Source organism: Tranquillimonas rosea (genome assembly GCF_900111315.1).
GTDB lineage: Bacteria > Pseudomonadota > Alphaproteobacteria > Rhodobacterales > Rhodobacteraceae > Tranquillimonas > Tranquillimonas rosea.
Genome location: NZ_FOGU01000001.1, coordinates 333907 through 446267 on the forward strand (window position 1 = coordinate 333907; position 112361 = coordinate 446267).

Genomic DNA, 112361 nt, shown 5'->3' on the forward strand with positions numbered 1-112361 from the left:
CGAGCGGCGCCCGACCGGCTATGGCGACCTGGAGACGGCGCTTTCGGGACTGTGATCAGGCGGCGGCGCGGCTGGCGGTGTCGCGGATGCGGCCCACCATGGCGCGCAGGCCGTTCGAGCGCTGCGAGGACAGGTGATCGTGCAGGCCGAGCCGGGCGAATTCCGACTGGGCGTCGATCTGTGGCACCTCGCCTACCGTGCGGCCGCCATAGAGCGCGCGCAGGATGGCGATGAGGCCCTTGACGATCATCGCGTCGCTGTCGCCGCGGAACGTAAAGGTGGCCTGCGGGCCGTCGCCCTCGATCTCGGGGATCAGCCAGACCTGGCTGGCGCAGCCTTCGACCTTGGTGGCCGGAACCTTGAACGCGTCCTCGAGCGGCTCCATCGCGCGGCCAAGCTCGATCACGTAGCGGTAGCGGTCTTCCCAATCGTCGAGAAACTCGAAGCTGTCGGCGATTTCCTCGAACTCGGCCTCTGCCATGAAACCCTCCTGTCACTGGGCGAGACCTAGGCATCCGGTGAAGCGGCGACAAGCCTTTTCAAGCCCCGGACGATCCGCTAGCCATCAGTGACATCACTGGCGGGCGGGAGAGACAGGCCATGACATCGCGACTCCTGACGGGCCTCTGCATCGCGGCGACAATCGCCGGCTGCGGGCGCATCGCGGACAGCCGCATCAACCCGGTCAACTGGTTCGGCGGCGGCCAGCCCGCGCCTGTCGCGACGGCGGCGCCCGACCCCGACGCCCCCGAGGGCGAAACCCGGCCGCTGATGGACCAGGTCACGCAGCTGCGCATCGAGCGGATGCCCGGCGGCGCCATCATTCACGCGACCGGTCTGCCGCCGACGCAGGGCTACTGGGAGGGCGAGCTCGTTCCCGTCTCCGACGGCGGCCCGACCGGCGGCGTTCTGGCCTACCAGTTCCGCGCAAACGAACCGCTGGAGGCGCGGCGCGTCTCGACGGCCGAGTCGCGGTATGTCGAGGTGGCCACCCGTGTCAGCACGCAGGACCTGGCCGCCGTGCAGGAGGTCCGCGTCACCGCCGCGCGCAACGCGCTCGCCGCGCGACGCTGATCCGCGCCTCGAACTGAACGGAAATATGGGCGGCACCGGGGACCGGCGCCGCCCTTTTCATGTGGTCACTCGCCGCCGTCGGAGTCGTCGGCGTTCTGCGCCTCGATCTCGCGCCAGCGGGCCACGTTCTCGTTATGCTCCGACAGGGTCTGTGCGAACGCGTGACCGCCCGAACCGTCGGCGACGAAATAGAGGTAATCGGTCTCGGCCGGGTTCACCGCGGCCTCGATCGCCGCCTGTCCGGGATTGGCGATGGGCGTGGGCGGCATGCCGTCGATGACGTAGGTGTTGTAAGGCGTCTCGGCGTCCAGTTCGCTGCGGCGCAGGCCTCGACCCAACGTGCCCTCGCCTTCGGTGATGCCGTAGATCACGGTGGGGTCCGTCTGCAGGCGGATCCCCTCGTTCAGGCGGTTGACGAACACGCTGGCCACCTGGGGACGTTCGTCCGCGACCGCGGTTTCCTTCTCGATGATCGACGCCATGATCAGCGCCTCTTCGGGCGTGTCATAGGGCAGGTCGTCTGCGCGATCCTCCCACGCGGCGGACAGGCGCTGTTCCTGCCGGGTTCGCATCCGGTCGATCAGCTCGCCGCGGGACGCGCCGGGCCGGACCTCGTAGGAATCCGGCGCGAGATAGCCCTCGGCGGGCACCTCGGCCAGATCGCCCTCGAGGAAATCGGCGTTCCGCAGCCCGTCGACGATCTGCCAGCTTGTCGCGCCCTCGGCGATGGCGATGCGATAGCGGGTGTCCTCGGCGTCACGGACCTGCTGGTAGATCTCCGGCGCGGCCTCGTCTGCGCCGGGATCGAACTCGGCCTGCTCGACGAAACGGTTGGTGGCGGGGTCAAGCTCGCGCACCTCGACATGGCTTTCCGTAACGCCGATGCGATAGACGATTTCGGTGCCACAGGTGGATTGCCCCGACGCCGTGACGATCGACACGATCTCGTCCATCGACGCGGTTTCGGGGACGAGGAAGCTGCCGGCCTTCAGGTCCTGCGACCGGTCGGTGTATTCCGCCCCGATCCGGAAGATGCGCTCGCTGCTGATCGCGCCCTGCTCGGCCAGATCCTGCGAGATGCCGCGCATGGTGGATCCGCTGGGCACCTCGACGCAGATCGCCTGCGCCAGCGGCCCCGGTGCGGTGAACTGCGTCTTGGCCCAGGCGATGAAGCCCGCCAGGGCCGCCACGACGACGATCAGAAGTGTCAGCGCGTTGGACGCGATGTTGCGCCACATCAGTCGGCTACCCTGGACAGGACGAGGCTCGCATTGGTGCCGCCGAAGCCGAAGCTGTTCGACAGGGCGATGTCGATGTCCCGTTCGACCTTGGCGTTGGCGGCAAGGTTCAGCGTGGGCGTGACGGCCGGATTGTCGAGGTTGATCGTCGGCGGCGCGACACGGTCGCGGATCGCCAGGATGCAGAAGATCGCCTCGATCGCGCCGGCGGCCCCCAGAAGGTGCCCGACGGAGGATTTCGTGGACGACATCACGGCGTTTGAGGCCGCATCGCCCATCAGACGCTCGACGGCCGCCAGTTCGACGGTGTCGGCCATGGTCGAGGTGCCGTGCGCGTTGATATAGTCGATCGACGCGGGATCGAGCTTGGCCCGCTTCAGCGCGGCCTGCATGGCGCGATAGCCGCCGTCGCCGTCCTCGCTGGGGGCGGTGATGTGATAGGCGTCACCCGACATGCCGTATCCAACCACCTCGGCGTAGATCTTGGCGCCGCGTGCCTTGGCGTGCTCGTATTCCTCCAGCACGACAACGCCCGAGCCCTCGCCCATGACAAAGCCGTCGCGGTCGGAATCGTAGGGCCGGCTGGCCGATTGCGGGTCGTCGCGTCGCTTGGTCGAGAGCGCCTTGCAGGCGTTGAAGCCGGCGATGCCGATCTCGCAGATCGAGCTTTCGGCGCCGCCCGCGATCATCACGTCGGCATCCTCGCACTGGATCATCCGCGCGGCGTCGCCGATGGCGTGGCTGCCCGTGGCGCAGGCCGTGACCGGTGCGTGGTTCGGCCCCTTGAAGCCGAAGCGGATCGAGACCTGACCCGACACCAGGTTGATCAGCGCCGAGGGAATGAAGAACGGCGAGACGCGGCGCGGACCGCGGTCGCGCAGCAGGATCGAGGTGTCGGCGATCGTCTCGAGCCCGCCGATCCCCGATCCGATCATCACGCCGGTGCGAAGCTGGCCTTCCTCGTCCTCGGGCATCCAGCCGGAATCCCGCACCGCCATCTCGGCGGCGGCGACACCGTAGAGGATGAAATCATCGACCTTGCGCTGTTCCTTCGGCTCCATCCAGGCGTTCGGATCGAACGTGCCCCCGGTGCCGTCGCCGCGCGGAATCTCGCAGGCGTAATTCGTTGCAAGATGGTCGGCGTCGAAACGGGTGATCGTGCCGGCCCCGGACTCACCAGCCAGAAGGCGCGTCCACGTCTCCTCGACCCCGGAGGCCAGCGGGCTGACCATGCCCAGTCCCGTCACCACAACTCGCCGCATATCGACCTCGCACCCGTGTTCTAAGTTGTTCGGACGTTCTGATACACGCCTGCAAGGACGCATGGAAGGGCAACCGGGCACGCCTTGGCGATCGGCTGCCGGTCATCCGCCGCGCACAAGCCCCGACGCCCGCAACGAAAAACGGCGGAGCCTTTCGGCCCCGCCGTTCGCAATTCGATCTGCTGTCCGCCGGGCGGACCGGCAAACGACTTATTGCGCGTCCTTGATGAACTTGACCGCGTCACCGAAAGTCTGGATCGTCTCCGCGGCGTCGTCCGGGATCTCGATGCCGAACTCTTCCTCGAACGCCATGACCAGCTCGACCGTATCGAGGCTGTCGGCGCCGAGATCGTCGATGAACGACGCGTTCTCGGTCACTTTTTCCTCTTCGACGCCCAGATGCTCGACCACGATCTTGCGGACGCGCGTCTCGATATCATCAGCCATTTGCCGTTTCCTTCTCGGTTCCTTGGGGACTGTCCCGTTTTGTCGTCTCAGGCCCCTTGGGCCGGTTCCTGCCATGCCACCCGCGGCACTGATACGGAGGGCCGTAGGAAACACCCTCCGTGCTGAATGGTGCGCCGCCTATAGCATATCGCCCGGACAAGGCAAACGCTTTCAAACATGGCGCTGCGCGGTTCACGGACCCCGCCGCATCGCAGCATCAGCCACCTGATTCTTCTGCCAAAAATCGCGGCGCTATGTTGTCTCTCGGCGGCTCAGAGCATCGCCATACCACCATTGACGTGCAGCGTACTGCCGGTGACGTAGCCCGCCTCGGGGCTGGCGAGATACAGCACCGCCGCCGCGATCTCTTCCGGCGCGCCCATGCGGCCCATCGGGACACTGCCGAGGATCGAGTCGCGCTGCTCTTCGTCAAGGGCACCGGTCATCGCCGTCTCGATGAAACCGGGCGCTATGCAGTTCACCGTGATCCCGCGCGTCGCCACCTCGTAGGCCAGCGATTTCGACATGCCCACGAGACCCGCCTTGGCGGCGGCGTAGTTCACCTGCCCCGCGTTGCCGGTGGCGCCGACGATCGAACTGATGTTGATGATGCGTCCCCAGCGGGCCTTCATCATGCCGCGCATGGCGGCCTTGGACAGCCGCATCACCGAGGACAGGTTGACGTCCATCACCTCGGACCATTGCGCGTCGGTCATCCGCATCAGCAGCGCGTCGCGCGTGATCCCGGCGTTGTTGACGAGGATATCGACCGCGCCCGCGGCCTCGGCCGCGCGGCCCGGCAGCTTGGCCACGGCCTCGGCATCGCTGAGATCGCAGGTGACCACATGGGCGCGCTCACCCAGTTTCGCCGCCAACTCGTTCAGCGGCCCCTCGCGCGTGCCGGACAGCACTACGGTCGCCCCCGCGCCGTGCAGCGCTTCGGCGATCGCGCCGCCCAGGCCGCCGGACGCGCCGGTGACAAGGGCGCTCTTTCCCGTCAGATCGAACATTTCTCTCGCTCCTCCTGTGCCGGCGCTCAGCCCGTGCCCATCGCCGCCGCGACCTCGGCCGGGGTGCCGACGGTCTGCGTCGTCGCGGCCCGGTCGATGCGCCGGATCATGCCAGACAGCGCCTTGCCGGCGCCGATTTCCCAATACGTGTCCACGCCTTCCGCCGCCATGAACGAGACGCTCTCGCGCCAGCGGACGGCGCCGGTCACCTGCTCGACCAGCCGGGTGCGCACCTCTTCGGCCTCGAGCACCGGACCGGCCGTCACGTTCGCCACGAGCGGCATCGCGGGATCGGCGATCTCGACCTCGGCCAGCGCCTCGTGCATCGCCCGCGCGGCGGGCTGCATCAGGGCGCAATGGAACGGGGCGGAGACGGGCAGCAGGACCGCGCGCTTGGCGCCCCGCTCCTTGGCAAGCTCGACCGCCCGCTCGACGGCGGCCTTGTGACCCGAGACGACCACCTGCGCGGGATCGTTGTCGTTGGCCGCCTGGCAGACCTCTTCGCCCGCCGCTTCCTCGGCCACGGCCCGCGCGGTGTCGAAATCGAGCCCCAGGAGCGCGGCCATCGCGCCCTCGCCCACGGGCACGGCCTGCTGCATCGCCCGGCCCCGCAGCCGGAGGAGCCGCGCCGCATCGGCAACGCTCAGCGATCCGGCGGCCGCCAGCGCGGAATACTCGCCAAGGGAGTGACCGGCCACGAAGGCCGCGCCGTCCGCGGCCAGCCCCTCGGACCTGAGCGCGGCGAGCGCCGCCATCGACGTCGCCATCAGCGCCGGCTGCGCGTTCTCGGTCAGGGTCAGCGTCTCGGACGGCCCCTCCCAGATCAGCGCCGACAGTTTCTCTCCGAGCGCCTCGTCGACCTCTTCGAAGACGGCGCGTGCGTCCCGGTACGTCTCGGCAAGGTCGCGGCCCATCCCGACGGCCTGCGCGCCCTGCCCCGGAAACACCCATGCTCGGCTCATCTTCGTCCCCCTCTCTGGTGCGTTGCCGCAGGGCCTTAGCCCACGGCGCGGCGCGAGGCAACGTCCGCGTCCTGGCGCACATCCGGCGTGCATCGATTGGCGATTGCCGGGCGCCCCCGCACAGGTATCGTCCGCTCGACCGCAACCCGACGCATCGGAAACCGCATGTCGCTGACGAATACTGCCACGCGCTACGGCGCGGTGACAAAGACGTTCCACTGGCTGACCGCCCTGCTGATCCTCACGGCGATCCCGCTGGGCTGGTATGCGAACCGCCTGCCGCTGGAACCGGGCGAGACGCTGGCGCTGAAGGCGCAGCTGTTCTCGGTCCACAAGACGATCGGCGTGGCGGCCTTTGCCGTGGCGCTGCTGCGCATCCTGTGGGCGCTGACGCAGCCGCGCCCCGCACCGATGCACCCAACGCGCCGGGCCGAGACCTGGCTGGCGCAAAGCGTGCACTGGGCGCTCTATGCCGCCCTTGTGGTGGTGCCGCTGTCGGGCTGGGTGCATCACGCGGCCACCGAGGGATTTGCGCCGATCCTCTGGCCGCTGGGCCAGACGTTGCCTCTGGTGCCCAAGACCGCCGCGGTCGCCGTGACCGCCGCCAGCATTCACTGGGTGTTTACCAAGGTGCTGATCGCCGCGCTGGTCCTGCACATCGCGGGGGCCGTGAAACATGCGGTCGCCGACCGCGACGCGACACTCGCCCGCATGCTGCCCGGTCGCACCGACGCCGCCGGGCACGGCCCTTCACCGGGCCATGCGCCTGCGGCGCTGGCGGCAACGCTCGTCTACGTGGCGGGCATCGGCACGGCGCTGGCGCTGGCGGAGGCCGAGGGTGACCGCGTCGCGTCCGTGGAGCCGCTCGCGGAGGCAGCGGGCAGTTGGCAGGTGCAGGAGGGCACGCTGGGCATCACCGTCCGGCAGTTCGGCGAAGACGTCGAGGGCCGCTTCGCGGAGTGGCAGGCCGACATCGAGTTCTCGGAAGAGCCAGTGGAGGGACGCCACGGCGAGGTCGAGGTGACGATCTCGGTCCCCTCCCTGACCCTGGGCTCGGTCACCGAGCAGGCTATGGGACCGAAATACTTCGCGGCGGAAGAGCATCCGCGGGCCGTCTTTTCCGCCGATATCGTGCCGGCCGAGCCGGGTTATGTGGCCGAGGGCACCGTCACGCTGAAGGGCGAGACAGCGCCGGTGTCGCTACCCTTCACGATGGAGATCGACGGCGACACCGCCCGGATGCAGGGCGGCACGACGCTGGACCGGCGGAGCTATGACATCGGCAGCGGCGAGACGAACGCGGACAACCTGGGCTTCGGTGTCGAGGTGTCGGTCGACCTGACGGCGACGCGGCGCGGGGACCGGGACGGGTAGCGCGGGCGTCAGGCGTGGAGGAAGGGGGCTGTCCGCCCCCTTCTTGCGCTGACGCGCAATTCATCCCCCGAGGATATTTTCGGGGCAGAAGAAGGGTTTCGACGTGAAAAAGGGGCCGCCTCGAAGAAGACGCCCCCTTTGGTGTCGGACGGTTGCCTCAGGAATCTTGGCCGTCGGCCTGCATCGCCTCGATCGAGATGCGTACCTCGACCTCGTCGCTGACATAGGGCGCGAACATGCCAACGTTGTAGTCCGATCGCAGCAGCGTGGTGGTGGCGTCGAAGCCGGCCCAGGGTTCGCCCTCCATCGGGTGCTCCGAGACTTGGTTCAGCGTGGCGTCGAGCACGACCTCCTTGGTGACGCCGTTGAGCGTCAGGTCACCGGTGATCTCGGCCGTGTCCTCGCCCGTCTGCGCGATCGACGTGGAGGCGAAGGTGACCATCTCGTCGGACTCGTCGCCCGCGCCGAAGAAATCGTCGGACATGAAGTGCTCGAACCGGGCTTCCCAGCCGGTCAGCATCGAGCGGACCGGAAACGAGACCTCGACCGAGGAATTTTCGGGGTTTTCCTGGTCGAACATGATGTCGCCCTCGAACCCGGAGAACATGCCCGTGCCGGTCGAGTAGCCGAGGTGGTTGTATGTGAACACGATCTGGCTATGGCTGGGATCGAGTTCCCAGGCGACTGGCTCGGCCCAGGCGGCGCCGGTGACGGTGGCGGACAGGAGCGCGGCGGTGAGAATGGTCTTCATCGGTAAACCTCCGTTGGGATGATGTCGGGGGCATATCGGGCGCCGGAGCGCCCCGGCAATCGCGGCAGCCAAACAGCTCCTGTGCGGGGCCGCGCAGCGCGCGGTCAGGCGACTTCGCGCGCCGGGGGCGCGACGAGATCACGCGGCTGTTCGGGGCGCAGGTCGCGGGACATGCGCCGGTGCAGCAGGGTCAGCCCCTCTTCGCAGGCGAAGGCAAGCTCCACCGGGCGGAGATCGTGGGCGAGGCGCGCGAAGAGCCGGGCCGGCGCATGCGGCCGCTTGACCCGCTGGAGATAGAGGCTCTCGATCCCGTCGAAGCCGATCCGGCGCAGCAGACGCGCCCGGCCGCCGGTTCCGCCACGCATCAGCCGCATCTCGCGCCGCGTGACGTCGAAATGGATCTCGGGGCCGCGACCCCGCGGCAGTATGGCGAGGAGCGGCATGGAGAGCGCCACGCAGAGGCCGGCCGACACCGCTGCCGAGACGAGCCCGGCGGAGAGGAGCAGGTTTACCACGGCGCCGGACAGGCCGACGATCAGGCCCACCGCCGCGACCTTTGCGCGCGAGCGCACCGGGCCGCACGGGCGCACGACATAGCCCCAGGGCATCTCGCGCACCGCAACCCGCGCGCGTCCCGCGCCGAAGATCTGCGTCTGCGCCCGTCCCGTCCGTCTGCCCATGCCCCGCGACTCCGCCAGCTCGCCGTTCGGATCCCGCTAGCGCCCCGCCGCGGCGAGATTGCGGCATGGTTGCATCAATTCGGCGACCGTGTATAAGCCCGTGGTCTTCCGCAGCTCACGAAACCGGCGCAGCCCCTCGTGGACGGGTCGCGGAAGGTCTTGCAAATTGCCCGTCCTTTGAAGCGCGCCCGATGAAAAATGGAGAGTACATGCCGCTTTACGAGCATGTCTTCATCTCTCGCCAGGACCTGTCGAACAGCCAGGCCGAGGGACTTGTGGAACACTTCAGCACGGTTCTGTCCGACAACGGCGGCAAGGTCGTCGATTCGGAGTACTGGGGCGTGAAGACCATGGCCTACAAGATCAACAAGAACCGCAAGGGGCACTACGCCTTCCTGCGCACCGACGCCCCGGCGCCGGCCGTGCACGAGATGGAGCGCCTGATGCGGCTGCATGACGACGTCATGCGGGTGATGACCATCCGCGTCGACGCGCACGACGACGGCCCGTCGGTGCAGATGCAGAAGCGGGACGAGCGCGACGGCCGTCGCGAGCGCCGCTGATCTTGAAGGATAGGAGCTAGACCATGGCAGCCAAACCGTTTTTCCGCCGCCGCAAGGTATGCCCGTTCTCCGGCGACAACGCGCCGAAGATCGACTACAAGGACACCAAACTGCTGCAGCGCTACATCTCCGAGCGGGGCAAGATCGTCCCCTCGCGGATCACCGCCGTCAGCTCGAAGAAGCAGCGTGAGCTGGCCCGCGCGATCAAGCGCGCCCGGTTCCTCGCCCTGCTTCCCTACGCCGTGAAGTAAGGGAGACAGACCAATGGCAATGAACGTCATCCTGCTCGAACGCGTGGCGAAGCTGGGCCAGATGGGCGACGTCGTGTCCGTCCGCGAAGGCTATGCGCGCAACTTCCTGCTGCCGCAGAAGAAGGCGCTGTGGGCGTCGGAAGCCAACGTGAAGGCTTTCGAGGACCAGAAGCAGCAACTGCAGGCCCGTAACGAGGAAACCAAGAAGGAGGCCGAGAAGACGGCCGCCGACCTCGACGGCAAGCAGTTCATCGTGATCCGGTCCGCCTCGGACGGCGGCTCGCTCTACGGCTCGGTCACCACGCGTGACATCGCCGAAAGCGCGAAGGAAGCCGGCTTCGACATCGACCGCAAGCAGGTGCGCCTGCACACCCCGATCAAGGATCTGGGCCTGCACAAGGCCGAGGTGCTGCTGCACCCCGAGGTCGAGATCGAGGTCGAGCTGAACGTCGCACGCTCGCCGGAAGAGGCCGAGCTGCAGGCGCAGGGCAAGTCGATCCAGCAGCTCGCCGCCGAGGAAGAAGCCGCGGCCGAGTTCGAGATCCAGGAACTCTTCGACGAGATCGGCGCGGCGCAGCTCGACGAGCTGGAGACCGAAACCGAGCAGGCCACCGAAGAGCCCTCGGTCCAGGAAAAGGAAGAGCTGGACGAGAAGCTCGACCGCGAGTGATCCTGTCGCTCTGAAAAATGAATGGCCGCGCCCTGCCGGGCGCGGCCATTTTCGTTTGCGACGGCTCTAGTTGAACTTCTTGATCTCACCCGACCGCAGGCGGGCGACGTACTGGTCCAGCTCCTGCCGGACGATGGGCATCAGGAAGTAGAGCGCGATCACGTTGACAACAGCCATCGAGAACAGCATCGCATCGGAGAAGTCGATCACCGGCCCCAAGCTGGCCGCCGATCCGACGATGATGAACAGGCAGAAGATCGTCTTGAAGACGAGCTCCTTCGTCTTGCCTTCGCCGAACAGGTAGGTCCAGGCCTTTAGCCCGTAATAGGACCAGCTGAGCATCGTCGAGAAGGCGAACAGCACCACCGCGATCGCCAGCAGCACCGGGAACCACGGGAACACCTGCGCATAGGCCGCCGATGTAAGCTCGACCCCGGATACGTTGCCATCGGTGCGGATCTGCCCGGCCTCGGCGTTCCATATATAGAGGCCGGTTTCGGGATCCTGGTTCAGCACGCCGGTGATCACAATGACCAGCGCGGTCATGGTGCAGATCACCACTGTGTCGATGAACGGCTCGAGCAGGGCCACGTAGCCCTCGGTCACCGGTTCTTTCGTGCGGACCGCAGAGTGCGCGATCGCCGCCGAGCCGATACCCGCCTCGTTCGAGAACGCCGCCCGGCGGAAGCCCTGGATCAGCGCGCCAGTAAAGCCGCCGACCACGCCCAGGCCGGTGAACGCGCCCTGGAAGATCTGACCGAAGGCCCAGAGGATCTGGTCGGCGTTCAGGATCAGGATCAGCACCGACACGATGACGTAGAAGATCGCCATGAACGGTACGACCTTTTCGGTCACGCGGGCGATCGACTTGAGACCGCCGGCGATGACCGCGAAGGTCACGATGGCGAGGATCACCCCGGTGATCCAGCCGGGATATTCCCCCAGAACGCCCGACAGCTGCGCATGGGCCTGGTTGGCCTGGAACATGTTGCCGCCGCCGAGGGCGCCAAGGATGGTGAAGATGCAGAACAGGATCGCCACAGCGGGGCCACCCTTGAGCCCCCGTTCACGAAACCCCTTGGTGATGTAGTACATCGGACCGCCCGAGACGGTGCCGTCCGCATATTCGTTGCGATACTTCACCCCCAGCGTGCACTCGGTGAACTTCGTCGCCATGCCGAACAGTCCGGCGATGATCATCCAGAAGGTCGCGCCGGGCCCGCCGATACTGACGGCCACCGCCACGCCGGCGATATTGCCGAGCCCGACCGTCCCCGACAGCGCCGTCGCGAGTGCCTGGAAATGGCTGACCTCACCGGCGTCGTTGGGATCGGAATAGTCTCCCTTCACCAGCTTGATGGAATGGGTGAACCCCTTCAGCTGGATGGCGCCGAAATACCAGGTGAAGATAAGCGCCGCGACCACCAGCCAGAGCGCGATCCACGAGAAGTTCGTGCCCGGCAGGTCCGCGAAGATCAGCGCGACGTACCAGCTTGTATACTGGTCGAAGAGCCCGTTGATCGTCTCGTCGATCCCCTGCGCCGCGGCCGGTCCGGCAAGGATCAGGCCCGCGGCGAGAGCGGTTGGCATCTTGAAGAACTGCATGTGATACGCCTTTCAGGGCACGATGACGGTCGGGACGCTGGCGATCTGCGCCAGCCCCAGGGGAACGGAGCCGAAGATGCGGGCGCCGATGGAATCGGACCCCGATCTGCCGACGAAGATCATCGAGGCGCCGCAGCTTTTCGCGGCCTTGGCGACAAGGGGCACGACGGACCCGTAGGACAGGTCGCCGGTCGCGGTCACGCCGGCGGTCCTCGCCTTTTCGATCGCCGGGTCGATGATATGTGCCTGCGCCCGGCGCACCTCGTCGTTTCGCCGGGCGTGACGTTCTTCCAGTTCTTCGGGGGTCAGGAACTGGTAGGGCGACCATTCGAGGACATGCACCAGCCTCAGCTCGGCGCCCTCCTTCTTCGCCCGCGCGATAGCGTAATCCAGCACGTTCGACCCACCCCCGCCGCCTTCGTAGGCGACGACGAATACTTCGTTGCTCATACCTTCAGGGCCCTCTTCCTTGTGTGTCCGGACGAGGCCGCGCGCGCGGCGTTGCCGCAGTCCTTACGTAAGGTCAGCGAGAATCCGTCATAAAACCATAAAAATCGAACATGACGGCGGATTTGGCGGGCATGCGACGCGATTTCGGGCCCCTTGCCCGCGGAAGCGCCGGCCGGGATCCCGACAGGGGACGCGACAGTTTACCGCGCGGCGGCGCGCGTTCGGATGCGAACCGGGCGCCCGCGCGCCGCGTTCCCCGATCGTACCCTAGAGGAGAGACCGACATGCCCCGAGCGACAGCGATCAGCACCATCGCCCTGGTCACCGCCCTGCCCGGGCTTGCCCTGGCGCAAGAGACACACCAGTGGGGCGCGAAGAACGTGCCCGACTTCGAGCCGGCGTTCGAGAACCAGACCCGCGCGCCCCTCACCCCCTCGGACTACGAGATTCAGAGCACCGAAGTGGCCGGCGGTCTCGTCCATCCCTGGGCGATCGAGATGCTTCCGGGCGACGGCGGCTACCTCGTGACCGAGCGCAGCGGGAACCTGCGTCAAATCGGCGAGGACGGCACGCTGTCAGACCCGATTTCCGGCGTGCCCGAGGTGTTCAACCAGGGACAGGGCGGTCTACTGGACGTGAAGGCCGGGCCGTCCTTCGAGGACGACCGCATGATCTACCTCACCTATTCCAAGCCCATGGGCGACGGCATGTCGGCCACCGCCGCCGCGCGCGGCGTGCTGAGCGAGGACATGACGCAGCTGAGCGAGGTAGAGGACATCTTCGTGCAGGATCCGCCCTCGCCCACGGCCAAGCACTATGGCAGCCGCGTGGTGTTCGACGGTGACGGGCACGTCTTCGTCACCATGGGCGAGCATTCGTCGATGGACGAACGCGTCTATTCCCAGGACCTCGACAAGACCTACGGCAAGGTCGCACGCCTGAACCTCGACGGGTCGGTGCCCGACGACAATCCGTTCCTCGACGACGACGCGGCCATCGACTCGATCTACAGCTATGGCCACCGCAACGTGCAGGGCGCCGCGATCCGGCCGTCGACCGGCAATCTCTGGACGATCGAACACGGGCCCGCGGGCGGCGACGAGCTGAACCTGATCGAGCCCGGCGCCAATTACGGCTGGCCCGTCGTCAGTTACGGCGAGCAGTATTCCGGCAACCCGATCGGCAGCGGCGAGGCCGCGCACGAGCCCGAGGGCTTCGTCGAGCCGCGCTACTACTGGGATCCGGTGATCGCCCCCGGCGACATGACCTTCTACGAGGGCGGGATGTTCTCGGACTGGGAGGGGGACATCCTGATTGGCGGGCTCGTCTCTGGCGGGCTCGTGCGCGTGGCGCTGGACGACAGCACCGCGACCGAGGAAGAGCGGATCATGCCGCAGCTCGGGCGGGTCCGCGATGTCGAGGTTGACGAGGACGGCTCGCTCCTCGTCGCAACGGACTTTCCCGACGGCGCGGTGATCCGCCTGACGACCGGCTCGGGCACGAACTGAGACCGCGCCGCGGTTGCCGGCCCGCCCTAGTGTGGCGGGCCGGCCCGAATGTCACTCGGGCACGCCGTCGGACCAAGCGTCCCAGTTCGAGACGATCTCTTCGACCAGTGCGTTGCCGACGCGATAGGCGTTCTCGGTCGCCGGTCCGTAGCCCCCCGACTCTGCCGCCAGCGACTCAGCAGCCGTCTGGTCGGGCGCCGACCGGTCGAAGTTCGAACCGGTGCGCAGGACGACAACGCGCGACATGTCGACAAGACCCGCCTTGGCCCCGCGTGACAGCGCGGTCAGCGTCGCGTTGTCCTCCATCTGCGTCGTGCAATAGGTGCCCTCGCCTCCGCTGAGCCGCTCCATCGTCGCCTCGACATCCTCGGCGATCATCTCGCCGTGCCAGTAGGTGTCGCCCGAGACCGTGTCGCAGACGCTGACGAAGGGCGCACGCTGCGCGGCCTCCTGATCGTAGGCGGACCGGTAGTCGCCGGCGGTCTGCGAGTCCATCAGCTCCACGTCCTTGCTGATCTCGGCCGCGCGGTTGGCGAGGGTCGCGTTCAGCACGAACAGCTCGGTCCCGGCGGTCCACCCCGCGTCGCTGCCCGGCTCGGACGCGCCGAGCGGAATCGAGCCCGTGTCCCAGTCCTCAGGCACCTCCCGCGGGTCGATCTGGTGACGCAGCCCGGCATCCGCCACGAAGCGCGCCCAATGGGCCGAGCCAAGCGTGCCGTGTTCCGGATCGACCCCGGCAATCCCGGCGATCAGCACGTAGCTGTCCGTCAGGTCCACCGCATCCCCGTAGACCACGGCCGAGAGCGAGCTCGCCGCATTGGCAAAGCCCATCGCCGTGGTCATCACGCACACGTCGTCGTTGCAATGCAGCGCGGGGAAGTCCTCGGGCAGTCCCGGCACGGTCACTTCCTGCGACAGGTCGAGGTTCTCGAGCCAAGGCGCGGCCTCGCCGCCGAACATGGTGACGACAAGGACCTTGGGATCGACCTGCTGTTGCGCGGTCGCAGCCCCGGCGCAGAGAAGCAGCGGGGCGATGGCGGCGGTCATGCGAAGCATGGCGTCTCTCCTGTTGGTGATGCACCTCTGCAATTACCGCCCTTCGGCCTCCGCGAACAGGGATCGTGCCGTCTTAACGCCGGCCGCGACCGGTTTATCCCCGGAACGAAAAGGGCCGCCGCGGACATGTTCCGCGGCGGCCCCACATTCCGTGCGCCAGATGGCGCGGCGTCGGATCACTCTTCGTCTTCGAGCTCTTCGACGGCCTTCTGCAGCTCTTCCTTCGAGACTTCCTTCTCAGACACCTCGGCCAGCTCGAAGATGTAGTCGACGACCTTGTCCTCGAAGATCGGCGCCTGCAGCTGCTGACGCATCTGCGGGTTCTGCTGAACGAACTCGAAGAACTGGCGCTCCTGACCCGGATACTGGCGCGCCTGATTCATCACCGCCTGCGTCATTTCCTGGTCGGTCACCTGGATATCGTTCTCGCGACCGATCTCGGCCAGCAGCAGACCAAGGCGCACGCGGCGTTCGGCCAGCTTCTGGTGCTCTTCGGTCGGCTCGATCTCGGGGTGATCGTGGCCCTGATGCTCGGGGTTTTCCTCGTGCCACAGCTGGTGGGCGATCTGCTTGGCCTCGGCTTCGACCAAGCTCGGCGGCAGGTCGAACTTGACCTGCTCGTCCAGCTTGTCCAGCAGCTCACGCTTCATAACCGCGCGCGAGGCGTTGCCGTACTCGGCCTCGAGCCGCTCGCGAATCTGGGTCTTCAGCGCCTCGAGATCCTCGGCGCCGTATTTCTTGGCCAGCTCATCGTCGACCTCGGCCGCCGCCGGCGCCTTCACTTCCTTGACGGTGACGGCGAACTGCGCGTCCTTGCCCGCCAGGGTCTCGGCGCCGTACTCCTCGGGGAACTTCACCTCGACGGTCTTCTCGTCGCCGACGCTGACGCCCTTAAGCTGCTCTTCGAAGCCCGGGATGAACGAGTTCGACCCCAGCGTCAGCGGATAGTCCTCGGCCGCGCCGCCCTCGAACTCCTCGCCGTCGATCGAGCCCTTGAAGTCGATCACGACCTGGTCGCCGTCCTCGGCCGCGCCGTCCTTGGCTTCGAAGTTCTGGGCGTTCTCGGCCAGGCTCTGCAGCGCCTCGTCGACTGCCGCCTCATCGGGCGTGACGACCATCTTTTCCAGCTGGATCGACTTGGCGTCGAAGTCCGGGATGTCCGGCAGCGCCTCGTAGGACATGTCGACCTCGACGTCCTCGCCGGGCTTCCAGTCCTCGTTCGCCATCTTCACTTCCGGCTGCTGCGCCGGACGGTCGCCCGAGTCCTCGAAATGCTGCGACATCGCGTTGTCGACGGCTTCCTGCATCGCCTCGCCCATCAGGCGCTGCCCGAACTGCTTCTTCAGCAGTGCCAGCGGAACCTTGCCCTTGCGGAAGCCCTTCATCTCCACATCGGGCTGCGCTTCGGCGAGCTTCTCGTCGACTTTCGCGTCCAGCTCGGTGGCCGGGACGGTGATGTGGTAGGAGCGCTTGAGCCCTTCGTTGAGCGTTTCCGTGACTTGCATATGCTGATCCGTTCCTTCTGGCCGCCCCTCGGGGGGCCCTGCGCGAAATTTGCGCCCTTCTAGAAGGCCGGTTTGCGGGACGCAAGCCGATTGCCCCTGTGTTTGCGGGACATGCACGGGCTCCGCCGACCTTCCGTCGAGACGCCGACGAAAGACAAGAAGTGGTGCGGGTGAGAGGACTCGAACCTCCACGCCTTGCGGCGCTTGGACCTAAACCAAGTGCGTCTACCAGTTCCGCCACACCCGCGGGCCGTGCCGGGGCACGAACGCTGCGCCGCCCTGTAGCAAAGCGGCACCGCGCTGGCGAGAGGAAAAGGCTCCCGCGGCCGGGCGAAATTGCCGGAAACCCGCGCGATCGGCCCCACAATCCACCCTCACCCAACCGAATCTTGACACAATCGGGCGACAGGAGGACCGGCAGGCCAATCGAGAGCATTCCATGTCCCACGGTTCCGCCACGGTCCCGTCCCGTCCTCACGGCGCCCCCGCCCTCGGCGGCATCGCGCCCGGCACCCTCGTGATGACAGCCCAGGGCGCCCGTCCCATCGAGGCACTCGCGCCAGGCGACCGGATCGTCACCCGAGACGCCGGGATGATGCGGCTGCTCGACCTGCGGGTGCGGCAACTGGCTGGTGTCCGTCCCTGTCGTATCCGCCCCAGCGCGCTCGCCCATGACCGCCCCGGGTCCGACGTCATCCTCGCACCGACCCAGCGTGTCTTCGTACGCGGCTGGCGCGCGCGGGCGCTCTACGGCACACGGTTCGCGCAGGTGCCGGTCTCGCGCCTGGTGGACGGCACCTACATCGCCCGTCTCGCCCCGCGGACGCTCCGGGTGATCGAACCGGTCTTCGAGCAGGCGCACATCATCTATGCCGGCGGGATCGAGCTTGCCGCGGCGACGCCGCTAACCGCCACCGCCTGAGCGGGCGCTGCGTCCCACCGCGCGGAGGACTGCCGACACGGGCGCAAGCGCCACGTCCTCCGCGCGCCCCTGGGCCTGCCAGTCCCTCAGCGCGGCGCGCGTCGACAGCGTGTTCCGCGCCATGACGACAACCGCCCCGCTCCGCTGCGCCCGGAAAGCCGCGTGATCCAAGAACCGCTGCACGGCCCGCATGTCGCGGCCCTCGGCGTCCACCCGTTCCCGCGCGTCCACGACCGGCACACCCGCCCGCGCCGCCGCCTGCCGCACGGCGTCGCCGGCTTGGTATGTCACCAGCCCGTGCCCGCTCCGCGCGATGGCCTCAAATAAAGTGTCGTTCTCCGCCTCCGCGACCAGAACGGCAACACTGCGGGGCGCCTCGTCCAGAAGGCGGAGCCAGTCGCGATCCCCGTCCGGCAGGCTCAGAACCAGTTCGGTCTCGTGGTCCGACGCGCCCGAGACACCGACCACCCGCGTTACCGGAAAGCCGACCTTCACCGCCGCACCATCTCCCTCCAGCAGCAGGACCGCCATCAGCGGCAGCGTCACCGGCGGATCGAACGCCACCGCGTTCTCGCTCAGCGCGCCGTCACCCGAGACCCAATCCGGCCCCTCGCCAAGCATGGCCTCATCCTCGAACGTCTCCAACCGGTCCGAGCTCGTCGGATCGCTTTCCAACGGTCCCAGCGCGCCGCCCGAGACAAGGCGCTCGCCCGCCGGCACCGCCTCCTCCTGTGCCGGGACCAGCGCACCCGGAACGGCACCATCGGAGGCTGGCGCTGACGCCCCCAGTCCGACCTCCGGTGCGGCGGGCCCCTGCAACAGAGGCGCACCAACCGGCGCCGCCACCCGAGGCGCCGCCGCGCGGGGCAGCACCGCCGGATCGCTCTCGGCCGACGCGGCGCGCGGCGGGGCGACCGGCGTCTCGGCCCGCGACACGCCCGGCCGCTCGACGCGCGGGACCGACAGCGCCAGCCGGTCGCTGACGCCTCCGGGCCCGTCAGGCCCGCCCGAACCGGGCAGCTCGGTCACCGGCATCACCGGCGACCTCTCTTCGGGGCCCGCTCGCCCCTCGGGCGCGGTGCCTGTCTCCGGCAGGACGTCCGCCGACGCACCCTCGCCCGCCACCCGCGGCGTCGTCCGGTCCAGCGCCAGCGAACCGCCATCCCCACCAGCGATGTCGGGCGTGGCGTCTCCCACGACCGGCCCGGCACCCGGCAGTGGCGACACAGCGACCTCGGGCCGGCCGCCGCCGGTAACCGACCCGACCGGAGCGCTCTCGCGCGACGGCGCGGACGCGCGTGATGCCGACGGGTCCGGCTGCGCCGCGTCCACACTCCGCGGCAGCCGCGGCGCCGGCTCCTCGCCGGCATCGGCCATGCCCTGCTCGGGCGACAGGGACAGGGTTTCGGGATCGGCGGCACGCGGCAGCCGCAGGCCGGTCTCGGCCTCGGGCGGCGCGTCGGCGGCGGGCTGGGCCGGCGCCACAGGCTGATCCGGTGCGACCGCCGGCTCGTCCCCTGGCACATCGGCCGGCGCAATCTCCTCAGCCGGCGTCATCGAAGGCCCGTCGGGCGTGGCCGCGACGGGCGGCGCTGCGGGCACCGACTCCGCGTCGGGCGGCTTGTCCGCACCGCCCGCGGGCGCATCCAGCCGGCTCGCATCCGCATCGGCCGCGGGCGCCTCGTCCGCCGCGGGGGCGACCGGCGCCGTGTCGGGCCGCGCCCGGTCGAAGGGTGTCCCGGCCGGCACCTCGACGGCGCCGGCGTCGGGCGGGTCGAACGACACCCGTCCCCCGACCTGCGCGGTCACCAGCAGCGCGGCGGCCGACACGGCGGCGCCCCAGAGCACGCCGGACACGAAACCTCGCCCCAATAGAGTTGCCTCCCTGCTGCCCGATGCCTTGACGCTCCGCGGCGCCTCGCGCCATGTATACCGCGACCGCATCGCGCGTTCACCCCCCATCGCGCAAGAGGACCCCATGCTGCTGCTCATCGATAACTACGACAGCTTCACCTACAACCTCGTGCAGTACCTCGGCGATCTCGGGGCCGAGGTGGCCGTGCGCCGCAACGATGCGCTCAGCGTGACCGAAGCGATGGATCTGCGGCCTACGGCGATCGTGCTGTCGCCCGGCCCCTGCGACCCCGACCGCGCGGGCATCTGCCTCGACCTCACCCTTGCGGCGGCCAAGGCCGGCACGCCGCTTCTCGGCGTCTGCCTCGGCCACCAGACGATCGGACAGGCCTTCGGGGGCCGTGTCGTGCGCGCGGGCGAGATCGTCCACGGCAAGACGGCCGACATGCATCACCGCGGCCAGGGCGTCTTCGCCGGCCTGCCCAGCCCACTACGCGCCACGCGCTACCATTCGCTGATCGTCGAGCGTGCCAGCCTTCCCGACACGCTCTCGATCACGGCCGAGCTCGCCGACGGCACGATCATGGGCCTCGCGCACCGCACACTGCCGATCGAGGGCGTGCAGTTCCACCCCGAGAGCATCGCCTCGGAACACGGCCACAAGATGCTCAAGACCTTCCTCGACCGTCTGGCGGTCCCGGCATGAGCGACGGCACGATCAAGGCCCTCATCGCCAGCGCGGTCGACCGCCCCCTGACCCGCGACGAGGCCGAGGCGGCCTTCACCATCCTGTTCGAGGGCGGCGCGACCCCCAGCCAGATCGGCGGCCTGCTGATGACCCTGCGCACCCGTGGGGAATCGGTGTCGGAATACGCCGCCGCCGCGGCCGTGATGCGGGCCAAGTGCCGAAAGGTGCGCGCGCCGTCGGGCGCGATCGACATCGTCGGCACCGGCGGCGACGGCAAGGGCACGCTCAACATATCGACTGCCGCCGCCTTCGTGGTCGCCGGCGCCGGCGTGCCCGTGGCCAAGCACGGCAACCGCAACCTCAGCTCGAAATCCGGCGCGGCCGATGCCCTGGGACAGATGGGGGTCGAGGTGATGGTCGGCCCCGAGATCGTCGAAGAGGCCCTGGCCGAGGTCGGCATCGGCTTCATGATGGCGCCGATGCATCATCCCGCCATGGCCCATGTGGGCCCGACCCGGATCGAGCTCGGAACCCGCACGATCTTCAACATCCTCGGCCCGCTCACCAACCCCGCCGGCGTGACGCGTCAGCTCACCGGGGCCTTCTCCGCCGACGTGATCCGCCCGATGGCCGAGACCCTGGCCGAGCTCGGCTCCGAGGCCGCCTGGATCGTCCATGGTGGCGACGGGACCGACGAGATCGCGATTTCCGAACCCACCGCCGTGGCGGCGCTCGACCACGGCACGGTCACCATGCACGAGATCGCGCCCGAGGATGCGGGCCTGCCCCGTCACCGGTTCGAGGACATCCTGGGCGGCACCGCCGAAGAGAACGGCCGCGCCTTCCGCGCCCTGCTCGACGGCGCCGCCGATCCGGGCCGCGCGGCGGCCTACCGCGATGCCGTCCTCCTCAACGCCGCCGCGGCCCTTGTGGTGGCGGGCCGCGCCGCCGACCTCCGGGACGGCGCCGAACAGGCCCGCGACAGCCTCGACAGCGGCCGCGCCCGTGCCAAGGTCGAAGGCCTCGCCCGCATCACCGCCCCGCACTGAGGCCCCCCACCTTCTTCTGTCCCAGAATATCCCGGGGGTGTGGGGGCAGCGCCCCCACGAACCGGTCAGCCAAGGCCTCAGGGTCAGCTCCCGAGCCCGCCAAGCACCGCCGGCAGCACCTCCGGCAGGTCCTCGGCGATCAGCCCCGGACCGACTCGCCGCGCCGCCTCGACATGCAGCCACGCCGCCGTCGCCGCCGCCCGCCCGGGCGCGAGACCGCGCGCCAGGAGCCCGGCGATCAGGCCGGTCAGCACATCGCCCGTCCCGGCGGTCGCCAGCCAGGGCGCCGCGCGACCGTAGCGGCCCGCGTGGACCCGGACCGTGCCGTCCGGCGCCGCGATGACCGTGTCCGGCCCTTTCAGCAGCACCACGCAGCCGGCGCGGGCCGCCGCTTCGGTGGCGGCGTCGATGCGCGACATGGCGGGCCCGCTTTCGGGCGTGGCCGCCAGGCGACCGGCGATGTCGGGGAAGAGGCGCGCGAACTCGCCGCCATGGGGCGTCAGGACACAGCCGGGATGCAGGTCGCCGAACAGGGTCTCGGGATCGTCGGCAAAGACCGACAGCGCGTCGGCATCCAGCACCGTGGGCCGCCGCGCCTTCAGCACCGCCCCCACGAGCGCCCGCGTGGCGTCGCCCGTTCCGAGCCCCGGGCCAAGCCCCACGGCGCTGAGGCGCGGGTCGTCCGACAGCATCTCCGACAGCGCCTCGGCGTCGGCCACGGGACGCAGCATGATCGCGTTGAGCTGCGCGGCGTTCTCGATCACCGCCGCCGGCGGGCAGCCCAGCGTGACCAGCCCCGCGCCGACCCGCAGCGCCGCGCGCGCGGCCATGCGCGCCGCGCCCCCGCGTCCCACGCCGCCCGACAGCATCAGGGCATGGCCGTGGGCATACTTGTGGCCGTCCGTCTTGCCCAGGCCCTCGGGCGGACCCACCAGGGAGGGGCCGCCCGGATCGTCGGCCATGCCCAGGCCGATGTCCACGGTCACGACCCGGCCGCACCACTCAGGCCCCTCGGCGAGGTATTGCCCCGCCTTCGGCGCGTGGAAGGTAAGCGTCAGGTCCGCGGCCAGCCCGTCGCCGATGATCCGTCCGCTGTCCGAGCACAGCCCCGACGGCATGTCGATCGCCACCCGCAGCGGCAGCGCCCCCGGCGGCGGCCGCAGCGCGTCGGGACAGGCGAAGGGGCGCGACAGGCCGGTGCCGAAGAGCGCGTCGACGACGAGGTCCGGCGGCGTGCTTCCCGCCTCCCGCGCGATGGGGCCGATGGCCCTCCAGCGGTCGCGGTTCGTGCCCGCATCTCCGCCGCTCTTGTCCGGGTCGGCCAGCGTCACGACCTCGACGCTCCAGCCGCGGGCATGCAGATGCCGCGCCACGACGAACCCGTCGCCGCCGTTGTTGCCCGGCCCGCACAGCACCAGCGCGTGTCCCGGCGCCGGCCGGGCCGCGACGATCTGTTCGACGGCGCCGCGCCCCGCGCGCTCCATCAGGTCCAGGCCGGTCACTTCGCCCCGTTCCATCGCGGCGGTCTCGATCCGGCGCATCCGCGCCGCGGTCATCAACTCAGCCATTGCGGCCACCTTCACAAACTGCGTACATTTTCAGCAACATGACTAAATGAGCGCCAGCCCATAAAATTCCCAGCCATGCCTGTTTCTCAGGCAGGCCCCGGTGCATTGAGAGCCCGGCGCGGACATGGTCTGTCGCAGGAACACGTCGTAGCCAAGGAGTCGGCCCGCATGAAGAAGATCGAGGCGATCATCAAGCCGTTCAAGCTCGACGAGGTCAAGGAAGCGCTGCAAGAGATCGGCGTCCAGGGCCTCAGCGTGCTCGAAGTGAAAGGGTTCGGCCGCCAGAAGGGCCACACGGAACTCTATCGCGGGGCCGAATACGTCGTCGACTTCCTGCCGAAGGTCAAAATCGAGGTCGTGCTCGGCGATGACCAGGTCGAGGGCGCGATCGAGGCGATCGTCGCGGCCGCCAAGACCGACAAGATCGGCGACGGGAAGATCTTCGTCTCGCCGGTCGAACAGGCGATCCGCATCCGCACCGGCGAGGCCGGCACCGAGGCGCTCTGACACCAGGGCGCGCGGCGCTGCCGGCCAGACGGACCAACACGCAACACCTTAACTCCAGGGGGAACAGGGACACATGAGCAAGTCCGATTTTCTCAAGACGATCAAGGACGAAGACGTCGAGTACGTCGACATCCGCTTCACCGACCCGCGCGGCAAGCTGCAGCACGTGACGGTGATGTCGCACGAAGTCGACGAGGATTTCCTCGACGAGGGCTTCATGTTCGACGGCTCCTCCATCCAGGGCTGGAAGTCGATCGACCAGTCCGACATGAAATTGCTGCCGGACACCGACTCGGCCTACATGGACCCGTTCTATGCCGAGAAGACGCTGGCCGTGCACTGCACCGTGGTCGAGCCCGACACCGGCGAGCGCTATGACCGCGACCCGCGTGGTACCGCGCGCAACGCCGAGGACTACCTGAAGTCCAGCGGCGTGGGCGACAACTCGTTCTTCGGCCCCGAGGCCGAGTTCTTCCTGTTCGACGACGTCCGCTACTCGGTCGAGATGAACAAGGTGTCCTACTACGTCGACGCGCAGGACGCGTCGTGGAACACCGACACCGAGTACGAGATGGGCAACATGGGCCACCGTCCGGGCGTCAAGGGCGGCTACTTCCCCGTGAACCCGATCGACGACGGGCAGGACATCCGCTCGGAGATGCTGTCGACGATGAAGCGGATCGGCATGAAGGTCGACAAGCACCACCACGAGGTCGCGAGCTGCCAGCACGAGCTGGGCATGATCTTCTCGTCGCTGGTCGACCAGGCCGACAACCTGCAGAAGTACAAGTACATCATCCACAACGTGGCGCACGCCTATGGCAAGTCGGCCACCTTCATGCCCAAGCCCGTCGCGGGCGACAACGGCACCGGCATGCACGTGAACATGTCGATCTGGAAGGACGGCAAGCCGCTCTTCGCCGGTGACAAGTACGCCGACCTGAGCGACGAGGCGCTGTTCTACATCGGCGGCATTCTCAAGCACGCCAAGGCGCTGAACGCCTTCACCAACCCGTCGACGAACTCGTACAAGCGCCTGATCCCGGGCTTCGAGGCGCCGGTGCTTCGCGCCTACTCGGCCCGCAACCGCTCGGGCTGCGTTCGTATTCCGTGGTCGGAAAGCCCGAAGGGCAAGCGCGTCGAGGCCCGCTTCCCCGACCCGTCGGCAAACCCCTACCTGTGCTTCGCGGCGCTTCTGATGGCCGGCATCGACGGCATCAAGAACAAGATCCATCCGGGCGAAGCGATGGACAAGGACCTCTACGACCTGCCGCCGGAAGAGCTGGCCGGCATCCCGACCGTCTGCTCCTCGCTGCGCGAGGCGATGGACGAGCTGGAGAAGGATCACGAGTTCCTGCTCGCCGGCGACGTGTTCACGAAGAGCCAGCTCGAGGGCTACATGGATCTCAAGTGGGAAGAGATCTACGCCTACGAGCACACCCCGCACCCGGTGGAATTCAAGCTCTACTACGGCTGCTGAGATCCGGGCGGCGGCCCCTCTGCCGCCCCCTCGGACACCAACGGCCCGCGGCATCGTCGCGGGCCGTTTTTTCTTGCTCAGAACCTTTTCGGCGAAAGTCCGCTGCCTGAAACCTGGGATCGAGTACGTTTACGCCCAATATCGCATGGGTTGTGACCTTTCGGCTAATACCACCCACGCAATTAACCTTTTCCTGCCCCATTGTTTACCAATTTGGGCGCGATCACGGTCCAAACGGCAAAAGGACCGGAACACCCATGTCTGGACGCTATGCAGAAACGACTGCCAGGATCGTCTACCCGGGCGAGGTCTCTCTGAACCTCGGCGCGCTGGCCGAACCACTCGTGGATCGGCTGCGTCAGAAAGGCTACGAGTTCGACGTCGTCGGCCAGGCCGCCGGGCACGAGCTTCTGTTCGTCAGCCGCAGCCTCATCGTCACGCTGTCGCGCCCCGAAGAGCACTCCGACACCGTCTGCGTCTCGTCGGAGACTCCGAGGGATGCCGAGGATCCGAGCGCGGCGACCAAGATGCGCTTCCGCGCCTGCGCGGCGGTGGTCCGTCATTTCGTCGCCAGCCAGGCCGCCAGCAAGATCGTCTGGTCCCATGCCGGCCGCGAATATGTGACCGAGACCGGCGGCGAGCGGATCGCGCCCTGCGGCGGCGCGCTGCAGGACAAGCAGGCCGACAACCGCGATAACGCGCCGGATCTGCCGGACGAGCAGAGCGTGCCGCTCAAGCTGGCCATCTACACGATGAACACCTCGCTCATGCTGGTCTCGCTGCCCGTGGGCGCGGGGATGCTGACCTACAACCTGCTCAAAGGCGGGTCGATCAACGCGACCGGCCGCGTGATGGCGCTGACGGGGCTGGCCATCGGGGCCAGCAACATCCCCTCGATGCCCGAGATGGCGTTCCTCGGCTCGCTGCTCTGAACGGCGCTCAGCCCGCCTCGGCGCGGGCGGCCTCGCGCGGCGGGGCGACCGAGACGATACGTCGGCCGGGAATGTCGCGCGGCGCGTCGGCGTCGCCGATGAAGTGGATCTCGGTATCGCGTCCGATCCAGGCCAGCATCAGCGCGTCGGGATTGTCCCGGCGCCAGCGCTTGAGCCCGTATTCCTCGGTCAGCCCGGTGATCCTCACCTCCCAGCCGTTCCAGACCTTTCGGTTCAGATTGTTGTAGGTGGCGCCCGCGCCGAAACGCCGGCCGCCCAGCGACGCGGGCAGCGCGTGGCGCGTGGTGTCCGATTTCTCACGCGCGACCTGGTAGACGTTTTCGCGGCCGAACTCCGGGGCGAGGTCGGTGGCGACGAGCGTGTTGTAGGCGTCGTTGTCGGTCGCCGCGACGACGATCTTGTAGGCCGCGGTCTCGACCCGGTACTCGGCCGCTTCCGACAGGATGTCGCCGTAAAAGGTCGGCACGCCGATCTTGCGCGCGGCGGTCAGGTGTCCCCGGTTCGGATCGGCGATCAGCACCGGGATCTCGGCCTCTTTCAGCGCCTCGGCCAGCTCGGTCGAGAATTGCGAGCCGCCGACGATCAGCACGCCCGGCGTCTCGGCCCCCGTGAGGCCCAGAAGCCGCGCGAAGGGAGCCAGCGTGAAGCCGTGCACCACCACGCTCGCCGCGACCAGCACGAAGGCGAGCGGACCGATCAGCGCGCCGTCACCGACGCCCAGCCCGAACAGGCGGTCCCCGAACAGGCCAGCGACCGCCACCAGCACGACGCCCCGCGGGCCGGTCAGCGCGACCAGCAGCTTTTCCTTGAAGGGCAGCGATGTGGACATGAGCGACAGGAACACCGTCACCGGCCGGACGATCAGCACGACCAGCGCCACGAACACCGCCGCCCGCCAGTCGAGCTGCGCCAGCGTCGAGAAATCCAGCGACGCCGCGAGGAGGATGAACACCCCCGACACGAGCAGGACCGTCGCCTGCTCCTTGAAGCGGCGGATTTCGTCGTAGGACGGCAGGTCGGCATTGGCCATCACGATGCCGATGATCGTCACCGCCAGCAGCCCGCTTTCGTGCAGAACCGTGTCCGAGATGGCAAAGACCGCCAGCAGGACCGCGAATAGCACCGGCACCTTCATGAACTCGGGCACCTTGTTGCGCCGGAACGCCCAGGCCAGGCCGAACCCCGCCGCCAGGCCGAACAGCACCGCCAGCCCGATCCCCATGGCAAGTTCCCAGATCACAGTGCCCGGCGTCTCGGCCGTGCGCACGACCAGCACCACCTCGAAGGCCAGCACCGCCGCGAGCGCGCCAATGGGATCGTTGACGATCGCCTCCCACTGGAGCAGCTGCGCCGGCCGCCGCGCCAGCCGCGACGTGCGAAGCATCGGCGCGATCACCGTCGGGCCGGTGACGATCATGATGCCGCCGAACACCGCCGAGCTTTCCCAGCTCAGCCCCGCGCCCCAGCGCAGCGCAAGCGCCGACAGCAGCCACCCCAACGGTGCCCCGATGAAGACCAGCCGCTTCACGCCTTCGGCGGCGTCCCGCAGCGAGCGGAAGTTCAGCGTAAGCCCGCCCTCGAACAGGATCACCGCCACCGCGACCGAGATGATCGGCCCCGTCAGTGGACCGATATCGCGCTCGGGGTCGAAGAGGCCCAGCACCGGGCCGGCGATCACGCCCGCGGCCAGCATCAGCACGATGGCCGGCAGCCGGAGCCGCCACGCCAGCCACTGCGACCCGACCCCGAGCGCGCCGACGATCGCGAAGGCCATGACCGGGCTCATGGCGGCGGCAACATCGGTCACGGCCATCTTTCTCGTCCTTATCTTTGCAGGTGCAGCATCGCCAATCCGCGACGGGGCCACAAGTTCCGGCATGCATCTTGCAGCATGGGCCGGGCTTCGCTAGCGCTCGAACGGTGCGATGGCGAGGGAACCGATGACTCAGACCCAGACACCCTGGTGGCAGGACGGCATCATCTACCAGATCTACCCGCGCTCCTTCCAGGACAGCGGCGGCAACGGCGTGGGCGACCTGCGCGGGATCGGGCAGCGGCTCGATCATCTCGCGGGGCTTGGCGTCGACGCGATCTGGATTTCTCCGATCTATCCGTCTCCGATGCTCGACGGTGGCTACGACATCTCGGACTACCGGGGGATCGACCCGACCTTCGGCACGCTGAAGGATTTCGACCGGCTCGTCGCCGACGCCCATGCCCGCGGTCTGCGCGTGCTTCTCGACTTCGTGCCCAGCCACACCTCGGACCAGCATCCGTGGTTCCGCGCCAGCCGGGCCTCGCGCAGCGATCCCAGGCGCGACTGGTACATCTGGCGCGATCCCGCCCCAGACGGCGGCCCGCCGAACAACTGGATCAGCGAGTTCGGCGGCCCCGCCTGGACCTGGGACGAGCCTACGGGCCAGTACTATCTCAACATCTATCTCTACGCGCAGCCCGCGCTGAACTGGCGCAATCCCGAGGTGCGGGCCGAGATGTACGACACGATGCGATTCTGGTTCGACCGCGGCGTCGACGGCTTCCGCGTGGACGCGGCCGAGCATCTGACCCCGGACGACCAGCTTCGCGACAACCTGCCAAACCCCGACTGGCGGGTCGAGGAAGGCCCCGCCCGGTCGCTCTTCCGCACCTATTCATCGCACCAGCCCGAGGGATTCGAGATCGTGCGCGAGATGCGGCAGGTGGCCGACGAATATCCCGGTCGCGTCCTCGTGGGAGAGGCCTATGGCACACTCGACGAGGTGATGCTGTATTACGGCGAGACCGGCGACGGCTTTCACCTGCCCTTCAACTTCGAGCTGATCACCGCGCCGTGGGATCCGCTACACATCGCGGACTTCGCCGATACCTACGAAGGTGCCCTGCCCGCCGGCGCATGGCCCAACTGGGTGCTCGGCAACCACGACCGCGACAGGGTGGCCAGCCGCACCGGCCCGGCGCAAGCGCGTGTGGCGGCGATGCTGCTGCTCACCCTGCGCGGCACGCCGACCATCTACCAGGGCGATGAGCTGGGCATGGTCAACGAGACCGTCCCGCCCGAGATGGTCCAGGACCCTTGGGAAAAGAACAATCCCGGCTACGGCCTTGGCCGCGATCCGGTGCGCATCCCGATCCCGTGGACTGACGGCCCGGGCCGCGGCTTCACCGAAGGCACGCCCTGGCTGCCGCTCTCGTCGGTGGACAGCGCCGCCGCGCAGGAGGACGATCCCGGGTCGATGCTCACGCTCTACCGCGCCCTCATCGACCTTCGGCAGACCGAACCGGCGCTGTCCCGCGGCCGCTATCGCAGGCTGCACGCGGACGAGAGCTTGTTCGCCTATACCCGCACCCATGGCGGTCGTACGCTTCACGTCGTGCTGAACTTCACCGCCAAGGCCCGGCCCCTGCCCGCGCGCGGCACGCCGCTGCTGTCCACGCGGCCCGAGCGGGCACTGTCCGACGCGCCGGCCGAGCTGCTGCCGAACGAGGGGCTGATCCTCGCCGCCTGACACCGCGCGGGGAAGCCGGGCGCTGTTGTGATCGCGCAAGGCGGGCTCTATGTCTGGCGGCGCGAAACGCGCGGCCCGCCCCGGAGCCCGCGCGCCCCAGACCACGAGCAAGCGCATGGCCAAGACCACATCCCCGAGACGCCAGGCCCTGGAGGACCGCGTCGTGCGCGCCGTCCTGTGGGTCGCCGCGCGGCTGCCCTATCGCTGGCGGGTGCCCGTCCTCGGCTGGCTGACCTCGCGTGTCGCGGCGCCGCTGCTGGGCTGGAACAAGCGGGTGCGCGAAAACCTCGCCTACGTCCTGCCCGACCTGCCCGAGGCCGAGATCGTGCGCATCGTCCGCGCCGTTCCCGACAACGCGGGGCGTTCCCTGGCCGAGCTCTATTCCGGGGCCGAGTTCCTCGAACGTGTCGGCCCCACGCCCCTGCGCGGTCCCGGCGTCGAAACGCTCGAGGCCGGGCTGCGCGCGCGGACGCCAATGGTGCTCGTCACCGGGCATTTCGGCAATTACGACGCCTTCCGCGCCGTGATGAAGCATCGCGGCGAACCGCTCGGCGCGCTGTACCGCCCGATGCGGAACGCGGCTCTGAACGACCGCTACGTGCAGGCCATGGCCCAGCTGTCCAGCGTGCACGCCGCCGACCGCAAGGGCATTGTCGCGATCATGCGTCACCTCAAGAACGGCGAGCCCGTGGCCGTCGTCAGCGACATTTACGCCGAGGGCGGCCTGCCGGTGACGTTCTTCGGCAAGACCGCCCCCACCGCGGGGTCGATCGCGGAATGGGCGGTGAAGTTCGACGCGCCGATGATCCCGATCTTCTCGATCCGGCAGGACGACGGGCTGAGCTTCGACATCGTAGTCGAAGAGCCGATCCCGCACGGCACCGTCGAAGAGATGATGCAGACCTACAACGACCGGGTCGAGGCGCAGGCCCGCGCCCATCCGGGCCAGTGGTTCTGGATCCACCGGCGCTGGAAACCGCACCGTCAGCGGGCGCGCGCCGCCGCCACGACCGGACCGTAATCGGGTTTCTGCAGGATGACCGCGGCGGGCTCGTCGCCCGACGCCTGGGCTGTCATCGCCAGCGTGCCCGCCCCGTCCCAGCGGCCGACCTCGCGCCAGCCGGTCACGACATTCGTGTAGGTGATCGTCTTGCCCGCGTTCTCGCCGCGCTTGATCGACACCTCGCGCTCTGGGACGAAGGTGACAAGCTGCACGATGACATCGCCGACCGAATCACCGCGCGGCGTCGCCTCGATCTGCAGCACACCGCCATCGTGGCTGACGGTCAGGACGACCGGCTGCTGGGCGTCGTGATGCGCCTCGATCAGCTCGGCCAGCTCCATCGGGCGGTAGCCGACGACGTGATCCTGCCCGCCCACGACCATCTGCGGCGTGTAGACGGTGCTGCCGCCCGCGGCGTGGGCATATCCCTTCTGACGCTTGGTATAGGCGGGATCGGCGAAGTCGTCCTTCCAGCCGATATAGTCCCAGTAATCGACGTGCAGCGCCAGCGGTAGCACGTCGCTCCGGCCCTTCAGCTCGGTCAGCAGCGCGTCCGCCGGCGGGCACGACGCGCAGCCCTGAGAGGTGTAGAGTTCCACCAGGACCGGCTGCCCATCGGTGTCGTGCGCCTGCACCTGCGGAGCCATCGCAAGGCAGAGGGTTATGCCGGCGGCGGGAATGGCGCGCATTGTCATGGTCCTCGTCTTGACGCTGGCCTTCGTTGCCTACTTGATCCGATAGGCCATAGACCAATCAAGGATTAGCGAGAACCCGTGTCCCCACGTCGGCGTTGTTACAAGGAATGGCCTCGCCAAGCCCGGTGCACAATGGTATACAACGCGCGACCCCAGCCCGGACGATCCGCCGAAAGGCATCCCGCCCGGCGGCGGCCAGTTAAGCAAGCCAGGTAAAGGAGCCACGCCCATGCCTATCACGGTCGGCCAAGACAGTGCCAAGACGCGCAAGACCTTACAGGTCGGCGACCAGAGTTTCGCCTACTACTCGATTCCCGCCGCCGAGCAGGCCGGGCTCGGCACGTTCTCCAAGCTGCCGATGTCGCTGAAGGTCGTGCTCGAGAACATGCTGCGCTTCGAGGACGGCGAAACCGTCACGACGGACGACATCAAGGCGTTCTCGGACTGGGCCGCCAACAACGGCAAGACCGATCGCGAGATTGCCTATCGTCCCGCCCGCGTGCTGATGCAGGACTTCACCGGCGTTCCCGCCGTGGTGGACCTCGCCGCGATGCGCGACGGCATCGTCGAGCTGGGCGGCGACCCGCAGAAGATCAACCCGCTGAACCCGGTCGACCTGGTCATCGACCACAGTGTGATGATCGACGAGTTCGGCAACCCCCGCGCCTTCCAGATGAACGTCGAGCGCGAGTACGAGCGCAACATCGAGCGTTACACCTTCCTCAAGTGGGGCCAGAAGGCGTTCGACAACTTCCGCGTCGTGCCGCCGGGCACCGGCATCTGCCACCAGGTGAACCTGGAGTATCTCGGCCGCTCGGTCTGGCAGGACACCGACCAGAACGGCGACAACGTGGCCTATCCCGACACGCTGGTCGGCACCGACAGCCACACCACCATGATCAACGGCCTGGGCGTGCTGGGCTGGGGCGTCGGCGGGATCGAGGCGGAGGCCGCGATGCTGGGCCAGCCGATCTCGATGCTGATCCCCGAGGTCGTGGGCTTCAAGCTGACCGGCGCGCTGCCCGAGGGCACGACGGCCACCGACCTCGTCCTGCGCGTCTGCGAGATGCTGCGCGAGAAGGGCGTCGTCGGCAAGTTCGTCGAGTTCTACGGCGACGGGCTCGATAACGTGAATCTCGCCGACCGCGCGACGATCGGCAACATGAGCCCCGAGTTCGGCGCCACCTGCGCCTTCTTCCCGATCGATTCCGAGACGCTGCGCTATCTAGACACGACCGGCCGCGACCGGGGCACGATCGAGCTGGTCGAGGAATACGCCAAGGCCAACGGCCTGTGGCGCGAGCCGGGCAACGAGCCGGTCTTCAGCGACACGCTCGAACTCGACATGTCCACCGTCGTTCCCGCGATCTCGGGCCCCAAGCGCCCGCAGGACCACATCGCCCTCGACAAGGCCGCGCCGACCTTCCACGAATACATCGAAGGACAGCGCGACGGCGCCTCGGGCGACGGCGACAACGGCGAGAAGATCCGCTGGGAGGCCGAGGGCGGCCAGCCCACCCCGCGCGAGATCCCCGGCGATTCGGGCAAGCACAAGCGCGGCTTCGTCAAGATGAAGGACATCGACGACGAAGACGTCGAGTTCCAGCTGCATGACGGCTCGATCGTTATCGCCTCGATCACCTCGTGCACCAACACCTCGAACCCCTACGTGATGATCGGCGCCGGCCTCGTCGCCCGCAAGGCGCGCGAGCTCGGCCTCGACCGTCAGCCCTGGGTGAAGACCTCGCTCGCACCCGGCAGCCAGGTCGTCTCGGCCTATCTCGAGGAAACCGGCCTGCAGGAGGATCTGGACGCGATCGGCTTCAACCTCGTGGGCTACGGCTGCACGACCTGCATCGGCAACTCCGGCCCGCTGGCGCCCGAGATCTCCGACTGCATCGCCGAGAACGACCTGATCGGCGTCTCGGTCCTGTCGGGCAACCGCAACTTCGAGGGCCGGATCTCTCCGGACGTGCGCGCCAACTACCTGGCCTCGCCGCCGCTCGTGGTGGCCTATGCCCTGGTCGGCGACATGAACGTCGACATCACCCGCGAACCGCTGGGCAAGGACAAGGACGGCAACGACGTCTTCCTCAAGGACCTCTGGCCCGCCCAGTCCGAGATCGCCGAACTGGTGGAAAAGACCGTCACCCGCGACAGCTTCCAGGAGAAGTACGCCGACGTCTTCAAGGGCGACGAGAAATGGCGCTCGGTCGAGACCACCGACAGCGAGACCTACGACTGGCCGGCCTCCTCGACCTACGTGCAGAACCCGCCCTACTTCCAGAACATGTCGAAGGAGCCGGGCACGATCACAAATGTCGAGGGCGCGCGCATCCTCGCGATCCTGGGCGACATGGTCACCACCGACCACATCTCGCCCGCGGGCTCGTTCAAGGAAACCTCGCCCGCCGGCCAGTACCTGGTCGAACGTCAGGTTTCCCCGCGTGAGTTCAACTCCTACGGCTCGCGCCGCGGCAACCACGAAGTGATGATGCGCGGCACCTTCGCCAACATCCGCATCAAGAACGAGATGCTGGACGGCGTCGAGGGTGGCTACACGCTCGATCCCGACGGCCACCAGGTGTCGATCTACGATGCCGCGATGGCGTGGCAGGACAAGGGCGTGCCGCTCGTGGTCATCGCGGGTGAGCAGTACGGCGCCGGCTCCAGCCGGGACTGGGCCGCGAAGGGCACCGCGCTGCTCGGCGTCCGCGCCGTGATCGCCGAAAGCTACGAGCGCATCCACCGTTCGAACCTCGTCGGCATGGGCGTCATCCCGTTCGAGTTCACCGGCGGCGACACGCGCAACTCGCTGGAACTCAAGGGCGACGAACAGGTCGAGATCCACGGTCTCGAAGGCGATCTGCGCCCCGGTGCGCTGGTGCCCTGCAGCATCACCTACGGCGACGGCTCGACCAAGGAGATCGAGATCAAGTGCCGGATCGATACGGGCGTCGAGAAAGCCTATGTCGAAAACGGCGGCGTGCTGCATTACGTGCTGCGCAATCTCGCCAAGTCGGCCTGACACAGGCAGCAACACCACCATCTCACGACACGGCCCGCCCCGGACACGCGGCGGGCCGTGCCACGTCTGGCGCCACGTTTCCGCCACATTTCCAGACACACCCAAAGATATCGTCCATCCGGCCGGACAGCCTTCTCGTGCCTCATCCAAAGCGCTGAGAGATTCGGATTTTTCCCAATAAACGCTGCTACTCCGGGCTGGCGCGGCGGCGCGCGAGCTACGGCATCCGGCTTAGATCAAGAGGCTATCGTGCGCGGTGTCGCAACAATCGGTATGGTGAGCCATCACCGTGCGACCGGGGTGCCGCAAACACTCTGTTTCCTCGCGGTGTGGCATGGGCCTGTTAAGACTGACCCTGTTCATTGGGGGACGATGACGATGCTGACCGAACTCTGCGCCTACCTGCGCAGACTGCCTTTCGCGGTCCCGTTTCTCGAAACCGGGATCCTGTTGTTCCTCGCCTACGCCGCGGCGGTGACCGGAACCTAGTCGCGCGCCTCGGCGATGGCGGGCCGGATGCGGCTGTCCATCACCCTGTCCGTGATCGGCCCGGCAAAGCGCAGCACCACCCGGCCTTCCCGGTCCAGAACATAGGTCTCCGGCACACCGTACAGTCCCCAGTCCAGCGCCGTCCGCCCGCTCGGATCTGCGCCCATGGCGACGAATGGATTGCCGAGTTCCTTCAGGAACGACACCGCGTTCTCCGGATCGTCCTTGTAGTTGATGCCATAGATCGGCACCCCCTCCCCGGCCAGCTGCTCGAGATTGGGGTGCTCGGCCCGGCACGGCGCGCACCAGCTGGCCCAGAAGTTCACCAGCTTGACGCCGCCCTCGCGCAGGTCCGCCGTCTCGAACGTCGACCCGTCCAAGGGCTCCAGCGCCACACCCGGCGCGATCTCTCCGGCGCGGGCCGACGGCAGCGCATCCGGATCCTCGCGCTGCATCCCCAGCCAGAAGGCCACGGCCAGGCCGGCGAACAGCATCGGCGGCAACAGCATCAGCGGCTTAACCATTGCGCCGCGCCTCCGCCTCGTCCAGCTGACGGCGCACGCGCCGTGCCCGCGCCACGCTCAGCCCGACAAGCCCCGCAAGCAGCACCAGGCTCCCGGCATAGGCCACCAGCACCTCTGCTGCATAACGTCCGAGTTCCACGCTCATGCCGCCCGCTCCCTGAGCCGCAGCGCGTGCAGACGCCTGAGCCGGATCTCGGTCCGCGTCCGCAACAGGACGAGGGCCACGAACAACAACACGAAACCGGCGATCGCCACCAGCAACGGGTAATAGAACACGTCCGCCACGTTCTCCTCCGCATCGAGCGACAGCGAGGCCCCCTGGTGCAGCCCCTGGTTCCAGAAATTCACCGCATACCGGCTCAGCACCGCGAAGACCGAACCGACGAGGCACAGCACCCCGGTCAGGTCGGCCGCGGTGTCCGGATCGTCGATTGCCGCCCACAGCGCCATGTAGCCCAGGTAGAAAAGGAACAGGATCAGGAACGAGGTCAGGCGCGGATCCCAGGCCCACCAGGTGCCCCACATGGGCTGCCCCCAGACCGCCCCGGTGAAAAGTGCGATCAGCGTCATCGTCACACCCACCGGCGCCGCCGCCTTCGCCGCCAGCGCGCTCACGTGGTGTCGCCGGATCAGCCAGACGAGCGAGGCCACCAGCATCATCAGCCAGGCGTTGATCGCCATCAGCGCCGCGGGAACGTGAAGATAGATGATCTTGACCGTCGATCCCTGCCGGTAATCCTCCGGCGTGAAGAAGAACCCCCAGACCAGCCCGACCAGAAGACACAGGGCCGCCGCCCCGCCGAGCACCGGCACGGCGCGGGCGGTGGTGGCCATGAAACGGGCCGGGTTTGCGTATTCCCAGAGCGACATCGCCCTCTCTCTATGCCGCCGCCGCGCCACGCTCAAGCGCTCCGACACGATCGCGCCTGCGGCGCGATGCCTCCGGCAGGGGTATTTTCCGGCAGAAGAAGTCGCGACGCGCGCCCAGCTTCTTCTGTCCCCAAATATCCCCGCCGGAGGCACGCGTCGGCCGGAGGCCGGCGCAGACATCGCGTGCCGCGCGCCAGCGCGGCTCCTTTGGGATGGCGCCTACCTGAGATTGACCCGCAGGGCGGCGGCGGCGGCGAAGGGGAGCAGCGCCAGCGTGCCGGCGGTGATGCCGCCCAGCATGGCGAGCGGGGTCGCCAGCGCCAGCCCCTCGGCGCCACGGCGCGAGACTTCGGCGCCGAAGATCAGCGTGGGCACATAGAGCGGCAGCACCAGGAGCGACAGCAGCAATCCCCCACGCCGCAGCCCCACCGTCAGCGCGGCGCCGAAGGCGCCGATCATGCTGAGCGCCGGCGTGCCCGCGGCAAGCGCGAGAAGCAGCCAGCCATACCCTTCCGCGGGCAAGTTCAGGAACACGCCCAGCACCGGTGCCGCCAGGGTCAGCGGCAATCCCGTGGTGAGCCAGTGCGCCGCCGCCTTGGCGGCCACGACGCCCTCCAGCGGCAGCGGCGCGGTCGCGAGCAAGTCGAGCGATCCGTCCTCCCAGTCGAGGGCGAAGATCCGGTCGAGCGACAACAGGCACGCCAACAGCGCGCCGAGCCAGAGGACGCCCGGCGCGATTCGTGCCAGCACCGCCGTCTCGGGGCCCACGGCGAAGGGCACGAGCACCACGACGATCAGGAAGAACGCAAGGCCCAGCCCGAAGCCACCCCCGGCCCGGACGGCCAGGGCCATGTCACGCAGGAGCAACCGGATCACAGGAAGGCCTCGTCGAAGCCGGACGGATCGGGCCGGTCCACCGCCCGGAAGGACGCGAGATCCAGGACACCCGCCTCGATCCCGAGGTCGATATGCGTGGCCATCAGCGCCGCGCCCCCCGCCGCGAGATGCGCCCGCACAACCGCGGCGAAGAGGGCCACGCTGGCCGCGTCCAGCGACACCGTGGGCTCGTCCAGCGCCCAGACGGGACGGCCCGTAACCAGCAGCCGCGCCAGGCCCAGCCGCCGCCGCTGGCCCGCGGACAGGGTCTGGGCGGGACGGTCGCGCAGCGCCGAGAGGTCGAACGCGGAAAGGGCATCGTCGATGCCCGAGGTGCCGAACACCCCCGCCCAGAATCGCAGGGTCTCGGCCACGGTCAGCGTCGGCTTCACGCCGTCCGCGTGACCGCCATAGGCCAGCGTCTCGGGCGCCATCCCGACTGTGCCGTCCAATGGTGCCTGAAGGCCCGCCAGCGTGCGCAACAGCGTCGTCTTGCCCGACCCGTTCGGCCCCCGCAGCACCAGCGCCTCGCCGGGCGAGAGGCTGAAGGACACGCCCTCGAGCACCGCGAGGCCGCCCCGCGCGCAGGCCAGGTCGCGCACCTCCAGAAGCGGCGCCATGCTCAGACCGGCAGCAGCGCCGCCGCGATCCGCCGGCCCTCGGACAGCAGCACGTTGTAGGTGCGGCAGGCCGGGCCGGTCGCCATCGCCTCGACCCCCAGGCCGGCCTCTTCCAGTTCGTCGCGGAGATCGCGGGGGATATGCGCGGTCTCGGCCCCGGTGCCGACGAACAGCACGTCGACGGTCGCGGCCACCGCGCGCAGGCCCTCGCGGTCGTCGTAGCCGCCCCAGCCCAGAGGGCCCTCGGGCCGGAGAAGCACCGCCCCCTCGATCACTTCGCCGCCGATCCGGAAGAAGCCCGGACCGTAGCCGTCGATCGGCCGCGAGTCGTCATAGGTCACTTCGTTGAGGCGCATCTCGCCCTCCTCTCGGCCATGGACGGGCGGCGCGGACCGTGCCGGCGCCGCCTCCTGTTGTCCGGAACGTAGGCGCGGCCGCGGCCGGAGCCAAGCCGGCCGTCAGCTCTCGACGTTTGCGAACTGGTTGCCGCCGGTCTTGTCGGGCTTGGACCAGTCGCGCTTGGTTCCCAGCAGCAGGACGATGTTCTTGGCGACATAGACCGAGGAATAGGTGCCGACGATGACGCCCCAGGTGATCGCGAAGACGAAGCCGCGGATCACGTCGCCGCCCAGCACCAGCAGCGCGATCAATGCGATCAGCGTCGTGCCGCTGGTCATCACGGTCCGCGCCAGCGTCTCATTCACCGACAGGTTCATCACGTCGCGCAGGGGCTTGGTCTTGTACTTGATCAGGTTCTCGCGGACGCGGTCGAAGATCACCACCGTGTCGTTGATCGAATAGCCCACGATCGTCAGCAGCGCCGCGATCGTCGCCAGGTCGAAGCGGATCTGCAGCAGGCTGAAGATGCCGATCGTCAGGATCACGTCATGGAACAGCGCGGCCACCGCGCCGACCGAGAACTGCCACTCGAAGCGCAGCCAGATATAGATCAGGATCGCCAGCAGCGACGCGCCCACGGCAAGGAAGGCGGTCTCGACCAGTTCGCCCGAGACCTTAGGCCCGACGCTTTCCACAGAGGTGAAGCTGACCGACGGGTCGACCTCCTGCAGGGCGGTCTCGATCTCGGACACGGTGTCGGCGGGGACGCTCTCCTGCCCCTCCTGCGCCTGGATGCGGATCATCGCGACGTTCTCGTCGGGACCGAACGAGGGATCGAAGACCTCGCTGATCGCCACGTCGCCCAGGCCCAGGGGCTGAAGCGCGTCGCGATATTCGCCGACATCCACCGCCTCGGTCGACTCGGTGCGGATCGTGGTGCCGCCCTGGAAGTCGATGCCGAAGTTCAGACCGACGGTCAGCCACAGCACCAGCGCGGCCAGCACGGCGACGATCGACCCGCCGAGCGTCGCCCGCGAATAGCGGAAGAAGTCGAAATTGGTGGTCTCGGGGACGAGTTTCAGGCGCTTCATGGCTCAGACCTCGATTGTCTTCGGGCGGGCGCGCTCGAACCAGGTGACGATCAGCAGCCGCGTGACGAAGATCGCCGTGAAGATCGAGGTGACGATGCCGAAGCCCAGCGTCACGGCAAAGCCGCGGACCGGGCCCGAGCCCATGGTGAACAGGATGACCGCGATGATCAGCGTGGTGATGTTGGCGTCGATGATCGCCGACAGCGCGCGCTCGTAGCCCAGCTCGATCGCCCGGCTCGGACCCCGCGCGGTCCGCATCTCTTCGCGGATTCGCTCGAACACCAGCACGTTGGCATCCACCGCCATGCCGATGGTCAGGACGATCCCGGCGATGCCCGGCAAGGTCAGCGTCGCGCCGATGGCGCTCAGCAGGCCGAACAGCAGACCGACGTTCAGCAGCAGCGCGATATTGGCGAAGATGCCGAACAGGCCATAGCTCGCCCCCATGAAGACCAGCACCGCGGCGAAGGCGACGATGCAGGCGATGCGGCCCGCCTCGATGCTGTCCTGGCCCAGCTCGGGGCCGACCGTCCGCTCTTCGAGAAAGCTCAGCTCGGCCGGCAGCGCGCCGGCGCGCAGCAGAACCGCCAGCTCGGTCGATTCCTCGACCGTGAAGTCGCCGGTGATGATGCCCGAACCGCCGGGAATGTGGTCCTGGATGACCGGGGCGCTGATGACCTCGTCGTCCAGCACGATGGCGAAGGGGCTGCCGATGTTCTCGGCGGTGTAGTCGCCGAAGGCGCGCGCCCCCTGCGGGTTGAAGCGAAAGTTCACCGCGGGCCGGCCGTTCTGGTCGAACGAGGGCTGCGCGTCGGTGAGGTTCTCGCCCGACACGACGGGCGAGCCGTCGACGATGTAGAACAGACCTTCCTGGTTCAGTGCCGGCAGGATGTCCTGTCCCGGCCCGACATTGGCCTCGGCATCCTGGGTGCGGCCCTCGACCGGGTGGAAGGTGAGCTGCGCGGTGGTGCCGATCAGGTCCTTCAGCTCGCCGGCAGACCCGATGCCCGGCACCTGGATCAGGATGCGGTCCTCGCCCTGGCGCTGGATGTTCGGCTCGCGCGTGCCGACCTCGTCGATCCGGCGGCGCACGATCTCGAGGCTCTGGCGCACGGTCCGGTCGTCGGTCGCGGCGCGTTCCGCCTCGCTCAGCTGCACGACGATCTCGTCATCCTGTCCGGCGACGGTGATGTCGTCCTGTACCGCGCCGGTGACCGAAGAGACCGGCTGCGCCAGGTCGCGGACGATCTGCAGCGCCTGCTGCATCCCCTCGGGGCGCGAGATGCGCACCCGCAGCACGCCCGGCTCGGTCTCGACGCGGCGGATCGTGCCGACCTCGTCACGGGCGTCGCGCAGCGCGTCGCGCACGCTGGGCCAGTAGGCATCCATGCGTTGTTCGTAGACGTCCTCGACCTGCACCTCGGCAAGCAGGTGCGCCCCGCCGCGCAGGTCGAGGCCGAGATTGACCAGCCCCGAGGGCAGCCAGTCGGGCCACTGCCCGGCCTCGGCGGCGCGTTCGGGGGTCGAGCCCTGCTGCACGATCGCCCGCTCGGCGTCGTTCGACGTCTCGACACGGCCGTAGAACAGGTTCGGCATCGCGTAGAGCAGACCCAGGACCACGAGGCCCCAGATCAGCACGCGCTTCCAGATGGGGATCTGCAGCATGTCCGGCGCTTACGTGTTCGCCGGTTCGGTCTTGTTGAGCACCTGGCTGATCGTGCTCCTGACCACGCGGACCTTCACGTTGTCGGCCAGCTCGACCTCGAGCTCGCCGTCTTCCTTGACCTTGCTGACCTTGCCGATCAGGCCGCCGGCGGTCACGACCTGGTCGCCCCGGCGCAGCGCCTCGACCATCTTCTGATGGTCCTTCATCTTCTTCTGCTGAGGTCTGATCAGCAGGAAGTACATGATGGCGAAGATCAGGATAAGCGGAACGAACGAGGTGATGGCGCCAGCGGCGCCCCCTCCTCCGGCCGCTTGCGCAAAGGCGGGCGTGGCAAACATCGGCTATCCTTCGTCTTGCGGGGGCGACTGCGCCCCCTCTGCGTAACGGTGTCGTCCTATCTGTGGCCCCGGCGGTTGGCAAGCAAGTGCCCGCCCCCTCACCGCAGCGTGCGCTCGGTGGCCTCGGTCAGCGCGCCGCGGTCGCCCGCGGCATAGCGCAGCACGTCGATCCAGTCGAACACCAGCGACATGCAGATCGTTACAAGGAACGCCGCCATCATCCCCTGAGCGACACGGGGCCGCACCCCGTCGCGCAGCCGCACGACCAGGTGGATCGCCAGCGGCGTCCAGATCACCACGTGCGGCAGGCCCAGCAGCCGGACGAATCCCACCGCGGCGAACAGCCAGTGCATCGTCACCGCCACCGCGACGTTCGCCACCAGAATCACCGCCCCGTCCCGCCGCGTGCCGCGGAACGCCAGCAGCACCAGCGGCGCCACGATCATCGCCACCGTCAGCCACAGGACCCACAGCCGCAGGCCCTCGGGCATCGTCGCCACCGCTTGCGAAAAGGTCATCGCGCCTCCGTCTCCGTCGTGCCGGTTCCCCCTCGGGTCCAAATCGGCCATAACCGCGCGCGACTCGGACCGTAAGGGGACCCTAAGACCGATGCACGACATCCGCACCATCCGCGACAACCCGGACGCCTTCGATGCCGCCATGGCCCGGCGGGGCCTTTCCGGCGTCTCGTCCGAGGTGCTGGAGATCGACGGCGCCCGGCGCGAGAAGATCCACGCCGCCGAAACCGCCAAGGCCGAGCAGAACGCCGCCTCGAAAGAGATCGGCGCCGCCAAGGCCCGCGGCGACGAGGCCGAGTTCGAGCGTCTCCGCGCCCTGGTGGCCGACAAGAAATCGGACGTCGCGCGGCTGGAGCAGGAGGCAAAGGAGCACGACGCCCGCCTCACCGAGCTGCTGATGACGCTGCCGAACCTGCCCTACGACGACGTGCCCGACGGCGCAGACGAGGACGACAACGTCGAGCTCAAGCGCTGGGGCAGCCCGCGCGACTTCGGCTTCGCGCCCAGGGAACACTTCGACCTGCCCGCCGCCCGCGATCTCGACTTCGAGACGGCGGCCAAGCTCTCGGGCTCGCGCTTCGCCGTCCTGTCCGGCGCCATGGCGCGGCTGCACCGGGCGCTGGCGCAGTTCATGCTCGACGTGCACTCCGCCGAGAACGGCCTGACCGAGACGATCACCCCCGTCCTCGTCCGCGACGAGGCGATGCGCGGCACCGGCCAGCTGCCCAAGTTCGCCGAGGACAGCTACCAGACGACGAACGGCTGGTGGCTGATCCCCACCGCCGAGGTGACGCTGACCAACATCGTCGCCGGCCACATCCTCGACGAGGGCTACCTGCCCCGCCGCTACGTCGCCCACACCCAGTGCTTCCGCTCCGAGGCCGGCTCGGCCGGCAAGGACACCGCCGGGATGCTGCGCCAGCACCAGTTCGAGAAGGTCGAGATGGTCTCGGTCACCCGCCCCGAGGATTCCGAGGCAGAGCATGCCCGCATGACCGGCTGCGCCGAGGGCATCCTCGAACGACTCGGGCTGCCCTACCGCACCATCGTGCTGTGCACCGGTGACCTGGGCTTCGGCGCCCGGCGCACCCACGACATCGAGGTCTGGCTGCCGGGGCAGAACACCTACCGCGAGATCTCCTCGGTCTCGACCTGCGGCGCCTTCCAGGCCCGCCGCATGAACGCCCGCTACCGCGCCGACGGCGGCAAGCCGGACTTCGTGCACACGCTCAACGGCTCGGGCCTCGCCGTGGGCCGCTGCCTGATCGCGGTGCTCGAAAACGGCCAGCAGGAGGACGGCAGCGTCGCTCTGCCCGAGGTGCTGGCCCCCTATACCGGCGGCCGGACCACGATCACCGCCGAGGGCGTGCTGGCCTGACGGACGGCCCTACGGGGCCTCCGCCCCGGACGGCAGGGGCATCGTGAAGATGAAGGTCGTGATCTCGTCGGTGGATTGCGCGGTCAGCGTGCCGCCATGAGCCCGCGCGATCTCGGACGCGATATACAGCCCCAGCCCCACTCCCGCGCGGTTTGTCGTGTCGGCGGCCCGGTGGAACGGCTCGAACAACGTCGGCAGCAGCGCCTCGGGGATCGGCTCGCCCATGTTCGACACCGCGATCCGCAACCGGTCCCGCTCGGTATCGGCCTCGACCGTGACCGGCTCCTGCGGCCGGCCATGCACGGCGGCATTGCTCAGAAGGTTCGAGACAAGCTGACCGATCCGCTGCGGGTCGCACGGCACCTGCCGCCTTAGGTCCAGCTTGCGGACCACGCTGAAACCGTCGACGGCCTCCATCTCGGCCGCAACCGTCTCGATCGCGGCGCCAAGATCCGCGTCCGGGTCGATTTCGGCCTCGATCCCGCCACCGAGACGCCCCCGCGCGAAATCCATCAGGTTGTGAACGATCCCGTTCATCCGCTGGACCGAATGTTGCATCTCCTGCCGCAGGGTCTCGGTCGTCTCGTCCAGATCCGAACGGCCCATCATCCGCAGCCCCGAGGACAGCGACGCGATCGGGTTGCGCAGGTCGTGGCCGACGATGGCGATGAACTGCTCGCGCAGCTCGGCCGTCTTGCGTTCGTCCAGCAGCGCAAGGCGGCTGCGTTCCAGCTCTTCGAGCGAGTCGAGCTCCCGCGCCACCAGATCGGCGAACAGGCGGAACGTGCCCACCGTCGCCTCGGAACTGACCTCGCGCGGATCCGCGTCGATGGCGCAGAGCGTCCCGAAGAACGCCCCGTCGGCGCGCACGATCGGCACCGAGATGTAGCTCTTGAAGCCATACTGCGCCGGGACCGCGTGATCGTGGAAATCGGCATCGCGCGACACGTCGTCGATCGTCACCAGCGTGCCGCCGGCGCGGATCTCGTTGCAGATCGTCGTCTGGACCTCCAGCTCGTCGCCCGGCCCCAGCCCGAAGGCAAGATCGTCCCGCGAGGCGCAGGTGATCCAGCGATCCTCCGTCACACGCGCGATGGCGACAAAGCGCATGCCGGTGGTGCGTGCGCAGACATCGAGGATCAGGGGAACCTGCTCGATAGACTGGATCCGCGCGATATCGCGATCGAAGTCATGTGTGGGGTCGCTCATCGCACCGTCCGGCCAGAGGGCATTTCACGACCGTTAACATCCCGGGGCGCCCCCGGAAACCCGTCCTCGCGGCACCGTGCAACGCCGCGCCACGGGCGACGTTGCAATAAGCCTCGCAGATGCCGAAAGCCGCGGCAAGCCTTGCCTTGCCCGCATGCGGCGCCACCTCCCGCCCCATGCCGATCCTAGTCCTCGCCGCCGCGCTTGCCTTCACCCTTTCACCGCTCGTCTCCGACGGTTTCAACGGCTTTACCGCCGATCAATTCCCGGTGCCGCAGGACGAGCCCCCGGTGCAGCCCGCAGGCTATGCGTTCTCGATCTGGGGGCTGATCTATCTCTGGCTGATCGTCCATGCCGGCTACGGCCTCGCCCGGCGCCGCGCCGATCCTAGTTGGCAAGCGGCGCGCCCGATGCTGCTGGCCAGCCTCGCGGTCGGCGCGGTGTGGATTCCGGTCGCCAACGCCTCGCCGCTCTGGGCGACCCTCCTGATATGGGTGATGCTGCTGACCGCCCTCGCCGCGCTGATCCGCGCCGGGCGCGACGACCGGTGGCTACTGGAGACGCCGCTCGGTCTCTATGCCGGCTGGCTGACGGCGGCGAGTTTCGTCTCGCTGGCCCTCGTCGCCGCCGGCTGGGGCTTCGTCTCCGAAACCGTCGCCGCGTGGGCCGCCCTGTTCGTCGCTCTGGCGGTTGCAACAGCGATCATGCGCGTGCGCCCCGCGCCGGGTTACGCCGCCGCCTTCGGCTGGGCGCTGATCGGCGTCGCGGTGCAGAACGGCGGTACGCACCCCGGCCTCACCATCCTGGCCCTTGCGGGCGCGGTGGCGATGGCGTGGCTCTGGGTCCGCGCCGTGCGCTGATCGTATGCCGCCTTGTGCACGTTCGGTGCACGCCCGGTGCACGGTCTGTGCACCCTCAATCGGGGCGACTTTTGCCCAGATGTTTGCGCAGCTTCGACGGCCCCGGCTTGGTCTTGCCCTTGAACGGGTTCTGGTCGGATTGCGACCGCATCCACAGCCGCACCGGCGTTCCGGGCATATCGAAATCGTCCCGCAAACCATTGATAAGATAGCGGGAATAGCTTTCCGGCACGTCCTTGGGGTTCGAGCACATGACGACGAAACCCGGCGGCCGCGTCTTGGCCTGCGTCATGTAGCGCAGCTTGATCCGCCGCCCGCCCGGTGCCGGCGGCGGGTGCGATTCTATCATAGAAACCAACCACTTGTTCAGCTTCGCCGTACTGACCCGCCGGTTCCAGACCTCGTGCGCCTTGATCACTGCCGCCTGCAACCGGTCCAGCCCGCGCCCGGTCCTGGCCGACACCGTCACCAGCGGCGCCCCCCGCAGCTGCGGCAGAAGACGTTCAAAAGATTCGCGCAACTCCTTGATCTTGTTGTTCTTGTCGTCCTCGATGTCCCACTTGTTGACGGCGACGACGACCGCGCGACCCTCGCGTTCGGCCAGGTCAGCGATCCGCAGATCCTGCTGCTCGAACGGGATCGCGGCGTCCAGAAGGACCACCACCACCTCGGCGAACTTGACCGCGCGAAGGCCATCGGAAACGCTCAATTTCTCAAGCTTTTCCTGCACTTTCGCGCGCTTTCTCATCCCGGCGGTGTCGAAGATTCGCACCGGAACCGGCCCGCCCTGGCCGTGCCAGTCCATCGTGACCGAGATCGCATCCCGCGTGATCCCGGCCTCGGGCCCGGTCAGCAACCGCTCTTCGCCGAGGAACTTGTTGATAAGCGTGGATTTTCCGGCGTTCGGACGGCCGATGACGGCGACCTGCAATGGCCGGGACTCGGTCGGCACGCGGGGACCTTCGTCCTCGTCCGGCTCCTCCCCGACATCCACCTCGGTGACCGGCGCCTCGGCCGCGGCGCGCTCTTCAAATTCGCCGGCCAACGGCATGAGAAAGCTCAACAAATCGTTGAGCCCTTCGCCATGCTCGGCGGACATCCGGATCGGCTCGCCGAGCCCCAGGGCATAGGCCTCCAGCATCCCGGCATCCGCCGCACGCCCCTCGCCCTTGTTGGCCGCAAGGATCACGTGCTTCGCCTTCCGCCTGAGGATGTCCGCGAACACCTCGTCCGTCCCCAGCACACCCGCCCGCGCGTCGATCATGAACAGGCAGACGTCGGCCATCTCCACCGCCCGCTCCGTCAGTTTCCGCATCCGTCCCGGCAGCGACTCGTCCGTCGCCTCTTCCAGCCCGGCCGTGTCCACAACGGTGAATCGCAGATCCCCCAGCCGCGCCTCGCCTTCGCGCAGGTCGCGAGTCACACCGGGCTGGTCATCGACAAGCGCAAGACGTTTGCCGACCAAGCGGTTGAAAAGCGTGGACTTTCCGACGTTCGGGCGTCCAACGATGGCGAGGGTGAAGGTCATGGCTCTGCCCTGCGTTACGGGAAGTCCCGCCCCTTACACCCTTTGCGCCTCAGCGGAAAGCGTGAAGGTCACCGTCCTGGGACACGACATACATCACACCGTTCGCGACCGCCGGCGCGCTTGCCGCGCCGCCCGGCAGCGCGACCTGCTGCACCACTGTCCCGTCGGTCGCATCGAAGGCGCGGAGCACCCCGTCCGAGGACGCGACCCACAGCCGGCTTCCGGCCAACAAGGGCCCGAAATGATTGTATATTTTCTCGCGCTTACTGGCCCGCTCTCGCAGGTAGAGCGGCAGTTCGACGCCCCACACCCGCTCGCCCGTCGCGGCATCGAGCCGCACCAGCTCACCCAGGTCGGACAGCAGGAAGACCGAACCACCCACGGCGGCAACAGGGCCGAGAGCGCCTTCGCGCACCGACCAGACCCGTTCACCGCTGCTGGCCTCGAACGCGACAGTCCGTCCGCCCGAGCTGCCCACGTAGATGCGGCCGCCCGACACGACGGGATCGCCGCTGAGATCGGAATACCGGGCATAGACCCGCCCCTGACGCTCACCCATGACGCGGCCGGTCCAGAGGTTGTAGCCCCCCTCGCGCAGCGCCGCGATCATCTCGCCGCTGGAGAACGGGAACAGCGCCGTCCGGTCCGTGACCGCCGGGGCCGAGCCTCCGACCACGCCGACATCGCCGGGCGTGCCCTGAACGGTCCATTCGACACGGCCGGTCTGGGTGTCGATGGCCCACCCGCGCGCATCGCGGCTGACGACGTAGACGAGATCGCCGTAGACCGCCGGCGCGCCCGAGGCCGGCGCGTCGAGGTCCTGGCTCCAGAGTTCGCGGCCCGTCGAGACATCGAGCGCGAAGAGATCGCCGAAGGCGGTGGTCACGAACAGGGTGCCGCCCGACACCGCCAGCCCGGCGCCCGAGGCGTCGTCGGGACTGTCGGTGGCCGGCGTCAGATCGGCAGACCAGAGTGCGTTGCCCCCGGTGTCGTGCGCCATGACGCGGGCACGGCTGTCGACGGTGAATATCCGTCCGCCCGAGACAACCGGAGCCGCGGTGATACGGTGACGCCGGTTTTCGCCCTGCCCGATCGAGGCGGTCCAGATCCGCTGCGGCGCGGCCGAGAAGGACACGTTGCCCGGGTCGTGCTGCGCGTCGCCGGCCACGTGCGTCCAGTCCGCGTTGGTGCGCGGTCCGGGGATCGAGATCGGCGCGGCACGGTCCGCCGCGGCGGCCGCGTCCTGCTGCGGCGGCCGCAGGTCAAGCCGTTCGCCGGTAAGGATCAGTTCGCGCGGCGCGCACCCGGCCGCGACGGCAAGCAGCAGACAGGCCCCAATCGTACGTCCCAGTATCATTTTGTCTCGCGTCGCCCCTTTCAGACTGCCTGCGCCGATCCGCATCGTCATGCTGCGTCCGGCGAGCCGCCGAGCGCCACGATCAGTTGCGACGCACGCTGTTGCAAGCCCTGGCTCACGCCATCTTCGCCGATGAGGTCCTGAAGAACCCCCAGCGCCGCGTCGTCATCGCCGGCCGCGACATGCGCCATCGCCGTCTGCTCCAGCGCCAGAAGCCGGTACGGCGCGCCCGGGATGGTCAGCGGCTCGAGCCGGTCGATCCGCTCCTGCGGGTCGAGATCGTCGCCGAGCAACAGGACGGACTTGATCTGCGCCAGATCGCGGTAGACGGCGTCGAGGTCCTGGTTGCCCGCCAGCGCGTCGAGCGCCTCGGCCGAGGCGGCCCGCATCTCGGCATCCTCGACCTCGCCGGCGGCGATCATGGTCAAGATCGCCTGGCGTGCGCCAGAGGCGTCGATCTCGGCCAGCGCGGCGCGGCGCGCCTCGGCGCTGTCCTGCTCGAGCGCGGAGAGGATCGACGAGCCGAACGCCTGCGCCTCGGACGTCTGTTGCGCCTTGCGGTATTCATTCCAGGCGGCCCCCGCGACAAGGACGACGACGGCGACGATGCCGACCCAGCCCCAGCGGCGGAGAAAGTGGAACATCCGGTCGCGGCGGACCTCTTCGGACACTTCGTCGATGAAGGAGTCTGGATTGCTCACGCGGATGCCCTTCCCGTTCTCTGGCGCTGCGTTCCTATCGTGCCGCGCGGCGTGTGCCAAGGGCCACGCAAAGGTTCGGACAACATGCCGGCAATATTGCACCCTTGGCGTGAAACGCTTATGTTTCACAAGTCCTGACGGGAGCGCCGCGCCGGGCGGCGCGGACCTCCCCCATAGAACCGTGAAGAAGGTCCGGGAACCATGCGCCCGATGTCGATCCTGATCGCCGCGCTGGTCGCATTTTCCTTGTATCTTCTGGTACTTGAACGTCCCGCATTGCTTGCGCTGGCCGGGGTCGAGCCCCCCGCTCCCGGTGCCGCCACCGACGTCGCCCCCGCCGCGTCCCCGAACGCGGTGTCGGTCGTCGCAGTTACCTCTCAGGCCCGCCCGATCGACAGCGCCGTGCTGGTGCGCGGCCAGACCGAGGCCGCCCGCATCGTCGAGGTCCGGGCAGAGACGGCGGGCAAGATCGACCGCCCGCCCTTGCGGAAGGGTGCCGATGTCTCGGAAGGCCAGGTTCTGTGCCGGCTCGATCCCGGCACGCGCGAGAACGCGCTGGCCGAGGCGCAGGCCCGTCTGCTTGAAGCCCGCGCGGCGACGCCGGCAGCCGAGGCGCGCCTGGTCGAGGCCCGCGCGGCGCTGGAAGAGGCACAGGTCAACGACACCGCGGCCCAACGGCTCAGTCAGGACGGTTTTGCCAGCCAGACGCGCGTCGCGGCGACGCGGGCCGGCGTCGAATCCGCGCGCGCCGCCATCCAGGCCGCGACCGGCGGGCTGGAGACGGCCCGCGCCCAGATCGAGACTGCGGCCGCCGCCGTGGCCGCCGCCGAGACCGAGCTGTCGCGCCTCGAGATCCGCGCGCCCTTCGACGGGCTGCTGGAATCCGACACCGCGGAACTGGGCGCGCTGATGCAGACCGGGGGGCTGTGCGCCACGGTCATCCAGCTCGACCCGATCAAGCTGGTCGGGTTCCTGCCCGAGACCGAGGTCGACCTCGTCTCGGTCGGCGCCGGCGCCCGCGCCCGCCTAGCGTCAGGGCGGAGCGTGGAGGGCGAGGTCACGTTCCTCAGCCGGTCGGCCGACCCGCAGACCCGCACCTTCCGCGTTGAGGTCGAGGTCGCCAACACGGACCTCTCGATCCGCGACGGACAGACCGCCGAGATCGTGATCGAGGCCGAGGGACGCGAGGCGCACCTCCTGCCGCAATCGGCCCTGACGCTCAACGACGGCGGCGATCTCGGGCTGCGCACGGTTGCCTCCGACGGCACCGCTCAGTTCGTCGGCGTGCAGGTCATGCGCGACACACCCGAGGGGGTCTACGTGACCGGCCTGGACGAGACGGCGGATGTCATCGTCGTGGGGCAGGAATTCGTCACGGACGGCGTTCCCGTCACCCCGACCTACCGGGACGCGGGCAGATGACCGGCCTCGTGGACTGGGCCGCTGCCCGTGCGCGGATGGTCCTGGCGTTCATCATGCTCTCGCTCGCGGCCGGCGCCGTGACCTACACCGCGCTTCCGAAAGAAGGCGAGCCGGATATCGAGATCCCCGCCCTCTTTGTCTCGGTTCCGTTCCCAGGCATATCTGCCGAAGATTCCGAGACGCTGCTGGTTCGCCCGATGGAGACCGAGCTCTCCGACCTCGACGGCCTCAAGACGATGGGCGCCACCGCGGCCGAGGGCTATGCCGGCATGGCGCTGGAGTTCGAGTTCGGCTGGGACAAGACCCGGATCATGGCGGATGTCCGCGACGCCATGAACAAGGCCGAGGCCTCGTTCCCCGACGGCGCGGAGCAGTATTCGATCAACGAGATCAACTTCTCGGAATTCCCGATCATCATCGTCAGCCTGACCGGACAGGCCCCCGAACGCACCCTGTTGCGGTTGGCGAAAGAGATGCAGGACCGGCTCGAGGGACTGGAACCCGTGCTCGAGGCGGCAATCGCGGGCGATCGGGAAGAGATGGTCGAGGTCGTCATCGACCCCTTACGGCTCGAGGCCTACAATGTCACCGCCGCCGAGCTGATCCGGGTGGTGCAGAACAACAACCAGCTGATCGCGGCCGGCGAGGTCGAGACACAGCAGGGCGCCTTTTCCGTCAAGATCCCGTCGAGCTTCGACGACCAGCAGGACATCTATGCCCTGCCGGTGAAGGTGAACGGCGACCGCGTCGTCACCTTGGGCGATCTTGCCGACATCCGCCTCACCTTCGAGGACCGCACTGCGACTGCGCGGTTCAACGGCGAGACGACCGTCGCGCTGCAGGTGGTCAAGCGCAAGGGATACAACCTGATCGACACGGCCGCGCTGATCCGCGACGAGGTCGCCGCCGCGCAGGAGACATGGCCCGGGGAACTGCGGCAGGTGGTGTCGGTCGAGACATCGAACGACCAGTCGCGGCAGGTCCGCTCGATGGTGCAGCAGCTCGAAGGGTCGGTCCTGACGGCGATCGCCCTGGTGATGATCGTGGTGCTCGGCGCCCTCGGCATCCGCTCGGCCCTGCTTGTCGGCTTCGCGATCCCGACCTCGTTCCTTCTGTGCTTCATTCTTCTGGGCCTGATGGGGATCACGATCTCGAACATCGTGATGTTCGGCCTGATCCTCGCCGTGGGGATGCTGGTCGACGGCGCCATCGTCGTGGTCGAATACGCCGACAAGCGCATCTCCGAGGGCTCCGGCCCCATGCGGGCCTATGTCGAGGCGGCCAAGCGGATGTTCTGGCCCATCGTCAGCTCCACCGCCACGACGCTCTGCGCCTTCCTGCCGATGCTCTTCTGGCCCGGCGTCGCGGGTGAGTTCATGGGGATGCTGCCGGTCACGCTGATCTTCGTGCTCTCGGCCTCGCTGATCGTGGCGCTGGTGTATCTGCCGGTGATGGGCGGGGTCGCGGGCCGGCTCAGCCGCGTCTTCGAGCATGCCGCCGGCAGCCTGAAGGCGGCTACGCCGTGGCCGACGCGCGTCGGGCTCGCCCTCCTTGCCGGCGCTCTCGTCTTCGTCGGCGCGATGCAGTCCCTCAATCCCGGCTACCTGCCGATGATGCGCGCCGCACCGCCCTGGGCCGGCACGGTGCTGGGCGCCCTGCTGATGCTGGCCGGCGCGTGCGGGCTGGGCGTGACCCTCACCTCCCTGAAACGTCCGCCGCGTCCCCGCCCGCCCCGCGGCGGTCGCCGCCGGACGCCGTTCGGTCACGTCATCACGCTGATCGCCGGCAACCCGGTGATGCCGCTCGTCACCATCGGGGCGATCTGCATCTTCGTCTACCTGACCTTCGTCTACTACGGCGCCAACAACAACGGCACCGAGTTCTTCGTCGAGAGCGAACCGGAACAGGCGCTGATCTACGTCAAGGCCCGCGGCAATCTTAGCCTCGCCGAGAAGGACGCGCTACTGCGCGAGGCCGAGGACGAGGTTCTGGACGTCGTCGGCATCCAGAGCGCCTTCGCCTTCGCCGGAGACGGCGGGCTCAGCTCGAATACCGGCGGTGCCGAGGGCCCGCCCGACGCGATCGGCCAGATCCAGGTCGAACTGATCCCGTGGGAGGACCGCCCAGCCTATGCTGCGTCCCATTCCCGCGACGTCTCCCTGGCGCAGCTCGACGGCAACGCCGTGATGGATGCGGTCCAGGCCCGCCTCGACCGGCTTCCCGGCGTCCGGACCGAGGTGGTCGACCTCGCCATGGGCCCGGCCTCGGCCAAGCCGGTGCACCTGCGCCTGACCGGAGACGACTGGGACGCGCTGCTCGCCGCGACCGAGACGGCCCGACAGCGCTTCGACGCCACGCCGGGCCTGATCGACATCGAGGACAGCCGCCCCCTGCCGGGCATCGACTGGCAGATCGACGTCGACGTCGAGAAGGCGGGCCGCTTCGGCGCCGACGTCGCCACGGTCGGCGGCATGGTGCAGCTTGTCACCCGCGGCATCCTCCTCGACACGATGCGCGTGCCCAGCTCGGACGAAGAGATCGAGATCCGCGTCCGCCTGCCCGAACGCGACCGGGTCCTGTCGACCCTCGACAGCCTCAAGGTCCGTACCGCCGACGGCCTCGTGCCACTGTCGAACTTCGTCACCCGCAAGCCGGTGGCAAAGCTGGGCCAGATCGACCGCGTCGACCAGAAGCGTCATTTCGACGTCCGCGCCGACGTCGCGCCCGGCCTCGTCTCGCTGGGCACCGCCGCGTCCGAGGATCGCGACATCCTCGCCGTCGGCCGGGTGCTGACGCCCGAGACCCCCTCGCCCGAGGGCGGCCCCACGCCCGGTCACCGCCTCGACCTCGCCGGTGGCACGAGCGTCGCCCTCCTGAACATCTCGCAGGACACAACCGCCGAAACCCTGCGCAGCCTCGCCGCCGAGGGCCGGCTGATCCCCCGCCCCATCAACCCCAACGAACGGATCGCCCGCCTGACGGAATGGCTGGAGACCACCGATCTCCCCGCCGGCATCGACTGGGAATGGACCGGCGACCAGGAGGACCAGGCCGAAAGCCAGGAGTTCCTTGGCAAGGCCGGCATCGCCGCGCTGGGGCTGATGTTCGTGATCCTGCTGGCGCAGTTCAACAGTTTCTACAACACGCTGATCGTGCTGACGGCGGTGGTTCTCTCCACCACGGGCTGCCTGATCGGCATGATGGTGATGGGCCAGCCCTTCTCGATCATCATGACCGGCACCGGCATCGTCGCACTGGCCGGCATCGTGGTGAACAACAACATCGTCCTGATCGACACCTATCAGGACTACGCCCGCTACATGCCCGCAACCGAGGCGATCATCCGCACCGCCGAAGACCGCATCCGCCCGGTCCTGCTCACCACGATCACCACGATGGCGGGCCTCGCACCGATGATGTTCGGCCTCAGCCTAGATTTCGCGGGCGGCGGCTACAGCATCGATTCACCCACCGCCCTCTGGTGGAAGCAGCTCGCGACGGCCGTCGTCTTCGGCCTCGGCATCGCGACGGTGCTGACGCTCGTCTTCACCCCCTCGGTGCTCGCCGCGCGGGTCTGGGTCGTCACCTACGCCCATGCCCTCGCCGGCCTCCTGGCGCGCGCCTCGATGGACCGCTCCAGCCGCGCGACGCGCGACTGGGCCCTGCGCCGCGCCGCCGCCCGGGTCAGGCCGCCCGAGATTCTCTGGGACACCACGCCAGCCTCTCCTCGCCCGCCCACGCTCCGCGCCGCCGAGTAAGCCTTCTTCTGTCCCGAAATATCCCGGGGCCAGCGGGGCAGAGCCCCGCGACCGCGCCGCCCGACGGGCGGCGCCATGATCGTGTCGCGCCCGGCGGGCGCGGCCGCCAGGTCAGGCGGCGTCCTCGACCGCCTGGCGCCGCCAGAGCGCGGCGTAGCGGCCGCCGCGCGCCAGCAGGGTCTCGTGGGTACCGGCCTCGACGATGCCGCCCTCCTCCAGCACCACGATCCGATCGGCATCGGCCACGGTCGACAGGCGGTGGGCGATCGTCAGCACGGTCCGCCCGCGTCCCACAGCGCGCAGCGCGTCCTGGATGTCGCGCTCGGTCTCGGTGTCGAGGGCACTCGTCGCTTCGTCCAGCAGCAGGATCGGCGGGTTCTTCAGGAGCGTGCGCGCGATGCCCACCCGCTGCTTCTCGCCGCCGGACAGTTTCAGCCCGCGTTCACCCACCCGGGTCTCGTAGCCTTCCGGCAGACCCACGACGAAGTCGTGCAGCCGCGCCGCCCGTGCCGCCGCCTCGATCTCTTCCGGCGGCGCTTCGGGACGGCCGTAGGCGATGTTGTAGCGGATCGTGTCGTTGAACAGCACCGTGTCCTGGGGCACCACCCCGATCGCGGCGTGCAGGCTGTCTTGGGTCACCTCGCGCAGGTCCTGCCCGTCGATCCGGATCGCCCCGCCGGTCACGTCGTAGAACCGGAACAGCAGACGTCCGATCGTCGACTTGCCCGACCCGGACGGGCCGACGATCGCCACCGTGCGCCCCGCCGGCACGGTCAGCGACACGTCCCGCAGGATCGGCCGCTCGGGGTCGTAGCCAAACGTCACGCGGTCCAGCTCGATGCAGCCCTCGGTCACCGTCAGCTCCGGCGCGCCGGGACGGTCCGCCACCTCGGTCGGCCGGTCGAGCAGGTCGAACATCTCGGCCATGTCCACCAGCGCCTGCCGGATCTCGCGATAGACCGAGCCCAGCATGTTCAGCGGCATGGTGATCTGGATCATGTAGGCGTTGACCATCACAAAATCGCCCACCGACAGCGCGCCGTTCGCCACCCCCACGGCAGCCATGACCATCACGATCACGAGGCCCGCCGTGATCAGCAGCGCCTGCCCGAAGTTGAGGAAGGCGAGGGTATAGGAGGTCCGCAGCGCGGCCTCGACATACCGCCCCATGGCCCCGTCATAGCGGTCGGCCTCCCGTGTCTCGGCGCCGAAATACTTGACCGTCTCGAAGTTCAGGAGGCTGTCGATCGCCTTCTGGTTGGCGTCGGTGTCCTGCGCGTTCATCTCGCGGCGGATCTTCACCCGCCACTCGGTGACCTTCAGCGTGAAGGTGACATAGGCCGCGACGGTCACCACGACCACCACGAGGTACCAGAGGTCGAACGCCACGGCGAGCACCACGGCGATCATCGCCAGTTCCAGCAGCAGCGGCCCGATCGAAAACAGCAGGAACCGCAGCAGGAACTCGACGCCCTTCACCCCGCGCTCCATGATGCGGCTGAGACCGCCGGTGCGCCGCGAGATGTGATAGCGCATCGACAGCCGGTGGATGTGACTGAAGGTCCGCAGCGCGATCATCCGTAGCGCGCGTTGCCCGACCCGCGCGAAGACGACGTTGCGCAATTGCTGGAAACCGGTGTTCAGAAGCCGCGCCATCCCGTAGGCCACCGTCAGCCCGACCGCGCCGGCCCCCAGCGTCCAGGCGGCGTCGACCGCGCCCTCGCCGGCCAGCGTATCGACCGCCGCCTTGTAGATGACCGGCGTGCCCACGGCGATCAGCTTGGCCAGCACCAGCGCCGCGAGCGACAGCACGACGCGCCGCTTCACCCAGGGCTGGTCGTTGGGCCAAAGGTACGGCGCCACCCGGCGAATGGTCCGCATCCCGCTGGCGCGGTCCTCCGCGGCGGTCGTCTCGGTCATCAAAGCCTCGCCTGCTCTCAGGACGCTGAAGTTAGGCCGGAAGGGCGCCGCCGGCCAGCGCCGCGTCACTCCGGCACGGTAAAGACCTGTCCTGGATAGATCAGGTCGGGGTCGCGGATCTTGTCGCTGTTCGCATCGAAGACCCGGACATATAGCATCCCCTGCCCGTAATTCTCGCGTGCGATCTGCCACAGGGTAAAGCCGGGCTGGACGGTGACGACGGAGTTCCGTGTGCCGTCGGGCCCCTCGACGAGGCGGGCCAGCGCCTCGGGCGCCTCGGGCCGGAACGGCGTCTCAACGCGCGAGACGACGGCACCGTCGTCGCCGATCTCGTCCACGCGCAGGGTATAGACCCGCCGCTCCACCGTCGGCAGCTCGGCCTGCCAGCTGCCGTCGGCCGAAATCTCGCTCGTGCGGATCGCCCGGTTGTCGAGATAGACCCGGACGAAGCCCCGCCCCTTGCCGCGCCCCGAAAGGACCACCTCTCCGGCGGCATCGTAGCTGATGGTATCGATAACCACGCTCTGCGCCTCCGGCCGGTCCGGCCGCTGAAGCACGCGCACGCCCCTGTCCTCGGCCAGCAGGACGGTCGGGCCGGCAGACGCCGGATCGGCCCCGTCCACCGCTTCCGGGGCGTTCGCGGTGCCGGCGCCGGGCGCCTCGGGGGTGGCCGGCACGTCGCTCACGCCGGTGTCGGTCTGAACCACGGCCTGCTCCGCCGCAGCCTCCGTGCCGCCCGGCCCATCGCCTGCAGCGTTCCCCTGGGCCGACGCCACCGCTTCAACGGGCTCCGTCCCGTCTTCCTGCTCTACGCCGGCGGCGATCGGCACGGCATCGTCCCGCTCGTCGCGTGCCGCTTCCGCACGTTCGGAGCGCGCGGTCTCTCCGGTCTCAGGCACCGCACCGGCGTCGCCGGGACGGACGATCCGCGACGCGGCGTCAATCTCCGGGGCGGCCGCGAGGGTCGAGGGCGCGTCGCCCTCGGGGCGTTCGCCGGTCGCCGGCTGCGCCGGTGCGATCAGCACGGTCTGGCGCGACACCTCCTCGACGCCGGTGGCATCGGTGGTGCGCAGCGTCAGCTCGCGGGCCTGCCCCATGGCACCGAGATCGAGCATCGCGAAGAACGACCCGTCGCCGCCGCTGGACGCCTCCCCCGCCACCTGTCCGTCGACGAGGATCTCGACAGAGGCATTCGGCGCTCCGCGACCCGCCACCTGCGCGCGCCCGTCGGGCTCGACCCGCACGAGGTCGAAGCTGGGGCCTTCTTTGGTGTCGGGCAGATCCGGGGTCGGTTCCGCGGACGGCACCGTACGATCGGCCGTCGGCGCCGCAAGAGCGACCTCGTCCCCGGCGTCGTCGCTCGTGGCACCATCTTCCGAAACGTCCGCCGGTTCAGTCACGGCCGACAGCATGTCATCGCCGTTCGTCGTGTCATCCAAGCCACGCTCCGGCCTCTCCGACAGCCAGAACGCGGCGCTTCCGATCGCGATGACAGCGGCTCCGGCAGGCCACCAGCGGCGCAGCTGAAATCCGGCGCCCGGCATGGTCGCGTCCTTCCTCAAGATCGCGCCGCCTGTCCCCCCGAGGCAACGCTTGAGACACGATAGCAACGCCGATATGCAGGGTCAAAAGGGGAACGGTTAACGATGACAGCGCCAACAGCTTCGATCTGCGTCTATTGCGGCTCGCGAGACGGTAAGGGTACGGCCTATGCCGAGGCCGCGGAAGCCACGGGCGCGATGCTTGCGCGCAACAACTGGCGGTTGGTTTACGGCGCCGGAGATGTCGGGCTGATGGGTCGTGTGGCCCGCGCCGCGCAGGCGGCGGGGGGCGATACGTTCGGCGTGATCCCCGGACATCTTCTGGACCTCGAGGTCGGCAAGCGCGACCTGACGCGGTTCGTGGTCACGCAGACCATGCACGAGCGCAAGAAGGTCATGTTCATGAACGCCGATGGGATCGTGGTGATGCCCGGCGGCGCGGGCAGCCTCGACGAGTTCTTCGAGGTGCTCACCTGGGCGCAGCTGGGACTGCACCGCAAGCCCTTGATTCTTTTGAACATCGACGGCTTCTGGGATCCGTTGCTCGGATTGATCGACCATGTGATCGACCGCGGCTTCGCCGACGAGAGCCTGAAGGGCTACGTCACCTCGGTGCCGGAGACCGACGCGCTCGAGGACGCCCTGCGCGCCGCCCTTCCCTGACGCAGCGCCTCGGCGGAATACAGCGCCAGGGCCGTCCAGATCAGCGCGAAGGTGATCGCGTGCGCGGGGGTGAAGGGTTCGGCAAAGACCAGCGTGGCGCAGAGGAATTGCAGCGTCGGGTTGAGGTATTGCAGCAGTCCGACCGTCGCCATCTCGACCCGCCGCGACGCCGCGGAGAACAGGATCAGGGGCATGCCGGTCAGCGGTCCGGACACCATCAAAAGCAGCGTGTCGTGCCAGTTCGTGCCATAAACACCGTCCGCGCCGACGGCGAAAAACAGCCAGGCCAGCGCGATTGGTGACAGCAGAAGCACCTCGGCCGTGACCGACACGACCGGACCCGCGGCGATGCCGCGCTTCAGCGCGCCGTACATCCCGAACGTCATCGCGAGGATCAGCGAAATCCACGGAACGGCACCCAGCCCCCGCGAGAGCCACAGAACGGCAAGCGTGGCCAGCCCCACCGCGAGCGACTTCAGCAGCGACAGACGCTCGCCGAACAGCACCACCCCGATCATCACCGCCACCAGCGGAAAGATGTAGTAGCCGAGCGACGCCTGCATGGCGTGACCGGTCTGCACCGAGAAGATGAAGAAGAACCAGTTGGTCGAGATCGACAGCGCCGCGAGCAGAACGATCCCTGCCCGCTTCGGCCGCGCGAGCAGGTGGCCGATCTGCGCCAGACGCCCCTGCACCATAAGCACCCCGGCGAAGAACACCAGCGACCACAGCGTCCGGTGCGACAGCACCTCCAGCGGCGGAACGTGTGCGAGCAGCTTGTAGTAGAGAGGCGAGAGGCCCCAGATGGTGCAGGCGCCCAGCATCGCCAGCACGCCCAACGTCGGGGAACTCGGCACCGGCAGGGCGGCGGCAACTTGTCTGGAAAACTGCGTCATCTCGGCGCGGACCCTGCGCCGCCACGCTGGAACTTGCAAGAGGCACCCCCGTCGACGGGGATGCCTCTCAAGCGGATGTCAGGCAGCGTCGAGTTCCCCCACGACGATGCGCTCGATCTCGTGCACGGGGTGGTTCGTGAGGGTCTTGGGGATTTCGCTCACGACCTTGGCCGAGACTTCCTTGTGCAGCTCGCTGCGCAGCGAGCCGAGGATCTGCGGTGCGGCGACGATCACGAGGTTCTCGAACTTGTGCTTGTGCGCCTTCTTGTACAGCAGCTCTGCCAGCTCGGACGCGAAGCGGTCCTTTTCCAGCTGGTGCCAGTCGGTATCTTCGACCTTCGAGCTGTGCGCCGACGGACCATCGTTGAAACGGCCGGGCTTGTTTTCCGCCTGGTCGCGCGCCGGCGGGTTCTCGTGCTCCTCTTCCCGCACGACGACGAGCTGCGGATCCTCGCCGTCCGCCACGTTCTCTAGGAACAGCGCTTTTTCACCGTCGGCGATCAGGACCCAAGAGCCCTGGGTCAGCAAGGCGGCCATTATTCGTCCTCCTGGTCTTCGTCGTCTTTCTTCAGCGAGTCGGTCACGCGGGTGCGGCCCGCGGGATCCTTCGTGGCCTGCTTCAGCTCATCGGCCGAGGCGACCTGGCGGTTGGGTTCGCCGCCAGCGCGGCCGCCTTGCGAGATGTCGGCGTCGACGCCGGGCACCTTCTCGGTTTCCTTGATGCCGTCCTTGGATCGCTTGCGCTCTGCCATGTCGGGTCTCCTTTCGTTTGGGGTTCCAACTTGGGTGGATCGGCCGCGGTTCCGCCCCAAAATTTGCTGCGCAGGAACATACCGGCCGCTGCCATCTTGTGTCCCGACAAGACCGTTAGCGCTGCCCTGGAGGCCCCCTTGTTCGACTGGATTACCGGTATCATCGACAGCCTCGGCGTCGTCGGAATTGCCGTGCTCATGTTCGCCGAGAACGTCTTTCCGCCGATCCCATCCGAGTTGATCATGCCGCTTGCGGGCTTCAACGCGGCCCGCGGGGACATGCCGCTGATCGGGGTCATCATCGCGGGCACGATCGGCGCCGTGGCCGGGGCCTACATGTGGTACTGGATAGGCAAGCGGATCGGCATGCGCCGGCTCAAGGACCTGTCGGATCGGCACGGCCGGTGGCTGACCATCTCTCCCGACGAGATCGACCAGGCGAACGGCTGGTTCCAGCGCCACGGCGGGCTGGCCGTGCTGATCGGGCGATTGATCCCGACGGTACGCACGTTCATCTCGGTGCCCGCGGGCGTGGCGCGGATGCCGCTAAAACGCTTCCTCGCCTATTCGACGGCGGGCACGGTGGTCTGGAACCTGTTCCTGACGCTCTGCGGCTATTTCCTCGAGTCCCAGTACGAGCGTGTCGTGAGCTGGCTCGATCCCGTCTCGACGGCCGTGGTCGTGGGCATCCTGGCCTTCTATGCGTGGCGCGTGGCCACCTATGGCCGCCGGATGCGGCGACACGCGGCGTCTGGCAGCAAGTAAGGCCGTCCGCGCCCGATCACTCGGCCGCGCGACCCTCTTCCACCAGCTTGGCAAGATCGTCGGGACGGCGCAGTTCGCGCCGCTCGCCGGCCACCGTGCACATGACGACAGCCGCGGCCTCTTCGTCGATCAGCAGTGGCCACAGCCAGCGGACCGCATCGTCGGTCGAGACCTCGGAGGCGAGGATCAGGCTGGCTGTCAGCTGAAACCCCTCGCGCTCGCCGTCGAGCACGGCGTCGACGGCCATCGGCGTCAGCACCACGCCCGGCGGCGTCTCCCGCGATGCCTGAAGCGTGTGGACGGCTTCAGCCTCCAGCCCTTCGAGTTCGATCAGCATGTCCTCTCTCCTCTTGCGGCACGACAAAAGAAAGGCGCGGCCCCGCCTCGGCGGGGGCCGCGCCAATCGCTGTCCAGCGTCGATCCGGCCTGCGGATCACATGCGGCTGGCGACGTTTTCCCAGTTCACCAGGTTGTCCACGAAGTTCTGCAGGTAGGCCGGGCGCTTGTTGCGGAAGTCGATGTAGTAGGAGTGCTCCCACACGTCGACGCCGAGAAGCGCGGTCTGGCCAAAGCACAGCGGGTTAACGCCGTTCTCGGTCTTGGTGACCTTCAGGCTGCCGTCGGTGTCCTTGACCAGCCAGGCCCAGCCCGAGCCGAACTGCGCGCCACCGGCGGTGACGAACTGCGACTTGAACTCGTCGACCGAGCCGAACGCATCCTTCAGCGCGGTTTCCAGCTCGGACGGCATGGACTTGCCATCAGGACCCATCATTTCCCAGAACTGGTTGTGGTTCCAGTATTGCGAGGCGTTGTTGAAGATGCCCGACTGTGCGACCGAGTTCGGATCGTAGGTGCCCTTGATGATCTCTTCGACGGGCTTGCCTTCCCACTCGGTGCCGGCAATCGCCTTGTTGCCGTTGTCGACATACGCCTTGTGGTGGATGTCGTGGTGATACTCGAGCGTCTCGCGGCTCATACCCAGATCCGCCAGCGCGTCGTGCGAATAGGGAAGATCGGGAAGTTCGAATGCCATGGCGGCCCCCTCGTGGTTCATGTGAATTGACACTCTGCACCGGGTAAGTGTCCCGATGCGGTCACCACGTCAAGGTTTGGCGCGGACGTTGGTTCCGGAAAGCGCATCCGAATCCGGGCGGTCCGGCAACAGGTTGCCGGTCTCACCGGTAATAGCCGACCTCTCCGCCCGGGGCGGCCGCGTGGCACAGCAGGTCGAACACGTAGGTCGCGACCGAGCGGAAGCAGATCACGCGGGCGCTGTCCTCGGTCGGCATCCAGAACGCGGCAGCCACTTGCGCGAAGCGTGTCCGCCGCAGTTCTCCGGGGCCGAAATTTCCGGGCGAGACGTCCGCCGGGGTCAATTTCGCAAGCACATCGCGCACGCCCAGCCCGTCGACCGAGATCAGCGCCCGCGCGTCGGTCACGTCCACGGCAAGGTGGTGCCGGTCCGACAGCGCGGTCCCGATCCGGTCCAGCGAGTCGGGAACGCTGCCCGGCGCCACCAGCAGCAGAACCTCGTCCGGCGCCATCCACAGGACGCCGTGGCTACCGTCGAGGCTGGCGCCGCGAGAGGCCGGGAAAGCCGCGCCGGTGACCGCGCCGCACACCTCGCGCAGAGCAGTGTCGGACAGGTCCCCGCGCAGGCTGATCATGCCCGTGCGCGGCGCTTCGGAGACGCTGACGAAGCCGTCAAAAGACGCATCGGCAAGTGGCGTGGCGACATCAGACATTCTGACGCTCTCCCTCGGGATCGTAGAAGGCGGGCGACACGATGCGCGCCCGGTGGACCACGCCGTCGGTGCCCGGAAAGTCCAGCACCTCGCCCATCCGGTCGGGACCGTTCCGTACCAGCCCCATGGCGATGCCGCGCCCCAGCGTGGGCGAGCGGTAGGTCGAGGTCACGCGGCCCTGAACGTTGCGCTGACCGTTGGCGTTCCGGCCCTCCTCGACCGCGTAGGCCCCGTCGGGCAGCACGCCGCCCGACAACGTCTCGAGACCGACGAGCTTCCACCGGTCGGGCCGCGACAGCTCGCGCCGCTGCTGACCCCGCATGCCGATGAAGTCGTCCTTCTTCTTCGAGATCGCCCAGTCGAGCCCGAGATCCTGTGGAACCACCGTTCCGTCGGTCTCGTCCCCGATCATGATCAGGCCCTTCTCGGCACGCAGGACGTGCAGCGCCTCGGTGCCATAAGGCGCGATTCCATGCGTCTCGCCCGCCGATCGCAGGGCCTGCCACAGCGCTTCGCCCCGGCTCGCAGGCACGGCGATCTCATAGCTCAACTCGCCCGAGAACGAGATCCGGAAGACCCGCACGGGAATGCCCGCCAGCGCACCGTCGGCCCAGTCCATGAAGGCCATCGCGTCCTTCGAGACGTCCATGCCGCCCACCGTCTCCAGCACCTCGCGGGCCTTGGGCCCTGCCACTGCGATCTGGGCATATTGCTCGGTGACGTTCGCGACGTAGACCTGCCAATCCCACCATTCGGTCTGAAGCCAGTCCTCCATGTGGGCATGGATGTGATCCGCGCCGCCCGAGGTCGTGTGACAGAGAAAGGTCTGCTCATCGAGACGCGCGACCACGCCGTCATCCATCAGGAACCCGTTCTCCGAGCACATCAGCCCGTAGCGGCAGCGGCCGACCTTCAGCGTCGACATCTTGTTCGTGTAGATCATGTCCACGAAGCGCCCGGCGTCTGGGCCCTTGACGATGATCTTGCCCAGCGTCGAGGCGTCGAGCAGGCCGACCTTGTGGCGCACCGTCAGGATCTCGCGCTCGACCGCCTGCGCGACCGTCTCGCCGTCGCGCGGAAAGACATAGGGCCGGCGCCAGTGGCCCACCGGCTCGAACACCGCGCCGGCCGCCTCGTGAAGGTGGTGCAACGGCGTGCGGCGGATCGGCTGGAACAGATCACCCCGCGCCTCGCCCGCGACCGAGCCGATGGAGATCGGTGTATAGGGCGGGCGAAACGTCGTCGTCCCGACCGCCGGGATCTCGGCCCCCAGCGTATCGGCCAGGATCGCCAGGCCGTTGATATTGCTGAGCTTGCCCTGATCGGTCGCCATGCCGAGCGTGGTATAGCGCTTGGCGTGCTCGACGCTCTCGAAGCCCTCTTGCGCGGCCAGCGCGACGTCCGAGACCTTCACGTCGTTCTGGTAGTCCAGCCACATCTTTTCGCGCAGCTTGACCGGCGCCTTCTCGGGCATGGTCCAGACGGCGCGGATCGGCGCCGTCTCTTCGCGCTCGGCCTGCAGCGCGGGGGCGTCGTCCAACGACCGCCCCAGCGCCTCCGTTACCGCGCGGGCAGCCCGGTCGGCGTCACCGAGAATGTCGGCCGTCGCGAGGTATCCGTTCGCCGCGCCGGCTGCCTCGACAAAGCCGCGGCCATCGGCGCCGGTGGGCGGACGGTTCGGATCGGGCCGGAACATGACCTCGTCCACGTCCCAGGTCAGCTTGCCGCCGCAATGGGACCACAGGTGCACGACCGGCGACCAGCCGCCCGACATCGCGACGGTATCGCAGGCGATCTGTTCGGTCACCTCCCCAGTGCCGTCCTGCAGACACAGGGCGGCGCCGGTGACATGGCGCTTGCCGCTGAGCCCCGCGATGGCCGTGCCGGTCAGCACCCGCAGCCCGGCCGAGCGCGCCGCCTCGGCGAGCGCCCCGCCACCGCCAGGCCGGGCATCGACGATCGCCGGGACGGTCACGCCCGCCTCGGACAATGCCAGCGCGGTACGGTAGGCGTCGTCGTTGTTCGTCACGACCAGCACACGCTCGCCAGGCGTCACGGCGTGGTTCACGACGTAATCGCGCACGGCCCCCGCCAGCATCACCCCCGGCAGGTCGTTGCCCGCGAACGAAAGCGGACGCTCCAGCGCGCCCGTCGTGGTGAGTATACGCCCCGCCCGCACGCGCCAGAGCCGGTGCCTGGGCCCCTGCGCGCCCGAGACATGGTCGGTGACACGTTCATAGACCAGCGCGTAACCGTGATCGTAGACACCTGCCCCCATCGTGCGCGGGCGCATATGCACGTTCGGCATCGACTGCAATTCGGACAGCACCCCGGTGATCCACGCGTCGGCCGGCTTGCCCTCGATCACCGCCCCGTCCACCGGGGCGCGGCCGCCCCATTGCGCCGTCTGCTCGACCAGCAGCACCCGCAGCCCGGCAGCCCCGGCCCGCCGCGCGGCCTGAAGCCCCGCGACGCCGCCGCCAACGATCAGCACGTCGACGGTCACGTTGAAATGCTCGTAGCGGTCGGCGTCCTTTTCCGCCGGTGCATGGCCCAACCCGGCCAGCGCGCGGATCACGGGCTCGTAAACGTGCTTCCAGAAGACCCGAGGGCGCAGGAACGTCTTGTAGTAGAACCCCGCCGGCAGCACACGGGCCGCGCGCGAGATCAGACCGCCCAGATCCTGCTCGAGGTTTGGCCAACGGTTCTGGCTCAGGGCCGTGAGGTCGGGATAGAGCTCGGTCATCGTGGCGCGCTGGTTCGGCTCGAACCGGTCGCCGGTCCCGAGCCCGAACAGCGCGTTCGGTTCCTCGGCCCCGCTCGACACCACACCGCGCGGGCGGTGATACTTGAACGACCGGCCCATCAGCGTGCGGTTCGACGCCAGCAGCGCCGAGGCGAGCGTGTCGCCTGCGAAACCGCCGTAGCGCCGCCCGTCGACGGTGAAGTGGAATGTGCGGCTACGGTCGATCAGGCGACCGCCCTGGGAAAGGCGCCGGCTCATCACGCGACCTCCCTACGCTCTTGGGGGCGCCGTTCGGCGATACGGTCGAGGATCTCCCGTGGCGGGGCGTGGGTCTGGGCCGAGTAGGTGCCGAAGACCTCGAGCGTCATGGTGCAGCGCGCGGCGTGGAACCACTTGCCGCAACCGTGGGCGTGGCGCCAGCGCTCGAAATGGACGCCGCGCGGGTTCTCACGCAGGAAGAGATAGCGCTCGAACGCCTCGTCCGAGCTTCCGGGACCTTCGCGTTTCAGGTGCGCGGTGCCGCCCGGTGTCAGTTCCGTCTCGTCGGCATCTATGCCGCAACAGGGGCAATGCAGGATCAGCATGCCGGGCCTCCCGTGGTGTTGGGGTTCGCGTCGGGGCGGTGGCGGATTGCCGGCCCCGACGCCACCCGAACGGGGTGGCCCGGCTGGGGCCGATCAGTTGCCGGTGTCTTCGCCGGCCTCCGGTGCAGAGCCGTCGGTCGCGCCGCCGCCCTCGCCCGTCTCGGCGGTGCCGGTCGTTTCGCCGGCCGTGCCGCCGGCCGGATCGGTGCCTCCGCCGCCGCCGGATAGCGCGAAGACGGCGATGAGCACCACGACGACGACCGCGCCGATGATGTAGACCCACTTCCGGTTCCCGTCGGCGCTGGATGGCGGCGTGCTTTGGTGGCTGGATTGCGTGGGTCGTTGTTGGTTGGGATCAGACATGATGGGACCTCCCCGCTGGCTCTGACATGAGCCTTGAACCACCATGCCACGGGGTGGTTCCGGGCGCCCGCCCGCTCGGCGAAGAGCGGCCGATGCAGGCGCTTTTCCGCCCGTCCGGCCCCCGCCATTCTGCGCGCTCCGGCCATCAGTGCGCCACCCCCGCCGCGACGCTCTCGTCGATGAACCGGCCCTCGCGGAAACGGTCGAGCGTGAAGGCCTCGGCCAGCGGCGACTGCCCCTTGGCCATCAGCTCGGCCATCGCCCAGCCCGAGCCCGGCACCGCCTTGAAGCCGCCCGTGCCCCAGCCGCAATTGATGAAGCAGTTTCCCAGCGGCGTCTTCGAGATGATCGGAGAGCGGTCGCCCGTCATGTCGACGATCCCGCCCCATTGCCGCAGCATCTTGAGGCGCGAGATCATCGGAAAGGTTTCGACCAGCGCGCGCACCGTCTCCTCGATGTGGTGGAAGCTGCCCCGCTGGGTATAGTTGTTGTAGCCGTCGGCACCGCCACCGATCACCATCTCGCCCTTGTCGGACTGGCTCATGTAGCCGTGGACGGTGTTGGCCATGACGACGACGTCCATCGCCGGCTTGATCGGCTCGCTCACAAGCGCCTGAAGCGCGACGCTCTCGATCGGCAGCCGGAACCCCGCCATGTCGGCCAGCGCACCGGAATGGCCGGCCACGACGATGCCCAGGCGGTCGCACTCGATCTCGCCCCGGGTGGTCGAGACGCCAGTGACCTGACCGCCCTCCGAGCGGATGCCGGTGACCTCGCATTTCTGGATGATGTCCATGCCCATGTCGGAACAGGCGCGGGCATAGCCCCAGGCGACCGCGTCGTGCCGCGCGGTCCCGGCGCGCGGCTGCCACAGGGCGCCCAGCACGGGATAGCGCGGCCCCTCGAGCGAGATGATCGGGCAGAGCTGCTTGACCCGCCAGGACGACACGAACTGGGTCTCGACGCCCTGCAGCGCGTTGGCGTGCGCCGTGCGGCGATATCCGCGCGCCTCGGCCTCCGTCTGGGCCAGCATCAGAACCCCGCGCGGCGAGAACATCACGTTGTAGTTGATGTCCTGGCTCATCGTCTCGTACAGGCTGCGGCTCTTCTCGTAGATCGCCGCGGATGGGTCCTGGAGGTAGTTCGAGCGGATGATCGTGGTGTTCCGGCCCGTGTTGCCGCCGCCGAGCCAGCCCTTCTCGATCACCGCGACGTCGCGGATGCCATAGAGCTTGCCGAGCCAGTAGGCGGTGGCGAGCCCGTGGCCGCCCGCGCCGATGATGATCGTGTCATAACGGCGCTTGGGCTCGGGCGAGCGCCAAGCGCGCTGCCATCCGGTGTGATGGCGCAGGGCCTCTCGGGCGATGGCGAAGGCGGAATAACGTTGCATCTGGGCGGCGGCCCTCCCTTTCCTGCCCCGTTTCTGCCGGGCGTGGGCCCCGCCGCCTTGGCTGCGCGCGGCGGATGGCGGCGCATTCGCGACACCGGGCAAAGACGTTGTGACGCCGGGCCACAGGGAGCGGCGCTTTCGCCCGGCGCGCACAGGCGCTAAGACCGGCGGCGACCGGTCACGAAGGGGACGTGCATGGGGTTCTGGATCGTCGCATTCGCGCTTTCGCTCACGGCAGCGGGGCTCATTGCGCGCGCCCTGGCGCGGGGCGGCGGCGCCGCGCACGACGCCGACACCGACGTGCAGGTCTATCGCGACCAGCTGAGCGAGGTGGACCGGGACCGTGCGCGGGGCGTGCTCAGCGACGCCGAGGCCGAGCGCCTGCGGATCGAGGTGTCGCGCCGCCTGCTCGAGGCCGACCGCGCGGGCCGCGGCCGCGCCACGGTGGGGGCCGCGCCCGGTTGGGCCACGGGCGCCGCGATCACCGCCTGCGGGATCGGGCTCGTCGGCGGCGCCTTCGCGATCTATGCTTGGCTCGGCGCGCCGGGATATCCGGACATGCCGCTGCAAAGCCGGATCGCCGCGGCCGAGGACGCCCGGCAGGACCGCCCCAGCCAGGCCGAGGCCGAGGCGCAGGCGCCGGACCGTTCGGTCGCCCCGTCCGAGATCGACCCCGAGTTCGAGACCCTGATCGAGCGGCTGCGCACCACGATGGACAACCGCCCCGACGACCGGCGCGGGCAGGAGCTGCTGGCGGTGAACGAGGCGCGGCTTGGCAATTTCGCCGCTGCCGCCCGCGCGCAGGAGCGGGTCGTCGCGCTGAAGGGCGCCGAGGCGGGTGCGGAGGATTACGCGCAACTGGCCGAGATGCTGGTCGCCGCAGCGGGCGGCTATGTCTCGCCCGAGGCCGAATCGGCGATCACCCGCGCCCTGCAGGCGGACGGTCAGAACCCGCAGGCGCGCTATTACGCCGGGCTGCTCTATGCCCAGACCGGCCGCCCCGATCGCGCCTTCCGCATATGGCGGCGCCTGCTGGAGGAAAGCCCCGGGGACGCGCCCTGGGTGCCGCCGATCCGCGCCCGGATCGACAGCCTCGCCCAGGCCGCGGGCGTGAACTACAGCGCGCCCGAACCGCGCGGACCGTCGGCCGCCGACATCGCCGCGGCCGAGGACATGAGCGTGGAGGATCGCCAGGAAATGATCCGGGGCATGGTCTCGCGCCTGTCGGACCGGCTGGCGACCGAGGGCGGGCCGGCCGCGGACTGGGCCCGGCTGATCGGCGCCTACGGCGTCCTTGGCGACACCGAGGCGGCGGCGGAGATCTGGGCCGAGGCGCAGGATGCCTTCTCGGGCGACACGAGCGGGCTGGAGCAGATTCGCGCTGCGGCGGAACAGGCAGGAGTGACGGAATGATCCACGAGGAGATCGAGGACTTCCTCGCCGCCCTGCCCCGCGGCACGGCGATCGGCGGGCTCGATTTCGGGACCAAGACGATCGGCGTCGCGGTCTCCGACGGGATGCTGTCGGTGGCGACACCGCTGCAGACGATCCGGCGCAAGAAGTTCACCAGCGATGCCGATGCGCTGGCGCGAATCGTGGCCGACCGGAGACTCGGCGGTCTGGTGCTGGGGCTGCCGCGCAACATGGACGGCAGCGAGGGGCCGCGCTGCCAGTCCACCCGCGCCTTCGCGCGCAACCTGCGCGGTGTCCTTGACCTTCCGTTAACGTTCTGGGACGAGCGTCTCTCCACTGTCGCCGCGGAACGTGCGCTGCTGGAGGCGGATACGTCGCGAAAACGTCGCTCGGAGGTGATCGATCACGTGGCCGCCGGTGTAATCCTGCAGGGAGCGCTCGACAGGATCGGGAATCTGAGGCGGAGCGAATGAGAGACGAACGACTCGAGCGGGCCACCATCCAGAGCCCCTGCGTGAAAATCTGCGTCGTGCATCCCACGGAGCGCATCTGCACCGGCTGCCTGCGGACGCTGGACGAGATCGCGGGCTGGGGCCGGATGGACGACGCCGAGCGCCAGGCGGTGCTCGACGCGCTGCCGCAGCGGAACGGCCAGCTGCGCAAGCGGCGCGGCGGACGGGCCGGGCGGCTCTCGCGCGGCTGACGTCGTCGGGGGCGCTGCCCCCGTCGCCTGTCGGCGACTCGCCCGGGATATTTAAGGACAGAAGAAGCCCGGTCAGAGGATCGACTGGCGCATCATGTTGAGCGCGACCAGGATCAGGAACGCGGCGAAGATGCGCTTGAGCGGCCGTGCGTCGATCCTGTGGGCGAGCGCCGCCCCGAGGGGGGCCGTGGTCAGGGTCATCGCGATCACGATCAGGAAGGCGGGCACATTCACCGCGCCGATCGTGAAAGGCGGCCGCGCGGCGTCGGGAATGTCGACCAGGAGGAACGCGACCACCGAGGGCACCGCGATCAGCACGCCGAAGCCGGCCGCCGTGGCAACGGCGCGGTGGATCGGGCGGCCGTAAAGCGTCATCAGCGGGACGCCGAAGGAACCGCCGCCGATCCCCATGAGCACCGAGAGGAAGCCCACCACCGGCGACATCGTCCAGCGCAGGGCGCCGCCGGGCATGGTGTCGCCCAACTGCCACTCGTTGCGGCCGAACAGCATGTAGAGACCGATGCATACCGCGAGGACGCCGAAGAGCGCCTGCAGCACCTCAGAGCGGAGCGCGGCGGCGACGAGGACGGCCAGGATAGCGCCGACCGCGATTCCCGGAGCCCAGCCGCGCAGCACCGACCAGTCCACGGCGCCGCGCCGGTTGTGGGCCAGCACCGAGCGGCACGATGTCACGATGATCGTGGCCAGCGACGTCGCCAGGCAGATCTGCATCAGGTAGGCGCTGTCGTATCCCAGCGCCGCGAAGGAATAGAAGAAGGCCGAGACGAGCACGATCCCCCCGCCCACGCCCAGGAGCCCCGCGAGGATGCCGGCCACGCCGCCGATCGCGGCGAGCAGCAGCGCAAGAAGGATCAGGAGGGTCGGATCGGGCATCGGCGGTGTCCTCGTAGTGGCGGTCGCGCCTTGCTACGCCGCACGACGACCGGGCCGCAACGCCGCGCCGCCCGCGCGGCCAACCTGCTGCCCGGCGGTCACACCGCCTCGAGCGCGGGGCGCGGCACCGCCGCCAGCGCCTCGTCGAGGACGTCCAGACCCGCCGCGCTGCCCTGGCCGCGCTCGGAGAGGATGCGACGCCAGGCGCGGGCACCGGGTTGCCCGGCGAAAAGGCCCAGCATGTGACGGGTCACCTGCGCGAGCTTGCCGCCAGACTCGAGATGGTGCGCAATATGGGGCCGCATCGCTTCGACGATTTCGGCGCGGTCGCGCACCGACTGCGCGGCGCCCCAGAGCCGAGCGTCAGCCCCGAGCAGAACGGCGGCGGGATCGTGATAGGCGGCGCGGCCCACCATGACACCGTCGAACCCGTGGTGCAGCTTCGCCTCGACCGCGTCGAGCCCGGCGATGCCGCCGTTCAGGCTGACATGGAGGTCGGGATAGCGGGCCTTCATGCGGCGCACGAGATCGTGGTCGAGCGGCGGGATGTCCCGGTTCTCCTTGGGGCTGAGGCCCTGCAGCCACGCCTTGCGCGCGTGGATGATGACACGGCGCGTGCCGGCGGCGCGCACCTTGTCGAGGAAGTCGGGCAGCGTCTCTTCGGGATCCTGCTCGTCGACACCGATGCGGCACTTGACGGTCACGGGGACGCGCACGGCCGCCTGCATTGCCGCGACGCACTCGGCCACCAGGGCGGGCTGCGTCATCAGCACCGCGCCGAAGGTGCCGGCCTGGACCCGGTCCGACGGACAGCCGACATTGAGGTTGATCTCGTCATAGCCCTCGGCCTCGCCCATCCGGGCGGCCTGGGCCAGTTCGGCCGGCTCGGAGCCGCCCAACTGCAACGCCACCGGGTGCTCGGCGGGATCGAAGCGCAGAAGCTGCCGCGCCCCGCCCCGCACCAGCGCGGCGGAAGTCACCATCTCGGTATAGAGCAGCGCATGCCGCGACATCTGCCGGTGGAACATTCGGCAATGTCGGTCGGTCCAGTCCATCATCGGGGCGATGGAGAGGCGGGCGGCCTCTTGGGTGGTCATGGTCATGACGCGGCGCTCGAAGGTTGTTCAGGTGGCAGGGCGGCGGGGCTGTGAGGTTTGCCGCCGGGTCGAGGGCTGGTAGCAGACAACGCGGCCGTATGCACCCCCGGTGCGTGCGGGCCGCCCGTCACTTCGAGAAGAGGACCGGGCGTTCCGCGGTGGTCATCAGGTCCCAGGAGACCGCGCCGATGATGAAGTCGTAGGCTCGGGAATGGCCGAAGGCGCCGGTCGCGATGAAATCGCCGCCATGCTCGGCGGCCTCGTGTTCGATCACGTCGACGATCTTCTCGGCATGGGGCTCGCGATAGCTGACGGTGACGTCGAATCCGTGCCGGGCGAGCGCCTCGGCCATCGCGTTCAGCGGCCCCTCGGCCAGGTCGCGGCCGTCGGGGCGGCCCACGTGCAACAGCCGGATCCGCGCGCCGGCATCCAAGAGCCCGGTCGTGTCGAAGGTGGCACGGGTCGCCTCGCGGGTGGGGCTCCAGCCGATCACGGCGCTGCGGTGCAGGCCGTCGCCGATCTCCTTGTGCGGCACGATCAGGACCGGCCGTCCGACGTTGCGGATCACGGTCTCGTGCAGCTGTCCGGCGGTGCGCAGTTCGGGCGCGGGCTGACCCAGCAGGACGAGATCGGCCGCGCGCGCGCTGTCGAGCAGCGCATCAGCCATCGTCTGATCCTCGTCGGGATCGATGTTGCGCCACTCGCTGCGGACGTCCTCGCGCCGGGCGGCCTCGTAGAACTGCGTCTCGATCTGCTCGGACACGCGAACATGCTCTGCCCGCGCGTGGTGCAGGACTTCGGGTGGGACGTGAATCGAGAGCTGAGCGTTGCGCACGATCTCGGGCATCACGAACAGGCCGAGCAGATGCGCCCCGTGGTGCCCCGCCAGCGCGGCGGCGGCGCGGGCCAACTCGGTGGCGCCGGTTTCCTCGTAGAACGCGATGGCGATCGTTTTGGGTTTCATGCGGTGCCCTTTCCCGGCGGCACGCCGACGGCAACGTCGACTTTCACGAATACGGCGCGGCCCGCTCCGAATCCGGGCCGCCCCCTGAAAATGACCGCCATCCCGCGAGCTTGCACTGACCTCGATCAATGCGCCGGGGCGCGTGGCACCCCATCGTCCGCCGAATCCTGCCGGCGGGACATCCCCGTGCCGGGTGGTTAGGATCGACATCCGCGCGGCCCGGTTCGCGCGGCAGACAGGAGCCCTCGCATGAGCGCATCGCCAGACACAGCGCCGCCGTCCGGGCCCGCCGCCCGGATGACGCTGGACGGGCATGCCCTCAGGGTGAGCGGCGCGTTGCGGATCGACACTGTCGACCGGATGGCGACGGCCCAAGTGCCGGACATGAGCGGCGTGAGAGAGATCGACATCACCGCGCTGTCGCATGTGGATACCGCCGGGGCGTGGTTCGTTCTGGACCTGCAGAGGCGGGCCGGCGCGGCGGCCACGCTGCGCGGGGCGAGCCCGGCACAGGCCCAACTGATCGAGACCATCCGACAGAACATGCCGCCCGACGAGGCGACGGTCGAGCGGCGCGCGCCGTTCGGGGACCTGCTGGAATCGCTGGGCCGGACCTCGGCCAGCTATGCGCGCACGGCGGTCGACATGACGGGTTTCCTGGGCCAGGTGATCGCGACGCTCGCGGTGCTCGTGCTGCGGCCGCGGCGGTTGCGGCTGATCTCGCTGGTGCATCACATGCACGAGGTGGGCGTGCGCGCGGTGCCGATCGTCGCGCTCATGGCGTTCCTGATCGGCGTGGTGCTGGCGTTCCAGGGGGCGGCGCAGCTGCGGCAGTTCGGCGCCGAGGTGTTCGTCGTCGACCTGATCTCGATCTCGATCCTGCGCGAGCTGGGCATCCTGCTGACGGCGATCATCGTCGCGGGACGCTCGGCCTCGGCCTTCGCCGCGGCGATCGGGTCGATGAAGATGCGCGAAGAGATCGACGCGATGCGCACGCTCGGGCTCGACCCGATCTCGGTCCTGGTCGTGCCGCGGGTGCTGGCGCTGATCCTGATGCTGCCGGTTCTGGGCTTCCTGGCCGACCTTGCGGGCCTGATCGGCGGGGGGCTCATGTCGTGGATCGAGCTGGGTATCTCGCCCGCGGTGTTCCAGTCGCGCCTGCTGAGCGGCGCGGATGTGTGGCATTATGCCATCGGTCTGATCAAGGCGCCCTTCTTTGCCGTCATCATCGGCATCACCGGCTGCTACCAGGGGATGCAGGTCGAGGGGAACGCCGACTCGCTGGGCCGGATGACTTCGGCCTCGGTCGTGCTGGCGATCTTCCTGGTGATCGTGGCGGACGCGGTGTTCTCGATTTTCTTTGCCGTGCTGGGCGTATGATGGACGGACCGGACCAAAAGCCCGAGACGGTGATCCGAGTGCGCGACCTCGTCACGCGTTTCGGCACGCACACTGTGCATGAGGGGCTCGACCTCGACGTGCGCCGGGGCGAGATCATCGGCGTCGTCGGTGGTTCGGGCACCGGCAAGTCGGTGCTGCTGCGCGCCATCGTCGGGCTGCTGACGCCGCAGGAGGGCCGAATAGAGGTGCTGGGCCAGGATGTCGGCCGCACGACCGAGGACGAGTATCGCCGCCTCAGGCGCCGCTGGGGCGTGATGTTCCAGGATGGGGCGCTGTTCTCGTCGCTCACCGTCCAGGGCAATGTCGAGGCGCCGATGCGCGAGCAGACGGGGCTGTCGCCGGAGCTGCGCCGCACCCTCGCCGACATCAAGGTGCGGATGGTGGGGCTGCCGGATTCGGCCCACGCCAAGTATCCCGCCGAACTCTCGGGTGGCATGCGCAAGCGCGCCGGGTTCGCCCGCGCCATTGCGCTGGACCCCGAGATCGTGTTCCTCGACGAGCCGACCGCGGGGCTCGACCCGATCGGCGCCGCGGCATTCGACACGCTGATCCGGCAGCTTCAGGCGGCGCTGGGGCTGACCGTGTTCCTCGTGACCCACGATCTCGACAGCCTTCACGCGATCTGCGACCGCATCGCCGTCCTGGCCGAGCGGCGCGTGCTGGCCGTGGGCACGATGTCGGAAATGCTCGACATCGATCACCCGTGGGTGCGGGAGTATTTCCACGGACCTCGGGCGCGCGCGGTCGCCCCCAGCGGACAGGCGAAGGACTGATGGAAACAAGAGCGAACTTCATCCTGATCGGCGCTTTCACCCTTTTGGGGCTTCTGGGCATGCTCGGCTTCTTCATCTGGTTCGCCAACATCCAGGTCGACCGGCAATACGCGACCTACGGCGTGCTGTTCGACGATGTCTCGGGGCTGGATGTCTCGGGCGACGTGCTGTTCAACGGCTTGCCCGTGGGCAAGGTGATCGCCTTGCGGATCTTCGAAGACGACCCATCGAAGGTCTATGCCGGGATCGAAATCGAGGCCGAGACGCCTGTCTACGAGGACACGGTCGCGCAGATCATGTCGCTGGGCGTGACCGGCGTGGGCTATATCTCGCTGTCAGGCGGCAGCCCGGACGAGCCGCGACTGACGGCCGAGGACGGCACGCCGCCGATCATCCAATCCCGCCGCTCGACCGTGCAGACCCTGGTTGAGGACGCCCCGGACCTCTTGTCCGAGGCGGCGGTGCTGCTGGACCAGCTGCAGGTGCTGACGGGCCCCGAGAACCAGGCCCATGTCGCCCGGATTCTCGGCAACCTTGACTCGTCCTCGACCCAGCTCGACACGGCGCTGAACGACATCTCGTCCATCGCCGGAACGCTGGGCGACGCCGCCGGCGAGATCACGCTGTTCACCAGCCGCCTGAGCGACATGGGCGCATCGCTGGACACCACGCTGACGACGGCGAACGACACGCTGACGGCGGCCACGGGCGCCTTCGACGAGACGCGGCGCCTCATGGTGTCGGCCGGCCCGGCCATCGAAAGCGCCGGCGGTGCGCTCGACGCGGCCGAGACGCTGCTGGCCGAACGGGTGCCGCCGGTGGTCGACGAGGTGTCGCGGACCGCGCGCAACCTTGACCGGACGATCGGCGATCTCGGCGCGCGCACGGGGGCGATGTTGGAGAGGTTCGGGGATACGGCCGACCTGCTCGACGCGCGGCTGCAGCAGCTGCAGGGCACGCTCGAAGGGGCGGACGCGGCCCTCGCCGCGGTGACAGACGCCTCGCGCGGCGTCGACACGCTGGTGACCGGGGACGGCACGCTCCTGGTCTCGGAGGCGCGGGAGCTGATGGCGCAGGCGGCAACGGCGATGGAGGCCGTCGAAGAGGTCCTTGTCTCGGACGTGCCGCAGATCGTGGCCGACGTGCAGGCCGCCGTCACGGTCGCGCGCGAGGCCGCCGACAGCATGGCGGGCACGCTCGACACGCTTGGCGAGGGCATCGCGCCCCTGACCGGCGACGCCCGCGAGGCGCTCGCCGCGGCGACCGGCGTCATGGGCCGCGCGGAAGAGACGCTGACCGCTCTCGACGGCACGCTCACGGCGGCCGACCGCACGTTGGCCTCGGCGGGCGCGGCATTCGACAAGGCGACAGAAGTCCTCGACACCGACCTGTCGCCGGTGCTTGGCGACCTGCGCCGTTCGTCCGCCCGGATCGCCACGGCGGTCGAGGACGTGACCGCAGACATCCCCGCCCTCACCGAAGATCTGGATGCGCTCATCGCCCGCGCCGATGACGTCGTCGCGCGGGTCCAGTCCTCTGTCGACGCGCTCGCCCCCGGCATCGGAGAGTTCGCCCGCACCGGCCTGCCCGCCTTCAGCCGGCTCGGGACCGAGGCGCGCGGCGTGATGTCGGCGCTCGAACAGCTGCTGCGGCAGATCCAGCGCGACCCGGCCCGCTTCCTGCTGGACGACCGGGTCCCGGAATACAGGAGATAGCCATGACACCACCCCATGCCGCCCGCCGCACATTCCTGCTGGGGCTGGCCGCCACGCTGGGCGGCTGCGGCGCCATCGCCTCGCTCGACTCGGCCTCCCGACCGCTCGACACCTACGATCTGGTGCCGCGATCCGGCAGCACGACAGGCCCGCGCTCGGCCCGGACGCTCGTCGTCGCGCGCCCCGACGCGGCCACCGCGCTCGACACCGACCGGATCATGATCAAGCCGTCGCGTACCGAGATCACCTATCTGCCCGAGGCCCGGTGGAGCGACGAGATCCCGGCGGTGTTCCAGGACCTCCTGATCCGCGCGATCTCGGGCACCGGACGCGTCCGCTATATCGGCCGGGCGCAGGGTGGTCCGGTGCCCGATGTCGCCGTGCTGACCCGGATCGATGCCTTCCACGCCGAACTGGCCGGCGACGGCACGGTGCGCGCCACGGTCGACGTGACGCTGACCCTCGTCGACGACCGGGACCAGCGCGTCATCGCCTCGCGGCCGTTTTCCGGCACCGCCCCGGCGACACGGGATGCACCGAGCGAAGTCGTTCAGGCGATCCAGACGACACTGGACACCCTGCTGCCCGAGATGACCGACTGGACGCTACAACGCCTGGCCTGACGGCGTGGCCGGCGCGGGCCGCCGGGACAGGACCGGGGCCAGCGCCGCGATAACCAGCGCAAAGCCCCCTACGATGAGGAACGCCACCCGCAGCGAGCTGATCGCGGAAATTGCACCGATCGCCGGCGGGCCGAGCAGCAGCGCGCCGTAACCCAGCGTAGCGACCGCGGCGATGCCCTGTCCCGGAGGGATCACCGGATCGGCCGCCGCGCGGCTGAAGGCCAACGGGATCAGCGCGGCATACCCGATGCCCATCAGAACGAACCCCGCCAGCGCGGCCGGCAGCGTGGCGAAGGTCACGGCCAGGAAAATGCCCGACGCCGCGACGATCCCGCTGACCCGCGCGATGCGCCCCGGCCCGTGATGGGTCACCAACCGGTCGACGATCAGCCGCATTCCCACCATCGTCGCCGAGAAGACGGCGTAGCCCAGCGTCGCCTTTGCCTCGCCCGTGCCCACCACGTCGCGCAGGAACACCGCGCTCCAATCCACCATGGCGCCCTCGCCGATCCCGGCCGAAAGCGCGACCAGCCCGACCAGGACCAGCGCGCCGCGTGGGAAGGCAAAGACGGGATCGGTGCTTTCGCGCTGCCGAGTCTCGGAGTGCCAGGTCACCGACAGGAAGGGCAGCAGTCCGAGCGCCGCGACCAGGGCGCTCAGGGCGAATTGCAGCGGATAGCCCATCCCCGCGCTCGCCACGACGAAACCCAGGCCCGCGCCGGCCCCCGCGCCAAGGCTCCACATCGCGTGGAACGACGACATGATCGACCGCCCTGCCCGTTTTTCCACCTCGGTCGCCCAGCTGTTCATCGCCACGTCCATCGACCCGTGGCACATCCCGAACAGGAACAGCCCCGCCGCCAGCCAGACAACGCCCGGCGCCAGCGCGACCAGAACGATCGACACGAGGTAGACCCGGGCGATCTGCCGCGTGACCGGCGCCGCGCCATGACCGTCGGCCAGCCGCCCGGCGAGCGGGAACGAGATCAGCGCGCCGATGCCCATGATCAGAAGTAGCACGCCCAGACCGGCCTCGGTGATCCCGTGCCTCTCGATCACGGCCGGAATGCGCGAGGCCCAGGTGCCCAGCAGGACACCGTTCAGGGCAAAGGCGGCGGCAACGCCGCGCCAGGGGGTGCGCAGGTCGGGCATGGCAGGCTCCGGTCGGTCAGATGTCGAGCGGGTTCACCCGCCTCGTGACCACGGACGCGGCTGATTGGCAAGTCGCGCGGCACGCGACCTGCCCGCGGGTCACCAGAGCCGGCCGAAGATTGCCAGCACGACCGGAATCGTGATCACCGCGGCCAGCGTCTGCACGGTCACGAGGCCCGCCATCAGCCGCCCGTCGCCGTTCAACTGCTGCGTCAGGACATAGGCCGTGGGCGCCGTCGGGATCGCGGCGAAGATCACCAGCACCATCGCCGCATCCCGGCCCAGAGCGAACACCAGCGCGACCGCCCCCGCCAGCACCGGCATCGCCAGCAGCCGCAGCCCCGACACTGCGCCGAGCGTCCGCAGCTCGCGCCGCGCGCTCCGGGGTTGCAGAGCGGCCCCGACGCAGAGCAGGCCCAGCGGCAGGCTCGCCTGCGCCAGCAGGTCGAGGAAGCGCCCGATGCCGAACGGCAGCCCCGTCCCCGCAAGCGCGATCACGATCCCCAGAGCGCAGGCCAGGATCAGCGGATTGGTCAGTATGGGCCGGATCAGGTCGCCCGCGCCCCGCCGGGCCTCGGGCCCGGTCAGCGCGAGGACCGACAGGACATTGACCAGCGGCACGGCCACCGCCAGCAGCACAGCGGCACTGCGCAGACCGGCATCGTCCAAAAGACCCGCCGTGATCGCCAGCCCGAGATAGGTGTTGAAGCGGACCACACCCTGAAGCACCGGCCCGAACCGCGCCGCCCGCATCGGCCGCACCCGACGCAGCGCCACCAGCGCCCCGGCTGCGAGGCACACCAGGGTGACCGTTGCGCCCCCGAGCCGCAGGATCGCGGGGTCGGACAACGGCGCGTCGGCCAGGTTCACGACCAGCAGCGCCGGAAACAGCAGGACGTAGTTGATCCGCTCGGCCGCCGGCCAGAAGGCGGGATCGGGCAGACCGACCCGGACCAGCGCAAAGCCCAGACAGATCAGCGCGAAGATCGGCCAGATCGTCAGCAGAAGCACGCGCCGCGCCTCCTTTCGCGGGCCACGACCCTGCGCCACATGCTCACCATCTGGGGCTCTGGCCAGGCCACCGAGCCGTCACTCGAGGTCCAGCCGCATCGTCGCCATCCCGCAGCGGCTGGCCAGTTCTTCGTATCCCGAAGAGCGATAGAGGTTCAGCGCCGGCTCGTTGTCCAGCTCGACCTTCAGCGTGATCGACAATGCGCCGAGCTCGCGCGCCGCGTCCTCGACCAGCCGCGCGATCTCGGCCCCTGCGCCGCCGCGCGCGGAATCCTCGACGAACACGTAGGTCAGGTGCCGCACCTCGGGTCCGACGCCGACGCGCAGGGCAAAGAAACCGACCTCGCGTCCATCGGCGTCGACGACGTAGAAGGAGGCGTCGTCGGCCTCGTTCAGCCACTTCTCGCTCCATTCGCGGGCATCGAAGGGGCGCTGCGCGTTCGGATTGACGAGCGCGAGGTCCTCCTCGTCCGCCAGGAGCCGCCCCAGCGGATCGAGGTCGAACGGCATGTTCCGGCGGGCGGTCAGATCGGCCATCTGGGGCTCCCGTGGTGCACGTGTCGGAAGGTCCGAAGGTTCCACAGCTCCCGCCGGGTCGCAAGGCACCTGACCCCGCCGCACGTTAACAGCCGGGCAAGACCTTTACCCTATCGCAGGGGTAAAGGCCCTGCCTCGGGGGCCGGACGAACCGCAGGATGTACCATGCCCCGTTTCCTCTCGCCGATCCGTGTCGCGCTATGCGCCGTGCTCGCCTTTCCCGTCGCGCTTCGGGCCGACGATCTGCCCGCGCCCTCCGGTGAGGTCCTGCTGACCATCACCGGCGACATCGCGCGGACCAACGGTAAAGGCGCGGCGCGGTTCGACCGTGACATGCTTGCCGCGATGGACCCGGTTACCTTCCGCACGGAAACGATCTGGACCGATGGGCCGCAGACCTTCACCGGCCCGACTCTGTCGGCGCTGCTCGACCACGTCAGCGCGGAAGGGGCCACCGTGACGGCGACGGCGATCAACGATTATGCCGTGACGATACCGCAAGAGGACCGGGTCGCGACCGGCCCGATCGTGGCCTACCTGCGCAATGGCGCGCCGATGTCGGTTCGGGACAAGGGGCCGCTCTGGATCGTCTATCCCTACGACTCGGACCCCGCCTACCGGACCGAGGTCATCTATGCACGCAGCATCTGGCAGCTCGACCGGCTCGACGTGGGCCGCTGACCCCGCACAGGATCGGACCCGTGCCCCGACAGACCCTCGCCGTCCTGCGCCGCTGGCTGCGGCCCGGCGCGCTCGTCGCGGCCTTCACGCTGGTCGCGGGCCTCATCGTGTCGATGGGGTGGCTGGTGCTCGAGCAGATCGACGATTTCGGCACCGCAAACTCCGACAACATCCAGTGGAGCCTCTCCCAGGCGGATGCCGAGTTCTTCCGCTTCCGCCTGGCGCTGGCCGAGGCTCGGCGCGATCCGCAGGCCGCGCCGGATGTGCGGCGGCGGTTCGACGTGTTCTACAGCCGCATCGATACCATCCGGCGCGGCGCGGTCTATGACGTCATCCACGACCGGAGCGAGGTCGCGGCGCCGCTGGCCGATGTGACCGCGTTCCTCGACGACGCCGTGCCGCTGATCGACGGCGACGACGCGGCCCTCCACGCCGCGCTGCCGCGACTCGCCGCGCGGGCCGATGCGCTGACACCGCGGGTCCGGGCAATGTCGCTCGCCGCGCTGGCGGCCTTCGCCGAGCTCTCCGACGACCGCCGGCACGAGATGATCGGCACGCTCGTCCGAATGGCCGGGCTCCTGATCGCGCTCGTCGGCGGCCTTGCCCTGATCGCCCTGACGCTGCTGCGACTCTACCGACTGAGCGAGACGCGCGCCCGCGAAATCCGCGAGGCCGGCCGCCGCATGCAGACCATCGTCGAGACATCGCTGGACGCGATCGTCGTCTGCGATGCCGAAGGGCGCATCCTCGAACTGAACGGCTCGGGCCGGCGCATGTTCGGCTTCGACCCCGGCGAGGCGATCGGCCAGCCTGCGCTGAGCCTCCTCTTTCCGGACGAGGATATCGCCGCCCGCCGCGAGGACACGCTGCGCTTCCTGGCCGAGAATCGCCGCCCCGCCCCGCGCGAGCGGCGGCTCGAACTGCAGGGACGCTCGCGATCTGGCCGCGCCTTTCCGGTCGAGATCTCGGTCGACCGGGCCGAGGGGGCCGACGGTGGCATCTACGTCGCCTACCTTCGGGACATCTCGCACCGAAAGGCCGCCGAAGACGCGCTGACCCACGCCCGCGACCGGGCGCTCGCCGGAGAACGCACAAAGGCCGAGTTCCTCGCCGTGATGAGCCACGAGATGCGGACACCGCTGAACGGCCTGCTCGGGACATTGCAACTGATCCGCGACACCGAGCTCGACCCGCGGCAGGCCGAGCTGGTCGACGCGATGCATCGGTCGGGCACGATCCTGCTGGACCTCGTCAACGACGTGCTCGACCTGTCCAAGCTGGAAGCCGGCAAGATGCAGCTGGAAGAGCGTGTCTTCGACGTCTCGCGCCTTCTCGACGGCGTGGTCGATGTCGCGGCACCCATCGCCGCCCGCAACGGCACAGAGCTGTCGTGGACATGGATGGGCGCCGCCCCGCCCCGGATGGCAGGCGACCCGCGCCGTCTTCGGCAGGTGCTTCTGAAGCTCGTGGGCAACGCGGCAAAGTTCACCAAGGGCGGCAGCGTCCGGATCGAGTGTGCGTGCCCCTCGGACGGCTCGGACCTGACCCGGTTCACCGTGACCGACACTGGAATCGGCATCTCGGCCGCGGCTCTCCGGCGCATCTTCAACGACTTCGAGACGCTCGACACCTCGCGCGCCCGGCAGGTGGGCGGTACCGGCTTGGGGCTCGGCATCGTCCGCCGTCTCGTGGCCCTGATGGAGGGCGAGATCGAGGCATCGAGCACGCCGGGCGCGGGCAGCCGCTTCGTGGTGGGCGTGCCGCTTCGGCGGGCGACCGCCCCCGACCCGGCGACGGCCCCGGTACCAGCGGCCGACACCGCCGCGCCGCAGCCGCTCTCGGTCCTGCTGGTGGAGGACAACGAGATCAACCGCTTCGTCGCCCGCGGCCTGCTCGAGGCCGAGGGCCACACCGTGACCGAGGCGGTCGATGGTGCCGACGGCGTGGCCAGGGCCGACGCGACGCGGTTCGACGTCATCCTGATGGACATCTCGATGCCGGTGATGGACGGCCAAGAGGCCGCGCGCCGCATCCGCTCGGGCGGCGGCGCCTCGGCCGGGAACCCGATCGTCGCGGTCACGGCCCATGCCCTGCCCGAGGACGTGCCACTGTTCCACAAGGCCGGGATGGCCGCCTACCTGTCGAAACCGATCGAGCGGAAGGCCCTGTCTGCCCTTCTGCGCGAGGTCACCGCCGATGCGCCTCAAACGCCAGAGGCGGACGGGCAGCAGACGCCCGACACCCCGCCGCTCGTCGATGCGGACCAACTGGCCGACCTGCGCGCGACGATCGGAGACGATGGGATACGCGACCTCGTGGCACGGCTCGATGCCGAAACCGCGCCTGCGATCCGCCGGCTGGCCGGAGCCGAGCCGACTGCCGACTGGCTTGGGCCCGAGGCGCACAAATGCGCCGGCTCCTGCGCGGCGTTCGGGCTGGTCCGACTGCGCACGACGCTGTCGCAGATCGAGGCCGGCACACGTCGGGGCACCCCGCCCGACCGGGCGGTTCTTGCCGCGCTGCCATCGCTGTGGCGCGACAGCCGTGTCGCGCTGGATGCCCTGATCGGCGAGCGGGAACAGGCGTAAACCCGCGCCGTCGGGGCGCGGGTCAACGGCTCACCACTTGCGGGAAAGCGTTACGCTGACCTCGCGACCGGCCCCGTATGAGCAGGTGAAGAGGTCCTGGCAGCCGGTGACATAGCGCTCGTCGGCGACGTTCGTGACCGCCAGGTTGCCCTGCCAGCCATTGTCCCAGGCATAGCCCGCGTGCAGGTCGACAAGCGTCGCGTCGGGCACCTCGGTCGTGTTTGCCTCGTCCGCCCAGCTTTCGGCCTGATAGCGCAGCCCGGCGCCCAGGGTCAGACCGTCGAGTTGGCCGGCAAAGGCATAATCGGCACGCACAGCGATCTGGCGGTCGGGGATCAGCGTGGGCGTGTTGCCCACGAGGGCCGCATCCGCATCCTCGGTGATTTCCTGGTCCAGGACCGTCGCCGCGCCGTGCACCGTCAGCCCGTTGCCGAAGTCATAGCGCCCCTCCAGCTCGATCCCCTGCGAGCGCACCTCCCCCAGCTGGCTGAGGTTGGGCGACACGCCGGTCACGACATTCTCGCGATCCAGCCGGAACACCGACAGCGTCGCCATCGCGTTCCCCGAGGGCGCGGCCCATTTCAGGCCGGCCTCGGTCTGCTGCCCGCTCTCGGGCTCGGTCACGCCCTCGGCAGGCGAGGCAATGGTGGGCAGGAAGAAGCTCGACACCGACAGGTAGGGCACGAGGCCGCTGTCGAATTCGTAGGCGATGCCCGCACGATACGAGGTTTCGCTGTCGTCACGCTCGAACGCGGTCAGGCCGTTCGTCTCGGTCGACACCCAGTCGTGGCGCAGGTTGGCCGTGGCGATCCAACCGGCGCCGAAGCGCAGCTGATCCTGCGCATAGACGCCGACCTGCCGCTGCCGGGTGGTGCCGTCGATGTACGGATCGCCCAATTCGGGCGTGCCCGGCGCCACCGGGTCGAGCGGATCGGCGGTCGGGAACGACGTGCCTGAGGCCTGCGTCTGGTCCAGCTCCCAGAACCGCGCGTCGAGACCGAACAGCAGCTCGTGCGCCACCGCCCCGGTCTGTGCATCGCCGGTCAGGCGCAGGTCAGCCTGCGCGGTACGGACCAGTGTGTCATGCTCGAACGCGATGAGGCTGAGCGCGCCGGTGTCGTCCACCGGCTGCGCGGCGAAGCCATAGCCGAAGGGATAGTAATAGCTCTCTTCGATGTCCGCGACGCCCAGCCGACCGGTCCCCTCCAGCGTCCAGCCATTCGCGAAATCATGCTCGACGATGGTGGTCAGCGTCGCCTGCCGCCGCTCGTAGCTATCCCAGTCGGGGTCCGAGTAGTTCGTCTCGGTTCCCAGGCGGCCGAATGCGTCCGTCGGCTTTACCGTGCCGTAATACGGAAGGAAGCTGCCTCCCGAGTGCTGTTCGTCGGCGAGGAACACGTTGGCCAGCACGGTCACCTCGGTGCCGGCATCTGTCTCGAAGCTGAACGAGGGCGCGAAGGTGCCGCGCAGACCGTCGTTGAAATCGTCGTAGGTGTCGCCGCCCTCGATCCGGGCCGCGAACCGGTAGCTGGCGCCGCCATCCAGCGTGTCGCCGTAATCGAACGCGGTCCAGGCCCGTCCGGCATCGTTTACGCCGAACGTCAGCTCGCGCACGCGCTCGCCCGGACGCTTCGAGACATAGTTCAGCAGCCCGCCCGGATTGGAGCCGCCATACAGCACCGAGGCCGGCCCGCGCAGAACCTCTATCCGCTCCAGCGAGAACGGGTCCACGTAGAACGAGCCGAAGCCGAACCCGAGGTTCTGCATCCCGTCCCAGAAAACGCCCGTCTGGTCCGACTGGAAGCCGCGGATGTAGTGCCAGTCGTAATCGGAATCGTCACCGTACACGTCGGTGGTAACGCCGGGCACATAGCGCAGCGCCTCGCTCGCGCGGGTGGTGTTCAGCGTCCCGAGCTCCTCCGAGTCCACGACCGAGACCGATTGCGGCACCTCGGTCAGCGGCGTTCCGGTCTTCATGCCCGTTTCGGTCGCGGGATTCACGGCGCCGTCGACGGGGCCGGTGGGGTCTTCGCCCGGAGACGAGACATAGATGGTGTCCAGCACGGTGGTCTGCGCGGCCACCGCAAGCGGCAGGCACATCGCCGTCAGGGCGGTGCCGGACAGAAGCAGCGTTCGGGTCGGAATCACGAGGCGGTCCTTCGCTCAATCTGGGTCGGTTCGGCGGCATCCTGTCCATCCAGGCCGTCCGCGTCTTGCACGGGACTGCCGCGGTTTGAACGAAGCCGCGCGCGCTGCCACGCGGCCGGCGTGTCCCCGGTAGCCCGCCGGAAGGCACGGGTCAGGTGAGCCTGGTCCGAAAAGCCGGTTTCGGCCGCCACAGCCGACGGCGTCTCGCCACGGGCAAGCAAGGTTTCGGCCCGCTCGATTCGCGCGGCGATCTGCCAGCGGTGCGGGGGCTGGCCAGTGGCCGCCTTGAAGGCGCGGGCAAAGCTCGACGGCGGCAGGCCCACCAGATCGGCCAGTTCCGCCACGCTCACACTGCGCCCGAGGTTGCGCCGCAGATGCCCCGTCGCGCCGGTCAGCGCCTCGGCCGACAACGCGCCGGGACGGTCCGGTTCCGGCGCATGGAACAGCTCGACCACCAGCGCCTCAATCAGCGCGGCGGCATAGGCCGAAGGGCGATCGGGTTCGGCGCATTGCTCGGCGATGAGCCGGGCCAGAGCCTGCACCCGCGCGTTCTCGACCATCAGCAGCGGCGCGTTCGGCACGCTTTCGCGCCCCAGGATCGCCGCCAGCCGGGCCGCGCTGAAATGCAGGTCCAGGTGCCGGAAGCGTCGCGCGCTCGGCATGTGCCCCCAGAGCGCCGTGCCGCCGGGCACATAACTCACCGGCCCCAGCGGCGGCCTGCCGGACGGCGTCTCGCCAAGCGCCAGCCGGGCCTCGTCCATCATCACCACGATGCGCGGATCGGGCGAGACGTAGCGCCCGCCGCCACCGCGTCGGCCCTCGACATGCCAGAGATCGGCCACCATGCCGTCGAAGCGCAGCACTCTTGGTGCCGCGGCGGGGACGAGACCGTGGATCTCGCACCTCATTCTGGGATGAAAGGACATCGTGGGCTCCGCCGTCGTGACACTCGGACTCGGCTGGGCCCCGTGGCCTGGCTGCGGCGGTTAAACCCGACTTTTTTGGTCAGGACAAGACGGCGGGCGCGGACGCCGCCCAGGATGACGCGAAAAACGGCGCCGCCGGGCGCCCCTGCCCGCGGAACCGGCGCTCAGAGGCGGCTTTCGTCCTCTTTCGGCGCCTCGTCCCAGCGCTCGTCGAGTATCCGCATCCGGTCGCCGTCGGGATCGTCGTATTGCCGGGCCCGCAAGGTCCAGACGAAGCCGCCAAGACCCAGAAGACCCAGCCCGACGGAAATCGGAATGAGAAACGCCAGTACGTTCATGCGCGCCCCCGCATCGCGTTGAGTGTCACGGTCAGCGAAGAAGTTGACATCGCCAGCGCCGCGATCAAGGGGGTGGCGAGCCCGGCCAGCGCGACTGGCACCGAAATCGCGTTGTATCCGACGGCGAGCCAGATGTTCTGGCGCATCCGCGCCCGCGCCCGTCGGGCGTGGCGCAGCATCTGCGCGACCGGCGCCATGCGGTCCGCCAGCAGCACCACGTCGGCGGCGTTGCGGGCGGCGTCGAGCGCGCTCGACGGCGCGAGCGAGGCATGGGCCACGGCCAGCGCGCCGGTGTCGTTCAGGCCGTCCCCGACCATCAGCGTGAGGTGCCCGGCCTCGGCCAGCCGTTGCAGATGTTCGGCCTTCGTCTCGGGCGTGACACGGGCCGAGAACGTCTCGATCCCCAGCCGGCCCGCCATGCGGGCGACGGCAGGCTCGGCATCGCCCGACAGCAGCTCGACGCCGTAGCCCGCCTCTTGCAATGCGGCGACGCAATCGGCGGCATCGGGACGCAATTCCTCGTCGAAGGTGAAACGGTGCCGCGCCGTACCGGTGTCGAGCAGCACGCCGCCATCCTGCGCGCCGGTCTCGACCCAGCCGGGTCGCCCAAGCCGCACGGAGCGGCCCTCAAACCGGCCCTCGACGCCGTGGCCGGCACGCTCGCGCAGGTCGGTGACGATGGCGGGCGCGATGCCACGCGTCTCGGTCGCGGCAACCAGCGCCCGCGAGAGCGGATGCGACGACCCTTGCGCCAACCCGGCGGCCAGCGCCAGCGTCGGCGCATCCGGGGTCTCGCGCAGGACGGCCCGCCCGGTGGTCAGGGTACCGGTCTTGTCGAACACCACGGTATCCACAGCCGCCAGACGCTCAAGCGCCGTTCGGGATTTCACCAGTAGGCCCAGCCGGAACAGCCGTGCCGTGGTCACCGTCGACACCGCCGGCACCGCCAGCCCCAGGGCGCAGGGACACGTGATGACGAGGACCGAAATCGCGACGTCTAGCGCCCGCCACCCGTCGCCCGTGCCGACCCACCACGCCACCAGCGCGGCGGCGCCCAGGATGTGCACCAGCGGCGCATAGATGCGGGCGGCGCGGTCGGCGATGCCGGAAAAAGCGCTGCGCTGGGTCTCGGCGGCGGCCACGAGATCGGCAAGCCGTCGCAGCCCGGTATCCGCCCCGGCCCGCACCACGCGCACCAGAAGGGGACCGGATAGGTTGATCTCTCCCGCGCCGACCTCGGTTCCCGGTGCGGCGGCCACGGGGGCGCTTTCGCCGGTCAGGATCGCGCGGTCGAGCTCGCTCTCACCCTCTGTGACGAGACCGTCGGCGGGCACGCGGTCCCCCGCGCGGATACGCACGACGTCGCCGGCGACGAGAGTCGCCGCTCGCACGACATGCTCGCGCCCGTTCTCGACGCGCACGGCCTGGGGCACCTCCATCGCGGCGAGATCCGCCGCGGCGGACCGCGCGGCCTGGCGGCCGGCATGGTCCAGGTACCGGCCGACCAGCAGGAAGAAGGTCAGCGCCAGGGCGGCATCGAACCACCCTGCCCGCTCGACCCCGTTCAGCGCCCCGGCCAGCGACACCGCCGCCGAGAGCACGATGGCGAGCGAGATCGGGACGTCCATGTTCAGCCGCCCGCCCGACAGCGCCCCCAGCGCCGAGGCAAAGAACGGCCGTCCCGCAAAGGCCACCGCGGGCAGCGCGATCGCCGCCGAGATCAAATGGAACAGTTGCGCCGTGTGGTCCGCCGCGCCCGACCAGACCGCCACCGACAGCAGCATCACATTCATCATCGCGAACCCTGCCACGCCGATCCGCACCAGCAGATCGCGGCCCGGCCCGCTGCGGCCCGACAGCACCCCGGTGTCGAGCGGTTGCGCCCGGTGCCCGCGTGCCGCCAGCGCGTCGACCAGCGTGTCTGTGCCGACGCTGCCGTCGGTGGCGACCATGGCGCGCTTGAGCGACAGGTTCACCCGCGCGTCGCGGACACCCGGAAGATGTCCCAGCGTCTCCTCGACCGAGGCGATGCATGCGGCGCAATGGATGTCGGGAAGGTGCAGGACGAGGTCGGCCGCCGCCGGAGCGGCGGCCCGGGCCGCATCATCGGGAAGTGCGGCGCAGGCCGCGCAGGCCATCGTCATGGCACGACCTTCAGCGTGATGCGCTTGTCCACCGGCGTGCCGTCCTGTGCCGTCGCCGTCACGTCCAGCCGCCACGCGCCATGATCCAGGTGGATCGGCGCCGCATGGTCGGGGCCGAAGACGAGCGGCTGGTTGTCGGCCGCGGTCGTCGGGCGCCCGACCAGAGCAGTCAGCGAGGCGGGGCGCACCGGCGCGCCGCTCTCGTCGGTGATGTCGAGAACGATGCGCGTGCCGTCATATCCGGCCTCGAACTGCCACCCCAGCGCCTCCTGTGCCGCGCGACGGTCATCGAAGACCTGGCTGGCGACGTAGGAGTTAGCGACCTCCAGCCCCGGAAAGGTCCGCACTGCGTTCACGGCCAGAACGAGGTTGACGGTGATGATAGTGCCGAAGCCGAGGACGAACATCGCGAGGACATGGCGTCCGGTCAGAGTGCGGGTGGTCATTGGCCGCTCCCGTTGAAGGTGGTTGAGACAGAGGCGCGGGCCCCGCTTTGCAGCTCTTGGACCCAGAGCCGCAGGTCCGTGCGCTCGGCCGAGGCCGCGGTGCTTTCGGGGGGCGCGGAGACATAGACGCGCTGCATGGCCTGGGTGTCGGCGCTGACTCCGACCTTGCCGTCGACGCTGCCCTCGACCTCGACGCTCAGCGGCGCCTCGGCGGTCGCCGAGATGGCGAACTCGCGCGCCTCGCCATGCTTGTTGCGGATTCGCACGTCATAGGCGTTGCGGATCGTGCCGTCGGACAGCGTGACAAAGGTCGGGTTGCGTACCGGCGCGACGGTCATCTCGATCTCGGGCCGGATGAACAGGGCGAACAGGAGACCCAGACCCACTGCGGCCCAGAGCGCGGTATATACAACGTTCCGCGGGCGCAGGACGTGCTGCCAGATCGGCTTGGGCTTACCGCCGGCGATCTCGCGCGGGGCGTCGGACAGGGCGAGATAGTCGATCAGCCCCCGGTCGCGGCCCGTCTTGGCCATCACGTCGTCGCAGGCGTCGATGCACAGGGCGCAGGTGATGCAGGCCATCTGCTGCCCGTCGCGGATGTCGATCCCCATCGGACAGACATTGACGCATGCGTTGCAGTCGATGCAGTCCCCAAGCGCCTCGGCGCCCGCGGCCTTGCGGTGCTTGCCGCGCGGTTCGCCGCGCCAGTCGCGGTAGGCGACGGTCAGCGTATCCTCGTCCATCATCGCGCCCTGGATGCGCGGCCAGGGGCACATGTAGATGCAGACCTGCTCGCGCATGAAGCCACCGAACACGAAGGTCGTCGCAGTGAGGGTCGCGATGGTCATGTAGGCGACGGGCGCGGCGTCGAAGGTCAGCAGATCCTGAGCCAGCGTGGGCGCGTCGGTGAAGTAGAAGACCCAGGCGCCGCCGGTGGCCAGGCCGATCAGCATCCACACAGTCCATTTCGTCGCACGGAGCCGGGCCTTGCGCACACTCCAGGGCGCGTTGTGCAGCCGGACGCGGGCATTCCGGTCGCCCTCGATCCAGCGTTCGACTAGGATGAAGAGGTCGGTCCAGACCGTCTGCGGGCAGGTATAGCCGCACCAGACCCGCCCCAGCGCCGCCGTGAACAGGAACAGCCCCAACCCCGCCATGATCAGCAGACCGGCGACGAAGTAGAATTCGTGCGGCCAGATCTCGATCCAGAAGAAATAGAAGCGCCGATCCGCGAGATCGACCAGCACCGCCTGGTCCGGCAGAGCCGGGCCACGGTCCCACCGAATCCACGGCGTGACATAGTAGATGGCAAGCGTGACGGCCATGATCCACCACTTGAGCGTCCGGAAGTAGCCCGAGACACGACGGGGGAAGACAGGCTCGCGCGGGGCATAGAGGGAGTCGGTTTTCGTTGTCATGACCGGGCATGTCGCACCCTTCGCGGGTCCGGGCCTTGACCTGGATCAACGGACCGGAACCTGCGTCAGCCGGTGGCTGTTTCGCACCGAACCGATCGAGGATTCCGATGCCCTGTTCCTGCCATTCATCCCTGACCCGCCGCACCTTCCTGACGGGCGCGGCCGCCGTTCCCCTGGCCACGGCGGGGTGCGACCAGGCCGCCGTGCTGGTGTCGGAAGCCGAGGCCGAAGCGATGGGCGAGCGGGCGTGGCAGCAGATCACCTCGGACGTCCCAGCGACGCAGGACGCGGCATTCAGCGACACGGTGTCCGAGGTCTCCTCCCGTCTGATCCGCGCCGCCGGCGGATCGCCCGGCGAGTGGCAGGTCGTGGGCTTCGATTCGGACCGCATCAACGCCTTTGCCCTGCCCGGACAGCGCATCGGCGTCTTTCGCGGCCTCTATGACGTGGCGCAGAACCGCGCGCAGCTGGCGGCGGTAATCGGGCACGAGATCGGCCATCTCGACGCCGATCACGCCCGCGAGCGGATGGGCAACGCCCGCGCGCAGAACTGGCTGCAGCGCATCATCGCCTTCGTCCTGCAGACATCGGACGTCGAGTTCGGACGCGAGATCATGGCGGCGCTCGGGCTGGGGCTGGAATACGGCATCACCCTGCCCTATTCCCGCAACCAAGAGCTCGAGGCCGACGCGCTGGGGCTGCGGCTGATGGCACAGGCCGGATACGACCCGCAGGCGGCGATCACGTTCTGGCAGCGAATGGACTCGGCCCAGCCGGGCCGCCCGCCCGAGATGATCGCCACGCATCCCGCCCCCGAATCGCGCATCCGCGAGATACGGGACATGCTCCCCGATCTGCAGAAGACCTGAGACGAAAAACCCGGCCGGCGCCGACGGCGACCGACCGGGCCGGACCCGGCGACCACTCCTCGCCGGGTCCTCATGCCGGAGGGCTCACTCCCCCTGTTGCGCCTCCGGCGATTCGCCACCCCCAAGCTGGTGGACGTAGGCGGCCACGGCGCGTACCTCGGCCTCGCCCAGCCGTTCGCCCCAGGCCGGCATGACGCCGAACGGCCCTTCGGTGATCGTCTCGACCAGAGAGTCGACGTCGCTGCCATAGAGCCAGATCGCGTCCGTAAGGTCAGGCGCCCCGACCGTCCGGTCGCCTTTCGCATCGGTGCCGTGGCAGGAGGCGCAGTTCATGTCGAACAGCTCTCCACCCGGTCCGGCCAGCGGATCGGTGCCCTCGGGCAGCGAGGCCACATGCTCGGCCAGGGTCACGATTTCCTGCTCCTCGAGGATGTCGCCGAACGCGGGCATCTCGGACCAGCGCGCGTCGGGATCGTCCTCGTTCCGGATGCCGTGGCGCACGGTATAGGCGATCTCGTCCAGCGAGCCGCCCCAGAGCCAGGCGTCGTCCAGCAGGTTGGGATAACCCAGCGCGCCCTGCGCACCCGAGCCGTGGCACTGCGAACAGTTGGTGCGGAACACCGCGCCGCCGGCCGAGACGGCAAAGCGGTGCAGCTCTTCGTTCTGGGGCAGCGCGGCCATCTCGGTGTTCACCAGGCCCTGTCGCAGATCGGCATTGGCGGCCTCGGCCGCCTCGATCTCCGCGGCGACGTTGGCACGGGTGGAATAGCCAAGGAGCCCCGAGGTCGCCTCGTTCACCAGGGGCCAGGCGGGGAAGAGGATCATGTAGATCACGCCCCAGATGATCGTCCCGTAGAAGGTCCAGAGCCACCAGCGCGGCAGCGGGTTGTTCAGCTCTTCGATACCGTCCCAGGAATGCCCGGTGGTCTCGGTCCCGGTGACGGGATCGATGCGTTTCTCGCTCATTTCAGCGTCTCCTCGCCGGCGCGGCAGGTGCACCCGGCGCAGTTTGCACCGCAGCCGGTCAGCGCGGGGGCGGTATCGTCCTTCACCGCCAGCGCCGCGGCCTCGTCGTGTACGGGGCGGCTGCCGGGGCGGAACGCCCAGAAGCAACAGCCCAGGAAGAAGGTGGTCATCGCCAGGAGAACCCAGCTGTCGGCGATTTCCCTCAGGATCGAATAGGTATCCATGGCGGACCTCAGCGGCTTGCGTCTGCGGTGAAGGTTGAGAAGTCGACCAGCGTGCCGAGCATCTGCATGTAGGCGATCAGCGCATCCATCTCGGTGATGCCGGGCCTACCGTCGAAGTTGCGGACCTGCGCGCCGGGATAGCGCTCGAGCAGACCGTCGATGTCGCCGAACGGATCGACCTGCACGCGGAAGTCGGCCACCGCATTGTCGATCATCTCGTCGGTATAGGGCACGCCCACCATCCGGTGCGTGGCCATCACCGCTTCGATGTCGTCCGCCTCGACCGGCGTGCGCCCGAGGAAGTCGTACTTGGGCATCACGCTTTCCGGCACGACCGACTGGGGGTCGTTCAGGTGGTCGACGTGCCACTCGTCCGAGTAGCGGCCACCGACGCGGGCCAAGTCCGGCCCCGTGCGCTTGGAGCCCCACTGGAACGGGTGGTCGTACATCGACTCCGCCGCCAGCGAGTAATGCCCGTACCGCTCGACCTCGTCGCGCATCGGCCGGATCATCTGGCTGTGGCAGACATAGCAGCCCTCGCGGACATAGACGTCGCGCCCGGCCAGCTCGAGCGGGGAGTACGGGCGCACGCCCTCGACCTCCTCGATCGTGTTCTCCAGCCAGAAGAGCGGCGCGATCTCGACGATGCCACCGACCGTGACCACCAGGAACGAGGCCACGAGCAGCAGCGTGGCATTGCGTTCGAGGGTGGCGTGCCGGTCGATCAGCTTGGTGTGATGCGGCAGCTCGTTGGGGACTTCGCCGGGCGCGTCGGACACGGTCGAGACCTTGGGGTCGTCCTTGGGATCGGGAACTTTGGGGTTTTTCTTTTCGGTCATGTTCTTGATCTCACTCGGCAGGCACGGTGGTGCTGGTTTCGGCCCGCGCCGGCGCGGCACGCACGGTCATCCACATGTTCCAGACCATGATCAGCGCGCCGGAGAGGTAGAGGACCCCGCCCAGTCCGCGCACGATGTACATCGGGAACTTGGCTGCGACGGTGTCGGCGAAGGAGTTGACGAGGAAGCCCTGGGCATCGACCTCGCGCCACATCAGGCCTTCCATGATGCCGGTCACCCACATCGAGGCCGCGTAGAGCACGATGCCGATGGTCGCGAGCCAGAAGTGCCAGTTGATCGCGGCGACCGAGTACATCCGCTCGCGCTGCCACAGCTTCGGCGTGAGGAAGTAGAGGCAGCCGAAGGTAATGAGCCCGTTCCAGCCGAGCGCGCCAGAGTGCACGTGCCCGATGGTCCAGTCGGTGTAGTGGCTCAGCGAGTTCACCGCGCGGATCGACATCATCGGCCCTTCGAAGGTGCTCATCCCGTAGAAGGCGAGCGAGGCCACGAACATGCGGATGATCGGGTCAGTGCGGATCTTGTCCCACGCGCCTTCCAGCGTCATCAGGCCGTTGATCATGCCGCCCCAGCTGGGCATCCAGAGGATCACCGAGAACACCATGCCCAGCGTCGAGGCCCAGTCGGGCAGCGCCGTATAGTGCAGGTGGTGCGGGCCGGCCCAGATATACAGGAAGATCAGCGCCCAGAAGTGGATGATCGACAGCTTGTAGCTGTAGATCGGCCGCCCGGCCTGCTTGGGCACGAAGTAGTACATCATGCCCAGGAAGCCCGCGGTCAGGAAGAAGCCCACGGCGTTGTGGCCGTACCACCACTGCGTCATCGCGTCCTGCACGCCGGCGAAGACCTGCACCGACTTCGAGCCCAGCAGGGACACGGGGATCGACAGGTTGTTGACCACGTGCAGCATTGCGACGGTCACGATGAAGGCCAGGAAGAACCAGTTGGCGACGTAGATGTGCCGCTCTTTCCGGGTCATGATCGTGCCCATGAAGACCGCGAGGTAGGCCAGCCACACCAGCGTCAGCCAGATGTCGACGTACCATTCCGGCTCGGCGTATTCCTTCGACTGGGTCGCCCCGAGGAGATAGCCGGTCGCGGCGAGCACGATGAACAGCTGGTAGCCCCAGAACACGAACCACGACATGTTGCCGCCCCACAGCCGCGCCGCGCTGGTGCGCTGGACGACGTAGAACGACGTCGCGATCAGGGCGTTGCCGCCGAACGCGAAGATCACCGCCGAGGTGTGCAGCGGCCGCAGACGCCCGAAGTTCAGGTAGCCCTCGGACCAGTCGAAGTTCAGCGCCGGAAAGGCCAGCTGGAAAGCGATGAAGACGCCGACCAGGAATCCGACGACGCCCCAGAAGGCCGTCGCGATGACGCCCGCGCGGATCGGGCCGTCCATGTAGCCGGTCGGCACGGCACGCGCCGTCGCCGGCTCGTCCGTCCGCCGAAGTTGCCAGAGGAACAGCCCGCCCGCGACGAGCATGATGATCGCCGCGTGCACGCTGTATGCCAGGTCGTGGCCCCGGTCGGCCGCAATCGCGGCGAGCAGGGTCACGAGACCCAGGGCCGCGAGCCTGAAATAGTCCATATCGTTCTTCTCCTGTCCCGGCGCATCGGCGGACAACAGGCCCGCCGCGCCTTTGGCGGAGGAGATGGCATGCCCCGTGGAACCGTCGCCTTGACATGGATCAACACGCGCCGGGTCAGGGGCTTGACCTGTATCAATGCCCGCCCCGCACGCAGGGCGCAGTCTCGCCGCGTCATATCCGACGCCACCAAAGGAGGACGTACCGGTGACCTACAGAACCCTTTCGACGATCGTTCCGCCCCCGGGGCCCGAAACGGTCGACGCCGCCGTGGCGCTTGCCGAGCGCTGGGGCGCCCATCTCGATGTGATCTGCGCCGGCGAAATCCACGCCGACCCGGCCTGGGGGCCCGAGGGCATCTCGATGCTGTCGGTGACGCTCGCCGAGGCCGACACCGAGGCCTGCGAAAAGGTCGAGGCGGCGATCCGCAAGAGGCTCGAGCGCGAGTCGATCGCGTGGACCTGCCGGTCCGTCACGGGCCCGCTGGGAGAGGCGGCGCGGCAGGCGGCGCGCGCGGCCCGCTATTCCGACCTTGCCATCCTGCCCCGCCCGCTACCGGACCAGCTGCTCGCCGAAGCGGCGTTCGAGACGGTGCTGCTGGAGGCCAAGGTGCCGGTCCTGCTGCCCGCCGAGGGCGCGACGCCAAGCTTCGAGCGGATCATGATCGCCTGGGACGAAAGCGACGAGTCGATGACCGCCGTGCGCACGGCGCTGCCGCTTCTGCAGACGGCCGACGCGGTGCAGGTGGTCGTCGTCGATCCCAAGCGTCACAGCCCCGACACGGCAGATGCCGGGCACCCAGTGGCCGTCTACCTGTCGCGCCATGACGTGCACTGCGAGATCGCGCAGGTGCCGCGCGTGCTGCCGCGCATCTCCGAGACGCTGGTGCAGAGTGCTCGCGAGTTCGAGGCTGATCTTGTGGTGATGGGGGCCTACGGCCATTCCCGCGTGCGCGAGGCGCTGATCGGCGGCGTCACGCGCGAGATGATCAAGCGGACCGACCTGCCGCTGTTCGTGGCCCACTAGGGCTCAGGCGATCAGGCCGCCGTCGTCGTCCTCTCCGGCTTCGAGCGCGAGCCGCTCGAAGTCGGGAATCCGCACCTCGCGGGCCGAGGGAACCTCGATCAGGCCGTCCTTGCGCAGGGCGGTCACCTGGCGGCTCGTCGTCTCGATCGTCAGGCCCAGGTGGTCGGCCATCGCCTCGCGCGAGAGTGGCAGGTGCAGCGTCACCGAGCGGGCGGGTTGGTCCTGCCCGGACCCCGTCGCGTGGCGCCGGGCCAGGCTGACGAAGAACGACGCGACCTTCTCGCGCGCCGTCATCCGCCCGAGCACCACGGCCCAGTCGCGGGCCGCGTCGAGTTCGTCCAGCGTCATCGTCAGCATGCGGGTGGCGATATGGGGCGTCTCGCGCACCAGCCGCTCGAAGGTGCGCCGCTCGAACCGGCAGAGCGTCACGTCGCTGACCGCCTCGATGTCATAGGCCGAGGTCTTGCGTCCCGGGCGGCCGATGAAGTCGGACGGCAACAGCAGACCCACCGTCTGCCTGCGCCCGTCCTCCAGCGTGCGGGACATGGTGGCGCAGCCCTCGACCAGCGACGACAGATACTCGAGCGGCTCGCCCGCCGTGGCCAGCGGCGAGCCGGCGGGCACCGTCCGATACGATTTCGTCCGCTCCAGAACGGCAAGCTCCGAAGCATCGCACTCCGCGCAGACCGCGTTGTGGCGAATCGGACAGTTTTCGCAGGATCGAAGAGAGGGTCGGGAAGCCATTTTCCAAGTTTACCCCGAAGGTTGACCTACATCAATGCCGCCGCGACGCAGCATCGCCAATCTGCGCCCCATGACGACAGCCTCACGAAACACCACCCTTCTGGATGCCCGGGTTCCGCGTTACACGAGCTACCCGCCGGCAAACCGTTTTACCGATGCCGTCGGCGCCGAGACCGCCGCCGACTGGATGGCCGCGATCTCGCCCGATGCGCGGGTGTCGCTCTATGCTCACATTCCGTTCTGCCGGCGACTGTGCTGGTTCTGCGCCTGCCGGACGCAGGGCACACGCAGCGATGCGCCGCTGCACCGCTACCTGGATCACCTTGAGGATGAGCTGGCGCTGGTGCGCGGACTGTTGCCCGAAGGCGTGCGGGCCGACGCGATCCACCTGGGAGGCGGCACCCCAACGATCCTGCCGGGCGAGTTGCTGTCGCGTCTCGGAAACGGGCTCAGAGAAGCGGTGCCGCCGACGGAGGATGCCGAGATCTCCGTCGAGATCGACCCGTGCGAGATCGACGCGCCGCGCCTCGATGCGCTGGCCGCGATGGGACTGACGCGCGCGTCGATCGGGGTGCAGGACTTCGACCCGGTGGTGCAGGATGCGATCGGCCGCCACCAGGGCGCCGAGGTGACCGCCGCAACGGTGGAAGGCCTGCGCGCCCGCAACGTCAACAGCCTGAACGTCGACCTGCTGTACGGCCTGCCCCACCAGACGGTCGCGCGGCTGATCTCGACGCTGGAACGGGTGCTCGACCTCGCTCCCGACCGCATCGCGCTCTATGGCTATGCCCACGTCCCGTGGATGGCCCGCCGGCAGAAGCTGATCCCCGAAGCGGCGCTTCCCGACGGCGAGGCGCGCATCGTCCTGAACCAGACGGCGCGGGAATTGCTGACGCGGAACGGCTATGTCCCCGTCGGCATCGACCACTACGCGCTGCCGCACGACAAGATGGCCGTCGCCGCGCGGACCGGCAAGCTCAGGCGGAACTTCCAGGGCTACACGACCGACCGGGCGGACACGCTCATCGGTCTGGGCGCCTCGGCGATCTCGCGCTTTCCGGGCGGCTATGCCCAGAACGCCCCGGCCACCGGTGCCTGGCAGGAGCGTATCGCGGCCCGGCGGCTGGCGACGACGCGCGGCTATGTCCTGACGGACGAGGACAGAGCCTGCGGTGCGATCATCGAGCGGCTGATGTGCGACGGCGTGGCCGACATTCCGGCGCTCTGCGCGGCCGAGGGCGTCTCGCCCGTGCCCTACCTGCACCGGGCGCGTCGGGCGATCTCGGAACTGCCGGACATCGCCTCGCTCGAGGACGGCCGCCTGGCGGTCACGTCCTTCGCCTATGTGCGGATCGTGGCGGCGCGGATCGACGGGCTGTCGATGTCCGGCAAGGGCCGCTACAGCATGGCCAGTTGATCAGGTCCGGGGAAAGACGAAACACCGGTCGCGGCGAATCATCAGCCACAGCACGGTGCCGGGCTTCGGCAGGAAGACGTTCGGCACCGTGGCGCTGATCCGGCTGCCGTCGTAGTCCAACCGGAACTCGACCAGACTTTCCTTGCCGATGAACCGAGACCTCTCGACGACGGCGCGCGCGGGCGTGCCATCGGACGGCGTCGGGTTCGGCCCGCGCCCGTTGCGGTCGAAGTCGATCCGCAGGTGCTGGGGCCGGATCACGATCTCGACCTCGGTGCCGTCCGGCACGCCGGGGGCCAGGAACTGCCCGAAGGCGGTTTCGGTCAGCGCGCCCCGCACCGTGCCCTCGATGACGTTGATGTCCGAGAAGAACGCCGCCGCTTCCTTGTCGGCCGGGGCGTTGAACACGTTGTAGGGGGCGCCCTGCTGCACGATGTGCCCGTTGCGCATCAGCGCGATCCGGTCGGCCATGCGCATCGCCTCTTCCGGTTCGTGGGTCACGAGCAGGACGGCGGTGCCCTCTTCCTTCAGGACCGACAGCGTCTCGTCCCGGATGCCGTCGCGCAGGCGGTTGTCGAGGCCCGAGAACGGCTCGTCCATCAGCATGATCGAGGGGCGCGGCGCAATCGCGCGGGCCAGCGCGACGCGCTGCTGTTCGCCGCCCGAAAGTTCGTGCGGGAAGGCGTCGATCAGGCGCAGCATGTCCACGCGGTCCAGCAGCTCCTCGACCCGCGCCCGCTTGTCCGCCTTGGACCCGGTCAGGCCGAAGGCCACGTTCTCGGCCACGCTGAGATGCGGGAACAGGGCGAAGTCCTGGAACATCAGGCCGATGGAGCGCCGTTCGGGGGGCACGCGCAGCACCGTGTCGCAGATCAGTTCGCCATCGACCCAGATGCACCCGGAGTCCTGCATCTCGACCCCTGCGACGATGCGCAGGGTGGTGGACTTGCCACAGCCCGAGGGGCCCAGAAGGCACGTCACCTCGCCCGGCATGACCTCGAGCGACACGTCGTCGACGACCGTCCGCCCGGCGAAGCTGCGGGTGATGTGTTCGAGTTTCAGGCGCGGGACGGGATCTGGCACGGGCTGCCTTGGGGAAGATGTCCGAGAGTTTCGGTCGGTTACCAGCCCCCCGCGGCCCCCGCAAGTCCGGCTACATCGACAGGTTCACCGCCCCGCCGTCGAGCAGGATGTTCTGGCCGACGATGAACCCCGCATGCACCGAACAGAGAAAGGCGCAGGCTGCGCCGAACTCGTCCGGTGTGCCATAACGGCGCGCCGGGATCGTCGCCGCCCGCCGGGCCCGCGCCTCGTCGATGGAGATGTTCTCCTGCCGCGAGACCGTGCCGTCGAGCTGATCGGCGCGGTCGGTCGCATGAATACCGGGCAGCAGGTTGTTGATCGTCACCCCGTCCGGCGCCACCTGCCGCGCGGTGCCGGCCACGAAACCGGTCAGCCCCGCCCGTGCGCCGTTCGACAGGCCGAGCGCGGGGATCGGCGCCTTGACCGACTGGCTGGTGATGTTGACGACGCGGCCCCAGCCGCGGCCCTGCATCGACGGCAAGCACGCGGTCATCAGCGCGATCGGCGTCAGCATGTTCGCGTCCAGCGCGGCAATCCACTCGTCGCGGCCCCAGTCCGACCAAATCCCCGGCGGCGGGCCGCCCGCATTGGTGACGAGGATGTCCACGTCGCCCGCGGCCGACAGCACGACCTCCTGCCCCTCGGCCGTCGTGATGTCGGTCGCGACCGTGTTGACGCTGACGCCGTGATCCAGCCGCAGCGTTTCGGCCGCGGCTTCCAGCGTCTCGGCCGACCGGCCGTTCATCACGAGGTCAACCCCGGCCGCCGCGAGCGCCTGCGCGCAGCCAAAGCCCAAGCCCCGCGACGACGCCGTCACCAGCGCGCGCCGGCCGGCGATTCCCAGATCCAGCATTTGTCCCTCCCTGTCACCAATGCCGCGCCTGCCCGGCAGATTGTCGACACTGTGGCCGGCACGACGCCCCGTTCTGCCGCCCGACATGCGCGGTCGATTGACCGATCGTCAAGCTGTGCCTAGCGTCCATTGCGCTTTCGGAGCACGCCTTTCGAGGTGGTCCCACCCCTTTCGTCGTAGTCAGCGAGCCGCGCGTCATGCCGACCGATCCCGCCCTCGAACCCGCCCAGAGCCTGCCGGTCCACGCCGCCGGCAGCTTCGTCGCGGTGGACGGCGCGAACCTGGGCGATCCGCTCGGCCACGCGGACGAGCTGATCCCCGGCGACGTCTACATGCTGGCCGCGAGGGCCGAGCGGCGGCGCATGGCGGTCACGCTGGACGGCGACGGCCACCACCTGACCATCGCGTCGGGCGGGGATGCCGGCCGCCTGGGCGCGGCGCTCCATTTCGACTGCTGCGCCACTCTGATGTCGGCGGACGGCGCCACCGTGGACGCCCTGATCCTTGTCGAGATCGCGACCGACGGCGTGTCCGTCGAAGAGGTCTGGCTGTTCCCGCTGGCCCCGCTCATGCCGCGGGTGGGCTATGCCCTCGTCGCGTTGGACCGGGACGGCGCCCGCGCCCGGTTCGCCGAGACCGCCTGCGTGTCGTTCACGCGCGGCACGCAGATCACTCTGTCCTCGGGCCGGCAGGTGCCGATCGAGGCGCTGTCGGTGGGCGACAGCGTCCTGACGCGCGATCACGGGCCGGAGCGAATTCGCTGGATCGGCCAGCAGACGGTGCGTGCGCTGGGGGCGTTCGCCCCGATCCGCATCGCCGCCGGAACGCTGAACAACGAGAACGACCTGATCGTAAGTCCCAATCACCGCCTGTTCGTCTACCAGCGGCGCGACACGATCCGTGCCGGGCGGGCTGAGGTACTGGTGAAGGCGAAATACCTTCTGAACGGCGCCACCGTGACGCGCACGGACGGCGGGTTCGTGGATTACTTCCAGCTGCTCTTTGACAGCCACGAGATCATCTACGCCGAGGGGATCGCCGCCGAGTCGCTGATGGTCGACACCCGCACCCGCCCTGTCCTGCCCCCGGACCTGCAGGACCGCCTCCGCAAGTCGGACCCTGCCGCGCTATCCCGGCGCGATCTCGGCTATGAGGTGCGCGAGGGGCTGCTGGACGGCGACCGGGCGGTGGAGTTGCTGCGGCAGGCCACCGCCTGCTGAGACGGACCTAGCGCGCCGTAACGAAGCCGCCGTCGAGCGTCTGCACGCCGTCCCGCGTGCCGACCGTGCCCGACAGCCGGCCACGCACGAACCCGGCATTGTCGCCGTAGACGCTCCCGTCGATCGTGCCGTCGACGTCCAGCGCCCCGCGACCGCCCGTCAGCGTGCCTTCCAGTGTCGCGCGCATCACCGGGTCGCCCGCTCCGTCGATCGTGCCGTCGCGTATCTCCAGCGCGCCGCCGAGCGGCGTGTCGTCCGACCGCCGCAGGTTCGAGATCTCCCCCGCCGCCGTTTCCAGCCCGAAATTCATCAAAAGGCGCATGTCGCCGTTCAGCGTCGCGGCGTTGCCGGCGCCGGACAGGTCCATCCGGGCATGGCCTTCGTACAATGCCTGCCCAGCCGGCAGCGCCCGCTGCGGCGTCCGGCGCCAGCCGGTCTCGTCCCGGAACGCGGAGTCGAGCGCGTCGAAGGCAGCCTCTCGCGCGGCATAGTCGAGCACCGGATCGAAGGTCTCGCCGCCATCACCATCACCGCTGCCGCCATCATCATCGTCACCGCCTCCATCGCCGGGCGGCGTGGGCTCTTCCGTTCCCGGCGGCTCCACAGCCGGCGACGACGACCCGCCGCAGCCGGACAGCCCGGCCAGGACCACAACGAACAGGACCCATATCCGCATCGCATCTTCTCCGGTCGCCTCAGACCCCGAAGATCGGTGCGATTCTCTTAAAACTGGATTAATCCGCGCCTCAGCCCGGCATCGGCGGCGAGAAGAACTCTTCGCGCACGATGCGGCCGTCGGAGACGTGGTAGACGGCCACCTCGCTCATCTGCCAGCGCTGGCCGCTGCTCTTGTCGGTGGCGTCGACCCTGAAGATGACAGCGAACCGGTCGTCGCCATGCAGGAACGGGCCCTCGGTCTCGGCGGCGTGGGTCTCCATCGCCGTCTCCCACCAGTCGTGCTTGCCGTGGATCCCGGCCCGCCCCTCGGTGATGCGCTCGCCTCCCGGCATCGCGAAGGCCTCGACCGAGACAGCATCCTCGGAATACAGTCTGTCCAGGTTCTCGGCCGCGCGCCCCTCGCGGCAGCCCACCACCAGCTCGTTAGCGATTTCGTCACGTGTCATCGAAACCTCCCGCACCACCGGACCACCCGGTGCGGAAAGGGTCTCATGGGCGGGTCGCCCGGCAAAGCCTCAATTGCACCGGCCCCGCCCCGCGTCTATATCCCCGCCCATGCTGGACCGCACCTCGAACGCCCCCGAACTGCCGCCCGAAATCGCCAGGCGCCGCACCTTCGCGATCATCTCGCACCCGGATGCGGGCAAGACGACGCTGACCGAGAAATTCCTCCTCTACGGCGGCGCCATCCAGATGGCCGGCCAGGTCCGCGCCAAGGGCGAGGCCCGGCGCACCCGCTCGGACTACATGCAGATGGAAAAGGATCGCGGTATCTCGGTCTCGGCCTCGGCGATGTCGTTCGATTTCGAGGATTACCGCTTCAACCTGGTCGACACGCCAGGCCACAGCGACTTTTCCGAGGACACCTACCGCACGCTGACGGCCGTGGACGCCGCGATCATGGTGATCGACGGCGCCAAGGGCGTCGAGAGCCAGACCCGCAAGCTGTTCGAGGTCTGCCGCCTGCGCGACCTGCCGATCCTGACCTTCTGCAACAAGATGGACCGGGAAAGCCGCGACACGTTCGAGATCATCGACGAGATCCAGGAAAACCTGGCGATCGACGTCACCCCGGCCTCGTGGCCGATCGGCATGGGGCGCGACTTCCTCGGCTGTTACGACATGCTGAACCGGCGGCTCGAGCTGATGGACCGCGCCGACCGCAACCGCGTGGCCGAATCGATCAAGCTCGACGGTCTCGACGATCCGCGGCTCGCCGACCACGTGCCGCCGCGGCAGCTGGAACAACTGCGCGAAGAGGTCGAGATGGCGTCCGAGCTGATGCCACAATTCGACCACCAGGCCTTTCTCGACGGCACGCTGACGCCGATCTGGTTCGGCAGCGCGATCAACTCCTTCGGAGTCAAGGAGCTGATGGACGGGATCGGCCACTTCGGCCCGCAGCCCCAGCCCACCAGCGCCGAGCCGCGCCAGATCTCGCCGGACGAGACCAAGGTGTCGGGCTTCGTGTTCAAGGTGCAGGCCAACATGGACCCCAAGCACCGCGACCGCGTCGCCTTCGTGCGGATGTCCTCGGGCCATTTCAGGCGCGGCATGAAGCTGACCCATGTCCGCTCGAAGAAGCCGATGGCGATCTCGAACCCGGTGCTGTTCCTGGCCTCGGACCGCGAGCTTGCCGAAGAGGCCTGGGCCGGAGACATCATCGGCATCCCCAACCACGGCCAGCTCAGGATCGGCGACACCCTGACCGAGGGCGAGGCGATCCGCGTCACGGGCATCCCCTCCTTCGCGCCCGAGCTTCTGCAGAACTGCCGCGCCGGCGATCCGATGAAGGCCAAGCACCTCGACAAGGCGCTGACCCAGTTCGCCGAGGAGGGCGCCGCGAAAGTGTTCAAGCCGATGCTGGGCGCGGGCTTCATCGTCGGCGTCGTGGGCCAGCTGCAGTTCGACGTCCTCGGCAGCCGGATCGAGGGCGAATACGGCCTGCCCGTCCGCTTCGAGCCGTCGCAATTCACCTCGGCCCGCTGGGTCTCGGGCGAAAGGCAGGCGGTCGACGCCTTCGTCAACGCCAACAAGGGCCACATCGCCCACGACAGCGACGGCGACATCGTCTACCTCACCCGCCTGCAATGGGACATCGACCGGATCGAGCGTGATCATCCGGACGTGCGGCTGACCGCGACCAAGGAGATGATGAGCTGACCTCGGGCGCCATTTTCCGCCGAGCCGACATGCCCCCGCAACATCGGCCCCTCAAGATGCGTTGATCGACCGATCACTGACGAGGAACGTAGAATGAAACGCATTATCGCACTCGCCGCCGCCCTGCTCCTGCCGATGGCCGCCACCGCTCAGGACGGCGACCATGTCTCCGAGTCGAACGGCGTGCGGGTGATGCACGCCTGGACCCACGCCACCGACACCGACTCGGCCCGCGTCTACTTCGAGATCGAGAACGGCTCGGACCAGATCGTCAGCCTGCAGGCGCTCGATGCGTCGGTCGGCATCGATGTCGCGCTCAAGGCCGCCCCGCTCGACGCCAATTCGAGCGAGCCAGTCGGCCTGCCAGAACTGCCAATCGCGCCCAACAACACGGCCACGCTCGAGCCCGAGGGGATGTTCATGCAGATCACCGGTCTGGACGAACCGCTTTCGGCCGGCGACCGTTTCGAGATGCAGGTCGAAATCCTGCCCTTCGAACCGCTGACTCTCGAGGTCGCCATCGAGGAAAAGGACGCCGCCGGTCATTCCCACGCCGATCACACCCAATGATCTCGTCCCGTCGACGGGCGCGCCCTGGAAAACGCACGAACGCCAATTATATGGGCCGATATTGACCGGAGCGGCTGCATGAGCTAGCAGCCAGAGCCATCGGGGCGGCCCCAACCGGGGGCGCGCGCGCCATACGGGCCGCAGCCCCTCAGACGCACGGGCCGCGACGGGTCCGTAACACATCGGATCCGCATGACCACGTTCAAAGACCTCAACCTAGACCCCAAGATCCTCAAGGCCGTCGAAGAGGCCGGCTATACCACGCCGACGCCGATCCAGGCGGGCGCCATTCCGGCCGCGCTGCAAGGGCGCGACGTGCTCGGCATCGCGCAGACCGGCACCGGCAAGACGGCCAGCTTCACCCTGCCGATGATCAACGCGCTCGGGCGCGGCCGCGCCCGCGCCCGGATGCCGCGCAGCCTCGTCTTGGCCCCCACCCGCGAACTCGCCGCTCAGGTCGCCGAGAACTTCGACACCTATTCGAAGTATACCAAGCTGACCAAGGCACTCCTGATCGGCGGCGTCTCGTTCAAGGAGCAGGACGCGCTCATCGACAAGGGCGTCGACGTCCTGATCGCCACGCCGGGCCGCCTGCTCGACCACTTCGAGCGCGGCAAGCTGATCCTGTCCGACGTCAAGATCATGGTCGTCGACGAAGCCGACCGGATGCTCGACATGGGCTTCATCCCGGACATCGAGAAAATCTTCTCGCTGACGCCCTTCACCCGGCAGACCCTGTTCTTCTCGGCCACGATGGCCTCGGAGATCGAGCGCATTACCAACACCTTCCTCGCCAATCCCGAGAAGATCGAGGTCGCACGACAGGCCACCGCCTCCGAGACCATCGAACAGGGCGTCGTCGTCTTCCGCGCCAGCCGCAAGGACCGCACCGCGGCGGAAAAGCGCGACATCCTGCGCAAGCTGATCGATTCCGAGGGAGACAAGGTCACCAATGCCATCGTCTTCTGCAACCGCAAGGTCGATGTGGACATCGTCGCGAAGTCGCTGAAAAAGCACGGCTACCACGCCGCGCCGATCCACGGCGACCTCGAGCAGTCCCAGCGGACGCGCACCCTCGACGAATTCCGCAGCGGTGACCTGCACTTCCTCGTGGCCTCCGACGTCGCCGCCCGCGGACTCGACGTGCCCGCAGTGAGCCATGTCTTCAACTTCGACGTGCCCTCCCATGCCGAGGATTACGTTCACCGCATCGGCCGCACCGGCCGCGCCGGACGGGACGGCAAGGCGATGATGCTCTGCGCGCCGTCGGACGAAAAGAACCTCGAGGACATCGAGAAGCTCCTCGAAAAGTCGATCCCGCGCCTCGAGAACCCGCTCGGCCATGCCGCGCCCGAAGCCGAGGCCGCCGAGGACGACGCGCCGCAAAAGCCGGCCAAGCGCACCCGGACGCGTAGCCGCAAGAAGGTGGACACCGCGCCTGCCGAAGAGACGGCGGCCACCGAAACGCCCGAAGCGGCGCCCGCACCTGAAGCCGCACCCGAGACCACCGCGCAATCGGCCCCGGAACAGCAATCGGCTGACGACGGCAACAAGAGCAAGGGCGGCAAGCGCAAGCCGCGCGGCGGCAACCGCAAGTCCTACCAGAAGAAGAACGACGACAACGTCGTCGGCATGGGCGACCACCTGCCCAACTTCATCGCGATGAGCTTCGAAGAGCGCCGCGCAAGCTGACGGCGCCCTTTCTCTTCGGTTCCCGAAATATCCCCGCCGGAGGCACGGCCGCGCCAGAGGCGCGGCCAGACATCTCATGGCGCCGCAGGCGCCACCGGTAGAAAGCACCCCCGAGCGTCAGTACGTCCGCCCTCCGCCCATGGGGGCGTCAGCTCAGCCGGCCGACACCAAGCTCGACCGGCTGACACCAACAATCGCGTCAGCTCAGCCGACTGACGACGACGGTCACCTCGGGCTTGCGGCCGATCTCGTCGTTGGCGCTCTGGCGCGCTTGGCGTTTCAGCGCATCGTCCAGCTTGTCGTCGTCCAGGAGCGTCTTGTCGTCCATCCGCTGCAACAGCTGCGCGAGGTCCGCCTCGACGACTTCGGCCAGCGCCGCGTTCGAGCGCCCCTTTTCCGGCAAGCCGATGACCTCGACCCAAGGCTCGCCGAGCGGCGCGTCATCCTCGTCGATGATCAGCGTCACGACCATGTGGCCGTTCACCGCCATTCGGATCCGATCGCGCACGATCCCGTCCATCGCGCCGATCTGCACCGCCCCGTCGAGATAGGTGCGCCCCGTCTCGACATAGTCGACGACCTTCGGCTCGTTGCCCGACAGCGACACGCATGTGCCGTTCGGCGCCAACACGCCGGTGCGGCCCAGGCTGTCCGCCAGCTTGACGTGCTCGCGCAGGTGGCGGTGCTCGCCATGCATCGGGACGACGAATTGCGGCTGCATCATCTCGTGCATCGCCTCCAGGTCCGGCCGGTTGGCGTGGCCCGAGACGTGGTACCGGCCCTCGTTGTCGTCCACCACGTCGACGCCCATTTCGGAAAAGGCGTTCATGATGTTGATCACGTCCCGCTCGTTGCCGGGGATCGTCTTGGACGAGAACAGGAAGGTGTCGCCGTCGTTCAGCTTGAGCCCCAAGTGCTTGCCGCGGCTCAGCTGCGCGCTGGCCGCGCGGCGTTCACCCTGGCTGCCGGTCGCGATCAGCATCAGGCTCTCGCGCGGCACTTCGCGCGCGTCCTCGGGGCTGATCGTGGCGGGAAACTCGCTCAGGACGCCGGACTGCACCGACGCTTCGACCATGCGCCGCATGGCGCGGCCCAGCAGGCAGACCGACCGCCCGGCCGAGATGCCGGCCTCGGCCAGCGTTTTCACCCGCGCCACGTTGCTTGCGAAGGTCGTCGCGACCACCATCCCGTCCAGCGACGAGACCAGCTTGGAGATTTCCGGCCCCACCGTGCTTTCGGACCGGCCGGGATGCCCGGAAAAGACGTTCGTCGAATCGCACACGAGCGCCCGGACACCCGGCTTGGCCACCTCGGACCATTGCGCATGATCGAACGGCTCGCCCACGACCGGGGCCGTGTCGATCTTGAAGTCGCCGGTATGGACGATCCGGCCCGCGGGCGTGTCGATCACCAGCGCCGAGCTCTCCGGGATGGAGTGCGATACCGGCAGGAATCCGACGGAGAACGGGCCCGCCTGCACCGTCTCCGGCCACGGTTTCGCGATATGCAGGACGGAGGTGTCCAGCCCGTGCTCTTCCATCTTCCGCGTCGCGATGTTCGCGGTGAAGGGACGGGCATGAACGGGGGCGCGCAGACGGTTCCAGACATGGCCCACGGCGCCGACGTGATCCTCGTGCGCGTGGGTGATGAAGATGCCGTCAAGACGGTCGGCCCGCTCGGCGATCCACGAGATGTCGGGAAAGATCAGGTCGACGCCCGGCGTCGTGTCCATGTTCGGGAACGTCACCCCGAGATCGACGATGATGAATCGTTCCTGCCCCTCCGGGCCGTAGCCGTAGAGATAGCAATTCATGCCGATCTCCCCCGCGCCACCGAGGGGGAGGTAGATCAGGCGGTCGTTGCTCATGTGTTTTCTCTGTCCCTGTTATAGCGATGGATCACGGTCAGGCCGTGCATCGTCAGATCTTCTTCGAAATGGTCAAATAGGGTTTCGCCCTGCTGAAACAAAGGCGCAAGCCCGCCGGTGGCCACAACGGTCATCTCCCGCGCGCGTTCCGTCTTGATCCGCGCAAGCACGCCGTCGATCAGCGAAACGTAGCCCCAGAAGATGCCGGATTGCATGCAGGCGACCGTGTTCGTGCCGATCACGTGCTCGGGCCGCGTCACGTCGATGTTGGGTAGAGCGGCGGCAGCGTCGTGCAGCGCCTCGAGGCTGAGATTGACGCCCGGAGAGATCACCCCCCCGATATACGCCCCGTCCGAGGCCACCACGTCAAACGTCGTCGCGGTGCCGAAATCGACGACGATCAGGTCTCCGCCATAGCGGTCGAAGGCCCCCGCGGTGTTCACCAGCCGGTCGGGGCCCACCTGCGTTCCGGGATCCACGCGCACGTCCACCGGAAGCGCGCAATCCGACCGCCCGACCACGAGCGGCCGACAGTCGAAATAGCGGTTGCACAGGACCCGCAGGTTGAACACCACGCGCGGCACCGTGGACGAGATGATCACCTCGGTGATCCTCGCCTCGATCTGTTTCAGCTGCATCAGCGTGCTGAGCCAGACATAGTATTGGTCCGCCGTGCGCTGCTGCTCGGTCGAGGTCCGCCATGTCGCGAGGAACTTCGTACCGTCCCAGATGGAAAAGACGGTGTTGGTGTTCCCGCAATCGATCGCCAGAAGCATCCGCCCCCTCCGTCAGAAGAACACGTCGGCCGCCGGCACAGCGCGCCGGCCATCCGGGGTTTCAAGCACGAGCTGCCCGTGCTCATCGATGGTCTCGAAGCGGCCCACGATCTCTTCGCGTCCCGTGCGGGCCGTGATGACCTCGCCCAGACGCGCGGCGTGGCGCAGCCAGTGCTCGCGGATCGTCGGAAAGCCCAGCCGTGTCAGGATGCTCTCCTGCGTGGCATAGGCGTCGGCGAGGATCACCAGGAACTCCTCGGGCTCGATCTCGACCCCCGTCGCCTCGGCCACGCTGACCGGCGGGAACACCGCATCGCGCACATCGTCCGGCGCCATCACCAGGTTCACACCGATGCCGATGGACAGCCACTCGACCTGTCCCGCGGGGCCCGCGCTTTCCAGGAGGATGCCCGCGACCTTGCCGTTGTCGAGCAGCACGTCGTTCGGCCATTTCAGCGACAGGCGTGTCCGGTCGACCCGCATGGCGAGCGCCTCGAACAGCGCGTTGGCGGCGAGGAACGACCGCAGTGCTGCCCAGGCGGGCACCCCACCCGGCCGCATCACCAGCGTCGCCGCGAAATTCCCGGCCGGGTTGGCCCAAGCGACGCCCCGGCGGCCCCGTGCCGCCGTCTGTTCGCGGGCGAGTATCCACGTGGGATAGTTCAGCTCGCCCGCAATGCGCGCCGCCTCGGCGTTGGTGCTGTCGACCCGATCGAGGACGATCCGGTCGAACCCTTCCGGCCAGGGCGCCTCAGTCGACAAGGGTGGCCGCAGCGGCCGCTGCGGGGCCCTCGATGCCGAACAGGTTGACCACGCCGAACACCATCATCGCCGCCGACACCATCAGCATGCCCCAGAGCACCGGGCTGGACGATCGGTCGAGCCCGTCGCCCTCTTCGCCGAAATACATGTAGAAGATGATGCGCAGGTAGTAGAACGCCGCGATCACCGAAGCGATGACGCCCAGCACCGCCAGCCAGCCAAGCCCGGCATCGACCGCGGCGCGCAGCACGTAGAACTTGCCGAAGAATCCGACGAGCGGCGGCACGCCGGCCATCGAGAACATCAGCACCATGACCGCGAGCGCCTTCAGCGGCTCGGTCCTGGAGTACATGTTCAGCGCCTTGATGTCGGTGACCGGCTGTCCGTCCTTCTCCATCGACAGGATGAAGGCGAAGGTGCCGACGTTCATCACGACGTAGATCGCCATGTAGACGAGCATCGCCTGCACGCCGAACGCACCGCCGCCGGCCAGGCCCATCAGCGCAAAGCCCATGTGGTTGATCGAAGAATAGGCCATCAGGCGCTTGATATTCGTCTGGCCGATCGCGGCGATTGCGCCCAGGAACATCGACGCCACCGCGAGAAGTGCCACGATCTGCTGCCAGTCGCCCACGACACCGCCGAAGGCGTCGTGCAGGATGCGGGCGAACATTGCCATGGCGGCGACCTTGGGCGCCGTGGCGAAGAACGCGGTCACCGGCGTGGGCGAGCCTTCGTAGACGTCCGGCGTCCACATGTGGAACGGCGCGGCCGACACCTTGAACGCGACACCGGCGCTGACGAAGACCAGACCGAACAGCAGGCCCAGCGGGATGTTGTCGCCGGCGCTTACCGCGCGCACGATGCCCTCGAACTCGGTTGTGCCGGCAAAGCCGTAGGTCAGCGACGCACCATAGAGCAGCAGGCCCGAGCTGAGCGAGCCCAGGACGAAGTACTTGAGGCCCGCCTCGGTCGACTTGGGGCTTTCACGGCGCAGCGAGGCGACGACATACAGCGCCAACGACTGCAGCTCGAGGCCCATGTACATCGCGATCAGGTCGCCGGCACTGACCATCACCATCATGCCCACGGACGCGAGCGCGACGAGCAGCGGATACTCGAACCGCAGGAGATCCCGGCGGGCCATGTACTCTTCGCTCATCAACAGGACGGCAGCCGCCGCCAGAAGCAGCGTCACCTTGGCAAACCGGGCAAAGGCGTCGTCGACGAACATGCCGCCGAACGCGGTCCGTGTCTCGCCGCCCGACAGCCCGATCCAGCCCGCCAGAAGGACGAGAACCGCCGCCGTCGCCCACAGGATGACGGGCGCCAGACGGTCTTTGCCGGTATAGACCGCCACGATCAGGCCCAGCATCGCAAGGAGTGCCAGGGTGATCTCGGGCAGAATTACGGAGAAATCGGCAGAGGTCATACGGCGATCCTTACATCTCGGCCAGTGTCACGCCGGCCTGTTCGGCCAGTGCGGTCTGTGTATCGGAAATCAGCGCCTCGACGGAGGGGCCGACGATGTCGGTCACGAGGCTGGGATAGACGCCCAGAAGCAGGGTCATCGCGACGAGCGGCGCGAAGATCCACTTCTCACGCCGGGTCATGTCGGTGATCGACCGCAGCGACTCCTTGATGAGGTCGCCCAGGACGACCCGGCGATAGAGCCACAGCGCATAGGCGGCCGACAGGATCACGCCGGTCGTGGCGACCGCGGCGACCCAGGTGTTCACCTGGAACATGCCCATCAACGTCAGGAACTCGCCGACGAAACCGCTCGTCCCCGGCAGGCCGACATTGGCCATCGTGAACAGCATGAAGATCATCGCATAGGCCGGCATCCGGTTCGCGAGACCGCCATAGGCATCGATGTCGCGAGTGTGCATCCGGTCATAGATCACGCCCACGCACAGGAACAGCGCGCCCGAGATGAAGCCGTGGCTCAGCATCTGGAAGATCGCGCCGTCGAGGCCCTGCTGCGTCACCGTGAAGATGCCGGCGGTCACGTATCCCATGTGCGCGACCGACGAATAGGCGATGAGCTTCTTCATGTCCTGCTGCGCGAGCGCCACAAGCGAGGTGTAGACGATCGCGATGGCCGACAGCCACAGGATCAGCGGCGCCAGCAGGTCGGACGCTATGGGGAACATCGGCAGCGAGAAGCGCAGGAAGCCGTAGCCGCCCATCTTCAGCAGGATCGCGGCAAGTACCACGGACCCCGCGGTCGGCGCCTGAACGTGCGCGTCGGGCAGCCAGGTGTGGACCGGCCACATGGGCATCTTGACCGCGAACGAGGCGAAGAAGGCCAGCCACAGCAGCGTTTGCAGGCCGCCGACAACCTGGATGCCAAGCACCGGGAACGTCTCGGACGCGAAGTTGTGCGCCAGAAGTGCCGGGATGTCCGTCGTACCCGCGTCCACGTACATCGCCGTGATCGCCACCAGCATCAGCACCGAGCCGAGGAACGTGTAGAGGAAGAACTTGAACGCCGCGTAGATGCGGTTCTTGCCGCCCCATATCCCGATGATCAGGAACATCGGGATCAGGCCGCCCTCGAAGAACAGGTAGAACAGCACGAGATCCAGCGCGCAGAAGACGCCGATCATCAGCGTCTCGAGCACGAGGAAGGCGATCATGTATTCCTTCACGCGCACGGTGACGTCCCAGCACGCCAGGATCACCAGCGGCATGAGGAACGTCGTCAGCATCACGAACAGGATCGAGATGCCGTCGACGCCCATCTTGTAGGTCAGGCCGACCAGCCACTCGCCCTCTTCGACGAACTGGAAATCGGTGTTCTGCGGGTCGAACCCGGCCAGCAGGAACAGCGAGATCAGGAACGTCGCGCTCGTCGCGATCAGCGCAAGCCACTTGGCGTTCAGGCGCGCGGCCTCGTCGTCTCCGCGCAGGAACAGCGCCAGGATCGCCGCGGCCAGAAGCGGCAGGAAGGTGATGATGGAAAGTAGGCTGTCCATGTTATTGGGCCCCTCCGGCCAGCGTCATCAGCGTGATCAGGACGGCGATACCGAGCACCATCGCGAAGGCGTAGTGGAACAGGTATCCCGACTGCGCACGGCCCGCGAGGCGGGTGAAGAACGGCACGATCCCCATGGCGAGACCGTTGATCCCGCCGTCGATCACGCCCCCGTCGCCGCGCCGCCACAGGAAGCCACCCAGGCTCCGCGCCGGCCGCACGAAGACGGCGTTGTAGATTTCGTCGAAGTACCACTTGTTGAGAAGGAAGCGGTACAGGATCGGCTGGTTCGCCGCGAGCTTGCCGGGCAGATCAGGCCGCCGGATATACATCTGGAAGGCCAGCAGGAAGCCGACGAGCATCGCGACGAAGGGCGACACCTTGACCCAGACCGGCGCATGGTGCGCCTCGTCGAGGACGTGGTTGTCGGGGTGCATGTAGATCGCCCCCTCGCCAGGCGCGGGACCGGCCAGAGCGGTTTC

107 protein-coding genes and 1 tRNA gene (2 of these 108 only partly in view) are annotated in these 112361 nt (G+C 68.6%); 38 read left to right on the forward strand and 70 right to left on the reverse strand.

What is annotated here, in order from left to right:
* Window positions 1-55: the 3' end of a DUF1638 domain-containing protein gene (locus tag BMZ25_RS01575; RefSeq protein WP_092688173.1), read on the forward strand. The gene continues 587 nt to the left of window position 1, outside the view; the window shows 55 of its 642 coding nt (coding positions 588-642); its start codon lies off the left edge, out of view; the stop codon is at window positions 53-55.
* Here BMZ25_RS01575 and BMZ25_RS01580 read toward each other — a convergent pair whose 3' ends face one another.
* Window positions 56-481 (reverse strand): SufE family protein, encoded by a 426-nt coding sequence (locus BMZ25_RS01580; RefSeq protein WP_092687363.1) that lies wholly within the window; start codon window positions 479-481, stop codon window positions 56-58.
* A gap of 119 nt (window positions 482-600) precedes the next feature.
* On the opposite strand from BMZ25_RS01580, the gene BMZ25_RS01585 reads away from it, so the two are divergent.
* Window positions 601-1074 (forward strand): hypothetical protein, encoded by a 474-nt coding sequence (locus tag BMZ25_RS01585; RefSeq protein WP_235859749.1) that lies wholly within the window; start codon window positions 601-603, stop codon window positions 1072-1074.
* Window positions 1075-1139: 65 nt separating this feature from the next.
* On the opposite strand, the gene mltG is transcribed toward BMZ25_RS01585, so the two are convergent.
* The 5 genes from mltG to fabD all read right to left on the reverse strand — a co-directional run bounded on the left by mltG (window position 1140) and on the right by fabD (window position 5993).
* Window positions 1140-2312, reverse strand: coding sequence for an endolytic transglycosylase MltG (mltG, locus tag BMZ25_RS01590; RefSeq protein WP_092687366.1), 1173 nt, complete (start codon window positions 2310-2312; stop codon window positions 1140-1142).
* Window positions 2312-3574 (reverse strand): beta-ketoacyl-ACP synthase II, encoded by a 1263-nt coding sequence (fabF, locus tag BMZ25_RS01595; RefSeq protein WP_092687369.1) that lies wholly within the window; start codon window positions 3572-3574, stop codon window positions 2312-2314. Before fabF ends, mltG begins: the two co-directional genes overlap by 1 nt.
* A 210-nt stretch (window positions 3575-3784) precedes the next feature.
* On the reverse strand, window positions 3785-4021 hold the full coding sequence (locus BMZ25_RS01600; protein WP_092687372.1) for an acyl carrier protein: 237 nt from the start codon (window positions 4019-4021) through the stop codon (window positions 3785-3787).
* Between the two features lie 272 nt (window positions 4022-4293).
* Window positions 4294-5031, reverse strand: a complete 738-nt coding sequence (fabG, locus tag BMZ25_RS01605; RefSeq protein WP_092687375.1) for a 3-oxoacyl-[acyl-carrier-protein] reductase — start codon at window positions 5029-5031, stop codon at window positions 4294-4296.
* A 26-nt stretch (window positions 5032-5057) separates the two neighbouring features.
* The gene (gene fabD, locus BMZ25_RS01610; RefSeq protein ID WP_092687378.1) at window positions 5058-5993 is read right to left on the reverse strand and encodes an ACP S-malonyltransferase; all 936 of its coding nucleotides are present in this window, start codon (window positions 5991-5993) and stop codon (window positions 5058-5060) included.
* A gap of 165 nt (window positions 5994-6158) precedes the next feature.
* Here fabD and BMZ25_RS01615 point away from each other — a divergent pair, with 165 nt between their 5' ends.
* The gene (locus tag BMZ25_RS01615; protein ID WP_092687381.1) at window positions 6159-7367 is read left to right on the forward strand and encodes a cytochrome b/b6 domain-containing protein; all 1209 of its coding nucleotides are present in this window, start codon (window positions 6159-6161) and stop codon (window positions 7365-7367) included.
* Between the two features lie 157 nt (window positions 7368-7524).
* Here BMZ25_RS01615 and BMZ25_RS01620 read toward each other — a convergent pair whose 3' ends face one another.
* The gene (locus BMZ25_RS01620; protein WP_092687384.1) at window positions 7525-8118 is read right to left on the reverse strand and encodes a YceI family protein; all 594 of its coding nucleotides are present in this window, start codon (window positions 8116-8118) and stop codon (window positions 7525-7527) included.
* 104 nt (window positions 8119-8222) lie between these two features.
* Window positions 8223-8798 carry a hypothetical protein gene (locus BMZ25_RS01625; RefSeq protein WP_092687386.1) on the reverse strand — a complete coding sequence of 192 codons (576 nt, stop codon included), beginning with the start codon at window positions 8796-8798 and terminating at the stop codon, window positions 8223-8225.
* A gap of 209 nt (window positions 8799-9007) precedes the next feature.
* Between BMZ25_RS01625 and rpsF the strand changes: the two genes are divergently transcribed.
* From rpsF to rplI, 3 genes are read left to right on the forward strand one after another with little or no spacing between them, the layout of a single operon-like run.
* Window positions 9008-9361 carry a 30S ribosomal protein S6 gene (gene rpsF, locus BMZ25_RS01630; RefSeq protein ID WP_092687389.1) on the forward strand — a complete coding sequence of 118 codons (354 nt, stop codon included), beginning with the start codon at window positions 9008-9010 and terminating at the stop codon, window positions 9359-9361.
* A gap of 23 nt (window positions 9362-9384) precedes the next feature.
* Complete coding sequence (gene rpsR / locus BMZ25_RS01635) at window positions 9385-9612, forward strand: 30S ribosomal protein S18 (RefSeq protein ID WP_020040241.1); 228 nt, start codon at window positions 9385-9387, stop codon at window positions 9610-9612.
* Between the two features lie 19 nt (window positions 9613-9631).
* Window positions 9632-10282, forward strand: a complete 651-nt coding sequence (gene rplI / locus BMZ25_RS01640; protein ID WP_092688179.1) for a 50S ribosomal protein L9 — start codon at window positions 9632-9634, stop codon at window positions 10280-10282.
* Window positions 10283-10348: 66 nt separating this feature from the next.
* On the opposite strand, the gene BMZ25_RS01645 is transcribed toward rplI, so the two are convergent.
* Window positions 10349-11887, reverse strand: coding sequence for an alanine/glycine:cation symporter family protein (locus BMZ25_RS01645; RefSeq protein ID WP_092687392.1), 1539 nt, complete (start codon window positions 11885-11887; stop codon window positions 10349-10351).
* 12 nt (window positions 11888-11899) lie between these two features.
* Window positions 11900-12337 (reverse strand): universal stress protein, encoded by a 438-nt coding sequence (locus BMZ25_RS01650; protein ID WP_092687395.1) that lies wholly within the window; start codon window positions 12335-12337, stop codon window positions 11900-11902.
* Between the two features lie 284 nt (window positions 12338-12621).
* Between BMZ25_RS01650 and BMZ25_RS01655 the strand changes: the two genes are divergently transcribed.
* Window positions 12622-13845 carry a PQQ-dependent sugar dehydrogenase gene (locus tag BMZ25_RS01655; RefSeq protein WP_092687398.1) on the forward strand — a complete coding sequence of 408 codons (1224 nt, stop codon included), beginning with the start codon at window positions 12622-12624 and terminating at the stop codon, window positions 13843-13845.
* 51 nt (window positions 13846-13896) lie between these two features.
* On the opposite strand, the gene BMZ25_RS01660 is transcribed toward BMZ25_RS01655, so the two are convergent.
* The 3 genes from BMZ25_RS01660 to BMZ25_RS01670 all read right to left on the reverse strand — a co-directional run bounded on the left by BMZ25_RS01660 (window position 13897) and on the right by BMZ25_RS01670 (window position 16653).
* On the reverse strand, window positions 13897-14901 hold the full coding sequence (locus tag BMZ25_RS01660) for a purine-nucleoside phosphorylase (RefSeq protein WP_092687401.1): 1005 nt from the start codon (window positions 14899-14901) through the stop codon (window positions 13897-13899).
* A 176-nt stretch (window positions 14902-15077) separates the two neighbouring features.
* Window positions 15078-16406: a trigger factor gene (gene tig, locus BMZ25_RS01665; RefSeq protein WP_092687404.1), complete on the reverse strand. Its 1329-nt coding sequence runs from the start codon at window positions 16404-16406 to the stop codon at window positions 15078-15080.
* A gap of 162 nt (window positions 16407-16568) precedes the next feature.
* A tRNA-Leu gene (locus tag BMZ25_RS01670) sits at window positions 16569-16653 on the reverse strand.
* A gap of 192 nt (window positions 16654-16845) precedes the next feature.
* Between BMZ25_RS01670 and BMZ25_RS01675 the strand changes: the two genes are divergently transcribed.
* The gene (locus BMZ25_RS01675) at window positions 16846-17328 is read left to right on the forward strand and encodes a Hint domain-containing protein (RefSeq protein ID WP_092687406.1); all 483 of its coding nucleotides are present in this window, start codon (window positions 16846-16848) and stop codon (window positions 17326-17328) included.
* Here the strand turns inward: BMZ25_RS01675 and BMZ25_RS01680 are convergent.
* Window positions 17311-19200, reverse strand: a complete 1890-nt coding sequence (locus tag BMZ25_RS01680) for a divergent polysaccharide deacetylase family protein (RefSeq protein ID WP_143071487.1) — start codon at window positions 19198-19200, stop codon at window positions 17311-17313. The genes BMZ25_RS01675 and BMZ25_RS01680 overlap by 18 nt on opposite strands.
* A gap of 106 nt (window positions 19201-19306) precedes the next feature.
* On the opposite strand from BMZ25_RS01680, the gene BMZ25_RS01685 reads away from it, so the two are divergent.
* Both BMZ25_RS01685 and trpD read left to right on the forward strand, forming a co-directional pair.
* Window positions 19307-19888, forward strand: a complete 582-nt coding sequence (locus BMZ25_RS01685; protein ID WP_092687412.1) for an anthranilate synthase component II — start codon at window positions 19307-19309, stop codon at window positions 19886-19888.
* The gene (trpD, locus tag BMZ25_RS01690; protein WP_092687415.1) at window positions 19885-20919 is read left to right on the forward strand and encodes an anthranilate phosphoribosyltransferase; all 1035 of its coding nucleotides are present in this window, start codon (window positions 19885-19887) and stop codon (window positions 20917-20919) included. The genes BMZ25_RS01685 and trpD overlap by 4 nt, the downstream gene beginning before the upstream one ends.
* Before the next feature lie 83 nt (window positions 20920-21002).
* On the opposite strand, the gene BMZ25_RS01695 is transcribed toward trpD, so the two are convergent.
* Window positions 21003-22487: an NAD(P)H-hydrate dehydratase gene (locus BMZ25_RS01695; protein ID WP_092687418.1), complete on the reverse strand. Its 1485-nt coding sequence runs from the start codon at window positions 22485-22487 to the stop codon at window positions 21003-21005.
* Window positions 22488-22655: 168 nt separating this feature from the next.
* Between BMZ25_RS01695 and BMZ25_RS01700 the strand changes: the two genes are divergently transcribed.
* The 3 genes from BMZ25_RS01700 (at window position 22656) to BMZ25_RS01710 (ending at window position 25406) form a co-directional block, all read left to right on the forward strand.
* Window positions 22656-22994 (forward strand): P-II family nitrogen regulator, encoded by a 339-nt coding sequence (locus BMZ25_RS01700; protein ID WP_092687420.1) that lies wholly within the window; start codon window positions 22656-22658, stop codon window positions 22992-22994.
* Window positions 22995-23067: 73 nt separating this feature from the next.
* On the forward strand, window positions 23068-24474 hold the full coding sequence (gene glnA, locus BMZ25_RS01705; RefSeq protein WP_092687423.1) for a type I glutamate--ammonia ligase: 1407 nt from the start codon (window positions 23068-23070) through the stop codon (window positions 24472-24474).
* 257 nt (window positions 24475-24731) lie between these two features.
* A complete protein-coding gene (locus BMZ25_RS01710; RefSeq protein ID WP_092687426.1) occupies window positions 24732-25406 on the forward strand; it encodes a hypothetical protein in 675 nt (224 codons plus the stop codon).
* 7 nt (window positions 25407-25413) lie between these two features.
* Here BMZ25_RS01710 and BMZ25_RS01715 read toward each other — a convergent pair whose 3' ends face one another.
* On the reverse strand, window positions 25414-27240 hold the full coding sequence (locus BMZ25_RS01715) for a cation:proton antiporter (protein WP_092687429.1): 1827 nt from the start codon (window positions 27238-27240) through the stop codon (window positions 25414-25416).
* Window positions 27241-27367: 127 nt separating this feature from the next.
* Between BMZ25_RS01715 and BMZ25_RS01720 the strand changes: the two genes are divergently transcribed.
* Both BMZ25_RS01720 and BMZ25_RS01725 read left to right on the forward strand, forming a co-directional pair.
* Window positions 27368-28933 (forward strand): alpha-amylase family glycosyl hydrolase, encoded by a 1566-nt coding sequence (locus BMZ25_RS01720; protein WP_092687432.1) that lies wholly within the window; start codon window positions 27368-27370, stop codon window positions 28931-28933.
* Window positions 28934-29048: 115 nt separating this feature from the next.
* The gene (locus BMZ25_RS01725) at window positions 29049-29954 is read left to right on the forward strand and encodes a lysophospholipid acyltransferase family protein (RefSeq protein ID WP_092687435.1); all 906 of its coding nucleotides are present in this window, start codon (window positions 29049-29051) and stop codon (window positions 29952-29954) included.
* Here the strand turns inward: BMZ25_RS01725 and BMZ25_RS01730 are convergent.
* On the reverse strand, window positions 29918-30625 hold the full coding sequence (locus BMZ25_RS01730; RefSeq protein ID WP_092687438.1) for a DUF1223 domain-containing protein: 708 nt from the start codon (window positions 30623-30625) through the stop codon (window positions 29918-29920). The genes BMZ25_RS01725 and BMZ25_RS01730 overlap by 37 nt on opposite strands.
* Window positions 30626-30860: 235 nt before the next feature.
* Between BMZ25_RS01730 and acnA the strand changes: the two genes are divergently transcribed.
* Entirely contained in the window at window positions 30861-33659 is a 2799-nt protein-coding gene (acnA, locus tag BMZ25_RS01735; protein ID WP_092687441.1) for an aconitate hydratase AcnA, read from the forward strand.
* Window positions 33660-34144: 485 nt separating this feature from the next.
* Here acnA and BMZ25_RS01740 read toward each other — a convergent pair whose 3' ends face one another.
* The 10 genes from BMZ25_RS01740 to BMZ25_RS01785 all read right to left on the reverse strand — a co-directional run bounded on the left by BMZ25_RS01740 (window position 34145) and on the right by BMZ25_RS01785 (window position 40990).
* Window positions 34145-34672: a DsbE family thiol:disulfide interchange protein gene (locus tag BMZ25_RS01740; RefSeq protein ID WP_092687444.1), complete on the reverse strand. Its 528-nt coding sequence runs from the start codon at window positions 34670-34672 to the stop codon at window positions 34145-34147.
* Complete coding sequence (gene ccmD, locus BMZ25_RS01745; RefSeq protein WP_092687446.1) at window positions 34665-34817, reverse strand: heme exporter protein CcmD; 153 nt, start codon at window positions 34815-34817, stop codon at window positions 34665-34667. The genes BMZ25_RS01740 and ccmD overlap by 8 nt, the downstream gene beginning before the upstream one ends.
* Window positions 34814-35542, reverse strand: coding sequence for a heme ABC transporter permease (locus BMZ25_RS01750; protein ID WP_092687449.1), 729 nt, complete (start codon window positions 35540-35542; stop codon window positions 34814-34816). The genes ccmD and BMZ25_RS01750 overlap by 4 nt, the downstream gene beginning before the upstream one ends.
* Before the next feature lie 219 nt (window positions 35543-35761).
* Window positions 35762-36418 carry a heme exporter protein CcmB gene (gene ccmB / locus BMZ25_RS01755; protein WP_092687452.1) on the reverse strand — a complete coding sequence of 219 codons (657 nt, stop codon included), beginning with the start codon at window positions 36416-36418 and terminating at the stop codon, window positions 35762-35764.
* Window positions 36415-37038, reverse strand: coding sequence for a heme ABC exporter ATP-binding protein CcmA (ccmA, locus tag BMZ25_RS01760; protein WP_092687455.1), 624 nt, complete (start codon window positions 37036-37038; stop codon window positions 36415-36417). Before ccmA ends, ccmB begins: the two co-directional genes overlap by 4 nt.
* A 2-nt stretch (window positions 37039-37040) precedes the next feature.
* Window positions 37041-37394, reverse strand: a complete 354-nt coding sequence (locus BMZ25_RS01765) for an Mth938-like domain-containing protein (protein ID WP_092687458.1) — start codon at window positions 37392-37394, stop codon at window positions 37041-37043.
* Window positions 37395-37496: 102 nt separating this feature from the next.
* Entirely contained in the window at window positions 37497-38468 is a 972-nt protein-coding gene (gene secF / locus BMZ25_RS01770) for a protein translocase subunit SecF (protein WP_092687461.1), read from the reverse strand.
* A 3-nt stretch (window positions 38469-38471) separates the two neighbouring features.
* Window positions 38472-40133: a protein translocase subunit SecD gene (gene secD / locus BMZ25_RS01775; RefSeq protein ID WP_092687464.1), complete on the reverse strand. Its 1662-nt coding sequence runs from the start codon at window positions 40131-40133 to the stop codon at window positions 38472-38474.
* A gap of 9 nt (window positions 40134-40142) precedes the next feature.
* A complete protein-coding gene (gene yajC / locus BMZ25_RS01780; RefSeq protein ID WP_092687467.1) occupies window positions 40143-40472 on the reverse strand; it encodes a preprotein translocase subunit YajC in 330 nt (109 codons plus the stop codon).
* Between the two features lie 98 nt (window positions 40473-40570).
* Window positions 40571-40990, reverse strand: a complete 420-nt coding sequence (locus BMZ25_RS01785) for a hypothetical protein (RefSeq protein ID WP_092687470.1) — start codon at window positions 40988-40990, stop codon at window positions 40571-40573.
* Window positions 40991-41081: 91 nt separating this feature from the next.
* Between BMZ25_RS01785 and serS the strand changes: the two genes are divergently transcribed.
* Window positions 41082-42368 (forward strand): serine--tRNA ligase, encoded by a 1287-nt coding sequence (gene serS, locus BMZ25_RS01790; RefSeq protein ID WP_092687473.1) that lies wholly within the window; start codon window positions 41082-41084, stop codon window positions 42366-42368.
* Window positions 42369-42377: 9 nt separating this feature from the next.
* Here serS and BMZ25_RS01795 read toward each other — a convergent pair whose 3' ends face one another.
* Window positions 42378-43577 carry a GAF domain-containing sensor histidine kinase gene (locus tag BMZ25_RS01795; protein ID WP_092687476.1) on the reverse strand — a complete coding sequence of 400 codons (1200 nt, stop codon included), beginning with the start codon at window positions 43575-43577 and terminating at the stop codon, window positions 42378-42380.
* A 176-nt stretch (window positions 43578-43753) separates the two neighbouring features.
* On the opposite strand from BMZ25_RS01795, the gene BMZ25_RS01800 reads away from it, so the two are divergent.
* A complete protein-coding gene (locus BMZ25_RS01800; RefSeq protein ID WP_092687479.1) occupies window positions 43754-44437 on the forward strand; it encodes a tryptophan-rich sensory protein in 684 nt (227 codons plus the stop codon).
* A 55-nt stretch (window positions 44438-44492) separates the two neighbouring features.
* On the opposite strand, the gene der is transcribed toward BMZ25_RS01800, so the two are convergent.
* The 3 genes from der to BMZ25_RS01815 are packed head-to-tail and all read right to left on the reverse strand — an operon-like array spanning window position 44493 to window position 48023.
* The gene (gene der / locus BMZ25_RS01805) at window positions 44493-45965 is read right to left on the reverse strand and encodes a ribosome biogenesis GTPase Der (protein WP_092687482.1); all 1473 of its coding nucleotides are present in this window, start codon (window positions 45963-45965) and stop codon (window positions 44493-44495) included.
* Window positions 45966-46014: 49 nt separating this feature from the next.
* Window positions 46015-47322 carry an outer membrane protein assembly factor BamB family protein gene (locus BMZ25_RS01810; protein ID WP_235859750.1) on the reverse strand — a complete coding sequence of 436 codons (1308 nt, stop codon included), beginning with the start codon at window positions 47320-47322 and terminating at the stop codon, window positions 46015-46017.
* Window positions 47323-47369: 47 nt separating this feature from the next.
* Complete coding sequence (locus tag BMZ25_RS01815; RefSeq protein WP_092687485.1) at window positions 47370-48023, reverse strand: hypothetical protein; 654 nt, start codon at window positions 48021-48023, stop codon at window positions 47370-47372.
* Between the two features lie 201 nt (window positions 48024-48224).
* On the opposite strand from BMZ25_RS01815, the gene BMZ25_RS01820 reads away from it, so the two are divergent.
* Both BMZ25_RS01820 and BMZ25_RS01825 read left to right on the forward strand, forming a co-directional pair.
* The gene (locus tag BMZ25_RS01820) at window positions 48225-49445 is read left to right on the forward strand and encodes an efflux RND transporter periplasmic adaptor subunit (protein ID WP_092687488.1); all 1221 of its coding nucleotides are present in this window, start codon (window positions 48225-48227) and stop codon (window positions 49443-49445) included.
* Complete coding sequence (locus BMZ25_RS01825) at window positions 49442-53203, forward strand: efflux RND transporter permease subunit (RefSeq protein ID WP_092687491.1); 3762 nt, start codon at window positions 49442-49444, stop codon at window positions 53201-53203. Before BMZ25_RS01820 ends, BMZ25_RS01825 begins: the two co-directional genes overlap by 4 nt.
* Before the next feature lie 111 nt (window positions 53204-53314).
* Here the strand turns inward: BMZ25_RS01825 and BMZ25_RS01830 are convergent, their stop codons facing one another.
* Both BMZ25_RS01830 and BMZ25_RS01835 read right to left on the reverse strand, forming a co-directional pair.
* The gene (locus BMZ25_RS01830) at window positions 53315-55123 is read right to left on the reverse strand and encodes an ABCB family ABC transporter ATP-binding protein/permease (RefSeq protein ID WP_092687494.1); all 1809 of its coding nucleotides are present in this window, start codon (window positions 55121-55123) and stop codon (window positions 53315-53317) included.
* Window positions 55124-55188: 65 nt separating this feature from the next.
* A complete protein-coding gene (locus BMZ25_RS01835) occupies window positions 55189-56562 on the reverse strand; it encodes a LysM peptidoglycan-binding domain-containing protein (protein ID WP_143071488.1) in 1374 nt (457 codons plus the stop codon).
* A 207-nt stretch (window positions 56563-56769) separates the two neighbouring features.
* On the opposite strand from BMZ25_RS01835, the gene BMZ25_RS01840 reads away from it, so the two are divergent.
* Entirely contained in the window at window positions 56770-57327 is a 558-nt protein-coding gene (locus BMZ25_RS01840) for an LOG family protein (protein WP_092687500.1), read from the forward strand.
* On the opposite strand, the gene rarD is transcribed toward BMZ25_RS01840, so the two are convergent.
* The 3 genes from rarD to BMZ25_RS01855 form a co-directional block, all read right to left on the reverse strand.
* Window positions 57264-58223: an EamA family transporter RarD gene (rarD, locus tag BMZ25_RS01845; protein WP_235859751.1), complete on the reverse strand. Its 960-nt coding sequence runs from the start codon at window positions 58221-58223 to the stop codon at window positions 57264-57266. The two genes, BMZ25_RS01840 and rarD, sit on opposite strands and share 64 nt — an antisense overlap.
* 78 nt (window positions 58224-58301) lie before the next feature.
* The gene (locus BMZ25_RS01850) at window positions 58302-58760 is read right to left on the reverse strand and encodes a host attachment family protein (RefSeq protein ID WP_092687502.1); all 459 of its coding nucleotides are present in this window, start codon (window positions 58758-58760) and stop codon (window positions 58302-58304) included.
* A complete protein-coding gene (locus tag BMZ25_RS01855; RefSeq protein WP_092687505.1) occupies window positions 58760-58975 on the reverse strand; it encodes a hypothetical protein in 216 nt (71 codons plus the stop codon). The genes BMZ25_RS01850 and BMZ25_RS01855 overlap by 1 nt, the downstream gene beginning before the upstream one ends.
* Window positions 58976-59113: 138 nt before the next feature.
* Between BMZ25_RS01855 and BMZ25_RS01860 the strand changes: the two genes are divergently transcribed.
* On the forward strand, window positions 59114-59740 hold the full coding sequence (locus BMZ25_RS01860) for a DedA family protein (protein ID WP_092687508.1): 627 nt from the start codon (window positions 59114-59116) through the stop codon (window positions 59738-59740).
* Window positions 59741-59756: 16 nt separating this feature from the next.
* Here the strand turns inward: BMZ25_RS01860 and BMZ25_RS01865 are convergent, their stop codons facing one another.
* From BMZ25_RS01865 to BMZ25_RS01890, 7 genes are all read right to left on the reverse strand, one after another.
* On the reverse strand, window positions 59757-60077 hold the full coding sequence (locus BMZ25_RS01865; protein WP_092687510.1) for a hypothetical protein: 321 nt from the start codon (window positions 60075-60077) through the stop codon (window positions 59757-59759).
* A 96-nt stretch (window positions 60078-60173) separates the two neighbouring features.
* Window positions 60174-60773 (reverse strand): superoxide dismutase, encoded by a 600-nt coding sequence (locus BMZ25_RS01870; RefSeq protein WP_092688188.1) that lies wholly within the window; start codon window positions 60771-60773, stop codon window positions 60174-60176.
* 142 nt (window positions 60774-60915) lie between these two features.
* A complete protein-coding gene (locus tag BMZ25_RS01875) occupies window positions 60916-61485 on the reverse strand; it encodes a sarcosine oxidase subunit gamma (protein WP_092687512.1) in 570 nt (189 codons plus the stop codon).
* Window positions 61478-64489, reverse strand: a complete 3012-nt coding sequence (locus BMZ25_RS01880) for a sarcosine oxidase subunit alpha family protein (protein ID WP_092687514.1) — start codon at window positions 64487-64489, stop codon at window positions 61478-61480. The genes BMZ25_RS01875 and BMZ25_RS01880 overlap by 8 nt, the downstream gene beginning before the upstream one ends.
* The gene (locus BMZ25_RS01885) at window positions 64489-64815 is read right to left on the reverse strand and encodes a sarcosine oxidase subunit delta (protein ID WP_092687517.1); all 327 of its coding nucleotides are present in this window, start codon (window positions 64813-64815) and stop codon (window positions 64489-64491) included. The genes BMZ25_RS01880 and BMZ25_RS01885 overlap by 1 nt, the downstream gene beginning before the upstream one ends.
* 93 nt (window positions 64816-64908) lie before the next feature.
* On the reverse strand, window positions 64909-65178 hold the full coding sequence (locus BMZ25_RS20690) for a hypothetical protein (RefSeq protein WP_177190360.1): 270 nt from the start codon (window positions 65176-65178) through the stop codon (window positions 64909-64911).
* 145 nt (window positions 65179-65323) lie between these two features.
* The gene (locus BMZ25_RS01890) at window positions 65324-66568 is read right to left on the reverse strand and encodes a sarcosine oxidase subunit beta family protein (RefSeq protein ID WP_092687520.1); all 1245 of its coding nucleotides are present in this window, start codon (window positions 66566-66568) and stop codon (window positions 65324-65326) included.
* Window positions 66569-66763: 195 nt separating this feature from the next.
* On the opposite strand from BMZ25_RS01890, the gene ccmI reads away from it, so the two are divergent.
* Genes ccmI through BMZ25_RS01905 form a run of 3 tightly spaced genes read left to right on the forward strand, consistent with a single transcriptional unit; the run spans window position 66764 to window position 68684 of the window.
* Entirely contained in the window at window positions 66764-67981 is a 1218-nt protein-coding gene (ccmI, locus tag BMZ25_RS01895) for a c-type cytochrome biogenesis protein CcmI (RefSeq protein ID WP_092687523.1), read from the forward strand.
* Window positions 67978-68454 (forward strand): Holliday junction resolvase RuvX, encoded by a 477-nt coding sequence (gene ruvX / locus BMZ25_RS01900; RefSeq protein ID WP_092687526.1) that lies wholly within the window; start codon window positions 67978-67980, stop codon window positions 68452-68454. Before ccmI ends, ruvX begins: the two co-directional genes overlap by 4 nt.
* Window positions 68451-68684, forward strand: a complete 234-nt coding sequence (locus BMZ25_RS01905) for a DUF1289 domain-containing protein (protein WP_092687529.1) — start codon at window positions 68451-68453, stop codon at window positions 68682-68684. The genes ruvX and BMZ25_RS01905 overlap by 4 nt, the downstream gene beginning before the upstream one ends.
* A 72-nt stretch (window positions 68685-68756) precedes the next feature.
* Here the strand turns inward: BMZ25_RS01905 and BMZ25_RS01910 are convergent, their stop codons facing one another.
* The 3 genes from BMZ25_RS01910 to BMZ25_RS01920 form a co-directional block, all read right to left on the reverse strand.
* Window positions 68757-69578, reverse strand: a complete 822-nt coding sequence (locus BMZ25_RS01910) for a sulfite exporter TauE/SafE family protein (protein ID WP_092687532.1) — start codon at window positions 69576-69578, stop codon at window positions 68757-68759.
* Window positions 69579-69676: 98 nt separating this feature from the next.
* Entirely contained in the window at window positions 69677-70681 is a 1005-nt protein-coding gene (gene dusA, locus BMZ25_RS01915) for a tRNA dihydrouridine(20/20a) synthase DusA (RefSeq protein WP_092687535.1), read from the reverse strand.
* A 121-nt stretch (window positions 70682-70802) separates the two neighbouring features.
* On the reverse strand, window positions 70803-71639 hold the full coding sequence (locus tag BMZ25_RS01920; RefSeq protein WP_092687538.1) for a universal stress protein: 837 nt from the start codon (window positions 71637-71639) through the stop codon (window positions 70803-70805).
* A 297-nt stretch (window positions 71640-71936) separates the two neighbouring features.
* Here BMZ25_RS01920 and BMZ25_RS01925 point away from each other — a divergent pair, with 297 nt between their 5' ends.
* Genes BMZ25_RS01925 through BMZ25_RS01940 form a run of 4 tightly spaced genes read left to right on the forward strand, consistent with a single transcriptional unit; the run spans window position 71937 to window position 76151 of the window.
* Entirely contained in the window at window positions 71937-73019 is a 1083-nt protein-coding gene (locus BMZ25_RS01925) for an ABC transporter permease (RefSeq protein ID WP_092688191.1), read from the forward strand.
* Window positions 73019-73813, forward strand: a complete 795-nt coding sequence (locus tag BMZ25_RS01930; protein ID WP_092687541.1) for an ABC transporter ATP-binding protein — start codon at window positions 73019-73021, stop codon at window positions 73811-73813. Before BMZ25_RS01925 ends, BMZ25_RS01930 begins: the two co-directional genes overlap by 1 nt.
* Window positions 73813-75528: an MCE family protein gene (locus BMZ25_RS01935; RefSeq protein WP_092687543.1), complete on the forward strand. Its 1716-nt coding sequence runs from the start codon at window positions 73813-73815 to the stop codon at window positions 75526-75528. Before BMZ25_RS01930 ends, BMZ25_RS01935 begins: the two co-directional genes overlap by 1 nt.
* A gap of 2 nt (window positions 75529-75530) precedes the next feature.
* A complete protein-coding gene (locus tag BMZ25_RS01940; protein WP_092687546.1) occupies window positions 75531-76151 on the forward strand; it encodes an ABC-type transport auxiliary lipoprotein family protein in 621 nt (206 codons plus the stop codon).
* On the opposite strand, the gene BMZ25_RS01945 is transcribed toward BMZ25_RS01940, so the two are convergent.
* From BMZ25_RS01945 to BMZ25_RS01955, 3 genes are all read right to left on the reverse strand, one after another.
* A complete protein-coding gene (locus BMZ25_RS01945) occupies window positions 76134-77303 on the reverse strand; it encodes an MFS transporter (protein WP_092687549.1) in 1170 nt (389 codons plus the stop codon). The genes BMZ25_RS01940 and BMZ25_RS01945 overlap by 18 nt on opposite strands.
* A 99-nt stretch (window positions 77304-77402) precedes the next feature.
* Complete coding sequence (locus BMZ25_RS01950) at window positions 77403-78314, reverse strand: AEC family transporter (protein WP_092687552.1); 912 nt, start codon at window positions 78312-78314, stop codon at window positions 77403-77405.
* 78 nt (window positions 78315-78392) lie between these two features.
* Window positions 78393-78851, reverse strand: coding sequence for a GNAT family N-acetyltransferase (locus BMZ25_RS01955; RefSeq protein WP_092687555.1), 459 nt, complete (start codon window positions 78849-78851; stop codon window positions 78393-78395).
* Window positions 78852-79016: 165 nt separating this feature from the next.
* Between BMZ25_RS01955 and BMZ25_RS01960 the strand changes: the two genes are divergently transcribed.
* Window positions 79017-79532 carry a putative pterin-binding protein gene (locus tag BMZ25_RS01960; protein WP_092687558.1) on the forward strand — a complete coding sequence of 172 codons (516 nt, stop codon included), beginning with the start codon at window positions 79017-79019 and terminating at the stop codon, window positions 79530-79532.
* Window positions 79533-79552: 20 nt separating this feature from the next.
* Window positions 79553-82120 carry a PAS domain-containing hybrid sensor histidine kinase/response regulator gene (locus BMZ25_RS01965; protein WP_092687561.1) on the forward strand — a complete coding sequence of 856 codons (2568 nt, stop codon included), beginning with the start codon at window positions 79553-79555 and terminating at the stop codon, window positions 82118-82120.
* A 30-nt stretch (window positions 82121-82150) separates the two neighbouring features.
* Here the strand turns inward: BMZ25_RS01965 and BMZ25_RS01970 are convergent, their stop codons facing one another.
* The 6 genes from BMZ25_RS01970 to ccoG form a co-directional block, all read right to left on the reverse strand.
* Window positions 82151-84268, reverse strand: coding sequence for a TonB-dependent siderophore receptor (locus BMZ25_RS01970; protein WP_235859752.1), 2118 nt, complete (start codon window positions 84266-84268; stop codon window positions 82151-82153).
* Complete coding sequence (locus tag BMZ25_RS01975) at window positions 84265-85194, reverse strand: helix-turn-helix domain-containing protein (protein WP_092687564.1); 930 nt, start codon at window positions 85192-85194, stop codon at window positions 84265-84267. The genes BMZ25_RS01970 and BMZ25_RS01975 overlap by 4 nt, the downstream gene beginning before the upstream one ends.
* Window positions 85195-85358: 164 nt before the next feature.
* Window positions 85359-85532 (reverse strand): cbb3-type cytochrome oxidase assembly protein CcoS, encoded by a 174-nt coding sequence (ccoS, locus tag BMZ25_RS01980; RefSeq protein WP_092687567.1) that lies wholly within the window; start codon window positions 85530-85532, stop codon window positions 85359-85361.
* Window positions 85529-87676, reverse strand: a complete 2148-nt coding sequence (locus tag BMZ25_RS01985; RefSeq protein ID WP_092687570.1) for a heavy metal translocating P-type ATPase — start codon at window positions 87674-87676, stop codon at window positions 85529-85531. Before BMZ25_RS01985 ends, ccoS begins: the two co-directional genes overlap by 4 nt.
* The gene (locus BMZ25_RS01990) at window positions 87673-88122 is read right to left on the reverse strand and encodes a FixH family protein (protein ID WP_092687573.1); all 450 of its coding nucleotides are present in this window, start codon (window positions 88120-88122) and stop codon (window positions 87673-87675) included. The genes BMZ25_RS01985 and BMZ25_RS01990 overlap by 4 nt, the downstream gene beginning before the upstream one ends.
* Complete coding sequence (ccoG, locus tag BMZ25_RS01995; protein WP_092687576.1) at window positions 88119-89540, reverse strand: cytochrome c oxidase accessory protein CcoG; 1422 nt, start codon at window positions 89538-89540, stop codon at window positions 88119-88121. Before ccoG ends, BMZ25_RS01990 begins: the two co-directional genes overlap by 4 nt.
* 107 nt (window positions 89541-89647) lie before the next feature.
* Here ccoG and BMZ25_RS02000 point away from each other — a divergent pair, with 107 nt between their 5' ends.
* Entirely contained in the window at window positions 89648-90409 is a 762-nt protein-coding gene (locus tag BMZ25_RS02000; protein ID WP_177190361.1) for a M48 family metallopeptidase, read from the forward strand.
* A gap of 84 nt (window positions 90410-90493) precedes the next feature.
* Here the strand turns inward: BMZ25_RS02000 and ccoP are convergent, their stop codons facing one another.
* Genes ccoP through ccoN form a run of 4 tightly spaced genes read right to left on the reverse strand, consistent with a single transcriptional unit; the run spans window position 90494 to window position 94050 of the window.
* A complete protein-coding gene (gene ccoP, locus BMZ25_RS02005; RefSeq protein ID WP_092687581.1) occupies window positions 90494-91375 on the reverse strand; it encodes a cytochrome-c oxidase, cbb3-type subunit III in 882 nt (293 codons plus the stop codon).
* Window positions 91372-91599 (reverse strand): cbb3-type cytochrome c oxidase subunit 3, encoded by a 228-nt coding sequence (locus BMZ25_RS02010; RefSeq protein ID WP_092687584.1) that lies wholly within the window; start codon window positions 91597-91599, stop codon window positions 91372-91374. Before BMZ25_RS02010 ends, ccoP begins: the two co-directional genes overlap by 4 nt.
* Before the next feature lie 8 nt (window positions 91600-91607).
* On the reverse strand, window positions 91608-92438 hold the full coding sequence (gene ccoO, locus BMZ25_RS02015) for a cytochrome-c oxidase, cbb3-type subunit II (RefSeq protein WP_092687587.1): 831 nt from the start codon (window positions 92436-92438) through the stop codon (window positions 91608-91610).
* Between the two features lie 10 nt (window positions 92439-92448).
* A complete protein-coding gene (gene ccoN / locus BMZ25_RS02020) occupies window positions 92449-94050 on the reverse strand; it encodes a cytochrome-c oxidase, cbb3-type subunit I (RefSeq protein WP_092687590.1) in 1602 nt (533 codons plus the stop codon).
* A 205-nt stretch (window positions 94051-94255) separates the two neighbouring features.
* Here ccoN and BMZ25_RS02025 point away from each other — a divergent pair, with 205 nt between their 5' ends.
* Window positions 94256-95074, forward strand: coding sequence for a universal stress protein (locus BMZ25_RS02025; RefSeq protein WP_177190362.1), 819 nt, complete (start codon window positions 94256-94258; stop codon window positions 95072-95074).
* Window positions 95075-95077: 3 nt separating this feature from the next.
* On the opposite strand, the gene fnrL is transcribed toward BMZ25_RS02025, so the two are convergent.
* On the reverse strand, window positions 95078-95818 hold the full coding sequence (gene fnrL / locus BMZ25_RS02030) for a transcriptional regulator FnrL (RefSeq protein ID WP_092687595.1): 741 nt from the start codon (window positions 95816-95818) through the stop codon (window positions 95078-95080).
* Window positions 95819-95888: 70 nt separating this feature from the next.
* Between fnrL and hemN the strand changes: the two genes are divergently transcribed.
* Entirely contained in the window at window positions 95889-97235 is a 1347-nt protein-coding gene (hemN, locus tag BMZ25_RS02035) for an oxygen-independent coproporphyrinogen III oxidase (protein ID WP_092688197.1), read from the forward strand.
* Here hemN and BMZ25_RS02040 read toward each other — a convergent pair whose 3' ends face one another.
* Window positions 97236-98318 carry an ABC transporter ATP-binding protein gene (locus tag BMZ25_RS02040; RefSeq protein ID WP_092687598.1) on the reverse strand — a complete coding sequence of 361 codons (1083 nt, stop codon included), beginning with the start codon at window positions 98316-98318 and terminating at the stop codon, window positions 97236-97238.
* A 70-nt stretch (window positions 98319-98388) separates the two neighbouring features.
* Window positions 98389-99168, reverse strand: a complete 780-nt coding sequence (locus BMZ25_RS02045) for an SDR family oxidoreductase (protein WP_092688200.1) — start codon at window positions 99166-99168, stop codon at window positions 98389-98391.
* Between the two features lie 200 nt (window positions 99169-99368).
* Between BMZ25_RS02045 and BMZ25_RS02050 the strand changes: the two genes are divergently transcribed.
* Window positions 99369-100391, forward strand: a complete 1023-nt coding sequence (locus BMZ25_RS02050) for a Hint domain-containing protein (protein ID WP_092687601.1) — start codon at window positions 99369-99371, stop codon at window positions 100389-100391.
* 7 nt (window positions 100392-100398) lie between these two features.
* On the opposite strand, the gene BMZ25_RS02055 is transcribed toward BMZ25_RS02050, so the two are convergent.
* The gene (locus BMZ25_RS02055) at window positions 100399-101067 is read right to left on the reverse strand and encodes a hypothetical protein (protein ID WP_092687604.1); all 669 of its coding nucleotides are present in this window, start codon (window positions 101065-101067) and stop codon (window positions 100399-100401) included.
* Window positions 101068-101137: 70 nt separating this feature from the next.
* Window positions 101138-101515 (reverse strand): nuclear transport factor 2 family protein, encoded by a 378-nt coding sequence (locus BMZ25_RS02060; protein ID WP_092687607.1) that lies wholly within the window; start codon window positions 101513-101515, stop codon window positions 101138-101140.
* Window positions 101516-101624: 109 nt separating this feature from the next.
* Between BMZ25_RS02060 and BMZ25_RS02065 the strand changes: the two genes are divergently transcribed.
* From BMZ25_RS02065 to BMZ25_RS02075, 3 genes are all read left to right on the forward strand, one after another.
* Window positions 101625-103232, forward strand: coding sequence for a peptide chain release factor 3 (locus tag BMZ25_RS02065; RefSeq protein ID WP_092687610.1), 1608 nt, complete (start codon window positions 101625-101627; stop codon window positions 103230-103232).
* 93 nt (window positions 103233-103325) lie between these two features.
* The gene (locus tag BMZ25_RS02070) at window positions 103326-103802 is read left to right on the forward strand and encodes a copper chaperone PCu(A)C domain-containing protein (RefSeq protein ID WP_092687613.1); all 477 of its coding nucleotides are present in this window, start codon (window positions 103326-103328) and stop codon (window positions 103800-103802) included.
* A gap of 192 nt (window positions 103803-103994) precedes the next feature.
* Window positions 103995-105494, forward strand: a complete 1500-nt coding sequence (locus BMZ25_RS02075; protein WP_092687616.1) for a DEAD/DEAH box helicase — start codon at window positions 103995-103997, stop codon at window positions 105492-105494.
* Between the two features lie 199 nt (window positions 105495-105693).
* On the opposite strand, the gene BMZ25_RS02080 is transcribed toward BMZ25_RS02075, so the two are convergent.
* The 6 genes in view from BMZ25_RS02080 to nuoL are tightly spaced (at most 12 nt apart) and all read right to left on the reverse strand, a layout consistent with a single transcriptional unit that may run on beyond the window.
* Window positions 105694-107361, reverse strand: coding sequence for a ribonuclease J (locus BMZ25_RS02080; protein WP_092687619.1), 1668 nt, complete (start codon window positions 107359-107361; stop codon window positions 105694-105696).
* Window positions 107358-108137 (reverse strand): type III pantothenate kinase, encoded by a 780-nt coding sequence (locus BMZ25_RS02085; RefSeq protein WP_092687622.1) that lies wholly within the window; start codon window positions 108135-108137, stop codon window positions 107358-107360. The genes BMZ25_RS02080 and BMZ25_RS02085 overlap by 4 nt, the downstream gene beginning before the upstream one ends.
* Window positions 108138-108149: 12 nt before the next feature.
* Entirely contained in the window at window positions 108150-108899 is a 750-nt protein-coding gene (locus tag BMZ25_RS02090; RefSeq protein WP_092687625.1) for a biotin--[acetyl-CoA-carboxylase] ligase, read from the reverse strand.
* A complete protein-coding gene (gene nuoN / locus BMZ25_RS02095) occupies window positions 108889-110331 on the reverse strand; it encodes an NADH-quinone oxidoreductase subunit NuoN (RefSeq protein ID WP_092687628.1) in 1443 nt (480 codons plus the stop codon). The genes BMZ25_RS02090 and nuoN overlap by 11 nt, the downstream gene beginning before the upstream one ends.
* Before the next feature lie 10 nt (window positions 110332-110341).
* Window positions 110342-111880, reverse strand: coding sequence for an NADH-quinone oxidoreductase subunit M (locus BMZ25_RS02100; protein WP_092687631.1), 1539 nt, complete (start codon window positions 111878-111880; stop codon window positions 110342-110344).
* A gap of 1 nt (window position 111881) precedes the next feature.
* Window positions 111882-112361, reverse strand: partial view of an NADH-quinone oxidoreductase subunit L gene (nuoL, locus tag BMZ25_RS02105; RefSeq protein ID WP_092687634.1) — the end only. Its footprint extends 1665 nt past the window's final position; the window shows 480 of its 2145 coding nt (coding positions 1666-2145); its start codon lies beyond the right edge, outside the window — the gene reads right to left on this strand; the stop codon is at window positions 111882-111884.

Bases quoted from the DNA above. Each gene is read 5' to 3' on its own strand.
- BMZ25_RS02075 (WP_092687616.1), top strand. From the start codon at position 103,995: ATGACCACGTTCAAAGACCTCAACCTAGACCCCAAGATCCTCAAGGCC.
- BMZ25_RS02010 (WP_092687584.1), bottom strand. From the start codon at position 91,599: ATGGATACCTATTCGATCCTGAGGGAAATCGCCGACAGCTGGGTTCTC.
- BMZ25_RS01645 (WP_092687392.1), bottom strand. From the start codon at position 11,887: ATGCAGTTCTTCAAGATGCCAACCGCTCTCGCCGCGGGCCTGATCCTT.
- ccoS (WP_092687567.1), bottom strand. From the start codon at position 85,532: ATGAACGTACTGGCGTTTCTCATTCCGATTTCCGTCGGGCTGGGTCTT.
- BMZ25_RS01850 (WP_092687502.1), bottom strand. From the start codon at position 58,760: ATGGCCGCCTTGCTGACCCAGGGCTCTTGGGTCCTGATCGCCGACGGT.
- BMZ25_RS01675 (WP_092687406.1), top strand. From the start codon at position 16,846: ATGTCCCACGGTTCCGCCACGGTCCCGTCCCGTCCTCACGGCGCCCCC.
- ccoG (WP_092687576.1), bottom strand. From the start codon at position 89,540: ATGACAACGAAAACCGACTCCCTCTATGCCCCGCGCGAGCCTGTCTTC.
- BMZ25_RS01810 (WP_235859750.1), bottom strand. From the start codon at position 47,322: ATGATACTGGGACGTACGATTGGGGCCTGTCTGCTGCTTGCCGTCGCG.
- BMZ25_RS20690 (WP_177190360.1), bottom strand. From the start codon at position 65,178: ATGTCTGATCCCAACCAACAACGACCCACGCAATCCAGCCACCAAAGC.
- BMZ25_RS02000 (WP_177190361.1), top strand. From the start codon at position 89,648: ATGCCCTGTTCCTGCCATTCATCCCTGACCCGCCGCACCTTCCTGACG.
- BMZ25_RS01830 (WP_092687494.1), bottom strand. From the start codon at position 55,123: ATGACCGAGACGACCGCCGCGGAGGACCGCGCCAGCGGGATGCGGACC.
- BMZ25_RS01985 (WP_092687570.1), bottom strand. From the start codon at position 87,676: ATGACGATGGCCTGCGCGGCCTGCGCCGCACTTCCCGATGATGCGGCC.
- BMZ25_RS01930 (WP_092687541.1), top strand. From the start codon at position 73,019: ATGGACGGACCGGACCAAAAGCCCGAGACGGTGATCCGAGTGCGCGAC.
- BMZ25_RS01720 (WP_092687432.1), top strand. From the start codon at position 27,368: ATGACTCAGACCCAGACACCCTGGTGGCAGGACGGCATCATCTACCAG.
- BMZ25_RS01905 (WP_092687529.1), top strand. From the start codon at position 68,451: ATGAGAGACGAACGACTCGAGCGGGCCACCATCCAGAGCCCCTGCGTG.
- BMZ25_RS02050 (WP_092687601.1), top strand. From the start codon at position 99,369: ATGCCGACCGATCCCGCCCTCGAACCCGCCCAGAGCCTGCCGGTCCAC.
- BMZ25_RS02085 (WP_092687622.1), bottom strand. From the start codon at position 108,137: ATGCTTCTGGCGATCGATTGCGGGAACACCAACACCGTCTTTTCCATC.
- fabF (WP_092687369.1), bottom strand. From the start codon at position 3,574: ATGCGGCGAGTTGTGGTGACGGGACTGGGCATGGTCAGCCCGCTGGCC.
- BMZ25_RS01870 (WP_092688188.1), bottom strand. From the start codon at position 60,773: ATGGCATTCGAACTTCCCGATCTTCCCTATTCGCACGACGCGCTGGCG.
- fabD (WP_092687378.1), bottom strand. From the start codon at position 5,993: ATGAGCCGAGCATGGGTGTTTCCGGGGCAGGGCGCGCAGGCCGTCGGG.
- BMZ25_RS01625 (WP_092687386.1), bottom strand. From the start codon at position 8,798: ATGGGCAGACGGACGGGACGGGCGCAGACGCAGATCTTCGGCGCGGGA.
- BMZ25_RS01975 (WP_092687564.1), bottom strand. From the start codon at position 85,194: ATGTCCTTTCATCCCAGAATGAGGTGCGAGATCCACGGTCTCGTCCCC.
- BMZ25_RS01865 (WP_092687510.1), bottom strand. From the start codon at position 60,077: ATGCTGATCGAACTCGAAGGGCTGGAGGCTGAAGCCGTCCACACGCTT.
- BMZ25_RS01960 (WP_092687558.1), top strand. From the start codon at position 79,017: ATGCCCCGTTTCCTCTCGCCGATCCGTGTCGCGCTATGCGCCGTGCTC.
- serS (WP_092687473.1), top strand. From the start codon at position 41,082: ATGCACGACATCCGCACCATCCGCGACAACCCGGACGCCTTCGATGCC.
- yajC (WP_092687467.1), bottom strand. From the start codon at position 40,472: ATGTTTGCCACGCCCGCCTTTGCGCAAGCGGCCGGAGGAGGGGGCGCC.
- BMZ25_RS02060 (WP_092687607.1), bottom strand. From the start codon at position 101,515: ATGACACGTGACGAAATCGCTAACGAGCTGGTGGTGGGCTGCCGCGAG.
- rpsR (WP_020040241.1), top strand. From the start codon at position 9,385: ATGGCAGCCAAACCGTTTTTCCGCCGCCGCAAGGTATGCCCGTTCTCC.
- fabG (WP_092687375.1), bottom strand. From the start codon at position 5,031: ATGTTCGATCTGACGGGAAAGAGCGCCCTTGTCACCGGCGCGTCCGGC.
- BMZ25_RS02055 (WP_092687604.1), bottom strand. From the start codon at position 101,067: ATGCGGATATGGGTCCTGTTCGTTGTGGTCCTGGCCGGGCTGTCCGGC.
- BMZ25_RS01585 (WP_235859749.1), top strand. From the start codon at position 601: ATGACATCGCGACTCCTGACGGGCCTCTGCATCGCGGCGACAATCGCC.
- BMZ25_RS01655 (WP_092687398.1), top strand. From the start codon at position 12,622: ATGCCCCGAGCGACAGCGATCAGCACCATCGCCCTGGTCACCGCCCTG.
- BMZ25_RS01820 (WP_092687488.1), top strand. From the start codon at position 48,225: ATGCGCCCGATGTCGATCCTGATCGCCGCGCTGGTCGCATTTTCCTTG.
- ccmD (WP_092687446.1), bottom strand. From the start codon at position 34,817: ATGAGCGTGGAACTCGGACGTTATGCAGCAGAGGTGCTGGTGGCCTAT.
- acnA (WP_092687441.1), top strand. From the start codon at position 30,861: ATGCCTATCACGGTCGGCCAAGACAGTGCCAAGACGCGCAAGACCTTA.
- BMZ25_RS01885 (WP_092687517.1), bottom strand. From the start codon at position 64,815: ATGCTGATCCTGCATTGCCCCTGTTGCGGCATAGATGCCGACGAGACG.
- BMZ25_RS01955 (WP_092687555.1), bottom strand. From the start codon at position 78,851: ATGGCCGATCTGACCGCCCGCCGGAACATGCCGTTCGACCTCGATCCG.
- BMZ25_RS01935 (WP_092687543.1), top strand. From the start codon at position 73,813: ATGGAAACAAGAGCGAACTTCATCCTGATCGGCGCTTTCACCCTTTTG.
- BMZ25_RS01580 (WP_092687363.1), bottom strand. From the start codon at position 481: ATGGCAGAGGCCGAGTTCGAGGAAATCGCCGACAGCTTCGAGTTTCTC.
- nuoN (WP_092687628.1), bottom strand. From the start codon at position 110,331: ATGACCTCTGCCGATTTCTCCGTAATTCTGCCCGAGATCACCCTGGCA.
- BMZ25_RS01715 (WP_092687429.1), bottom strand. From the start codon at position 27,240: ATGGCCGTGACCGATGTTGCCGCCGCCATGAGCCCGGTCATGGCCTTC.
- BMZ25_RS01840 (WP_092687500.1), top strand. From the start codon at position 56,770: ATGACAGCGCCAACAGCTTCGATCTGCGTCTATTGCGGCTCGCGAGAC.
- BMZ25_RS01710 (WP_092687426.1), top strand. From the start codon at position 24,732: ATGTCTGGACGCTATGCAGAAACGACTGCCAGGATCGTCTACCCGGGC.
- BMZ25_RS01750 (WP_092687449.1), bottom strand. From the start codon at position 35,542: ATGTCGCTCTGGGAATACGCAAACCCGGCCCGTTTCATGGCCACCACC.
- ccoP (WP_092687581.1), bottom strand. From the start codon at position 91,375: ATGAGCGAGAAACGCATCGATCCCGTCACCGGGACCGAGACCACCGGG.
- BMZ25_RS01940 (WP_092687546.1), top strand. From the start codon at position 75,531: ATGACACCACCCCATGCCGCCCGCCGCACATTCCTGCTGGGGCTGGCC.
- BMZ25_RS01685 (WP_092687412.1), top strand. From the start codon at position 19,307: ATGCTGCTGCTCATCGATAACTACGACAGCTTCACCTACAACCTCGTG.
- BMZ25_RS01620 (WP_092687384.1), bottom strand. From the start codon at position 8,118: ATGAAGACCATTCTCACCGCCGCGCTCCTGTCCGCCACCGTCACCGGC.
- BMZ25_RS01925 (WP_092688191.1), top strand. From the start codon at position 71,937: ATGACGCTGGACGGGCATGCCCTCAGGGTGAGCGGCGCGTTGCGGATC.
- BMZ25_RS01945 (WP_092687549.1), bottom strand. From the start codon at position 77,303: ATGCCCGACCTGCGCACCCCCTGGCGCGGCGTTGCCGCCGCCTTTGCC.
- hemN (WP_092688197.1), top strand. From the start codon at position 95,889: ATGACGACAGCCTCACGAAACACCACCCTTCTGGATGCCCGGGTTCCG.
- fnrL (WP_092687595.1), bottom strand. From the start codon at position 95,818: ATGGCTTCCCGACCCTCTCTTCGATCCTGCGAAAACTGTCCGATTCGC.
- BMZ25_RS01910 (WP_092687532.1), bottom strand. From the start codon at position 69,578: ATGCCCGATCCGACCCTCCTGATCCTTCTTGCGCTGCTGCTCGCCGCG.
- BMZ25_RS01700 (WP_092687420.1), top strand. From the start codon at position 22,656: ATGAAGAAGATCGAGGCGATCATCAAGCCGTTCAAGCTCGACGAGGTC.
- secF (WP_092687461.1), bottom strand. From the start codon at position 38,468: ATGAAGCGCCTGAAACTCGTCCCCGAGACCACCAATTTCGACTTCTTC.
- rplI (WP_092688179.1), top strand. From the start codon at position 9,632: ATGAACGTCATCCTGCTCGAACGCGTGGCGAAGCTGGGCCAGATGGGC.
- dusA (WP_092687535.1), bottom strand. From the start codon at position 70,681: ATGACCATGACCACCCAAGAGGCCGCCCGCCTCTCCATCGCCCCGATG.
- BMZ25_RS01875 (WP_092687512.1), bottom strand. From the start codon at position 61,485: ATGTCTGATGTCGCCACGCCACTTGCCGATGCGTCTTTTGACGGCTTC.
- BMZ25_RS01765 (WP_092687458.1), bottom strand. From the start codon at position 37,394: ATGCGCCTCAACGAAGTGACCTATGACGACTCGCGGCCGATCGACGGC.
- BMZ25_RS01890 (WP_092687520.1), bottom strand. From the start codon at position 66,568: ATGCAACGTTATTCCGCCTTCGCCATCGCCCGAGAGGCCCTGCGCCAT.
- BMZ25_RS02070 (WP_092687613.1), top strand. From the start codon at position 103,326: ATGAAACGCATTATCGCACTCGCCGCCGCCCTGCTCCTGCCGATGGCC.
- tig (WP_092687404.1), bottom strand. From the start codon at position 16,406: ATGCAAGTCACGGAAACGCTCAACGAAGGGCTCAAGCGCTCCTACCAC.
- BMZ25_RS01730 (WP_092687438.1), bottom strand. From the start codon at position 30,625: ATGCGCGCCATTCCCGCCGCCGGCATAACCCTCTGCCTTGCGATGGCT.
- BMZ25_RS01990 (WP_092687573.1), bottom strand. From the start codon at position 88,122: ATGACCACCCGCACTCTGACCGGACGCCATGTCCTCGCGATGTTCGTC.
- trpD (WP_092687415.1), top strand. From the start codon at position 19,885: ATGAGCGACGGCACGATCAAGGCCCTCATCGCCAGCGCGGTCGACCGC.
- ccoN (WP_092687590.1), bottom strand. From the start codon at position 94,050: ATGGACTATTTCAGGCTCGCGGCCCTGGGTCTCGTGACCCTGCTCGCC.
- BMZ25_RS01795 (WP_092687476.1), bottom strand. From the start codon at position 43,577: ATGAGCGACCCCACACATGACTTCGATCGCGATATCGCGCGGATCCAG.
- BMZ25_RS01660 (WP_092687401.1), bottom strand. From the start codon at position 14,901: ATGCTTCGCATGACCGCCGCCATCGCCCCGCTGCTTCTCTGCGCCGGG.
- rpsF (WP_092687389.1), top strand. From the start codon at position 9,008: ATGCCGCTTTACGAGCATGTCTTCATCTCTCGCCAGGACCTGTCGAAC.
- secD (WP_092687464.1), bottom strand. From the start codon at position 40,133: ATGCTGCAGATCCCCATCTGGAAGCGCGTGCTGATCTGGGGCCTCGTG.
- BMZ25_RS01600 (WP_092687372.1), bottom strand. From the start codon at position 4,021: ATGGCTGATGATATCGAGACGCGCGTCCGCAAGATCGTGGTCGAGCAT.
- BMZ25_RS02100 (WP_092687631.1), bottom strand. From the start codon at position 111,880: ATGGACAGCCTACTTTCCATCATCACCTTCCTGCCGCTTCTGGCCGCG.
- BMZ25_RS01880 (WP_092687514.1), bottom strand. From the start codon at position 64,489: ATGAGCCGGCGCCTTTCCCAGGGCGGTCGCCTGATCGACCGTAGCCGC.
- rarD (WP_235859751.1), bottom strand. From the start codon at position 58,223: ATGACGCAGTTTTCCAGACAAGTTGCCGCCGCCCTGCCGGTGCCGAGT.
- BMZ25_RS02080 (WP_092687619.1), bottom strand. From the start codon at position 107,361: ATGAGCAACGACCGCCTGATCTACCTCCCCCTCGGTGGCGCGGGGGAG.
- ccoO (WP_092687587.1), bottom strand. From the start codon at position 92,438: ATGACCGAAAAGAAAAACCCCAAAGTTCCCGATCCCAAGGACGACCCC.
- BMZ25_RS01800 (WP_092687479.1), top strand. From the start codon at position 43,754: ATGCCGATCCTAGTCCTCGCCGCCGCGCTTGCCTTCACCCTTTCACCG.
- BMZ25_RS01825 (WP_092687491.1), top strand. From the start codon at position 49,442: ATGACCGGCCTCGTGGACTGGGCCGCTGCCCGTGCGCGGATGGTCCTG.
- mltG (WP_092687366.1), bottom strand. From the start codon at position 2,312: ATGTGGCGCAACATCGCGTCCAACGCGCTGACACTTCTGATCGTCGTC.
- BMZ25_RS01785 (WP_092687470.1), bottom strand. From the start codon at position 40,990: ATGACCTTTTCGCAAGCGGTGGCGACGATGCCCGAGGGCCTGCGGCTG.
- BMZ25_RS01650 (WP_092687395.1), bottom strand. From the start codon at position 12,337: ATGAGCAACGAAGTATTCGTCGTCGCCTACGAAGGCGGCGGGGGTGGG.
- BMZ25_RS01740 (WP_092687444.1), bottom strand. From the start codon at position 34,672: ATGGTTAAGCCGCTGATGCTGTTGCCGCCGATGCTGTTCGCCGGCCTG.
- ruvX (WP_092687526.1), top strand. From the start codon at position 67,978: ATGATCCACGAGGAGATCGAGGACTTCCTCGCCGCCCTGCCCCGCGGC.
- BMZ25_RS01615 (WP_092687381.1), top strand. From the start codon at position 6,159: ATGTCGCTGACGAATACTGCCACGCGCTACGGCGCGGTGACAAAGACG.
- BMZ25_RS01695 (WP_092687418.1), bottom strand. From the start codon at position 22,487: ATGGCTGAGTTGATGACCGCGGCGCGGATGCGCCGGATCGAGACCGCC.
- BMZ25_RS01855 (WP_092687505.1), bottom strand. From the start codon at position 58,975: ATGGCAGAGCGCAAGCGATCCAAGGACGGCATCAAGGAAACCGAGAAG.
- BMZ25_RS01920 (WP_092687538.1), bottom strand. From the start codon at position 71,639: ATGAAACCCAAAACGATCGCCATCGCGTTCTACGAGGAAACCGGCGCC.
- ccmI (WP_092687523.1), top strand. From the start codon at position 66,764: ATGGGGTTCTGGATCGTCGCATTCGCGCTTTCGCTCACGGCAGCGGGG.
- BMZ25_RS02065 (WP_092687610.1), top strand. From the start codon at position 101,625: ATGCTGGACCGCACCTCGAACGCCCCCGAACTGCCGCCCGAAATCGCC.
- glnA (WP_092687423.1), top strand. From the start codon at position 23,068: ATGAGCAAGTCCGATTTTCTCAAGACGATCAAGGACGAAGACGTCGAG.
- ccmA (WP_092687455.1), bottom strand. From the start codon at position 37,038: ATGGCGCCGCTTCTGGAGGTGCGCGACCTGGCCTGCGCGCGGGGCGGC.
- BMZ25_RS01725 (WP_092687435.1), top strand. From the start codon at position 29,049: ATGGCCAAGACCACATCCCCGAGACGCCAGGCCCTGGAGGACCGCGTC.
- der (WP_092687482.1), bottom strand. From the start codon at position 45,965: ATGACCTTCACCCTCGCCATCGTTGGACGCCCGAACGTCGGAAAGTCC.